Below are 115,343 nucleotides of genomic sequence, written 5' to 3'. Positions count from 1 at the left end.
CAAATGTAAATCATTCGGTGATGACGCAGATGGGTTTGTTGATGGAGAAGGAGTGGGTGCCGTCATTTTAAAACCTTTGCAAAAAGCAATAGAAGACGGTGACCATATATATGGGGTGATAAAGGCCAGCTCCATTAACAGCGGAGGCAAAACCAACGGATATACGGTTCCAAATCCGAATGCCCAAGCCAAGCTGATTAAAGAAGCCATTCAGCATGCCAATATCCCAGCCAGAACGATCAGTTATCTGGAGGCACACGGAACAGGCACTGCATTAGGAGATCCGATTGAGATTGCTGGATTAACAAAAGCGTTTGAGGAAGATACACAAGAAAGACAGTTCTGCGCGATCGGCTCCAGCAAATCCAATATTGGTCATTGTGAAAGTGCAGCCGGCATCGCCGGTTTGACAAAAATACTGTTTCAGTTTAGATACGGTCAAATCGCACCATCATTGCATGCTGAGCGTTTGAATCCAAATATTGAATTCAGTCAAACTCCGTTTATCGTTCAGCAAAAGCTTGGTGAATGGAAGCGGCCGATCATTGACGGTCGGGAAGTGCCGAGACGCGCCGGATTAAGCAGTTTTGGCGCCGGAGGGTCAAATGCCCATCTGATTTTAGAAGAATATATTCCGAAAACCGAGGCACAAACACCTCAAGCTCCTCCTCCTGCTCTGATCGTGCTGTCAGCGAAAAACAGTGAACGGCTTCAAGAAAGAGCGGAGCAGCTGCTCAATGCCGTTCGCGAAAAAAGGTACAGTGAATCAGATCTGGTCCGGATTGCCTTTACGCTGCAAACAGGCCGTGAAGCAATGGAGGAAAGGCTTGGCTTTATTGCCGAATCAATAGAAGATCTAGAGAGCAAGCTGCAAGATTTTATAGAAATGAAAGCAGAGGATCTATATCTGGATTGTATCGACGATAATAAACAAGCATTAGCGCTCTTATCAGCTGATGAAGATACGGAGAAGATGATAGACGCCTGGATGAGCAAAGGGAAATTTACGAAATTACTGGATCTTTGGGTGAAGGGCTTGTCTTTTGACTGGACAAAGCTGTACGGAGCTCATAAGCCGATCCGAATCAGCCTGCCGACATATCCATTTGCAAAGGAACATTACTGGGCATCAGGTGTTGAAAAGAGAACATCGTCCTTTGAAAACAATATAGAACACCAAGAGCAAGAGGACTTCGAGGTGATGACCTTTAAAGAAGTATGGAAAGAACAGCAGGTGTCTCTCACATCGAAAAGCTTCACAACTCTCGTCTGTTTTCTGACTGACAGAGACAAGCAACAAGCATTCGCTTCAGCTGTGAAAAGCTTTGATTCAGAGACCAAGGTCATATTTGTTTCTCAAGGCGAAACGTACGGCAAACAGTCTCCATACTCTTATCAAATTGTACGGAAGGACCCCGGCACTTTTGAGAAAGCCTTTCGTAGGATTCAGGAAGAACATGGAGAACCGGATGCAATCCTCTATTTATGGGCGACGGAGGATTCAAGCTGTAGTCAGGATTATTCCTGTGCAGTCTATTTATTGCAGGCTATGGCGGCCGCGAAGCTTCAACCTGCCCGTGTGTTATTGGCTGGATGTTTTGAAAGTGGTCTTGACCGAAGTTATCTGGAATCATGGATAGGACTTGAACGTTCACTCGGGCTAGTCCTTCCGAATACGAAAGTGACAGGAATCTTTCAGGATGCCGATCAAATTCCAAAAGAATCAATGGACGATTGGACAAGCAAGATCTGGACGGAATTACAGGCTTCAACTGAACAAACCGTCTTGTATCAGAATGAGAAACGTTATGTATGTCAGATTGAACAGACAACGTTACAGCCAGGCAACAGCAAATTGAAGTCCGGGGGAACTTACCTGATTACAGGCGGTTTAGGAGGGCTCGGTTATTTATTCGCCAAGCATTTGGCTAAAAACTATGCTGCGAACATCATTCTGACAGGACGAACGCCTATCAATAAAGAAAAACAAAAGCAGCTAAAAGTATTGAAGGATTTAGGCGGCGAAGCCATGTATGCAGAGGCGGATGTGTGTGATCCGATCGCAATGGGAGACTGCGTGAAACGCGGAAAAGACCGGTACGGCACCATCAATGGTGTCATTCATGCCGCCGGTATCGAGAGCGGGTCCTCTATTTTTGAAAAAGAAATGGATAGCTTCAAGCGTATTATTGAACCGAAAATCAATGGAACGATCGCACTTGACGAGTGGTTTAAAAAAGAAACCCTGGATTTTATCTGTTACTTCTCTTCGTCTTCTGCTATTTTAGGAGACTTTGGTTTTTGTGATTATGCGGTAGGGAATCGATTCCAAATGGCCTATGCACATTACAGAAACGAGCTTCATCGCGGCCATACGTTTGTTATCAACTGGCCTGTTTGGAAGGACGGCGGGATGACGATCGGGAGTGCCGAAACTACCGAGATGTACCTGAAGTCAAGCGGTCAGCGCTTCTTAGAAGCGGAAGAAGGCATACTTATGTTTGAACACATTTTGTCTCAGCAGGATGCGCAGCATCTTATCATCGCCGGTCAGCCAAGCCGGGTCCGCCGCTTTTTAGGAATGACTGAAAGTGCTGTTCCAGAACCGGACATGATAGCCCCGCCTGCACAAGAAACATCGGGCGGGATGAAGAACCTAAGCGTTGAAAAACGTTTGGAAATGGACTTGAAAACGCATATTCACACCTTGCTTAAGATCTCAAAAGACAAGCTAGACTTGAATAAGAACTGGGCCGACTTTGGATTTGATTCCATCTACTTGGCTAAATTCTCGAACGTGTTAACTGACTATTACAAAGTCGAGATAACGCCTGCTTTATTTTTTGGCTATTCGACTTTAAAAGAATTAATCCGCTTCTTTTTAACGGATCATAAAGGCCTGATCGAGGAATTTTACCGGGGTGATGCATCTGATACTCAGAATCAGGCTGAAGCTGAAGTGCCGGTTTCTGCAGCACTCCAATCAGAAAACAGCCATAGAAGCGGCCGGCAGCTTTACACAGAGCCTATCGCCATTATCGGAATGAGCGGCAGGTTTCCTCAAGCTGATTCGGTTCATGAATTGTGGGACAATCTGAAAAACGGAAAAAAATGCATTTCAGAAATTCCGAAAGACCGCTGGGACTGGCGTGAAGTCAAAGGACATCCAGAGAAAGCAGAAGTGCCGAGATGGGGCGCATTTTTGAAAGACATAGACCGATTTGATCCGCTGTTTTTCCACATATCGCCTAAAGAAGCTGAAAGTATGGACCCGCGCCAGCGATTGTTTCTTGAAGAAGCATGGCATACATTTGAGGACGCAGGATATATGGGAAACCGGATTAAAGGAAAGTCCTGCGGCGTTTATGTGGGTGTGGAAGAAGGAGAATATGCCCACTTAACCGGTGATACGGATTACATTACCGGCACTCAAAACGCCACATTGGCTGCGCGAATTGCATACGCATTAGATTTAAAAGGACCTAATATGGCGTTGACGGCAGCATGTTCCTCAGGACTTGTAGCCATTCATCAGGCTTGCGCAGCTTTGCGTCAGGGAGACTGTGAAATGGCTTTAGCCGGCGGCGTCAGTCTGAATATTTCTCAAATGTCTTATGAGGCGCTGACAAAGGCGGAAATGCTTTCTCCAGATGGACAATGCAAAGTGTTTGACCAGGATGCCAATGGGCTTGTGCCTGGTGAAGCGGTAGCAGCTGTTCTGCTGAAACCATTATCAAAGGCAATTGAAGATCAAGATCACATTTATGGATGTATAAAAGCAAGCGGCGTGAATTATGACGGCAAAACCAATGGAATGACAGCTCCCAATCCTTTTAGCCAGGCGGAATTAATAGAAAGCATTTATGAAAAATATCAGATCAATCCGCTTGATATTCAATATGTGATGGCGCACAGCACTGGATCAAATCTGGGAGATCCGCTTGAAGTACAGGCATTGACGGGTGCGTTCAGCAAATATACGAAACAGAAGCAATTCTGCACCATTGGCTCAATTAAATCATTAATCGGACACACATTTGCAGCTTCCGGTGTGGTTGCTTTGATCAGTATGCTGATGGCTATGAAAAATCAAACGATTCCGGCTACCCATGAATGTGAATCGAGCAATCCCTATATTCAGTTTGCAGAAAGCCCTTTTGTGCTTCACAAAGAGAACCAGCCATGGATCAGAAAAAATCATAATCCGAGGATGGGGACAATCAGCACAACGGGCATCAGCGGTACGAATGCGCATGCAGTAATTGAAGAATACATTCCGGATGAGCAGGCATCCGCGCATCAAGAGCAAACGGAATGTCCGCAAGTTATCGTGCTTTCTGCTCAAAATGAGGATCGGCTTCACGATGCTGTTCTGCAAATGCTTGAGTATGCAGAGCAGAATGACAGCCTTTCATTACCTGATGTTGCGTATACACTCCAGGTTGGGAGAAAAGCAATGGAAGCAAGACTGGCGATCGTAGTGAATAATCAGGAACAACTGGTGCGAAAATTGAAGGAATTTGCAGAAGCGGTGAAGAATGGTGAAACATTCGGCCAATTTACATCCTTTTATACAGGGAATGTGGAAGAGATTTCAGAAGAAAGAGATGAGACATCTCTGAAAACGGTCGTCATAGAAAAAGATTTTAAAAAGATAGCAGATTGGTGGACGAAAGGAAATCATATTTCTTGGGAACTGCTCCATGAAGACAATAATGTCCGTATCGTTCCGTTACCTGGCTATCCATTTGCAAAGGAACGCTATTGGATCTCATCAGATAAGAATAGTAGACCATCGTCACAAGTCGCCCAAAGTGAGACTGACGAGTCCAATGAAGAGAAACACATTCAAGACATCATCGTACAATTTCTGGAACGAGAGCTGAGCCTGTCACGGCATCAAATCAATTTCAAAAGAAACGTTCGAGAATACGGGATGGATTCAATTCTTGGCCGAAAGCTGATGCGTCATTTAGAAAAGACCATTCAGATCAAGCTGACCGGCCGGGAGCTTCTTGAATTCCAGACAATCCAAGCGCTTTCTGCTTATATGGCTTTAAAAGCTGAAGGAAAAAACCGAAGCGCGGAGGCTCTGCCGCAAAATCAAACCAACAGCCTGTACACTGACGAGCAAATCATCGGTTTGATGCAAGAGGTGGCGCAAGGGAAATTGGATTTTAAGAGTGTGCAAAATATCATAGAAGGGAGTTAATCGTATGAACCATAAAGAAATTCTCGATGCCTACAGATCAGGAGAATTAACGATTACTGAGGTAGAAGAACATCTTCAAAGCATGAAGCGTCAGTTGGAAAGCCCGCTTTCAGAAGGTCAAAAAGGGTTATGGATGCTTCAAAAAATGTCTCCTGATATGGGCGCATATAATATTCCTTTATGCTTTCGCGTCAGCAAAAAATTACATGTCGAGACGTTCAAGCAAGCCCTTCTGTTTGTACAGAAACAATATCCTGTTTTAACGAGTGTGATTCAAGAGGAAAATGGCATTCCATATCAAACGGTTCAGCTGTCGCAGGCTCTTCATTTTGAGGAAGCGGATATCTCAGCTATGCATTCAGCTGAGGTATTGCCCTGCCTAAAAGAAAAAGCTAAAGAACCTTTTCATCTGGAAACAGGTCCGTTAATGCGCACATATCTGTTTCATCAGTCAAATGAGGCATGCATTGTGCTTATCACGGTTCATCATATTATATTTGACGGTGTGTCAATGCTGACATTTATATCGACGCTTTTAGAGGCGTATCAACAATTGCTGCGAGGCGAAGAGCTGGTGCTGCAGACTTTACCGGCCGATTATCCTGACTTTGTTGACTGGGAAAATCGTATGCTGGGCGCTAGAGAAGGGGCTGAGCACCTTGCTTATTGGAAAGAGCAGCTGTCCGGAACGCTGCCTATTCTTGAGCTGCCGGCCGACCGTCCCCGTCCTTCAGCACAAAAATATAAGGGGCAAGCTTACAAAAGCTTGCTCCCTCATAGCCTGAGCAAGCAAATAAAGTCGTTAGCCCGTTCTCATGATGTGAACGAATCTGTTGTGTATCTTTGTATTTATAAAGTGCTGCTGCATCACTATACAAAACAAAAGGACATCATTGTCGGAGTCCCGACAATGGGGCGGCCTGAAGACGGTTTTGAATCGATCATTGGGTACTTTATTAATATGATGGCTGTTCGGAGTAAAGAGATAGGAACCCAAACATGTCAAGAGTTCCTTCGAGACCTGCAGCTGACAGTGGCAGACGGACTTGACCATGCGGCATACCCGTTTCCGGCACTGGTAAGAGAACTGAATGTAGACCGCTCAGCAGCAGATTCTCCGATTTTTCAAACAGCCTTTCTCTACCAGAATTTCTTTCAGACAGCAGGCTTACAAAAAATGCTGGAGCAATATCAAGCTCTTGGCATCAAATATATCGAGGACATTCGGCAAGAAGGGGAATTCGAGCTGGCGCTGGAAGTGTATGAACAAGAAAACGAAACAGTGCTTCATCTTCTGTATAACCCTGATATATATGAATTATCTTCCATTGAAAGAATGATGGAGAACTACATCAAACTCACTGAGAACATCATTAACGATCCGTCTTTATCACTTGAAACATACTCTTTACAGCTAGATCAGGAACAAATCAGCTTGTTCGAGCAATGGAATGCGACAAAGACAAATGACTCCAAAGACAAGTGCATACATGAGATTTTTGAGGAAAAAGCGAAAAAAACACCCGATGCGATAGCGGTCGTATTCGAAGAGGAGACTCTTACATATAAGGAATTAGATCAAAAAAGCACATCGCTGGCCATTTACCTTCAAGCACAGGGGGCTGGACCGGAACGACCGGTAGGGATTTGTGCAGAGCGTTCGTTTGATATGCTGATCGGAATTTTAGGGATTCTGAAAGCCGGCGGGGCGTATGTGCCTCTAGATCCGAACTTCCCTCCAGAACGATTAGCGTACATGCTCAAAGACAGTGAAGCGTCCATTGTCCTTACACAATCTAAAGCTCATGACAAAGTAAACAAATTAACTGATGACCATGTAAAAGTCATCAATATCGATTTGGCTTGCAGTCAAACGGATACTGCTCAACAAAAAAGTGAATTGAAACGAGAAGTCAAACCCCATCATCTCGCATATATTATTTACACCTCGGGCAGTACGGGACAGCCTAAAGGAGTCATGGTAGAGCATCAGAGCATTATGAATACGCTGAATTTTCTTGAATCCCAGTATCCTGTCACTGCTGAGGACGCTTATTTATTAAAGACGAACTATGTTTTCGACGTATCCATATCGGAAATATTCGGCTGGTTTATCGGAAATGGCCGCCTTATTATTCTTCCGCCAGATGGAGAGAAATCACCGCAGCTGTGCATGGATGTGATTGAAAAATATCATGTGACCCATGTTAATTTTGTCCCTGCCATGCTGCATGTATTTTTAGAAACGGCAAAAGACAACAGGAAATTTACTGAAGAAGGACCAATCAAATACATGATGGTTGCAGGAGAAGCCTTTCCTAAGGAATTGGTGAAAAAGGCAGTATCCATCTTTAAAAACTGCCGTGTTGAAAATATTTACGGACCAACAGAAGCCTCCATTTACGCGACTTATTTCGGATGCGGAACAGGAGATATCGCCAGTCATCATACGCCAATCGGCAAGCCTGTATCCAATACGAAGATTTATATCGTGGACCAGCATTTAAAGCCTGTTCCGATCGGAAAACCTGGTGAGCTTTGTATCGCAGGCGACGGATTGGCAAGGGGCTATTATAACCAGCCTGGCCTGACAGCGGAAACATTTATTGACAATCCGTTTGAAGCTGGGACCAAGCTTTATAAATCCGGTGATTCAGCAAGATGGCTGCCTGACGGGAATATTGAATATTTAGGCCGCATTGACAGCCAGGTTAAAATCCGAGGTTTCCGAATTGAATTAGGTGCAATAGAAACGAAACTGAGTGAATATCCGGGCATTTTAGATCAGGCAGTAGTAGTCAAGCAGCTGGAAGGACATAAAAAGCTGGCTGCATATTATACGGAGCAAATTGGACATCCGCCTATCGATCCAAACGATTTGCGACGCTGCCTGAAATCCAGCCTGCCGGAATATATGATACCTGCGCACTTTATCCGCCTGGATGAACTGCCATTAACACCAAGCGGGAAAGTGAACCGCAAGGAATTGGAACATCGGAAGGTCATTTTAAATCATTTAAAAACACAACATTTACAGTTATCAGAAGTAGAGGGAAAAGTGCAGCTCATTTGGGAGGATATGCTGAAAGTCAGCGGTTTTGGGCCAGAGGACGGATTTTTCGATGTGGGAGGCGATTCACTTCTTTCCGTGGCCGTGGCGGAACGAATCCAAAAAGAATTTGACTGTGAATTCAGTGTAACGGAGCTGTTCGAGTACGCCAATATCAGGGCCATCAGCCAATACATTATTGAAATGAAAAACACAGATGCGGCGGACATACCTCAAAATGAAAGCAAGCAGAATGTGAAGAGGGTGAAACAAACGGAACAGACGGAACAGCAAGCGCTGCCGCCGTATTTTGAAGACAGTATTGCCATTGTGGGAATCTCCTGCCAGTTTCCAGGTGCAAAAAATCATCATGAGTTCTGGAATCAAATCAAAGAAGGCAAGGAAAGTATTCAATTTTTTTCAAAAGAAGAACTGCGAGAATATGGAGTGCCTGAAGAATTAATTCAACATCCTGATTACGTTCCTGTGCAATCTGTGATTGAGGGAAAAGATTTGTTTGACCCAGGTTTCTTTCAAATCTCTCCTAAAGATGCTGAGTTTATGGACCCTCAGCTTCGTCTCTTATTGCTGCATTCATGGAAAGCAATTGAGGATGCGGGCTATGTGGCAAAAGAGATTCCGGAAACAAGTGTATATATGTCTGCGAGCAACAATTCCTACAGAACGTTATTGCCGAAGGAGAGAACAGAAGGACATGAATCTCCGGATGGCTATGTCTCATGGGTATTAGCCCAAAGCGGAACGATCCCGACGATGATCTCGCACAAGCTCGGATTAAAGGGGCCAAGCTACTTTGTTCATTCCAATTGTTCTTCTTCACTAGTAGGTTTGTATCAAGCGTACAAAAGCCTAACAGCTGGTGAATCTGAATACGCGCTTGTTGGAGGCGCCACCTTGCACGCGCAGTCAGGAATAGGCTATGTGCATCAAAACGGATTGAATTTTTCAAGTGACGGGCATGTTAAGGCATTTGACGCCGCAGCTGACGGAATGGCTGGAGGAGAAGGTGTAGCTGTCGTCCTATTGAAAAAAGCTGTGGATGCGGTAAGAGACGGAGACCATATTTACGCCATCATGCGCGGAATAGGAATCAATAATGACGGAGCTGATAAGGCCGGCTTTTATGCACCTAGCGTAAAAGGCCAAACAGAGGTCATACAGAGCGTATTGGACGAAACAGATATCCATCCTGAAACGATCAGCTACATTGAAGCACACGGTACAGGGACTAAATTAGGCGACCCTATTGAAATTTCTGCCTTAAACAAAGTGTACAGGCAATACACGGACAAAACACAATTTTGCGGAATCGGTTCGGTGAAAACCAATATCGGACATTTGGATACTGCCGCAGGGTTAGCCGGCTGCATTAAGGTTGCCATGAGCTTATCTCATAACGAACTTGCGCCAACTATCAACTGCCAGGAGCCGAATCCTAATATTCACTTTGACAGCTCTCCATTTTATGTTGTCCGCGAACGAAAATTATTACAGAAAAATCAAGGTGTACATCGGGCAGCGCTGAGCTCGTTTGGGCTTGGCGGAACGAACGCTCATGCCATATTCGAACAATATGAAAATGCCCAAGATACAAGAGCGGATAACGAAGGAAATCCTCCGTACCTCATTCCGGTATCGGCAAAGAACAGGGAGCGGCTGCAAGCATATGTAAAGGAATTGCTGACATTTGTCAGTCAAAATGATCTGACACAACACTCTTTAAGGGATTTGGCATACACCTTCCAGATCGGCCGGGAGGCGATGGACACAAGAGTTATTTTTATGGCGAGCGATTTGGAAGAATGGAAGCTGCAGCTGGAGCGTTTTGTGAATGGACAACCGTTGACAGAAGGCTGTATTCAAGGAGAAAAAACGCGAGTGAAATCCGCTGATCTCTTGCTTGGGGATGAGGAAACGGAAGAACTGGTTGCTTCATGGATGTCCAAAGGCAAACTGAAGAAGCTTGCCGAAGTGTGGGCTAAAGGTTATCAGGTTGAATGGCGCCATCTTTACCCGAATGCGAAGCCGCGCCGCATGAGTCTGCCGACATATCCTTTTGCTGAAGAACGGTACTGGCCTGACATCAGCACGGGCAATCGTAAAACAGCTGAACCACGCTTGCATCCTTTGGTGCACCAGAATACATCTGTTTTATCGGAGCAGCGGTTCAGCTCCTGCTTCACAGGACAGGAGTATTTTATTGCTGAGCATATCATTAAAGGGATGGCGATTTTGCCTGCAGCTGTCACGCTTGAAATGGCAAGAGCCGCTATAGAGCAAGGAATTGGTGGTTTAGATGATGAGGAATCCGGAATCCGCCTGAAACATGTGGTTTGGATACGTCCGGTTGTAGCGGGAGATGAGCCGGTTACAGTAAACATCGGGCTCTATGATGAAGACGGCGGACATATTCTTTATCGGATGTATGGTGAACCGGAATCCGCTGACGCAGACCCAATTGTATATAACCAGGGCATAGCGGAATTATTTCAGCCAAAGCATGCGGAGGTATTGGATCTAGAGGCGATAAAGAATCAATGTAATCAAGGCTTCATGGACAACTCCTTATTTTATGAAGGCATGATCGGAGCCGATTACGGTCCCGGATACAAGAGTGTGGAGACCGTTTATAAAGGAGACGGCCAGCTGCTCGCCAAATTATCGCTGCCGGGATCTGTCTCTCATACAGCAGCCGATTATGCTCTTCATCCAAGTTTATTGGATGGGGCGTTCCAGGCGGCTGAATATCTGCAAAACGTCACCAGGGCGGAGCTTTCTGACAGTGAAGACTTTAAAGCTGCACTGCCATTTGCTTTAGAGGAGCTTGAAGTCTTTCATGAATGCGTTTCTGATATGTGGGTTTATGTTCAATTTAATTCAAAAAATAAACCTGGCGATCTGATACAGAAAGTTGATATTGACCTATGCGATGAGCATGGCAGCGTTTGTATACGGATGAAGGGGTTTTCGACGAGAGTGATGGAGGCTGACATACAAACAGAATCATCACATTCAGAAACCTTATTGCTTCAGCCCGTTTGGAAAGAACAAAAGGCTGGCGGAAAAGCGGATAAAGAATATGCAGAGCATCTCGTGTTCCTCTGTGAATGTGATCAGGATATAAGAAAAAAGATCGAAGCAGAAATGGAGCATGTCCATGTCTTCATCCTGGAAGCAAGGCCTGCTTCAGTGGATGGGCGTTTTCATTCGTATACGGAACAGGTGTTTAGAAAAGTGCAAGCGCTGATTCGCGAGAAACCGAAAGGAGATATTCTGATTCAGATCGTGACCTCCGCAGAAGGCGAGCAGCGATTGTTTTCTGGATTGACCGGGCTGCTGAAAACGGCCGAATTAGAAACGGCTAAGCTGACCGGACAAATGATTGAAATCAGCAGTGAAGAAAGCGGGGAAAGCATCGCCCGCAAACTGAAAGAAAATCAAATAAGCAGCGGCACCCATATCAGATATCAAAACGGCACACGATTTATTGCGGATTGGAGTGAAATGAAAGCGGCAAGCCGTAACATCAGCATGCCGTGGAAAGACGGCGGCGTTTATCTCATCACAGGCGGTGCCGGTGGCTTAGGCCTTATGTTCGCAAAAGAAATTGCTGAACAAACGAAAAATGCGACAGTCGTTCTGACGGGCCGTTCACCTCTGAATGATAATAAAAGAGGGAAGATTGAAGAGCTTCGCGCCATAGGGGCCGAGATCACCTATCAGCAAATGGATGTTGCCGATAAAATCGCAGTGTACCAGTTAATGAACAATATCCAGAAAGAACATGGCCGTCTTGATGGCATTCTTCATAGCGCGGGAATTATTAAAGATAGCTATTTGGCCAAGAAATCAGCAGAAGATTTGCATGACGTGCTGGCGCCTAAAGTAAAAGGAATCGTTCACCTGGATGAAGCCAGCAAGGATTTGGCATTGGATGTTTTCATTCTCTTTTCATCTCTTTCGGGAAGTTTAGGCAGCATTGGTCAGGCTGACTATGCGGCAGCCAATGTATTTATGGATATATATGCCGGATACCGCAGTACGCTAGCCGAACACGGTCAGCGGCATGGCAAAACGCTTTCTGTAAACTGGCCATTATGGAAAGAGGGCGGCATGGAGGTCGATCGTGAAACGGAGAAAAGACTTGTGCAGCTGGCCGGAATTGTTCCTCTGGAAGCAAAACAAGGCATACAGGCTTTTTATCAAGCGTTCAATAGTGAGGCAAGCCAGGTCATGGTGATGGAAGGAAACGTTCAGAAGATAAAACAAAACATGCTGTCAAAAACCGCCTCAGCACCTATTGAAAAGAGGGAAACAGAAAGCATGACTGAACCGGCAAAGAGCATTGACACAGGGAATTTGCTGGATAAAGTAAAGGCGATGTTAAAGCGGGAGGTCGCCAAGCTATTAAAGGTTCCATTTGAAACGATTGATGACCATGCTGAAATGACGGTGTATGGGTTTGACTCCATTTCTATGACGGAATTCACCAACCATATCAATCGGGCATATAAACTGGCGCTGACGCCAACCGTCTTTTTTGACCATCCGACGATCCATGAGTTCGGCAAGCATTTGTCAGAAGAATATCAAGCGGTATTTGCGAAAACATTTGCTGTACGCACCAGGTCTAAGGTTCAGGCTCAGCCTGCATTTGAACAGGATAAAACCATACATGGCACCTCAAAAAGACGCCGAAAGCAGCCGGTTATGCATCCGGCAACCATACAGAGTGAATCCGGGCCCGAGCCAATCGCAATCGTCGGAATAAGCGGCATTTTTCCTATGGCAAAAGATGTGGATGCCTACTGGAAGAACTTAAAAGAAGGCAAGGACTGCATGACGGAAATTCCGAAAGACCGCTGGGATTGGCGCGAATATGAAGGGGACCCTGCGAAGGAAGCCAATAAAACGAATGTAAGATGGGGAGGTTTTATTGACGGCATTGCGGAATTCGACCCATTATTCTTTGGCATTTCCCCGCGTGAAGCTGAACAAATGGAGCCGCAGCAACGCTTATTATTGACTTACGCATGGAAAGCGATTGAAGATGCAGGGTATTCGGCAAAAAGTCTGTCAGGCACGAAAACAGGCGTATTCATCGGAACGGGTAATACAGGATACAGTTCTCTTTTATCTAAAGCGAACTCGGCAATAGAAGGGTCAGCGGCAGCTAACACGAGCCCGTCAGTCGGTCCGAATCGAGTCAGTTATTTCCTTAATCTGCATGGGCCGAGTGAACCTATTGATACGGCGTGCTCCAGTTCATTGGTAGCGATCCATCACGCCATTTCCTCAATCGAGGAAGGCACTTGTGACATGGCATTAGCCGGCGGCGTTAATACGATTATTCTGCCTGAGGTGTATATCAGCTTTGATAAAGCGGGTGCCCTGAGCAAAGAAGGCAAATGCAAGACGTTCTCAAATCGAGCTGATGGTTTTGCTCATGGGGAAGGAGCCGGCATACTGTTTCTGAAGAAGTTAAAAGCGGCCGAGGAAGCGGGAGACCATATTTATGGAGTGATAAAAGGAAGCGCAGTGAACCATGGAGGGCGTGCGGCGTCTTTAACGACGCCTAATCCGAAGGCCCAGGCGGAAGTCATTCAAACGGCATTCCAAAAGGCGGGAATCGATCCCAAAACGGTGACGTACATTGAGGCGCACGGAACAGGTACGGAGCTGGGAGATCCTGTTGAAATTAACGGATTGAAAGCGGCTTTTAAAGGGCTGGGTGTAAAAGAAGGAGACACTTCTGCCAATCATTATTGCGGCCTCGGTTCAGCGAAGACAAACATCGGTCATTTATCGCTTGCAGCCGGTGCAGCAGGAATTATTAAAATTTTAATGCAGCTTAAACACAAAACCTTAGTGAAAAGTCTCCATTGCGAGACTGTCAATCCGTATATTCAGCTTGAAAACAGCCCATTTTATATCGTTCGGGAAACAGAAGAATGGAAAGCGCTACAGAATGAGCAGGGGCAGGATCTGCCTCGCCGTGCAGGCGTCAGTTCATTTGGTATCGGCGGGGTAAATGCCCACGTGCTCATCGAGGAATATATTCCGAAGGCGGACGCTGGCAGCATACCGTCGATCACTTCTGAACATCCAGGTATTTTCGTCCTATCCGCTAAAAATGAAGCAAGACTGAAAGAATACGCACAGCAGCTGGCTGAAGCGTTAGACCAGCATATTTACAAAAACGAAGATCTCGCAAATATTGCTTATACGCTGCAAGCCGGGCGAGACGCGATGGAAGAACGGCTGGGGATCATTTCCGGGTCAATTGAGGATTTGCAAGACAAGCTAAAAGACTATGCAGCCGGCAAAAATAATGTGGAGGATGTATATAGAGGGCGGATTGATAAAGGAACGCTGCAAATGCTGACGGAAGATGAAGAAATTCAAGAAGCGGTTGAAAAATGGATGAAGCGCGGAAAGTATGCAAAACTGCTGGAATTATGGGTGAAAGGGCTTGATGTGGACTGGGCGAAGCTGTATGGCGAGAATGAGCCGCATCGCATCAGCTTGCCGACATATCCGTTTGCGAAAGACCGTTACTGGATTTCTGATTATGTCGCAAAAAGGGGAAGCGTTAAAGCCGACAAAAAAGCAGCTCACATCAGCGCATCTGTGTTACATCCATTAATGCATCAAAACACTTCGAATCTCTCGGAACAGCGGTTTAGCTCAATCTATACGGGTGAAGAGTTTTTCCTTGCAGATCATGTTGTCAAAGGCCAACGGATCTTGCCGGGAGTGGCCCATCTTGAAATGGCGCGAGCTGCCATTGAGCAGGCTGCAGATGTACAAAACGGTCAGTATCGCATTACGCTCAAAAACACAGTGTGGGTGCGGCCGATTGTAGTCGGGGAGCAGCCGCTGCAAGTACACATCAGGCTTTTTCCGGAGGAGCATGGTGACATTACGTATGAAATCTACGGCAACCCGGAAACAGCCGGTGACAAACCAATTGTATACAGTCAAGGCGGAGCTGAATTACATCCTGCTGCGGATACGCCGGTCATTGATTTAGCATCCCTGCGAAATAAGTGTCAGCAAACTCATTTCTCCGTAAACGAAGTATACGACACCTATAAAATGATTGGTTTTGACTACGGTCCAGCTTATCGCGGTGTAGAAAAGATTTATACAGCTGAACATTTTGTATTGGCAAGATTGTCATTGCATCCTTCTGTTTTAGATACAATTAGCCAATTCAGCATGCATCCGGGTCTGATGGACTCCGCTTTACAGGCATCCAGCATTTTGACAGGCGCAGGAGATAACCGGCTGACGCTGCCTTTTGCGGTACAAGAGCTTGAAGTCTTCGGGACATGTTCCTCGAACATGTGGGTATACGCCAGATACAGTGAAGGCAGCAAATCGACTGATAAGGTGCAAAAGCGGGATATTGATATCTTAGATGAGAACGGCAATGTTTGCGTACGGTTAAAAGGTTTGTCTTTCAGAGCGGCAGAAAGCGATCCTAGATCAGCAGAGTCTGACCAAACGATGGAAACTTTGATGTTTGAGGAAAAATGGATGTCTAGGGAGATCGACAAAGAAGGTCCGGAACCAGAATATGAACGGCATATTATCATGCTTTGTGAAATGAACGGACTCTCAAAAGACAGCATTGAATCAAAGCTCAAAGGAGCGGAATGTATAGTATTGGAGTCTTACCGGGAGGGTCTGGCAGAGCGATTCCAAGATTATGCCGAACAAGCGCTTGAGACGATACAGAGTATCCTCAAAAGCAAGCCGCAAGGCCATGTTCTGATCCAAATGCTTACCTCCGCGCAAAGAAAGCATTACTCTTTCTCAGGACTTTCGGCGCTCCTTAAAACGGCCGGGCTGGAGAATACAAAGCTGATCGGCCAGACGATTGAAATCGATACAAACGAAACTATGAATAGGATCGCAGACATAGTCCAAGAGAATAAAAGAAACACAGGAGATCAGCGCATTAAATATGAAAAAGGCAAACGGTACATCAATGAATTAAATGAAATTCATACGCCTGACCGTGAAATCAGATTGCCGTGGAGGGATAAGGGTGTGTACCTCATCACAGGCGGCGCAGGAGGACTTGGATTTATTTTTGCGAAAGAAATTGCAAGCCAAGTCAAACAGCCTGTTTTGATTCTTACAGGCAGGTCCGCGCTTAGCGCTGATCAGCAATCACAGCTTAGCGAGCTGCAGCGTTTAGGTGCCCGTACAGAGTACAGACGGGTTGATGTGACTCAAACGGAGGCTGCGTCCGAGTTAATCACAAGGATCACAGCTGATTATGGCGATTTGCATGGCGTGATTCACAGTGCTGGACTGCTTAAAGACAACTATCTCATGAATAAAACAAATGAAGAACTTAAGCAGGTCCTCGCTCCTAAGGTAAAAGGGCTCGTAAATGTGGATGAGGCAACCGAGCATCTCGCGTTAGATTTCTTTATCCTTTTCTCTTCCATATCTAGTGTCACCGGCAGCGCGGGACAGGCGGATTATGCGATGGCTAATGCATTTATGGACAGCTATGCCGCTTATCGTAATGCGCTTGTGACCGCCATGTACAGACACGGCCAAACATTGTCGATCAATTGGCCGCTGTGGAAAGAAGGCGGCATGCGTGTAAATAAAGAAACTGAAAAAATGACAATGAAAAATACGGGCGTTACGGCTATGCGAACTGAAACCGGCATTCAGGCACTTTATAAAGGATTGGCTTTTGGTAAAGATAACGTCATTGTCATGGAAGGTATCAAAGACATGATGAGAGAAAAGCTGTCTCAAAAGCCGCCTTCTGAAGATGTTCCGAATAAACCAGCGCAAGAACCTGTGACCCAGATAGCAAGAATGGATCAAGACAGCTTATTGGACCAAATACAAGACATTTTAAAGCAAGCAATCTCTCAAATGCTCAAAATCAAAACTGAAGAGATTGATCCGGATATGGAGTTTAATCAATATGGATTTGATTCAATCACTTTGACTGAATTCGCTAATATATTGAATGAACAATACAAGCTGGATCTGACCCCTACAATTTTCTTTGAGCATGCAACTGTTTCTGCATTTGCCGTGTATTTATCAGCAGAATATCAAAATACATTCTCGGCGCAATTTGCAGTGCCTGTCAAGGAGGATCTGCCTGTACAGCCTGCGGAAAAAGCCATGAAAGACATCAGGTTTTCAACCGAAAACCGTTTTGGCAAACCGAAGGAGCTGCCAGTGAAGAAGGCAGCCGAGCATGCGCCTGAGCCTGAACCTGAACCCATTGCCATTGTAGGGATGAGCGGGGTTTTCCCAAAAGCAAAGGATGTTGAGGAGTACTGGATGAATTTGAAAGAAGGAACAGATTGTATAACAGAGGTTCCAAAAGACCGCTGGGATTGGCGTGAGTACTACGGAGACCCGCTAAAAGAAGCAAATAAAACGAACGTCAAATGGGGCGGTTTTATTGATGGAGTAGCCGACTTTGATCCGTTGTTCTTCGGCATTTCTCCGCTGGAGGCTGAGCAGATGGAGCCTCAGCAGCGTCTATTAATGACCTATGCTTGGAAAGCGATAGAAGAAGCGGGACATTCAGCCCAAAGCCTATCAGGAACCAAAACGGGCTTATTCATCGGTACTGGAAACACGGGATACAGCTCTCTTCTCTCAAATGTAGATATCGAAGGCTCTGCAGCTGCTAATATGAGTCCTTCTGCCGGACCGAATAGAGTCAGCTATTTTCTGAACATTCATGGACCGAGCGAACCGATTGACACGGCATGTTCAAGCTCACTGGTCGCCATTCATCATGCAGTTTGTGCAATTGAAGCTGGAAACTGTGAAATGGCGATCGCGGGAGGCGTCAACACGGTTGTCACACCGCAAGGCCACATTGCCTACGATAAAGCCGGGGCTCTGAGCAAAGAAGGAAAATGCAAAACGTTCTCTGATAAAGCCGATGGATTTGCGGTCAGTGAAGGTGCAGGCATCCTCTTCCTGAAAAAACTAAAGGCGGCGCAACGCGACGGCGATCATATTTACGGTGTGATCAAAGGAAGTGCGGTAAATCACGGAGGCCGCGCGAATTCTCTGACGACGCCTAATCCGAAGGCTCAGGCAGAAGTCGTAAAAACCGCTTATTTGAAGGCGGGAATCGATCCGAGAACTGTGACGTATATTGAAGCGCATGGAACCGGAACGGAACTTGGAGATCCGGTAGAAATTAACGGGCTGAAGGCTGCATTTAAAGAACTGTACGAGAAAACGGGAGATCCTTCTGTTCATGCCACCCATTGCGGACTGGGTTCAGCGAAGACAAACATCGGCCATTTATCGCTCGCAGCCGGTGTAGCCGGTGTCATCAAAATCCTGTTGCAGCTAAAACACAAAACGCTGGTAAAAAGTCTGCACAGTGAGACGATCAATCCGTATATCAGGTTGGAAGACAGCCCATTTTATATCGTGCGGGAATCTAGAGAATGGAAATCGCTGCGGGATGAAAACGGACGGGAGCTGCCTCGCCGAGCCGGAGTCAGTTCATTTGGCATAGGCGGTGTCAATGCCCATGTGGTCATTGAGGAATATATTCCAAAAGAAACTGCTCCTTCTGAACAAGCGCCAGCAGTGACATCACAGAACCCGGGCATCTTTGTCTTGTCGGCAAAGGAAGAAGATCGCCTGAAGGACCAAGCACAGCAATTGGCGGATTTTATCAGCAAACATTCAATCTCAGATCGTGATCTCACTGATATTGCTTATACACTCCAAGAGGGGCGCGATGCAATGGAGGAGAGATTAGGGATTATCGCTGTCTCGGTTCAAGATTTGCTGGAGAAACTGTACCTCTTTATAGAAGGACAAACCAATGCGACCAACATGTATAGAGGCAGGGCGAATAAAGGGATATTACAGACACTCAGGTCAGACGAAGACATTCAGAAAACACTCAAAAATGACTGGGAACCCGAAGTTTATACAAAACTGGTTGAATTATGGGTAGCAGGATTAAAAATAGATTGGAATAAAATGTATAACGGAAAACAGCCTAACCGCATCAGCTTGCCAACCTATCCATTTGCAAAAGAGCGCTACTGGATAACGGATATGAAAGAGGAGGCAATCACACAAAAGGCACCGACAAAAACTGTTGATACAGCAGTTTTGCACCCATTAGTACAAACCAACACTTCTGATTTGACAGAGCAGCGTTTCAGCTCAATCTTTACAGGCGCTGAGTTCTTTTTCAACGACCACAAGGTGAAGGGAAAGCCGGTCATGCCGGGGGTCGCGTATCTTGAGATGGTGCATGCAGCCATTTCGCAGGCAGTGCGAGGGCTCAAAGATCATCAATCTGTCATTCATATAAAAAATGTTGTTTGGGTACAGCCGATTGTGGCGGACGGTCAGCCTGTCCAAGTGCATATCAGTCTTGATCCTCAGCACGATGGTGAAATTGCTTTTGAAATCTTTACAGAAGACGGTGAGAACACACGGAAGGTACACAGTCAGGGCAGTGTTGAGATAAGAGAGGCAGGAAACATTCCTTCTCATAATATCAGCACGCTGCAATCACAATGCAGTCAAAACACACTGTCAAATGAACAGTGCTATGAGTTATTTAAAGCGATCGGCATAGAATACGGGCTTGGTTTTCAAGGAATACAGCAGCTTTACATTGGCCGCAATCAAGCGTTGGCGGAACTTTCGCTGCCGTCTGGTGTATCTCAAACGCTGAACGAATTTATTCTTCATCCGAGTATGACGGATTCTGCTTTACAAGCGTCGATCGGGTTAAAGCTGAATTCCGGAGACGAACAGCTTTCATTGCCTTTTGCACTGCAGGAGCTTGAAGTATATAGTCCGTGTACAGAAAACATGTGGGTCTCTGTCACCTCGCGTCCAAACGAGGACAGAATACAACGGCTGGATATTGATCTATGTGATGAACAAGGCCAGGTATGTGTAAGAATCAGGGGCATCTCCTCAAGAGTGATAGAAGAAGACATACAACGCCCGGGAAAAATAAAACGCTCTGACAGCAAGGCGTCTCTTAATGGAGCGCTTCTAATGGCGCCGGTATGGGATCAAGTGCAAACGGGAAATAGCAGGATCATTCCGTCTGCTGATGAGCGTGTTGTCATTCTAGGTGGGGATGAAAACAGCAGAAACGCTGTACAAAGACAGTTCCCGCTTGCCAAAGAGCTCCATATCAAGCCGCATGATTCGATTCATCAGTTGGCAAACCAGCTTGATGCATTAGGGGCATTTGACCATATTGTGTGGATTTCTCCTTCCCATGTTGCGGAGTGCGAAATCGGTGATGACATGATTGAAGCCCAAAACCAAAACGTTATTCAACTGTTCAGGCTCATTAAGGCGATGCTTTCTTTAGGCTATGGAGAAAAGACGATAAGCTGGACGGTCGTGACAGCGAATACGCAATGTGTTGATCAGCATGACATTGTCAATCCAATTGATGCCGGTCTTCACGGTCTGATCGGCTCGATGGCAAAAGAATATACAAATTGGCAGATAAAACTGATCGATGTAGATCGAAATGAAGATTGGCCGGTGGCCGAAATCTTTTCCTTGCCTTTCGACCAAGAGGGAAATACTTGGGCGTGTCGAAACAAAACCTGGCACAAACAGCGTCTGATCCCTGTACACAGCAATCAGCCTGTGCATACCAAGTATAAACACGGAGGCGTTTATGTGGTCATAGGCGGTGCGGGCGGAATTGGAGAAGCTTGGAGCGAATATGTGATTCGAACATACCAAGCGCATGTCGTTTGGATTGGCAGAAGAACAAAAGATGCATCCATTCAAAGCAAGCTGGACAGACTTGCGCGTTTAGGGCCGGCTCCGTTTTATATCGAAGCTGATGCCGCAAACCGAGAGGACTTGGAACGCGCTTATGCAGCTATCAAAGAAATACATCGGGAAATCAACGGAATCATTCATTCTGCCATCGTTTTGCAAGACCAAAGCCTGATGAATATGAATGAGGAACGTTTCAGAAATGTTCTTTCTGCAAAAGTGGATGTAAGTGTGCAAATGGCTCAAGTCTTCCAGAAAGAGCCGTTGGACTTTGCTTTGTTTTTCTCTTCCGTACAATCATTTGCAAGAGCTTCAGGACAGAGCAATTATGCTGCCGGCTGCAGCTTTAAGGATGCTTTTGCTCATCGGCTTTCACAAGTATGGCCTTGTACAGTAGCTGTGATCAATTGGAGTTATTGGGGCAGCATTGGTGTTGTTTCCTCACCTGATTATCAGCGAAGAATGGCGCAGGCGGGCATAGGCTCTATTGAAGCCCCTGAAGCGATGGAAGCGTTGGAACTGCTGCTCGGGGGGCCGCTGAAACAGCTTGTGATGATGAAGATGGCAGACTGCGGAACGGACAATGACTCAGGACAGAATGACGAAACAATTGAGGTGTATCCGGAAACTCACAGCTCCGCCATTGAGAAACTGCGAAGCTATCACCCGGGAGACAGCACAAAGATACAACAACTGTTATAGGAGGGGAAGCGCCAATGCGAAACACAGAAGACATTCTCTGTAAGATGCTGTTAGCACAATTGCAGTCCATAGGATTTTTCAAGGAAAATAACCCCCAGCCGGTGCTGCAGAATTTCTATGGCAGATGGTTTGAGGAGAGCCTATCGATTTTGGAGCGGCATGGTTTTCTTCAACAAACGGCAAATGGATTCGCCGTAACCCGCTCAACAGAGGACATAAATGAATTGTGGAACGAATGGGATGAAAAAAAAGCAGACTTGCTTCAAGACAGTAACATGAAAGCCATGGTGGTGTTAGTAGAGACTGCACTTAAAGCCTTGCCGGATATTCTGACCGGCAAGGCATCTGCCACCGATATCCTTTTTCCGAACTCATCTATGGAGTTAGTGGAAGGAATCTATAAAAACAATCAAGTCGCAGACTATTTTAACGATGTGCTGGCAAACACCTTGGCTGCCTTTATGCAGGAGCGTCTAAAGCAAGAGCCTGAAGCAAGGATTCGTATACTAGAAATCGGAGCGGGAACAGGCGGTACAAGCGCTGCGGTTTTTCAAAAAATGAAAGCCTATCAGTCACATATAGAAGAATATTGCTATACAGATCTCTCCAAAGCGTTTTTACTGCATGCGGAAAAAACATACGGTCCGGACAACCCTTATTTGACGTATAAGGTATTTAATGTGGAAGAGCCGGCGGCTGAACAATATATAGAAGCGGGCGGATATGATGTGGTTGTCGCTGCAAATGTGCTTCATGCGACGAAAAATATCCGGCAGACATTGAGAAATGCCAAAGCGGTTTTGAAGAAAAACGGCCTGCTCGTTCTGAATGAAATTAATGACCATAATATATATTCACACCTGACCTTTGGCTTGTTAGAGGGCTGGTGGCTGTATGAAGATCCCGATCTGCGTATCCCGGGCTGCCCCGGTTTATATCCAGATACATGGAAAATGGTGCTTGAGAGTGAGGGCTTTCGTTATGTTTCCTTTATGGCTGAACAATCACATCAGCTCGGCCAGCAGATCATTGCAGCGGAAAGTGACGGAATCGTCCGTCAAAAAACGCGAACAGCAAAACCAGCAGAAGAAATTATAGATTACCATCTAGACGAACATCATTCTCAAACGAAGGATAGTGATGAGGATTCTCTTCTTGAACAAACGACACAATTTGTGAAACATACGTTAGCAAAATCGATAAAACTTTCACCGGAGCGTATACATGCAGAAACAACGTTTGAGAAGTATGGAATCGATTCTATTTTGCAGGTGAATTTTATTCGTGAGTTAGAAAAACTGACGGGTGAGCTTCCGAAAACAATTTTATTTGAACACAGCAATACGAAAGAACTCGTCGATTTTCTGATAAAGGAGCATGAAGGGAAGCTGCGGACATCACTGCTGAAAGAAAAATCACAGCCCGCAAATAAAGAAACTTCTATTCAAGCGAAGCCAATAAAATCTGAACAGCCGTTTACATATCAAACGCGCCGTTTTAGCGGAGACCAGCAGCTAATTAAAACTCAGCAAGCAAAAGCGAATCCAAAATCAGAAACCGAAACAGCGAAAAACGAAAAGGCAATCCTTTCTCATAGAACCACACCGAATCATTACGGCACAGAAGATATTGCAATTATCGGCATAAGCGGACGTTATCCGATGTCTGAGAACGTAGAAGAGCTCTGGGAGCATTTAATAGCTGGGGATAATTGTATTACAGAGGCTCCGCAATCAAGATGGCGGACATCTTTAGTAAACACTTTGTCGAAAGAATCATTACAATCGTCAGATAAGAAGCGCTACGGCGGATTTTTAAAAGACATACATGCGTTTGATCATCATCTTTTTGAAGCGGATCAGAATCAAGTAATGGAAATGACACCGGAACTTCGTTTATTTTTAGAAACCGTCTGGGAAACATTTGAGGACGGAGGCTATTCCCAAAACCGATTAAATGAACTGCAGGACAACGGAACGGGAGTAGGTGTCTTTGTTGGAAACATGTATAATCAGTATTTTTGGAATATCCCTTCATTAGAACAAGCGGTGCTGAGCTCTAATGGCGGAGACTGGCATATTGCAAATCGCGTTTCTCATTTTTTTAACCTGACAGGACCAAGTCTGGCTGTCAGCTCCGCATGCTCCAGTTCATTAAACGCAATCCATCTTGCATGTGAGAGTTTGAAACTGAAAAACTGTTCGATGGCAATAGCCGGCGGTGTCAATTTAACACTGAATCTCTCTAAATATGATGCGCTGGAGCGCGCAAATCTTTTAGGGAACGGAAATCAAAGCAAGAGCTTTGGCACAGGAAGCGGGCTTATTCCGGGTGAAGGTGTCGGAGCCGTCCTGCTAAAACCGCTCTCTAAGGCGATAGAAGATCACGACCATATTTATGCCGTCATCAAAAGCAGCTTTGCCAATCATAGCGGAGGAAGGCAGATGTATACAGCGCCAGACCCGAAGCAGCAAGCTGCATTAATCTCCAAGTCCATTCAGCAATCCGGCATTGATCCGGAAACAATCGGCTATATAGAATCTGCGGCAAATGGTTCAGCGTTAGGCGACCCGATTGAAGTAATCGCACTATCTAATGCATTTCATCAGTATACAAATAAGAAACAGTTTTGTGCGATAGGCTCTGTAAAATCGAATCTTGGACATTTGGAGGCGGCTTCCGGCATTTCTCAGCTCACCAAAGTTCTGTTGCAGATGAAAAATGGGACGCTTGTACCGACGATTAATGCCACCCCTGTCAATCCAAATATTAACCTGGAAAACACAGCATTTCATCTGCAAAAACGAACGGAGCCGTGGCAGCGGTTAAAAGATCCCGATACAGGAAAGCATCTGCCCAGAAGAAGCATGATTAATTCTTTCGGAGCGGGAGGGGCCTATGCGAATCTCATTATAGAAGAATTTATTGGCGCTGCATCTGAGCAGCAACATCCAGTGCCTCACCAGCAGGACTATCTGGCCGTTTTTTCTGCGAAAACGAAATGGAGCCTGCTCAGCTATCTTGAAAAACTGCGAGTGTTTTTAGAAAAAAAACCATCTTCTTCTATTGGAGCAGTTGTACGCTCACTGCACAGGATTAACCATGACTTAGAACATCGGGCTGCATTTTCGGTATCGTCGACGCAGGAATTGATTGAAAAACTAAAGATTTTCCAAAAAACAAAAGAAAGCTCACTCCAGGATGGTATCTATATATCCTTTGATTTACAATCAGATGCGATTTCTACAAATGGAGGGTCAGCCCATGAAGAAACAAGCTTAACAGCACAGCAATGGGCTGCGGGGGCTTCGATTCATTTTGACCATATACATCAAGGGAATGAAACTGGCTGGATCAATCTGCCTCACTATGCATTTGACCATCAAACAGTCTATCAATTTGGTGCCCTGCCTCATGAAGAAGGGAAAAGGCATGATGAGCAAACGGCTAATCATCCGCTGATACAAGATACATTCTCATACAATGAGCCTTACGTTCAAGGCCATGTGTTCAACAAAGAACGGGTGCTCGTCGGTGCAACCTATGCAAGTCTTGCGATTGACGCATTTTTTGAAATGTTCCCTGAAGAAAACAGCGGCCGTATCAGTAAATTAAGTTATCTAAATCCTGTTGTCATAAACCAAGGGCAAACAATTGAAGTAAAAGCTGATCCTCTTCAGAAAGATCATGCAATCGATTTGCAAATCATGTATCGTGAGCGGGCATCTGAGACGTGGAAGCCTGCCGCAATCGGGCAATGCCAAAAAGATCATTTTGAAGCAAAAAAAGTAAATATCGAAAGTGTAAAACGTTCGTTAACAGAGCTCGAACATACTGACGAAATGTATCAAACCGTCGATGGCGGCGCTGAGTGGGGAGACTTGTATAAAACCATCACTCATCTGTACAGAGGCAATCATTCAATCCTTGCAAAAGTGCGTTTGTCTCAAAACGGAATGGCAAATGCGCATCATTACACTGTCAGCCCATTGATTACAAACAGTGCTTACCTGGCAATTCTCAGTTTCATAGAACAATTAGACATAAAGGGGCATTTCTTGCCATTTGGAATCAACGATATTCAATTCACAAAAAATAAAATAAGAGAAGATTGCTGGCTTTTGATTACTTTCGTTAAGAATACCGGTGAAATGCTGCTGTTTGACATAGACGTGATGAATGAAGCGTCAGAGACGGTGCTGCGCTATTCAGGTTACTCTTTAAAGCAATTCTGCTTAACAGATCGAGGAAGCAAAGAGGAAAATCAGGAAGTTCAAATACACGATATAAGAGACCGTATTCGAAGCTATCTCACAGATAAACTGGCTGACAAGACGGCCAATCCATCAAAACTGTCTCTTGCAAAAGTTCATATCATGGATTTAGGGATCGATTCTTCCCAATTGATTGCGTTGACAAGAGAGCTGGAATCAGAGACAAAGATTGAGCTAAATCCTACATTGTTTTTTGAATATCCGACTCTTCAAGAACTGGCCGATTTTTTTGCCGAAAAACATGAAAAATCCTTTGTTCAATTGCTTGGAGGGACCAAGCAACAGCAGAAATCCCAGAATATAAAAGAAAATAAAATAAAGCAAATGCAAACCTATGAAAGAAAGACGGATGAAACAAAAGAAACGGCAGACGGCATAGCCATTATCGGCATGTCGGGGCAGTTTCCAAAAGCAAACAATGTAACGGAATTTTGGGATAACCTGATTCACGGGAGGAATTGTATTTCTGAAGTGCCGGAAGAACGCTGGGATTGGCGAAAATATACCGAAAATACTGATGGGAAGCAGTCAAGCCTCCAATGGGGCGGGTTTATAGAAGGCATAGGTGAGTTTGACGCGCTGTTTTTCGGCATTTCACCGAAAGAAGCAGCGACAATGGATCCCCAGGAGTTTCTGCTTTTGACACATGCGTGGAAGGCGATGGAAGACGCCGGTATAACAGGCCAAGCCTTATCCAGCTGCCCGACAGGAGTTTTTGTCGCAGCCGGCAATACCGATGCGGCTGTGATTCCTTCCTTAATGCCAAACCGTATTTCCTATGCACTGAATGTAAAAGGGCCAAGTGAATATTATGAGGCTGCCTGTTCCTCAGCTCTTGTCGCTTTGCACAGAGCGATTCAATCCATTCGAAACGGCGAATGTGAGCAAGCCATTGTTGGCGCTGTGAATCTCCTGCTCTCACCAAAGGGCTTTAGCGGCTTTGATTCAATGGGATATTTGAGTGCGGAAGGGAAAGCCAAGTCCTTTCAAGCAGAGGCGAATGGATTTGTTCGAAGTGAAGGTGCAGGGGTTCTCATCATTAAACCTTTACAAAAAGCCATTGAAGACTCTGATCATATTTATTCTGTCATTAAAGGGACAGGTGTATCGCATGGCGGCAGGGGAATGTCACTGCACGCGCCTAATCCGATCGGAATGAAGGATGCGATGAAGAAGGCTTACCAAGGGTCGCAAGTAGATCCGAAAACGGTGACTTATATAGAAGCGCACGGGATCGCATCGCCAGTGGCTGATGCTATAGAAGTGGAAGCGTTGAAATCGGGATACAGACAGCTCGAATCGGAGCATTCGCACCAACTGCAAGGAGAAATGCCATGTTACATCAGCAGCTTAAAGCCGAGCATCGGGCATGGAGAACTGGTTTCAGGCATGGCTGCTCTTATGAAAGTCAGCATGGCGATGCAGCATAAAACAATACCTGGTATTCCCGGTTTTGATTCATTGAATGATCAGGTGTCAATAAAGGAAACGCGTTTCCGGATGATTGACGGGAACCAGCAATGGGAAGAAATACAGGATGATGCAGGCAGAACGATACCTCGCAGAGCAAGCATTAATAGCTATGGTTTTGGAGGAATAAACGCGCACATCATCTTAGAAGAATATGTTCCTTCTCATACAGAACCAGCAATTGAACATACAGATGAGCCGCACATTGTGGTGCTTTCTGCAAAAAACCGAGACAGACTAAGAGCCGTTGTTCAACAGATGCTTGACTATGTAAAACAGCAAAAAGCACTGTCTTTACAAAATTACGCTTACACACTTCAAGTCGGACGAGAAGAGATGAGTGACCGGATGGCCCTGATTATCCGCAGTAAGGATGAACTCGTACTCGGATTGGAAGAGTACTTAACAGCTGCGGAAAAAGCAGAAAAGCCGAAAAGCACTGTACCTTGCTTTATCGGAAATTCAGAAGAAGGCATGTCAGATATCGGTGCCTTACTTGAGGGAACATTGGGCGATATCGTGATGCAGACACTATTGTCTGAAAACCATCTTGAAAAGATCGCGTTTTGCTGGGCAAAAGGAGTGCAAATTCCATGGGAGCAGCTTCATCAAGGAAAAGGTGCGCGGAGAATATCATTGCCCGCCTATCCGTTTGAAAAAAGAAATTGCTGGAATGGCTTTCTGTCACCAGAAATAGCACCTGCTTTTTCAAATGATGAGATTCCCCCTCACAAAAGAAACGATATTCAAATGATATCTGATGTATTGGGCATGACACCTGAAGAATTAAATCCTCAAAAGGCATTACAAGATTACGGGTTTGATTCTATCGTTTGTATACAGTTATTGCAGCAATGGCAAGCAGAAGCTGGCCTGTCAATCAGCCTGGCAGAGCTGCAAACGTGTCAAACTGTGCAGAATATGGTGGACTTGATAGCAATGAAACGGGAAAATACAGTCCAAGACCAGTCAGTCCAGACTGTCAGCCGGTCATTTCCGGAATTAATACCGTTAAACGATGGCAAGCGGGGGCGCCCTGTATTTTGGTTTCATGGAGGAGTAGGCGGTGTAGAAATCTATACGCCATTTGCGAAGAAAAGCCAGCGTCCTTTTTACGGCATTCAAGCCAAGGGCTTTATGACAAATCATGCTCCTTTACACGGAATTGAACAAATGGCTTCCTATTATATAGACATTATGCGATCCGTACAGCCGGAAGGCCCTTATGATGTAGGCGGATATTCCTTAGGCGGACTGCTCGCATATGAAGTAACACGCCAGCTGCAAAGCCAGGGCCTTGCTGTAAAAAGCATGGTCATGATTGATTCCCCTTACAGTCCTGGACGTGAACAAAATGAGCCTTCTGTAAAAACGTCAATGCTTCAAACGATAAATACGATGCTGGCATCTATTGTTCAGTCGGAAAAGCTTACAGACGTTCTCATCAGCCGTGAAGAGGTAGATGTTGACAGAGAGGAAGAGGAATTTTTAACTGAACTGATTGGTTTAGCAAGAAAGCGGGGATTAAACAAACCGGAGAAGAGAATACGGACTCAGCTTAACCAAATGGTCAAAGCTCAGCATGCTTATGAATTTGAGGCGTACACTGTCCAGCCGCTTGTGGATCCTGAAGCGGTAAAATGTTTTTATTTCCGCAATAAAAGCAGATCTTTCCTTGGCGACTTGGACATTTACTTTACCATTTCAAATGAAAAAATACCGTTGGATGATACTGCCTACTGGGAGGAATGGGAGCGGCAAATCCCTCAATTCCATCTGGTGGATGTCGATTCCAGCAATCACATGATGATGTTAACAGAATCTAAAGCGTCCAGCGCCATGCTGGAGTTTTGTGAAAAACTATACTCAAACAGAGGCGTAGTAAACGCGAATTTCCTTAAGGCTTTTCGCAAAAAACATGAAGCCAGCGAAGAAAACGCTGATGAATTGGTAAAGCGCTGAGGAAATATAAAATCCCCCTTTAAAAGGGGGATTTTTATCTGCTGGAAGAAATCAGCTGAGGTGTGAAAGTGAATCTTTCCTTGCAAGTGAGACCGGAAGACTTTCTAATCCTCTTAAAAAAGCATTTTTTCTCCATTTCAACTCTTCTGGCGTTACCGTAAGTTCAATTTGCGGAAATCGTTTCAGCAGTGCGTTAAACGCAATTTGTCCTTCCAATCTTGCCAGCGGCGCTCCTAAACAGAAGTGTATCCCAAAGCCGAAAGAGATATGCCGATTAGGTGTTCTGGTTATATCGAATGTTTCTGGATTTTCAAATCGTTCAGGATCTCGATTGGCAGAACCGATTCCTATAAAAATCATGTCTCCCTTTTTGATAGAATGGCCTTGGTAGGAGAAGTCTTCAATGGCCCACCGATTTGCCATCATAACGACAGGGGAGGTGTAACGCAGCAATTCTTCAACGGCTGTATCTATCATTTCAGGATGCAGTTTCAGTTTCTCTAATTCTTCCTTGTGCTGAAGCAATGCAAGGGTGCCAGAACCGATTAAGTTAACCGTCGTTTCAAGTCCTGCTACCACCAAAAGGAACAGCATAGAGTAAAGTTCTTTTTCACTTAACGTTTGGCCGTCTTCTTCAGCATGCACAAGTTTACTGATCAAATCGTCTTTTGGCTGTATTCTTCTTTCTTGAATTAACTTGCCAACATAGTCTTTAAACTCCCGAAGAGCCTGATTGGTCAGTTCTCGGTTGGCCTCTGAAGTATCAACCATGGCATTGGTCCATATTTGAAACTGTGCCCGATCCTCTTTCGGTATGCCCATCATTTCAGAAATCACGATAAACGGTAACGGAGAGGCAAAGGATGCCATAAAGTCTGTTTCATTCTCTTTTTCCATTTCATCTAACAATCGTTCAGTAATTTGTTCGATGCTGATGCGTAGATTTTCAATGGTGCGGGGGGTAAATGCTTGGTGAACCAGTGACCTTAAACGAGTATGGTCAGGTGTGTCTTTTGCCAGCATATGATCTGATACAAAATCAACGTCTTCACTGACATTGAGCATTTCAATTTGTTCTTTGCTCATTACGTTTTTAACGTCTCTTGTAATTCGGTTGTCTTTAAGAAATGCCATGCAATCATCGTAACGGGTGATTAACCACGCCGGATATGTACTTCCAAAACGGTGTAATTCGAATCGATGAATGGGTGCGTGTTCTCTAAAACGGCCTAAAACTGAAAAGGGGTTTTCATGAAACTCTTTAGCATGCGGATGAAACATCAAATTTTCCATTTTCATTCTCCTCGCCTAATAAATTAAGACAGATGCATTTATTCAGTTTAGACCAGATGTAAAAGAAAGCTTTGCGCAATCTGTATAACAGAATCCCATTGAAAACGACAGCCTGTTATGTCTAAAACTATATATCTATTTCAGGTGCCGTTCAATAGTTTTGGGACGAAAATATCGGCTTGCGGGTAAGGAAATGATTCCATGCAAACAAGCGCCTTTGGAGCAATGTCAAAGGCGCTGTATTCTTTCGACCAGATGAAAAGTTTCTTCATTTGTTTTGTACATCAATAGTATATACCGCACGATCTGTCAGTACCTTCAATCCGCCATTTTCTTGGTGAATGTGAATATCCCCTAATAAAGGAATTTCATAAGCGTTCTGCGGAAGCGGTACGTCCCCAGCTTCAGTAAAGGTTGTTCCTTCGCCTTCCAGGACGAGTTCGTCATTTGCAACATAGTCGTCAGGGTGGTTTGCGCTGCGTATGCCCACTTTTTGAAGGTGAAGAACAATCTGATCCAAATCTGAAATCTCGTCTTGGTTATTGGTCAGTTCGCCTTTTCTAATATCAAGCGTCTGGCCGATCCGCTCTCTCAACCATTCAGAAAGCTCAGTGTTGTTGAGTGCCATCAGTCATTCCTCCTTTTGATCTATACTGTAACTATTCCCAATTGTTTTATGTTTTACACTCTGCTGGGATATACCGGCTTATGTATGCTAAAAACACTGCTGACCCTTTAACGAACCAGCAGTGTTCACGAAGATCATGCAATCTTATTCACCAGGAATAGCTTTCTCAGCATTGATTGCTCCGGCACCGTAAATATTCGGGTCTTCGCCTGACCATTTATCAGCCCCATTTTTGAGCAGCTCTTTCACTTCGTCCGGCGTAAGATCTGGATTTTGCTGGAGTATTAAGGCGGCGATTCCCGCACAGATCGGCGTTGCCATTGATGTCCCCGACATTGTAAAATACTGAGACCCTACACGGCTTGATTTTTGCAGCTTATCGATATATGAATTCGGTGAGCGAAGGGAAATGATGTTTACGCCCGGTGCTAAAATATCGGGTTTTTCTTTCCCGTATACAGTCGGTCCGCGGCTTGAGAAAGAAGCAACTGTATCATCTTCGCTGCTTACTGTATTGTTATCGTCAAACGCGCCGACAGTAATGACTTTTTCGCTTACACCAGGGCTTGAAATTGTCTGCGGATCAGGGCCTGAATTTCCGGCAGCAACACAGACGACAATCCCGGCGTTCCAAGCTTCTTCAACTGCTTTGACTAATGGATCTTCCAGTTCATTGTCATAACGCAGCGCATCGCCGCCAAGGGACATGCTGATAATATCAATTGGTTCATCCGGATTGTCCTCATTATATTGAATACACCATTCGACGCCTTCAATAATGTCCGCTAACGTGCCTGAACCTTGTTTGTTCAGCACTTTTACTCCGATTAGATTGGCTTCCGGTGCAGGTCCGCGGTATTGGCCGGAAGATGACGCGCCGCTGCTTGCGACATCACCTGCGCAGTGTGTGCCATGTCCATTATCATCATAAGGCTCTGTTTTTTGGTTTACCATATCGGCAAATCCAATAATTCTTCCCTCTAAGTCAGGGTGCGGGTAGATTCCTGTATCGACGACTGCGACTGTAACGCCTTTACCGGTTAAGGTTTGCCCGCTTCTGACGACTTCCTTTGCATGGCTTGCTTCGGCTGCTGTGTCAAGAAGCGCTTTGACTTCGCGGTTTAAATACACTTTGCGAATATCGCTGCATTCAGAAAGAAGAGAATGCAATGCTGAAGGGGTAACCTCTGCGCTGCAGCAATTGATTTTGTTAAAACGGTTTTTTAGCTTACTGCGTTTTTCTTTTTGTAAAACCTGTCCCGCCATTTGAAAGCCGGCCTCATGGCAGCCTTCCTCGAATTCAATGATGACCGACATTTTTTTTCTGTTTTTTAATGTTGTTTCAAAAAACTGATGTAAAAAGCAAGGAGTCCACTTGAAGGGCTTGTAGAGCTGCAAGACGCTTTCACGCAACGGCCAATCAAGCTTATGAGCGTTTGCTCTCACCATTTGTACCATAGAGTAGCCAAACATCGATTTTCCTCCTATTATGAAGTTCTCTGTATACTCTATGAGTGGATCGTATGTTTGGTAAGTTTGTTTGTCCTTTAGAGGAGGCGGACAAGAGTTTGTTTTTATGAATCTTTTGAATCTGATACGAAAGAATCATGTGTACTGTTAATCATTGGGTATTGAAAAAGAACGTTTGTTCGTATTATCATTTATATATATATCAAATAGGAGGGAGCGATAGATCGCATGAATATCTTCTTACGCCGGTCTTTGGAAGATCAGATACCAATCAGCATTATATATATGAAGAAAGACGGCACCATAACAAAAAGAACGATTATCGTCAGGCAGAAAAGCAAAACACAAATTAAAGCTTTTTGTTTTACGAACCATCAGATCAGAACGTTTTTATTGGACTCTATCCTCTCCTGTGACTTTGTGCGAACAAGGAAGCAAGAACCCTGGTTCGCAGGACTATAACAGCTGTCCGCTTCAGCATCCCGGACAGCCTGGTTTTTAGTAAAACCTTTCTTATTCCTCTATACATTTAATTACCAAGTGAGGTTATTCCTACCTTTTCTGTTTTTCCTCTCAATCTTTTTTCACTGATATTTCAATATAACCGCTGATAAATGTGACATTCAATTGATTTTTTGAAACCGGGAACTTTTTCACTGATGATATGGTGTATACAATGGTAAGATAAAACCTATTGACTATACCTCATATAATGAACCTTGCCATTCTTGTGAAAGGAGTTTAACATGAGAAGATTTTTACTAAATGTCATATTCGTCTTAGCCATAGTCTTATTCATAAGATATGTTCATTACTCATTAGAACCTGAACCATCTAACCAGCCGGATACATATTCAAATTTCAGCAGTCTGGCAGAGAATGAGGACCCTGCTGATTATGATATTTCTTATCAAGAGAAAAAAGGGAGCAAAATTTTAATCATGTCTCCGCACGGCGGAAGAATTGAAGGCGGAGTAAGTGAGCTTGTGCGTTATTTCAACGATGACTACTCGACTTACCTGTTTGAGGGCTTAAAGTCACATGATAATCAAACGCTGCACATTACAAGCACCAACTTTGATGAGCCATTGGCTGAAGAGAAGATCAAGGAGCACCAGTACGTTGTCGCTTTTCACGGATATAAAGGAGAAAAGAAAAATACACTTGTCGGAGGAACAGACCGTAAGCGGGCGAAAATGATTGTCAGAGCTCTTGAAAAAAGAGGGTTTTCCGCTGAATTAGCGTCCTCTCAAAGCGGCCTTGCAGGATTAAGTGCAGATAACATTAATAACCAGGGGGAAACCGGGCTGAGTATCCAGCTGGAAATCAGCCGTGAACAGAGAGAAGCCTTTTTTGATGATTTTTACTATAAAGATAGGAAATACACGAAAACCAGTGAATTCTACTCTTATGTCCGGGCGATAAAACATGTACTTGAAAAAGAATATTCCTAATAAGCAAATCAGAGGACAAAATTAAGGAAGATCAGTAGACTTGAAATGGAATCCATTGAAGGAGGCAATCAAATGGCAGATCATCATTTTTATTTAAAAGCGAATTGGCCGGGAAAACGCAATGATGTCGGCACAATCGAAAGCGGCAATCTCATCACGTCTATTTCTATTCCTAAAGAAATGGACGGACCGGGGGAGGGGACCAACCCGGATGAAATGCTTCTTGGGGCAGCGGCAACCTGTTATATTATTACGCTTGCTGCTATGATGGAAAGAAGCGGACTGGAAAAAGAAGATCTGCAGATGGAATCAGAAGGCATAGTCGATGTGACAAGAGGGATCTTTACATACAAAAAAATCATTCACCGCCCCGCAGTAGTCCTCAGACACGATGCCTCAGAAGAAGACGTTGCGTTAGCCCGCAAGCTTTGTGAAAAAGCGGAATCTTCCTGCATGATCTCACGAGCCATTCAAGGAAACGTCGAACTGCAGCTAGAAGCTGCTGTAAAAATTTCTGAGCAATCATAAAAAAGCAGACGGTCACTGACAGGCCGTCTGCTTTTTTTCTTTATTAGGGGCTTTTGACTGATTTAACAGCACAACGCCTGCAATAATGAGTGTCAGCCCAAATATACCCTTCAAGCTGATGGTTTCGCCAAAAAGCAAAAAACCGACTACCGCTGTAAGCGCCGTCCCGATACCGGACCAAGTGGCGTAAGCGCTTGATAAGTCTATGGTTCTTAAAGAAAAGCTTAAAAATGTGAAGGCGGACAGAAATCCGGCAGCCACTCCGATAATAGGCCAGAATTGCGTAAAACCTTCGGAGAGTTTGAGCATTGTGCTCCCAAATACCTCAGATAATATGGCAAGAGCCAAATAAAGAAATCCTCTCATATACAACACTCCCTTACTGCCAATTAAGCAGCACGACACCTGAAATTAATAGACCAATCCCAATAAATCCTTTTACATTCAGTTTTTCCTTGAAAAATTTTGCCCCGATAACGGCCGTCAGCACGGTACCCACGCCGCTCCATGTCGCATATGAAAGGCTTAGAGGGATGCGGTTTAAAGTAAGCGACAGCATATAAAAGGCAAGGGAATAACCAATCACGACCAATGCACTCGGCTTCCACTTTTTGAAGCCGTCAGACACTTTCAGCATGGCCGCTCCGATTGATTCTGAGCATATGGCAATTGTGAGGAATAAGTATCCGATCAACATCGTAATCCTCCTCACTCAAAATATGATAAATGTAAGGTAATGAAAAGATCATCAGCTAGAAAAATATTAGTGCAAACCTATGTATGAGTCAAGAGATTCATTTCAACTCAGATTCGGGGGATAAAAAAGACCCCTTTTATAAGGGGTCTGCTGGGTTTAGTAGTAATATGGGTACGGGGGATAAGGATATCCGCCATAAAAATAAGGGTTAAATAAAGCACTTCCTACAAGTCCGCCTACCAGCCCGCCAAAAAAAGGTCCTCCGTAAAATCCAAACGGCCGTCCAAAGCCATAGCCAAATCCAGGTCTTCCAAATCCAAAACCTGGCCGTCCAAAGCCGTAGCCGAACCCTGGTCTGCCAAAGATTCTTGCATCATTTTCGTCAGTGAAATATTCCACTTCGTTCATTTTTTCTTTCCTCCAATAATAAAGTGTAGATGATGCAGTGTATTCAGCCTACCCAAATTTGATTGGGCGTTCAGCTGAAAAAGAAGGAGAGTGAATTGATTGGGCCTGTATCAGTCTGACTGGGCCATGGCGCCGCCTCACGTACATGCTTATCGTGCTAAAACAACCAGTGAACAGGGGCATTATCATATCATTGAAGGTTTTACTCAGCCGGCAAACGGAACGAATACGGATCGCCATACACACTACTTCACTGGGATTACTTCGTTTGAAAATGGCCATTTCCACCGCTATTACGGGATCTCGGGCCCTGCCATTCCCAGGGCTGACGGCACACATTATCACGAAATTGAAGAAAATACTTATCTCGCTTATAACGAGCCGATTCAGATCCGTTACGGAGGCGTTGTGTACGATCCCCGAAATCACAGCAAAAAAACGCATCGCCATCATTTGAAAGGCAAGACACGGGAAATCGTCGGAAATGAGCCTCTTGGCTGGTAGAAGAGATGTTTACTGCTGCAAAAAAAGGGCAAAATGGATAGGTGGTTATATATGATGAATGTTATAATGGGGGGAGATTTGTAAAAGAGAGTGATACATAGTGAAAAATAACAAACAGCCCGTTGTCATATTAGTCGGACCAACGGCAGTGGGGAAAACCAATTTAAGCATTCAGCTTGCTAAGGATTTGAACGCGGAAATTATCAGCGGAGATTCCATGCAGGTTTATAAAGGAATGGACATCGGGACAGCTAAAATCTCTGAACAGGAGACAGAAGGTGTGCCGCATCATCTGATTGACATTCTAGACCCGGCAGATTCTTTTTCCACCGCGGATTATCAAGGTTTGGTCAGAAATAAAATCAGCGAAATCGCAAAAAAAGGAAATCTTCCGATGATTGTAGGCGGTACGGGGCTTTACATTCAATCCGTCCTTTACGATTATACCTTTACGGAAGAGGCGAATGATCCGACGTTTCGGGAAGAAATGCAGAAGGCTGCGGCGCAGGAGGGAGCTGAATTCCTTCATGCTAAGCTGGCTGCGGCTGATCCGGAGGCAGCAAAAGCGATTCATCCGAATAATACAAGAAGAGTAATTCGCGCACTGGAGATTTTACATACATCTGGTAAAACGATGTCACAGCATTTAAAAGAGCAAAAGCGGGAGCTGCTGTACAATGCTGTATTAATCGGGCTTACAATGGACAGAGACACGCTTTACGACAGGATTAATCAGCGAGTTGATCTGATGATGGAAGCCGGACTTCTGCCGGAAGTGAAACAGCTCTACGATCGAAAATTGAGAGACTGTCAATCGATACAGGCAATCGGCTACAAGGAGCTGTACGCATATTTTGACGGATTTGTGACACTTTCTGAGGCTGTCGAGCAATTAAAACAAAACTCCAGACGGTATGCGAAACGCCAGCTGACGTGGTTTCGCAACAAAATGCCGGTTGACTGGTTCGATATGACCCCGCCTGTTGATATGAAGCTGAAAAAAAAGGAAATTTTCACACATATAGCAGGAAAACTGCAACTTTAATCGAAACTGTATGATATAGAGAATCAAGGAGGACGAAACATGAAACCGATTAATATTCAGGATCAGTTTTTGAATCAAATCCGCAAAGAAAATACGTATGTCACTGTTTTTTTACTGAACGGCTTTCAATTGCGCGGCCAGGTGAAAGGCTTTGATAACTTTACCGTATTGCTAGAATCGGAAGGTAAGCAGCAGCTTATATATAAACATGCGATCTCGACTTTTGCACCGCAAAAAAATGTCCAGCTTGAATTAGAATAGACCATAAAGATAAAAACGAAATAGAAAAACCTCGGGCTGAAAGCCCGAGTTTTTTTGTGTCGCAGAAGTTCCTATAGAGATTACAAAAAATATAGGAAATTGGTTATTTGTGTAAAACTCCTATTGTTGTACAATGATTTGTGATCATGCTGGAAAGGGGAGAGGGAAATGAATCACAAACGAAAACGTGCCATATCATGGGGTCTGGTGTTTTTCTTAACACTACTGTTTGTCACGCTGCCGGTATCTAAAACTTGGGCTGCAAGCGTAAATGGCACGCTGATGCAGTACTTTGAATGGTACCTGCCTAATGACGGACTACATTGGAAACGCTTGCAAGGAGATGCGGGGCATTTATCTGAAATTGGAATCACTGCTGTATGGATTCCGCCTGCATACAAAGGAACGAGTCAATCTGACAATGGATATGGCCCATATGATTTGTACGATTTAGGAGAATTTCAGCAAAAAGGGACGATGCGCACAAAATACGGTACAAAACCGGAGCTTCAGTCAGCGATCAGCTCCCTGCATTCGCAAAACATCCAAGTATACGGTGATGTTGTTTTGAATCATAAGGCAGGCGCGGATGCAACGGAAGATGTAACCGCGGTCGAAGTGAATCCAAACGATAGAAATCAGGAAACATCAGGAGAGTATCAAATAAAAGCATGGACAGGCTTTCATTACCCGGGCCGCGGAAGCACGTACAGCGATTTTAAGTGGCATTGGTACCATTTCGACGGAGCGGATTGGGACGAATCCCGAAAGCTGAACCGCATCTATAAGTTTCAAGGGGATGGAAAGGCATGGGATTGGGAAGTATCAAGGGAAAACGGCAACTACGATTATTTGATGTATGCAGACGTCGACTATGATCATCCAGATGTTGTCGCAGAAACGAAAAGATGGGGTACCTGGTATGCAAACGAGCTTCAACTCGACGGTTTTCGGCTCGATGCTGTTAAACATATTAAATTTTCTTTTCTGAGTGATTGGGTAAAGGCAGTCAGACAATCAACAGGAAAGGAAATGTTTACAGTTGCAGAGTATTGGCAAAATAACCTGAACGAGCTCGAAAACTATTTGAATAAAACTGATTTTAAGCAATCTGTTTTTGATGTCCCGCTTCACTATCATTTGCAGGCTGCATCCTCACAGGGGGGCGGCTATGATATGAGACATTTGCTGGATGGCACTGTCGTATCGAAGCATCCGATGCAAGCGGTAACATTTGTGGAAAATCATGATACACAGCCGGGGCAATCATTGGAGTCGACTGTACAAACATGGTTTAAGCCCCTCGCTTATGCCTTCATTTTAACAAGAGAGGCTGGTTACCCGCAGGTTTTCTATGGGGATATGTATGGAACAAAGGGTTCATCGTCAAGGGAAATTCCGTCGCTCAAAAATAAAATAGAACCCATTTTAAAAGCGCGTAAACATTATGCATACGGGACCCAGCATGATTATTTTGACCATGAGGATGTGATTGGCTGGACGAGGGAAGGTGATCAATCGGCCGCCCAATCAGGATTGGCTGCATTAATCACAGACGGTCCTGGCGGGTTAAAGAGGATGTACGTCGGAAAGCAAAATGCCGGCGAGACATGGTATGACATTACTGGGAACCGCTCCGATCCTGTTACGATACATTCTGATGGATCGGGAGAGTTTCATGTAAACGGAGGTTCAGTATCCATTTATGTACAGAAGTAAGAAAGGGAGGGGCTGAAAGGCTAGCACAGCAGCCTCTCTTGTTTTTTATCTTGCGTGGTCTTTTTTATAATGAGAACATAAGAAGGGGGAAAGTGTATATAATGTAAAAAATTTGAACGCAAGAGGAGTGAACGAATGTTTTCTGAATCTGAAGCGGAGTTGAGACGAATCAGAATTGCACTTGTCTGGATTGCTGTGTTCTTATTGTTTGGTGCGTGCGGGAGGGATGAAACAGTAATTGAAACAGATAGCGGAGATTCTTATGAAACGCCCCAGCCAAGTTCATTTCCGCTCGAAAATAATCATTTTGGAATCGTAAATGACGGCAATATAGAAATTTATGAGTATAATGAGGCTGATAACAAGGTAAAGCTTAAAAAAGCGTTTCCGTCTGATGAGCTTGAATAAAATTCACAAGCATGGAATTTTACAAAGCAGACGCAGGCCGCTAAACTGAATACTGACACAGAACATACAGAGGGTGAAATGATGAAGCATAAGATTATTGTCAATCACTGGGAAGAAATCTGTGAAGACGATTCCTGCTATGAATATGGAACGAGTATTATTGTTAATGGAAAAGAATTAATCAGAGAAGCCTCAATTATAAGCGCATTGAAGGCAGTTTTAGAAGAAATCGGCGCTGACGCAGAAATAGAAGAAACAGTCGAAAGCGAAAAATGCTGTGACAGTATAAGAAAAAAAAATCTAGACTACTAAGCAGTTTTTTTTCATGTTATGATATACATCGGCTTAAAAACGACACTTCGAGTAGGATGAGAGATGATTCTCGTTCTGCTCTCTTTTTTGGGCCCTGATGAGGGTGCCAGAGAGAAAATATGAATTTTTTATTAAAACGAATCTATATATTGTGTTTTTGCCAGAGGGTAGTATACTATATATAGTGTTAGTAGTTGAGAGATTCATATTTTTTGATAGGTCGTGATAAAACGTGGTACAAATCATATTTGATTCAAAAACAGGGAATGTTCAGCGCTTTGTGAATAAAATAGACTTTCAGCAAATACGCAAGGTGGACGAAATTGACCACCAGGACACTCCGTTTGTTTTGGTCACCTACACGACAAACTTCGGCCAGGTACCGGCATCAACACAATCATTTCTCGAAAAATACGCCCATCTCTTATTAGGAGTCGCTGCGAGCGGCAATAAAGTATGGGGCGATAACTTTGCGAAAAGCGCCGATACCATTTCAAGACAATATCAGGTGCCGATTTTGCACAAATTTGAACTCAGCGGCACATCTAAAGACGTTGAATTGTTTACTCAGGAGGTAGAAAGAGTTGTCACAAAATCAAGTGCCAAAATGGATCCAGTTAAATAACGAAATCATGATCCAAAAAGATGGAAAATTCCAGTTTGATAAGGATAAAGAGGCTGTACATAGCTATTTTGTAGATTATATCAATCAAAACACAGTATTCTTTCACGATTTAAAAGAGAAGTTGGATTATTTGATTGAAAATCAATACTATGAAGAAGAATTTTTAAGCCTTTATTCTTTTGAAGACATTAAAGAAGTGTTTAAGACAGCTTACGCTAAGAAGTTTCGTTTTCCTTCCTTCATGAGTGCGTTTAAATTCTATAATGACTATGCTTTGAAAACGAATGACAAGAAAAAAATCCTCGAGCGTTATGAGGACCGAATCTCAATTGTTGCGCTGTTCTTCGCAAACGGCGACACTAAGAAAGCAAAAGAATATGTCAACCTGATGATCAATCAGGAATATCAGCCGAGCACACCGACATTTTTGAACGCGGGCAGAAAACGCCGCGGAGAACTGGTGAGCTGCTTCTTGCTCGAAGTCAATGATTCTTTAAACGACATTTCAAGAGCGATCGATATCTCCATGCAGCTTTCTAAACTGGGCGGCGGGGTTTCTCTTAATCTGTCCAAGCTTCGCGCGAAAGGTGAAGCCATCAAAGATGTTGAAAATGCCACAAAAGGCGTTGTAGGCGTCATGAAGCTTCTTGATAACGCGTTCCGTTATGCTGACCAAATGGGACAAAGACAAGGATCTGGTGCGGCGTATTTAAACATTTTCCACCGCGATATCAATGATTTTCTCGATACGAAAAAGATTTCTGCCGACGAGGATGTGCGCGTCAAAACACTTTCTATCGGTGTAGTCATTCCGGACAAGTTCGTTGAGCTTGCGCGTGAGGACAAAGCGGCTTATGTATTCTATCCGCATACCATCTATAAAGAGTACGGACAGCACATGGACGAAATGGACATGAATGAAATGTACGATAAGTTCGTCGACAACCCCCGGGTGAAAAAAGAGAAAATCAACCCGCGGAAATTGCTCGAAAAACTGGCGGTGCTTCGTTCTGAATCAGGCTATCCATACATCATGTTCCAGGATAATGTCAACAAAGTACATGCGAATAACCATATTTCAAAGGTGAAATTTTCTAACCTTTGCTCTGAAGTGCTGCAGGCATCTCAGGTTTCTTCTTACACAGACTACGATGTAGAAGATGAAATCGGCTTGGATATTTCCTGCAACCTGGGATCGCTTAACATTCTCAACGTGATGGAGCACAAATCGATCGAAAAGACTGTTAAGCTTGCGACTGATTCTTTAACTCACGTATCTGAAACGACTGATATCCGTAATGCACCTGCTGTAAGACGGGCAAACAAAGCGATGAAATCAATCGGTCTCGGCGCTATGAACCTTCACGGATACCTGGCGCAAAACGGCATCGCGTATGAAAGTCCAGAAGCGCGCGACTTTGCGAACACATTCTTTATGATGGTGAACTTCTACTCTATCCAGCGTTCTGCAGAGATCGCAAAAGAGAAGGGCGAGACGTTTGATCAATATGAAGGATCAACCTATGCAACTGGTGAATACTTCGATAAATACGTTTCAGCTGATTTCTCGCCGAAATACGAAAAAATCGCAAATCTGTTTGAAGGTATGCATATCCCGACGACAGAGGACTGGAAACAATTAAAAGCATTTGTCGCTGAACACGGCATGTATCACAGCTACAGATTATGCATTGCGCCGACAGGCTCGATTTCATACGTTCAGTCAAGCACGGCATCTGTCATGCCGATTATGGAACGGATTGAAGAAAGAACATACGGCAACTCAAAAACGTACTACCCAATGCCTGGGCTTGCATCTAATAACTGGTTCTTCTACAAAGAAGCCTATGATATGGATATGTTCAAAGTCGTAGATATGATCGCGACAATCCAGCAGCACGTTGATCAGGGAATCAGCTTTACATTGTTCCTAAAAGATACAATGACGACTCGTGATTTAAACCGGATTGATTTGTATGCACATCACAGAGGAATTAAAACCATTTACTATGCAAGAACGAAAGATACTGGGCAAGACAGCTGCCTTTCTTGTGTTGTTTGATTAAAGGAGAGTTTATAGTGACGAAAATTTATGACGCAGCAAACTGGTCAAAGCATGAAGACGACTTTACCCAAATGTTCTATAACCAAAATGTGAAACAGTTCTGGCTTCCGGAAGAGATTGCTTTAAACGGCGATCTCCTCACTTGGAAGTACCTTGGGAAAAACGAGCAAGACACGTATATGAAGGTACTGGCCGGATTGACTCTTCTTGATACAGAGCAGGGGAATACAGGAATGCCGATCGTGGCTGAACACGTAGACGGCCACCAGCGGAAAGCCGTGCTGAATTTTATGGCGATGATGGAGAACGCCGTTCACGCAAAATCGTACTCTAATATTTTCATGACACTGGCACCGACTGAAACGATTAATGAAGTATTCGAATGGGTCAAACAAAACAAATTTTTGCAGAAAAAAGCGCAAATCATCGTCGGACTCTACAAAGCGATTAAAAAAGATGACGAGATTTCACTGTTCAAAGCAATGGTTGCATCTGTGTATTTAGAAAGCTTCCTATTCTATAGCGGTTTCTATTATCCGTTATATTTCTACGGACAAGGAAAACTGATGCAAAGCGGTGAAATTATCAACCTGATCCTTCGTGATGAAGCGATTCACGGTGTTTATGTCGGTCTTCTCGCTCAAGAAATCTACAATAAGCAGACAGAAGAAACAAAAGCAGAGCTTCGCGAATTTGCCATTGACCTTTTGAATGAGCTTTATGAGAATGAGCTTGAGTATACCGAGGACTTATACGATCAAGTCGGACTCTCGCACGATGTCAAGAAGTTCATCCGCTATAATGCGAATAAAGCGCTGATGAACCTTGGATTTGATCCTTACTTTGAAGAGGAAGACATTAATCCAATCGTTTTAAACGGATTAAATACAAAAACAAAATCACATGACTTCTTCTCCATGAAGGGGAACGGGTACAAAAAAGCGACCGTTGAGCCGATCAAAGATGATGACTTTTTCTTTGATGATGAAAAAGAGCAGATATAATATCTGCTCTTTTCGGCTTGAAGGTTGAAATAGGAGGACGCAGTAATCATGGGAAAAATGGATGAAATCATCTTGGTCGCTCCGCGCGATGAAGTGTTTAAAAAAGAAAAATTGACTTTTCAAGGCGTAAACAGTGAAGATGCCCGAGTAGCAGAAATTATGGCTCAAATTGAGGCGACCTATTCTGAAATGAGAAGGGGAGACGCAGAAGAAGATCCTCATTATAAGCAGCCGATTCCTTATGTCGTCATTAAACGCGAGGATGAAGTTTTCCTTTATGAGCGGCTGGCTGGCGGCGGAGAATCACGTCTTCACAATAAGCTTTCTCTTGGCTTTGGCGGCCATATGAATCATATTGAAGGAGCTGCATCCTTTGCCGAGGTCTTAAAGCTGAACACAGACCGGGAGCTTGATGAAGAACTGCAAATCGAAGAAGAGGATAAGCAGGCCATTGTCACATTAGGTTTGATAAATGATGATGACAACAGTGTCGGTAAAGTGCATATCGGTATTCTATCTGCGCTTCAATTAAAGCCAGGCTCACATGTGGAAGTCAAAGAGAAAGAGCAAATCGCGGGTAAATGGATGAAAATTTCTGAACTAAAACAAACAGACATTTATAACCGTCTGGAAACATGGTCGCAATTCGTGGTTGACATTCTTGAATAAAAAAACCCGGTTTCTCATGAAGAGGAACCGGTTTTTTTTATCAGGCATGCTCGTCCGCAGCAGTATTATGTTTCTAGGAACACCATAGCGTCAAAGCCGGTATTCTCAGCTCTGGCAGCAAGGGCATCGGCATGATCTTTGGAAGAAAAAGCGCCGATCTGAACTTTATATAATCCGTCCTTTAAGAGCACAATGGCGTCAAAGCCCTTAGACTCTGCGCTGGTTGCAAGATTGTCCGCATTTGCTTTGACCTTAAAAGCCCCGATTTGAACCTTATATAACCCTGAGTTGGATGTCTTTTGAAGGCTGAAGGCTTGCTCCAACCCGTTTGCATGTCCTCTTGCCAAGCTTTGAATAAAACTGCTCGTTTTAAGCTTGTTCGCATCTGTAACCGTATCAATAAAACCGTTTTCCGTAAGCAGGGCAGGCATTGAGGATTCCCTTAATACGTGGAAGTTTGCTGTTTTTTTACCGCGATCGGAAAAGTCGACAGCTTGTATGACTTCAGAGTGAATCTCTGATTGGTAAGTCGTTGTCGGTGCTCCGACTCCCGGATAAATGTAGCTTTCGAAACCTGTTCCGCCCCCGGAATTAATGTGAATGGATAAAAAGAAATCGGCTCCCCAGTTATTTGCAGCATTTGTCCGGTCGCTTAAGCTGACATATTGGTCGCTTGTCCGGCTCAGCAGCACAGTAACACCCTCATACTCATTCGTCAATATAGTGCGTAAAGCTAAAGCGATTTGCAAGGTTAACGTTTTTTCTTGGAGACCATTGCCTGTTGCGCCTGGATCGGACCCGCCATGACCTGGATCAATAAATATTTTAACCATTCTCCATCACCTCATTACAGGATATGAAAAAAGACGGCTTCTGCTTGTACGATTATCATCCGGCAGAAAAATGAGGAAATAACCCCTATTACCCGAAAAATTATTTCTCGGGAAAGCGCACAATTCAACAGGATGCGACAGGAAGGTTGCTAAAAGTGTGCCTTCTAATCGGCTTAAAAAAGGGGGGGATTCTATCGAATTCAGCAGAAAGCGGAGGGGGAAATGATGATGACATCCATATGCGCTTTTTGCGGCCCGACTGTGGTTTTGGAGGTCAGTCAGAACGTACTCAATGGAAATAGCGTTCAGACATTCTTTTTGTTTCCTATTAATATCACTCATGGTTCGCATGGGTTAACGTTTATACTCACTCTTTTCCTCGGTGCCATTATTTTCTCTCCAGTTCTTCATCGGATTATTGGCATTTGTATTTGAAGAAGTATGGGTATTTGACATCATCCTAGGCTTAGTCTCTCAGGAAAGTTGATTTCCCGGGTGTTTACCCGGGTTTCTTCCAAAAAATTGCTGGCTTTTATACATCAACCGAAAATCCTCTTTCTCGATGAACCGACAATCGGTTTAGATATCCTGCGAAAAGAAGAATACACAGAAATTTCTTCATCCTATCTTCTCACCTCCCATCAAATTGATGACGTTGAACGTTTATGTAAACGGATCATCCTGATTGATGAGGGAGAAATCAAATTCGACGGACCGAAAGAAAAGCTGTCACAATTGACGAACAGTAAGAGAAGCTCAGCTGTTGAAGTAGACGCCGTTCATGCAGACTGGGGTTTACTTTCATGTCAACCTACTGAAGTGAAAGGAAAGTATATCTGATAATTCACAAATCCCTCAGCTCATCACAAGCATATCTGCACAATATGCTGTTTTAAAATAGAAATAACAGAGACCGCCCTTGAAAATATCTTGACTGAGGTTTATACCTCGAAGAAATATCGCCTTCATAGCTGATTGTTCTAACAAATTTACTGAAAATAAAATCTCTTGGTTTGTCCACCCTGTGTTCGTGAATACAATAAGAAATAAAGTATTTCTCGGGAAAGCGCAGGATTCCCCATTGTTCCCGAAAAAAAAGCATTTGTTTCGACACATGATAGGCGTTTGTCACATAAGGCATACGCTTGAATATCATATAGAGAGAACTGAGAGGTGAAAATGTTGGAGCGCGCTGTGACTTATAAAAACAACGGACAGATCAACATTATTCTTAACGGACAGAAGCAGGTGCTGACAAACGCTGAGGCAGAGGCGGAATATCAAGCGGCTTTGCAAAAAAACGAAGCTAAGCACGGCATTTTGAAGGAAATAGAAAAAGAGATGAACACACTGGTTGGAATGGAGGAAATGAAACGAAACATTAAGGAAATATACGCTTGGATTTTTGTCAATCAAAAACGTGCGGAACAGGGCTTGAAGGTGGGAAAGCAAGCGCTGCATATGATGTTTAAAGGAAATCCGGGAACTGGGAAAACGACAGTTGCGCGGCTTATCGGCCGGCTGTTCTTTGAAATGAACGTACTGTCAAAAGGCCACCTGATCGAAGCGGAACGCGCGGACTTGGTCGGGGAATACATTGGCCACACCGCCCAAAAGACGAGGGATTTAATCAAAAAGTCATTAGGCGGCATTTTGTTTATAGACGAAGCCTATTCCCTTGCAAGGGGCGGCGAAAAGGACTTCGGAAAAGAAGCGATCGACACGCTCGTCAAGCATATGGAAGACAAACAGCATGAATTCATTTTAATTCTTGCCGGATATTCACGGGAAATGGAGCATTTTTTATCATTGAATCCCGGTCTCCAATCCAGATTTCCCATCTCCATCGATTTCCCGGATTATTCCGTCAATCAGCTTATGGAAATTGCGAAACGAATGATCGCAGAGCGGGAATACCAGCTCAGTCAGGAAGCCGAATGGAAATTAAAGGATTACTTAATGACAGTCAAAAGCACAACAAGTCCCATTAAATTCAGCAATGGCCGTTTTGTCAGAAATGTCATAGAAAAATCGATCAGAGCGCAAGCCATGAGACTTCTAATGGGCGACCAATACTTAAAAAGCGATTTGATGACCATTAAAAGCCAAGATCTTTCAATCAAAGAAGACGCCGCTGGCTCGATATAGACCTCTTCCTGTGAGAGGTCTTTTTTTCTAATGTATTTCTTGCTTTTCACAGCAATCGATTTGTGGTATACACATGCAGGGTTTGGTATGATAATACTACTGCCCAATATGCAATAGAAAGGAACATCCATTTGAACGAACAAGAAATAAGACAGGAAAAGGCCATTTTAGTCGGATGTCAGCTGCCCCATATCACAGATGAGCATTTTGAAAATTCCATGGAAGAGCTTGCATCACTGACAAAAACAGCAGATGGAACGGTATTGACCAGCGTCACGCAAAAACGAAACCGGGCTGACGCAGCTACATATATAGGAAAAGGGAAGGTTGAAGAGCTGAAGACGCTCGTTGAAGAGCTTGAAGCCGATCTTCTTATTTTTAATGATGAACTGTCACCAAGCCAGCTGAAGTCCTTGGCAACTGCGATTGAAGTAAAAATCATCGACCGCACGCAATTGATATTAGATATTTTTGCGAAAAGAGCAAGAACAAGAGAAGGAAAGCTTCAAATCGAGCTGGCTCAGCTCCAGTATGCTCTCCCGCGTCTGACGGGACAGGGGATCAACCTTTCCCGGCAAGGCGGAGGGATCGGCGCGAGAGGACCGGGGGAAACAAAACTGGAGACCGATCGCCGCCATATTAGAAATCGCATTCATGAAATTAACACGCAGTTATCCGCTGTCATTCGCCATAGAAGCCGCTATCGGGAAAGAAGAAAGAAAAACGGTGTGCTGCAAATCGCTCTTGTCGGGTATACGAACGCGGGGAAATCAACGTGGTTTAACCGCCTGACAAGCGCTGACAGCTATGAAGAAGACCTTCTGTTTGCCACGCTGGACCCTATGACCAGAAAAATGGTGCTGCCAAGCGGCTACAGCGTGCTCCTGTCAGATACGGTCGGATTTATTCAAGATCTTCCGACGACACTGATCGCTGCATTCCGCTCAACGCTTGAAGAAGTAAAAGAAGCGGATGTGATTCTGCATCTGATTGATTCCTCAAATGAGGAGTACACAGGGCACGAAAAAACGGTGCTTCGCTTGCTGGAAGAGCTTGAAGCAGATGATATCCCGGTGCTGACGGCTTATAACAAACGCGATCAAAAGCTGCCTGACTTTATCCCGTCCGTTGGAAAGAATCATATCATGGTCAGTGCAAGATTTGAGGAGGATGCTGAAAAGTTTAAGGAAGCCATCCAGCGTTATTTGCGCCAAGAACTGTTAACGCCTTTTGAAGCGCAGGTACCGGCAAGTGAGGGCAAGCTTCTCTCGAGAATCAAATCCGAAACGATGGTTGACCGTTTTCATTTTAATGAAGAAAACGAACAGTACGACATATCAGGATATGTACAAGAAGAGCAAAGTATCATCGGTGAATTGAAGAAGTATATGTAAGAAGGGAATACAAGGACATGTTCGAAACTTTAACACACGGAGATTTATTAAAAAAAACAGCAATGGAAGTGGAAACGGAAATTGCGGGCGTTCATAAACAAATAGAAGAAATCAGTGAACGCAATGAATGGAGAGTGCTTCAAAGCTATAGAAAACACAAGGTGAGCGACACTCATTTTACGCCGTCTACAGGATACGGCTATGATGACATCGGAAGAGATACACTTGAAAGCATTTATGCAGATGTGTTTGGGGGCGAAGCCGGGCTTGTCAGGCCTCAAATTATATCAGGCACACATGCGATTTCCATTGCTTTATTCGGTGTCCTCAGACCGGGGGACGAGCTGCTTTATATCACAGGCAAGCCGTATGATACGTTAGAAGAAATTGTCGGCGTCAGAGGCGGAGAAAATTCTGGATCGCTAAAGGATTTTCAAATCGGCTACAATGCGGTTGAACTGACTGAAGACGGAAAAATAGATTACGATGCTGTCGCTGCAGCTATCAATCCGAAGACAAAGGTGATCGGCATTCAGCGCTCAAAAGGATATGCCAATCGTCCTTCTTTCTTAATTAGTGAAATCAAAGAAATGATCCGCTTTGTAAAAGAAATCAATGAAAATCTTATCGTATTTGTGGACAACTGTTACGGAGAATTTGTAGAAGAGCTGGAACCTTGCCATGTAGGCGCCGATCTCATGGCGGGATCTCTTATTAAAAATCCGGGAGGCGGTCTTGCCAAAACAGGCGGGTACCTCGTTGGAAAATCTGAATGGATCGAGGCTTGTTCATACCGAATGACTTCACCGGGCATCGGCCGGGAAGCCGGAGCGTCTCTTTACTCGCTCCAGGAAATGTATCAAGGCTTCTTTTTGGCGCCTCACGTTGTGTCACAAAGCTTAAAGGGAGCGGTGTTTACAGCGAGATTCCTTGAAAAACTGGGCTTCACTTCAAACCCGAAATGGGATGCGAAAAGAACAGATTTGATACAATCCGTTGAGTTTTCCGACAGAGAAAAGATGATTGCCTTTTGCCAGGCCATTCAATATGCATCGCCGATCAATGCCCACGTGACGCCTTATCCAGCCTACATGCCGGGATACGAAGATGATGTGATTATGGCAGCGGGCACATTTATACAAGGAGCAAGCATTGAATTATCAGCTGATGGCCCTATCCGCCCGCCATATGTAGCGTATGTGCAGGGAGGATTAACCTATGCGCATGTGAAAAATGCCATATGCAGTGCAGTGGATTCTTTAATGGATAAGAAATTAATTTGAATAGTTTAAAATTTTCACTGAATTTCATGTTAAGAATCCTTACATGTTATTGACACAAAATATAACATCACCTATAATGAAACTAAGTTAAGAAAAGGAGGAAATTGAGATGAGTGATAACATTCGCCGCTCAATGCCTTTATTTCCAATAGGAATTGTCATGCAATTGACCGAATTATCAGCAAGACAAATTCGGTATTATGAGGAAAATGGACTGATATTTCCAGCTAGAAGCGAAGGAAATAGACGATTATTCTCATTTCACGATGTAGATAAACTGTTAGAAATTAAACACCTGATTGAACAAGGTGTAAACATGGCAGGAATTAAACAAATTCTGGCGAAAGCATCGGCCGAGCCGGAACAGAAACAAAATGAGAAGACGAAGAAACCAATGAAACATGATCTGTCTGATGACGAACTGAGACAGCTCCTGAAAAACGAGCTTATGCAAGCCGGCCGTTTTCAAAGAGGAAATACTTTCCGTCAAGGCGACATGTCCCGCTTCTTTCATTAATCCGTTAGCAACTGTTTTGCTATATACATTTACCTTTTAGAGGAGGAGTTTTACGAAATGGCAAAGTATACAAGAGAAGATATCGTAAAATTAGTAAATGAGGAAAACGTCAAGTACATTCGCCTGCAATTTACCGACATTCTTGGAACAATCAAGAACGTTGAGATTCCTGTAAGCCAGCTTCCAAAAGCACTTGATAATAAGGTCATGTTTGACGGATCTTCTATTGAAGGTTTCGTTCGCATCGAAGAATCAGATATGTACCTGTATCCTGATCTAAATACATTTGTTATCTTCCCATGGACAGCTGAAAAAGGTAAAGTAGCACGTTTCATCTGTGATATTTACAATCCGGATGGCACACCTTTCGAAGGTGACCCGCGAAACAACTTAAAACGGATTCTGAAAGAAATGGAAGACCTGGGCTTCAGTGATTTCAATCTAGGACCTGAGCCTGAATTCTTCTTATTCAAATTAGACGAAAAAGGCGAACCGACTCTTGAATTAAACGACAAAGGCGGATATTTCGACTTAGCTCCAACTGACTTGGGAGAAAACTGCCGCCGCGATATCGTTCTTGAGCTTGAAGAGATGGGCTTTGAAATCGAAGCATCTCACCACGAAGTAGCGCCTGGCCAGCACGAAATCGACTTTAAATATGCCGGTGCAGTCCGCTCTTGTGACGACATCCAAACGTTTAAACTAGTTGTTAAAACAATTGCCCGCAAACACGGTCTGCATGCGACATTTATGCCAAAACCGTTGTTCGGTGTGAACGGTTCAGGTATGCACTGCAATCTATCACTCTTCAAAGATGGCGTTAACTCATTCTATGATGCAAACGCAGATCTTCAGTTAAGTGAAACAGCGAAACACTTCATTGCAGGTATCGTGAAGCATGCAACAAGCTTTACAGCAGTAACAAACCCGACAGTGAACTCTTACAAACGTCTTGTTCCTGGCTATGAAGCACCTTGCTACGTTGCATGGAGCGCGCAAAACAGAAGCCCGCTTATCCGTATCCCGGCTTCTCGCGGCATCAGCACACGTGTTGAAGTGCGCAGCGTCGATCCAGCTGCGAATCCGTACCTAGCACTTAGCGTCTTGCTTGCTGCAGGTTTAGACGGAATCAAAAACAAACTAGAAGCGCCAGCTCCAATCGACCGCAACATCTACGTGATGAGCAAAGAAGAGCGCATGGAAAACGGAATCGTCGACCTTCCTGCAACACTTGCTGAAGCATTAGACGAATTCAAATCAAACGAAGTGATGGTCAAAGCTCTAGGCGAGCACCTATTCGAGCACTTCATCGAAGCAAAAGAAATCGAGTGGGATATGTTCCGCACGCAAGTACATCCTTGGGAACGCGAACAGTATATGTCTCAATATTAATCTTTCAATCCCTTGGCACTATTGGTGTCAGGGGGTTTTTAAATTTTGGTCATAAGTTAAGAGATCGATAACTTTGGTCCTTGACCAAAATATGACCAATCAACAAGTTTCCACTTTGCAGTGGATGACACAAAGGTTATTCAAGGGCTGCCGTTAAATCGTAACGCATGGCACACAGGAGACGGCACCAACGGCACCGGGAACCGTAAGTCGATTGGTGTCGAAATTTGTTATAGTAAATCGGGAGGCGCTAAATACTACGCGGCAGAAAAGCTGGCTATTAAATTTGTGGCGCAGCTGCTTAAAGAACGAGACTGGGGTGTTGATCGTGTCCGCAAACATCAAGACTGGAACGGCAAGTATTGTCCGCACCGTATTTTGTCAGAGGGAAGATGGGACGAGGTTAAATCTGCCATTGAAGCAGAATTGAAGGCGCTGGGAGGAAAGACCACTTCTAAACCGTCATCATCTGCGCCTAAAGCTTCTGGGGGCACTTACACAGTCAAAAAAGGCGATGCTCTTTCCGCAATTGCAAAAGAGCACGGGGTGAATGTGGCAACCCTGCAAAGCTTGAACGGTATCAAAAACCCGAACTTGATCAAGGTCGGCCAAGTATTAAAGCTCACAGGCTCAAGCACTTCGAGCCCTAAACCTATCAGCAAAAAACGTCATATGCGCTGCCCTCTGGTGTCATTAGAGTAACAAGCCCTATGCGAAAAGGGGATGACATAAGGCGGATTCAAAATGCTCTGGCGTCTCTTTATTTCTACCCGGACAAAGGGGCGAAGAATAACGGCATTGACGGCGTGTATGGTCCAAAAACAGCAAATGCAGTCAAACGGTTCCAGTCAGTAAATGGTCTGACTGCTGATGGCATTTATGGACCTAAGACTAAGGCGAAAATTGAAGCGAAATTGAAGTAATATAAAAAGGCCCTCTTAAAATGGGGGCCTTTCAGTGTTTCTTTTAAATAGCTTCTTTTAGTTTTTCTATTACACTTTTCAACCATTCTATAGGTGGTAATCCAATTGTCGGGAAATATATTTCTGCATTACACTTTATAATGTCTTCCTTTTCTTCTTTAGTTAGATCGCTATTTAGAAACTCTTCGCAAAACTTAACTGTAAATAGCAAACCTTCTTTACTAATTTCCTCAATAAATTCGTCTAATGCGTGTTCAGGGGATCGGATATCTTGATGAAATGTTGCACCTAAAAAATTTTCTAATTCGTCTAAGAAATCATAACTTTCATCCATGATACTTCCTCTCTTTCTATTTGGTTGGATATCCTGTAAGAATAAAGTTACCGTTGTTATCTTTTTTGAGTATAATTTTTGCGTTTGTAACGTTTTCTACTAGTTCTGAATTTCTTGATACACTTCTGCCGATTATTTCTCCATCGCCTTTGTATTTTAACATTAATTTAGGTTTTTTAGGATCATCAATCCAATTTTCGATTTTCTTTATATTTTTTGGATCGTTTAAGACTGAATTAGCAATTCTCTCAGCGGTAGCCCTATCTTTAAAAGTAGATGAAGCTGTAATATGTGGGTTAGGATCAGTTCTCAGTCTTTCTATTAATTCTTCGTCGGTCTTCCCAACGTGTCTTTCAATAAGGTGCCCTCCTTTTGCTTCATGAGCAGCTAACCCTCCACCAGGTGCGAGAGGGGTACTATCACCTTGTTTGACATTACCTATACCTATGTTGTTAGAAGTTTCAGATTTTCTGAGAACACTCTCTTTTTTATCTTCCACAATACTTTTTAGCAGCGGAGTATTTTTCACGTTAATGGTATTCTCAGCATCTTGAAGGATTCCTTCTAATGCAGGAGTATACCGATTTACAGGAGATTTGACAAACTGTTTTACAGACTTTCCGCCTTTCTTAATTGTGCCACTAGCTGCTTTCCCAACTTTAGCAAGATCTTTCGATCCTGTTGAGACAGAGGACTTTCCACCTTTCAACAACAGAAGACTTCCGCCCAAATAAGTAACATAGTGCAGCCGTGTGTATGCATCCCCGTGAATCATTTTTGTATCCCAATTATCCTTCAATGTGTCAACTATACTTTGAAAAGCAGCTTGATAGTCGTATTCCAGAACTGTATCCAGCACTTTTTGAGGATCCTTGTTTAAGTTGTCAATTGTCCAACCGATATTCCATCCGAATTGAATGGCTCCTTCACCGGTATCCTTGGCAAGATCGTATACACCAACAATCGCACCTTTGGCGCCATCACCTATGATTTGCAACACTTCTTTTCCGTTATCCATGAAAGCTTTACGCTGTTCAAGAAATGAAACAAATTCAAGCTGTTCAGGGGTAAGATTCTCATAGCCGACCTTCTTGGCAATTTTTAAGTATTCATCCGGATCCGTCACTCCATCAGCTAGCTTCTTCTTCAATTCTTTGATTTCTCGTTCTTTAGCTTCATCTTTCTTGATCTTTAAATAAGCTTCAGTCTGTTTCTCGATATCGCCTTTTCTCTTATGTATATCACTTTCTCGATAAGCCTTGGCATTATAATGGATTGGTGTAGCATTCTTGCCTTTGCCTGTGGATTCCTCAAGCTTTTGGAAGTCCTTCTTGATGAATTGCTCGTTTGGCTCTGACTGGGCATATTCAGTAACAAGTGCTTGGTCCACGCTGTCTAGTTTATTGACTGTTTTTTTGCGTTTATCCTCCGCATCAGCGAGTTCGTCTTTAAAGTCTTCAGTCGAGAACAAATCAAGTGTGAGGATGTCATCGATATCATGTAAGATATCTTTCATCGCTTTCTTTTGTTCAGAGATTATGGATTTTGATTTTGTGTAGGCGTTAGCCAGCTCGTGTTCTAAGAAGGATTCTTCTATATATGCATCAGATAAGCTAGCGTCCTCTAAAGTGCCTGAAATGCTTGTCAAGAAAGCAATTTTCATATCAAGTAAGTCAATCCAATTGTCAGCTACACCAGCGTGGTCTTGATAAAATGCTTTAATGTTGTCAGCACCTTTGCCGGAAAACTCACTGTCATCTAAATCAGCTACAGCTTTAAAAGCCTTTTTTAGATTGGCCATCTGCCTTCTTAATTCTATGTATTCCTTTGCGCGTCTATCTGCTTCTGATAGCAGTGATTTGGCTTCAAATACTTTCATGATCATATCCTTTCGTTTGAATAGCTCCAACAAGATTTTACCATGGGAAAATGAAGAAATAGACAGGGATGTGATTCAAAAGTGAGAAATGATTAATTTGATCTGTGTCATTTTACCTATTTGAATTAATTGAAGACCGTTTACGCGGTCAAGCGCTTCCAGTCAATGTATGGACTTACCCAAGACGGTATATGGTCCAAAAACGAAAGTAAGGTTGGAAGCTTTATTACTATAAAAAAAGAGCCCTTCATTGAGGAGGGCTTTATTAAAAAGGGAGGTCTTCTTCAGAAATATCACTTTTATCCCAGTTCTTTTTTTCTTTTACTTTTACAGCATATTTTCGATTAGTTCCTATTTTTTTCTCAAACCAATTCATAAATGTGGTTGTTTTATTTGTTTCAGAATCTATGTAGTTATAATCAGTTATTTTAGAGAAGTCTTCACCATTATCTTTTGCGATTTTTTTGAATAAATGTTCTTTAAAACCGTATTTTTCATAGATATTAATTATCTCAGTTAGATCCTCTAGTTTCCTATTGTACGGATAACCAACTATATAAATTATATATTCCCCATCGTCATAATTTCTTTTTTTATAAGAATCAATTAATATCCAACCATCTTTTATATATCTATTAACATCTTTATTTATCTCTTTAATTTCATAAAATTCTTTCAAAAAAATCACTCCTTTTCAAATTTTAAAACATACCTTTTAATAAAAATAATTGGTAATGTTCGTATAGAATTAGACAAGGTCAGGGAATTCATCAAGTATTGTTCCAAAGCCTTGCGTATTAGCTCTTTTGTGAGCTATTGATTTAACTGAATCAAAGAATTCATGAGAATCAAAGTAGAGTATTTCTTTATCGCCTATATCATTAAAATTCTTTTTTGTATTTTCTATAATAAATTCCTTAGATTCTGCGGGAGTTTCATAAACTCCAAAAGCTATGTATTTTACATTAGAACTTTTTATAGCGTCAATAAGGTGTTGGTCGTATTTAGGTTGTAGACTCTGTCCAAATAAAGTTATTCCTTTACAAGTTTTCAAAAGCTTGTCATAACAAAAATTTAAGTATCTGTTTCTTTTAATTTGTGCAAGCTTATTTTCATAAGTGCCCTCAGATACATATAAAGGAAAGTTTCCTTTATCATATTCATTAGTGATAGTGTCTAAAATCTTGTATTTATCCGGTCTAATTTTTATTATGTCACCGTTACTTTCGAAAAAGTGCAATCCTCCATGGAGATAATAAAGTTTGAACTGATGTTCTGCAAAATAATCCGGTTGAAAAGTCAAATTTTCCGGTCTTCTTCCGAGAAAGAAATCACCAGTATTGTTCTCCCCCTTGGACCTTTTCACCTCTAATAAAGCCCAATAGGACAGTAAGTCGTAATTTGTTGTGAAGATATTGCTTTTAAATATATTAAAACTCCAAGCTAATTTCTTGATATTCAGGCTGTATCGTTCAGGATGAATTCCTTTAACTGCATAAATCAAGTGTTGTTTTATTGTCTCATAGCTTTTCCATAAATCTTTATTTTCTATTTTATAAGTTTCGTTAATTTTAATTGCTGTTAATAAAGAATTTAAAACAAATTCAAAATTAGTGGTATTAAAAGATTTGAACAATTCTTGCTCTATATCGTCCAACTTATGCTCATGATTCAGATAATCAAGGAGCCCACCGTATTTAAAATTGTCATTAAATTCAATTGAGAACCCATTCCCTGTTAGAAGGTTCTCTAATAAATCAGGGTATTCATTAGATAATGTTTCAAACTTATATAGTTCAGCCAAATTAAATGCCTCATTCCTTACTTAATTATACTTTTGATAATCGTATTTTTAATATCCCAGAAGCATGGCGGGTTATCTGTTTCCAAAGTGTGCCATTTTTAGCGGCGTTAACATCATCTAAAATTCTAGCTGACTTGTAAAGTGCTGATCTTACTTTATTTATATTCAGTGTCATCATTCCCTTTATATGTATATCTTTAGATTACAATAAAAATCTAAAAATGAATAGATGTGGGCACCCACAAAGACACCCACAAAACACCCACAAAAATAATATACTTGATGATTTCTTATTCGAAGAGAAATAACAAAACCTTTTTAATTCAACGTTTATCATGCACTATGACATTGAAATATTGCCTAGACTATATTCCGCACACAAGTTCATCCTTGGGAGCGCGAACAGTACATGTCTCAGTATTAATCTCTCAATCCCTTGGCACTATTGGTGTCAGGGGATTTTTAAATTTTGGTCATAAGTTAAGAGATCGATATTTTTGGTCCTTGACCAAAATATGACCAATCAACAAGTTTCCACTTTGCAGTTTGATGACACAAAGGTTATTCAAGGGCTGCCGTTAAATCGTAACGCATGGCACACAGGAGACGGCACAAACGGCACCGGAAACCGTAAGTCTATAGGCGTTGAAATCTGTTACAGCAAGTCAGGAGGCCCTAGATACAAGGCGGCAGAAAAACTAGCAATCAAATTTGTGGCGCAGCTGCTCATAGAGCGCGGCTAGGGTATTGATCGTGTGCGCAAGCATCAAGACTGGAACGGCAAATATTGTCCGCACCGTATTTTGTCAGAGGGAAAATGGGACGAGGTTAAGGCTGCCATTGATGCAGAATTGAAAACGCTAGGCGGGAAAACAATTTCTAAACCGTCATCATCGATGTCAAAAGCTTCCGGGAGCACTTACACAGTCAAAAAAGGCGATACTCTTTCCGCAATTGCAAAAGAGCACGGGGTAAGTGTGGCAAACCTTCGGAAATGGAATAATATTAAGAATCCGAATGAAATCAAAGTCGGCCAAGTGCTAAAGCTGACGGGATCATCCGGCTCTTCTAAGCGGTCATCCAGCGGTAAGAAATACGTTTACCTTCCAGCTTCGACCGATTCATGGCGCATCTATTCGACAAACAAGGCACCGGTCAAAGGGAACAAATGCGGCTTATTGCGTCCTAAGATATTCGGCGGCCTGAAGTAAGGGGTTCTCGGTAATCACAAAGGGAATAATCCAACTCCTGCATCCATTAGTTTTAGTGAATTCTGTGAAAAACTAGAGAAAAATGGGGTAGTTGAACCTGAGAATAAAAAAAGCTCACTTGACATAAATAAGTCTTTAGATTATTGGAAATCTAGATGAAATGGTGGAGGTAGTCTTTCTGCAATGGATTTGAAGGTATTAGATATTATTAAAAAAGCTTACAACTTAGGCATGGTTAACAAAGATAACATGTTACTACGTAACGAAGCAATTAGTGCTTACAAGAACTCAATTTGAATATGAAAATAGCGCCCTTTTAATTATTGAATTTATTTTCTTGTAAATGCTCCTCATGTTCTCTGATGTTTGCTATTTCTTGTTTGAATAACAATTGCTATGACCGCAGATTGAGCTGGTGCATAAAGAGGAAGAAGGGTATGAACTCTTTCCTTTTTATATTGTTTTATTGATAATAGCTAAAACAGTTTTTATGCAGCATCGTTGCGTGTTGCCCCCTCAAACACTCCTCATCAAACAGTTGTATTGTATATGGAACTTCCCAAATAATCTGTTGATGAAAGTGTTTTTTCCTCTCCTTGAAAAATCCTTCTTTCAATTCTGTTATTAATTTAATAATTATTATACTATTTTCCCGCTTGACTTTTTTACTGTAGCCTTTTAAAGTATGGAATGTTGTTTAGACTATATTTTACGACTTGATACTGAAATTAAAGGTGGCTACTTAGATGAAACAAAATGGAAATCCTTGGGCGCTATTGCCGCTAGTCTTATTTGTAGGCCTTTTTGTCGGCTCTGGTGTATTGACTGGAGATTTCTATAAATTGCCGATATTGATTGCGGCAATTATAGCATCAGCTTTCGCGCTTTCATTTAACCAGAAGCAATCTCTCAATCAGAAAATAGAATGGTTTGCTTCCGGGGCGGGACATCCTGATATTATTATTATGGTTATCATTTTTATATTAGCGGGTGCTTTTGCTTCTGCAGCTGAGACGATGGGAGCGGTACACTCAACCGTCAACCTTGCTTTGAGCATTATTCCGAAGCAGTTTATACTGCCAGGGCTTTTTATCATTGCTTGTTTTATTTCTGTTTCGATGGGAACATCGATGGGGACGATTGCCGCAGTTGCTCCAATTAGCGCCGGTTTGAGCGGAGAACTTGGCTTGCCTACTGCAATCGCTATTGCAGCTGTTGTCGGCGGAGCTATGTTTGGAGATAATCTTTCTTTTATTTCGGACACCACCATCGCGGCAGTACGGTCACAAAAAACACAAATGATGGATAAATTTAAAACGAATTTTTTGATCGTTTTGCCTGCTGCTATCATAACTATCATTTTATTATTTTTTATCCCGACAGGACACGTAGGACATACCGGGGCTGAATCTTACAGCTGGTTTAAAGTACTTCCTTATGTTGCCGTGTTAGTCTTTGCGTTAATTGGTTTTAATGTGGTGGCTGTCATTTTTGGGGGATTGATCTTAACAGGAATTATAGGGTTTGCAAGCGGCAGCTTGACGCTTGAGTCTTATTTTAAAGCAATTACGGATGGAATTGCCGGAATGTCTGATCTTATCATCCTTTCAATGTTAATTGGCGGAATGGTCGGCGTCATGAAACAAAACGGAGGGATTGACTTTTTGGTGGGATTCATTTCCAAAAAGATCAATTCGAAAAAAGGTGCTGAAGCCGGTATTGCCGGATTGGTCAGTGTTACTAACCTAGCTACTGCCAATAATACGATTGCTATTATTGCAGCCGGACCGATAGCCAAAAATATCTCTGATGAATTTAAAATCGACAATAGAAAGTCGGCAAGTATCTTAGATATCTTTTCCTGCGTGGTACAAGGCTTAATTCCTTATGGCGCGCAGATGTTATCGGCCGGGAAGTTTGGGAATATTTCACCTGTCAGCATCTTGCATTACTCTTTCTATCCTGTTTTAATCGGGATCTGCGGCATCATAGCAATTATATTCGGACTGCCAAAATTCACAAGAAATGAGGAATGAATATAAAAAAAGGTACCAAACGGTACCTTTTTATTTTTTACCAAAATTTGTAAAAGAATATAGAAATGATAAAAAAGGAAGATAGAGAGTGTAATGAAACCAAGCTTTCACAAGGGTCTTAATGCCCTTGTTATTTTTTATGTCTTCTAATTTTTAGAGGTTTATTTATTTGGAGACGTGAAAGCTGTTCTCTTGGAGATTTGCAGGAAGGGCACGTACACATAACAAAGTTGGTCGAACAATAAGCTTGGGGATTGGTTACAGTAAGGATGAGCTTGGGGGGGATTTCATCGAGCAAAAACAATTGATCTTCCCACAAATATCACGATGGATATTTATAGATGCTGCTTGATGCTCTTTCATAAGTTTTACTCGGGTAAGAGAGAAGTATCTCGGTTACGTTATCAAATATTGAAGATGAAGTTAATCAACAGTTGAGTTTATTTGAAGTGGATAATGAAAAGAGAAGAAAGCCTGGATTCGTTATGGATGGAATTAGAAGCATACGGATTAAAAGCGATTCTGAGAGCAGTTTCTTATACACCTGGAGGAACTGCGCTTTACATAGTTGGGCTTACTGGTGGGCATAAGCCATAACAAAAAGCGACTAAAAATAAACTCGCTTTTTGTTATCATTTAGTTAAGAAACTAAACTCATATAAATTTAAACTTCTATTTGCTCTTCAGTTTCACTATAGGGAACGCCAACAATTTTCTCATTACAATCATAAGAGCCTGCTATATTGCAGCAGGCTCTTTCACATTTGGCATTATTTTTTTGTATAGCGCACCCAGTCATAATGAGCGTATAGCGGATTTACACCATTGTAAGAGCCAAGCCATTCATCGACACCCGTACCATTCCACAAGTTCATCATGATCTTTCCTGGTGTTGTCGGAATTTGGCTTGTCGCAGTATGTTTTAATTGCCCATCGACATACCATTTAATAGAGTTTGGCTGCCAATCGAACGCATACGTATGATTGGCATTGGCTGCATCAAATCCAAGATCCACAATCTTCTCATGGTTTCCTACACCATTTGTATAATAGTTAAATTGAACCTTTGTTGTGTCTTTTCCTAAAAATTCGATATCAATCTCATCCCAAGGAGTTCCATCCGTTGGGCCTGTGTAGGTGAAGAACGATGAAACGATCCCTGCGTTTTTAGCTGGTTTCATTCTGACTTCATAAAGTCCATAGCCATATGTTTGAACAGAGCGGTTTTCCCCGCAGTCAAACTTGTTATAAGATGGACTTGTTAGCGCCAAACGCATTTCACCTATTGACGTCACTGAGACGTTATTTGCACGCCAAGTGCAGTTGAACATATTTCCGTTCGAATAACCATTTGCTTTTTGCCATAATCCAGAGTTATAGCTGTTAAAAGGGTCAAAAAACGATCCGCCGGTTTGAGCCGAGGCAGTAGAAGTGACTGCAGACAAACTCATAAACAATCCAGTGACAAAAAGCAACAACACTCGTTTCATACGATTAGACATATTGGTATCCCCTTTCTTTGAAAACGTTTTCTATATCGATCATACATGATTCTTTTAAAAGGGAACATCAGTCAAAATAATGATAATAACAATCTTCTTACTAGAATCATGTAAGTCTAATATTGAAGATAACTCTAATCAGCAAATAAGACTATTTGGTAGAAGAAAGCTCGGGTTTGTAATGAATGGGAAAGAAACAAATACGAATCGAAAGCGATCCTGAGAGCAGTTTCTTATACACCTGCAGGAACATCGAGCTGGGCTAATTGGTGGACATAAATCATAAAATAAAAAGCCCACTCATCATGAGTAGGGCTAAATTAATTAGTCTTTCATTATCCTCCGACTGGCCTTTCAGCTACTTGGATGTTAGATGGTGAATCTGTACTCAATTGCGTTAAAGCTACCCCACTTAAAATTACAGCTAAAATAGATACGCAAAGCACAAGTTTTTTCATAAGATTCCCTCCACCTGGTTCATTTTCTGTTCAGCCCAAATTTTCGCATTGAAAAAGCTTGTTGCTTCTTCAAAAGCACCTATTGATTCAAACCTTTTTGCAGCTATGTAGGACAATTCATCTACACTTTCCAGTTCATTTTGTTGTTTTAAAAACTCAATATTACTAATACAGTTATTGAAATTATTTTTTAATTCCCCACAATAAAGGTTGTATAAGATGCTAATTTTGGCTTCGTATACTTTATTCTCCATTAATATGAGTCTTTCCTGTGCTTTATTGTAAAAATTAATGGCTTTCATTTTTTCGTTAATTTTAAAGAGTTCTTTAATCATCATGAATAAAGAATTTATATAATAAATCGAATGTAACCAAGCTTCATTTCCTATTGCTTTTTCAAGAGATTTAATGCATTTATCAGGTTTGTTCCAATCAGAATAAACGATACTAAGATTGTGAAATAATTGAGCTTTTAAAAATTCATCTTTTGTTTCTTTTGCAATATCAATTGCTTCTAAGTAATATTTTTCTGCTTCCTCAAATCGTTTCATATCAGCATAGTTTGCAGCTGCAATCATTGTTGAAGTAGCTAGTTTGCATTTATAATCAGGGTGTCGCTTATATATTGAAATTGCATTTTTTATATAGTGTTGTGCCACAATGCTTTGTTTAACAAGAGTGTATAAGTAAGAGACTTTAGAGTAAAATTCAGCTGCTTCAATTTCATCTGGAATTTCTGCAAGCTTTTTCTCAGCTAATCCATATAGGTTGATTGCTCGATCATAGTTTTTGTTGTATGCCTCATACATTGCTTCAAATAAATAAAAGTTGTATTCTAATTTATCATTTGTTTTTTTAATGAAGTTTTGATTGTCTTCAGTAAAATAGGTGTGCTTTTGCAAAGGTTCTCCTCGTGAGGAATGCAGCAACATTTTATGTCTTTCTTCTAAAAGACTATAATACGCAAGAACTTCTTGGTCTTCTTCCATTTCATCAAAAAGTTTTTTTATCTCTGAATAATATTTAATTGATTCATCAACCTTTTGTTTTTTTATAGCAATGTACCAGTCATTCAGTGTAGTAGCGACAACTTCAGAAGCGATCTTACTCATTCAAACCCCTCTTTCTGAAAATTTCAAAAATCTCTCGAAAACAATCATAACATAGTCATTGAAAAAATTGTAAAAGGATGTAAAGTTTTCGGCGATTTTTTCATTTGAAAAAACGAAAAAAATACCCTCCTCATTAATAGAAGGATAGGGGTTTATTGTAGAGCTTCGTAATCCATTGCTTGTTCACTGTCAGAAATGCCTTGAGTTGTGGGGGCAACCACAATTCCTATTGCAATTAAAAAAGTTAGAAGTGCATTAAATTTCTCTGTCAAATTGTCAACAAATACAATCAAGTCATATATCGAACGCCCAATAACATGCTTATCGTAAAAATTAAAAAAGAGTTTAAAAAGGCGATAAACATATGGATATTGACTAATTTGATTGATGAATAGGGATTAAACGATCTTAAAACGTAAGAGGGAGTAGAGGGAAGTGGCTGCTTTAAGTAAGTATTGAAGAAAAAGGGGGAATTATAAGAGAGAAAAACATTGGTACTATACGGTTTTACGATAGCGTTTACGATGTAAAATAAGGTGATTTTGAGTCGTATTTAGGAAAATGAAAATTTGGGTAGGGTGTGGAATGAAAGTACTATAGGTACGTTTGTTTTTGAGTATTTAGATGTAAATATGCCCCCATATATTTGGTAGTTAAATCTCCATATAATAGCTCTTATACCGGCATTTTAGTTATATATAATGGATATGATCTAATGTTTTATGAGTGCTTATATAAATGTGAAAATCAAGAATGTTTTTTAAAAAAACAAAATGAATTCTGGCTTGAGTAGAGTTTTCGTAACAGGAAAGATGCAAAACGAACACTTATTTTATACTTTTATAAGAAATAGTTGTTCTGATGAAGCACTGCATATATTCAATCTTGTCTTTAATAATGAAGATGGAGAGTCCATCGTTTTCATATATGGAGGCTTGTATTTTAAAGACGAACCTTATACAGCAATCACATCAATGGTATGATCAATTACTTATATTGCAGCTAAGGGTGAATCAATCGAGACCATTGAGGATCTCAGCGAGTATCAGAAAAGATGGAATTAGGGAAAGTTGATATTGCATTTGATTTCATACTTATGAGACCACATAGTGGAAATTTTTTTCTTTTAAATAAGAATGATAGAAGGGAGCAAAGCTCCCTCTCTAATGGCTAAAGTTTACGACCTTCATAATATGCTGTCCAAGTTCCATCGCTGTTTTTATTGATTCTTTTCAGGAACCAAGTGATTCCTTCCGCATCGGTATGCGTATTAATAAAGATGCCGGAGTCGTTTGTTTCTTCTTTTGTATAAAGTTTAGCTTTGAAATCACTTGAAGCAACACTATTATTTTCAGAATGTGTACCATCTGGACTAGCAGCAAAAGCAGGGACAGCTGATACCAGCAAAGAAAGGGATAAAGCAGAACCAGCTAAAACTTTTTTCATTCTCATTTTAAACACTCCTTTTGTTTTTTAATACACTTGTATTATTACATGGAATACAAAAATATCCAAGGGATTTTTTGTTAACGTTTGGTGAACTTCGTTTAAATATATAAATCCGCCTAGATGCCTGCTACTCTAAATGCGGCTGCAGCAAGGGCGTTAAGGAGGAAATAGCGTGAAAATAGGAGGATCTCATCAACAGAAAGTAAACCATGTGCATTATGCTTTAGAAAACCGGCACATACAAAATCTATGAACAATCCAACATAGCTATAAAATTCCTCTGTGCGATACAGAAGATAGAAAGTGATTTCACAAAGTAGATATGAAAAACACGGCTTCATTCGCTTTAAAAACAATCAAAAGAGAGATAAATATAGGAGGATGCGCAATGAACACAGAATTCAGAGTATGGGACAGCGAGCAGATGCATTATCGGGATGATAAAGGAAGGAGCCTAACCATCGATGGTGATTGGGTATTGCGGCGTCAGTGTAATGGTGTTTTGGTTTGTTTCACCGACAGCTCCATAGCGGCACTTATGACGGAAACTGATCAAAGAGAAATATGCAATCATGAAAATAATGTATGCGAGTGAAATTGTGAAGCAGAAGGAAACGGAGCTATGGAATCCATACAGGGGCAGGAACATTCATCGGAGAAATAAGATTGCTGGAAGGCTATGGTACATCGTTAACGAGAAAAAGAAAGAAGCACGTCTGTTATTTTCGAAGACGGCAACAAACAAAATGATCGGCGATATTATCAAAATCCTGAGTTGTTGAAGGGCGCGGGTTCGAAGATATTATTTGTCCTAGCTGCGGCGAAAGTGAATTAGAACAATGGGCATATGGATATTTACAAATGTTCTGAATGCGGAATGATGCTCCCGAGAGGTGTATTGAAGAGGAAGTAAAGCATTTTAAAACCAGACATATTATTAAACAAGTGCTAATGCCTTAGAAATAAACTCTGAGAGGTTAAAGGTAATGGCAATTAAGTTTCAAGATGAATCACTGCTTTTTACAATTGAAATCCCAGAAGGTCTGGACGATGAAGTTAAAAAAGGGAGCCAGAAGCCCCCAATTACGATCTTATATTCGTACACCTTCGTAGTGGCCAATCCAATATCCTTCCGAGACTTTTGTAATACTTTTTAAATACCAGCGGATTCCGTCTTGTTCAAATGTGTTGGCAAAAATACCTGTAGTGCTAGGCAGATCCCATGTGATAGCTTGAGCTTTAAAATCATCACTTGCAACATTTGCTACTACCTGATCCGGGCTTGTACTTGCAGCGAACGCTGGAGATGCTGAAACAAGTAAACCTACAGATAATGCAACACCTGTTAATGCTTTTTTGTAACTCATGTAAAATCCCCCATTTCCATAATTTTCTTCTTGCAATCACATTATATGGTTTTGTGGATTAGGGAAATAGTGATATTAATACCATACATATGGAAATTGTGTGTCGGTTAATGTCATTTAAATACGGATATTAAGATGTTTTTATTACTATTGAAATCTGTAAGGGGGGGGGTTAATGATGATTACAGTATGAATAATAAGAAGCTATAGCGATTTTGATTTTCACTTTGAATCACGTGGTCAACAGATAGAGGAAGTACTGTTCCTTAAAGACAATCCTTATTTCAGCTGAGAATAGAATACATATAAACCAATAAAGAATAAAAATAAAATAAGTGGATGGTACACGAGTGATAAAGACGAATCTGCATAGCAACTACGTAGTGAATATTACGCTGCTAAAGGATATTCAGTCCAGAGCATGGATCGTCAGGAAAATGGCCAACTAATTATTATTGTGCAGCGAGAAACAGAGGAAATGGAACCTGAGAAAGATATTGCATTTGATTTCATACATAAGAGACCAATAGAAAGGGGCACTTAGCATAAAAAAGGAAAAGAGTTAAAACTCTTTTCCATGAGGTGTTTTCCTTAACCGATTCGCAATAAGCTTCATTAAGTTTACTGCAATAGATACCAAAACAATGATCAAAGCGATCTCAAGTAAGATGATAAGTCCAATATTTAAGTTGAGCCTATTAAAGTAATCACCGATAAAGGAAAGGAGTTGATAAATACCTAGCATTAGAGCTATAAAGATTGCTCCTAAGACAATTAGAGATTTTTTAGAGAAATCCTTAGCATGTTCAAAATTATAAATGATTAAGAATACAAATAGAAAGGCCATAGCAATCTCATGAGTCAACGAATCACTTGCTGAAAACCCTTGCACAATTAAGGAAACAATTAATCCAATTATTCCGATTATTTTATTCAAGACATCACCTGCTTTGTATGATCCTAGGTGTCAGCTTACCAATTAAAGGGGAATTTCTCAAGACGATGTACTTTAAAGTTAACTAAAATCATGATCCGAAGGAGTGAAAATACTGAACGCTTATGTAGTTGATGACAGCAAGTATAAATGTATTTATGTAAAAACTGAATAGGCAGCTGCTTTAAATAATGAATTTGAAAACGAAACAAGAGTAAGGGTTTGATTCGAAGGCAATCACATAAAAACATTTGAGAAAGAACTGTTAAATACTATACGACAAGCTGAACAAGTCTAAATAAAAGATAGTTTTTTAACTAAACATATAAGCATGGATCGTTATCGGAAAAACACACGTATCGATAAAAATCATAGAAGGATGATTTAGTTTCTATGGCGGCGTCTTTCTTCGAAGTGATCATGATACTCAGTCTGTTTTGATTTGGACTTGAATACAAACCAAATTACAGCAGCTATTGTATAATCCATGACTTTATCAAAAGTCCAAATCGCAAAAAAATCCTGAAGAAATCTCATTACATTTCACCTCCGAGACAAAATGTAAAAGAAATATGGGAAACTAAAAAGGAATTTAAAAAATTACATTAGAATCAAAATAAAATATTTATTTTATCGAAAGAGGGTAAGGGAAGGACAAATTAAACGCATGAATGATATTAATGACCTGATAAAGCTTATCGCAAGCATTGAGCGTCGAACTTTCTATGGCAAAGAAAACATCTCAGGACAATCCAATCAAAAAGCGTATGTCAAATTCAGAACACAGCTATTCTTTGTTGATAATTACACGGGGAAAGACGTTTATCCGTATGAATTACGCCACGATCCAAACGGCTTTTCACACGGAGGTAACGTGTGGCAGATGATCAATAGTATTAGAGAATTCATCATAACAGGGAACTGTGGCGTGCTGAGGGATTCTAAAGAAATATGGGCGTACAGCTATGAGGAATGAATGAAAATTCGCAATAAGGGAAAGGAGATTGGATTTGTAGAAAGTATCGTTTACCCTTATTGCGGCTGAATAGATGAAAATTAAATAAACTAATTAAACCATGTACTAAATTTTCATTAAGCTTTATAGGGTTTGGCACTAAGAAGTTATGTAACGGAGAGTTTATACTCTTCAGGATTCGAAGGATGTATGCGGAGTTTACCGTGTTTAGTCTTAAATCTGTGCTTAACCTTACATAAGATAGGTTCAAAATACATAATCATCAGATTCAGTTTTTACTTGTTTCATAGAGTGGAACTTACAGCGTTCTGCATGTGGCATGAATTCCATAAATCCAGCTGAAGTTCCATCGGGATAGGATGGAAGGAATTTTATATCCTTCTTGGTGTAGCAGGTTATGAGAACTTCAGTGTAATCATAATTGATCACTTTCAGCCAATTGTGTGAACGTTTTTGATTTCATAAGGGGAGTCAGCTTTCTTGAGCACGATTCCCTCTAATTTTTTTATTTGGCCAAGGTAAAGTAAGTTAGTTAGTCCGTTACCTTGAATTCCTTCGATAATAAAGACATTAGGATGATTCAGTTCAAGTGAATTCAAAACTGTCTTACGCACAGTGAGCGGCTTAGAGGCAATTGACTGACCGTCTTTGCAGATAACATTGAAGACACAGTAAACAATCTTATGAGCTGATTTTTTGGATATGAAAATGTTCCATTACAGCTTCAAAGTCAGGAGGACCACCCGGGGCAGCTACAATGACTTCACAATCTCTAGTGTATTTTTCCTTTATAGGAAATGGTTCGGATAGGAGTTAATTACAGATATTACTCCATCAGATTTAGTAACAAGATTTGTGATTCTGCGAAAAAAGGATCAGGCTATGGCGGAACAAGACCACTTATAATATAATTTTTAGGTATTTGTAATTAAATTACAAATGTTCTTAATATTTGCTCGTGAATTCGTGATATTATATTGAAGGGAACGATCAAAAGCTTTGGCGTTAGTAATGAACAATGTTTTAAATATATACGAGTGCTACCTCATGTCAAAGTCAGAAATAATATTATAGGAGGTAACATATGTTTAAATTTAAAAAGAATTTCTTAGTTGGATTAACGGCAGCTTTAATGAGTATCAGCATGTTTTCGGCAACCGCCTCTGCAGCTGGCACAGATTACTGGCAAAATTGGACTGATGGGGGCGGAACAGTAAACGCAGTCAATGGATCTGGCGGGAATTACAGTGTGAATTGGTCTAATACCGGAAATTTCGTTGTTGGTAAAGGCTGGACTATAGGCTCGCCATTTAGAACAATAAACTATAATGCCGGAGTTTGGGCGCCGAATGGCAATGGATATTTGACTTTATATGGTTGGACGAGAGCACCTCTCATTGAATATTATGTAGTGGATTCATGGGGTACTTATAGACCTACTGGAACGTATAAAGGTACGGTTTACAGTGATGGGGGTACATATGACGTGTACACAACTACACGTTATGATGCACCTTCCATTGATGGCGATAAAACTACTTTTACGCAGTACTGGAGTGTTCGCCAGTCGAAGAGACCAACTGGAAGCAACGCTACAATCACTTTCAGCAATCACGTTAACGCATGGAAGAGATATGGGATGAATCTGGGCAGTAATTGGTCTTACCAAGTCTTAGCGACAGAGGGATATAAAAGTAGTGGAAGTTCTAACGTAACAGTGTGGTAACAGATTATCTTTAATTAAGGGTAGCTAACGGGCTGCTGATCGTTCCTTGAGAAAGTTTATAATCGTTGTTATTGTGAGTTTACTAAGAGGCGACGGTCTTTTAGTTGGATTCTCATTATATGCCTCGGGAGTAATCGTTAAAGGTCCTTTCTACGAGGCGAACGGCCTTGGCATATTCTCCATCAGGTTTTATAACTTTCCCTATAAGTGTAATGGGATAGTATTAATTTTTTTGTTTAATAGCGATATTTTTTGTAGTCAGCGCTTGCTCACAAGAGACACCTTCACATAACCCCTTCTTCATCAAACATAAGCCTTAAGCAAATTAAAAATATCTCGGTAGTTGAACCAGATCCTCAAAACTTTATAATAATTAAAGGTGAGACTGTTAAGATCAAAAAGTCTAACTTTTATGGAAAAGGCGTAAAAATATCGAGTTTTTCGGCAAAAATGAGGTAACTCAGAAAGAGTGGACAGAAGTAACCCCTCACAATCCAAAAGCGACAAATTGCCGGTAGAAATGGTAAGTTGGTATGATGCTCTTGATTACTGTAATAAACGCAGTATCCAAGAGGGCTTAAAACCCTATTACAATATAATCAAGAATAAGAAAGACTTCAATAATCAAAGTGAGTACGGTAATTTAAAATGGACAGTCACGATCAATTCAGGATCTAAGGGAAACCGATTGCCGACAGAAATAGAGTGGGAATATGCTGTAAGTGGAGGACAGATGAGCAAGAGTTACACATACAGCGGCAGCAATGAGGTAAATGAAGTAGCATGGTATTGGACGAACTCTGGAGATAAATAAGTACCTATCAAGCAATTGGAACGGCCTGCAATAGAAAATAACCATGGTAAACCAAAAACTGTGGGTCAAAAAAACCCGAACGAGTTAGGACTTTACGCTATGTCTGGTAATGTAAGGGAATGGTGCTGGAATTGGTAGGGAGATTCAAAAAGTGGTTCATGGCGGGTTACTAACAGAGGCGTTTGGGTTGGCGGAGTCACCAGCATCCAGATAGATTTTTTAGGAAAGTTTGATCCAAATGGCATTGGCCCAGATCAAGGTTTTCGTGTAGTTCGAAGAAGTCTGGATGTGAATACTCAAACCATTTTTGTAAAATAGTTTATAAATCTTGAACAAAGGTTATCCCAACAATATAATTTTTGGAGACTCCTTCATTTTTATTTGTCTAAAACAATATTGTGGTTTAAATGGATGAATGTGGGGTAATTGCCAAATGTACACAATTTTACATTTGGAGGAGGATTACCTTGAACTCTACAATTTGTAAGGTAGGTATTGTTGGAACATTGGTCATTGGTGGGTTGCTTTCACCTTTTGCGGCTGGGGCGGAAGCTAAAGAAGAAGCCAGAAACAACCAAACAACTCCATTAAGTGTTAATCAACCAGTTAATGTACTTAAAACAGCCTCAGTGTTTAACAATCAAAACATTAAAATAGCTGCTGATGACTGGGAATCAGCAGGAACCGAGTATGGAAGCACAAAGTTTGAAAAATATTCTTTAGCTGCAGTTGTTCAGACACTAGGATTTGCATTAAACCTTCCTTCAGGTGGATGGTCATCGTATTTAGCAGGATTGGCAAATATGATTATTCTAGGTGAATATCCTGTTGTTTATTTTAAAGATCGTAAAGAGTTTAAAATGGCCGGGGCGACACTAATGACACGCCACAATGTTACAATTTATGAAGACAAAGATCGCAAGAAAAAAATTGGGTCAGATAGCTTTATCATTACAGATAAAGGTGGCCCAAAAGCTGCTGATAAATAAGTTTAAACAAAAAAATCCTCCCGGAAAGGGAGGATTAATATTACATATTAACTAAAGTGTAAGTCAATGAAACGATGAATAAAAAATACGAAATATAAGAAATTGCTTTTGAAGAACTTGTTTTATGTCTTTGGAATGTATAGATAAGTGCAAAACCCAGGAAGAAAACTGTTACAAACCAAGAAGTGTATTGTGGAAAGATGGCGACTAGCAATACCATGATTGTTGAAAAAATAAATGAAGAGTAATGAGTAACTTTATGGTCATTATTCAAAGAAATCACCTCTACAAATTTTTACCCAATTTAGTGTGTATTAAAACATTATATAAAAAGGAGATTAGAAAAATGCCAAACATTATTTCTAAGAACAAGATGAAGCAATTAAATACTTTAGAAATAAATTAAATTTATCAGATAAAGATTTATACAAACCGTTGATTAATTTCGAATTGCTTAAATACAAAAATGAACAATATGCCAATGTTCTTTATAAGCTGTAAAAAGATTGATCCTAATTTGTTTATTAGGACTTTAAAAGAAGGATATGCCGTTAATCAACCATCCGGATCTGGATTCACAATCGCCCATTTATTGGGCTGGGTCAAAATTACACAATTTCATTTCTCTATTCATTTAGTTACAGTATTGCTCTTAAATATGATTATCGCTTTCTTTTATGAAGCTTTTCCAGAGGAATTAACTTTTCGTGGGGCGGTGTACTATGCTCTAAACAGGCGATTTAACTGTTTCATGGCCTTGCTCCTGCAGCCGATTCTGTTTGTGCTTGCACCCATAGCTGTAAGTGGTTTGCAATATATAGCTGGAATTGAGTCACCTGCTATCACATTAGATTACATCGTTTTATTGTTGTCTTTTGGATTCATCCTTCAACTCCTGCGTATTGTAACAGGAAGCTTATGGACATCAATCGCTTTTCATCTAGTCTTTCTCGAAAATTCTCGGTTCTTCGTCCTGCAGGGAGAGGAACGCTTTATTACCTATGAAGAAATTGTTCCGGGAACAGGTGCGTTGTTTGTGATCTTTTTTATGTTGCTTATTGTCGGTACTTTGCTTTTAATACCTGTTGCAATAACTCGCCGAAATGCTATTCAATGGTTCAAGAATAAGAAAGACACCCAAGATGTTTGATATCTGAATAAAACAGCAGTTTTAATGAGACATAATGGCCCAATAAAGGGAATAATGTGGAAGGATTGCCATAAAATCTTAAACTTTAAATTTGATAATTCTTTCTTTTAAGTACATGCAGCGTTTACTGCTAATGTGGCTTTTCCAACTGATTAAGATATTCAGATGGATATGCTCATGATGAGTAAAGCGATACTCAAGACAGCTGGCTACACAAATTTCTTCATCCGGGATACATACTTTATAGATAGAGATCACAATCAGTTTATGTTCTTGTCACTTTGAAGAAACAAAGTAAATCTATTTGTAAAGTTCGGACGTGACGGAGCTTTAGTCTAGATTTAATTCAGGAAGTAGGTATGTCAATTTTAACAATAATTGAGATCATCATAGTGATGCTTACATAATGAAAGGGGATTTAAACATGCAAGTTTTAAGGATCATATTTGTTCATGTCTTGTCTGCGTTATCAGCTGCTGTTGTTTATGTTTTTGGCATTGATTATGATGGCTATATTCCATACTTCTTCATAAGTGTTATTCTGTTTATCTTTTATGTAATCTTTGCTGCACCTGTTCAATATTTCGTAAATCGCAATCCAAAGAGGTTTAACCCGAAATATTTACTCATATACATATTCTTTTCCTTCTTAGTATGGTTATTCTTCGCTGTAATTACTGATCCAAAGAACACTTTAGACTTTCTAATGGAATACGAAGTTTACTTATTTAGTATATCATTTGCTGTAATCTTTTGGATTTGGGACTCTGTTTTTCTGCAAAACGAGAAAAAGGCAGCGACTAAGTAGCTTAAGTATTCACAATACTTCTTCTTAATTAATCGAGAAATAATACCTAAAATTCCTATTTGATATTGTGATCCTCTTTCTAAAATTGCAGCGATAGGGGGGATAAGTGTGTAAAACTGAATCCCTCTTATGATAGGATCTTAAATCAGCATAAAAGAGGGATTGGCCTCACATTTGCAAAAAAATGAAAGAAAAAATCTACACGTACATTACTGGAGTTGATATCTTAAAAATCTCGCCATCTCTTATATAAAAACGGGGGATGCGGCGGCTTAATGTAGACACCACTTCATAGTTAATCGTATTAAGCATTTCAGCAACTTCATCAACGGGAATCTCAGCTCCCTTTTGGTGACCGTAAATCACGACTTCCTCTCCTTGTTTGCCTTCACTCTCTCCTAAACTAACCATGATCATATCCATTGTCACTCTTCCCGCCACCGGCACTCGTTTTCCGCGATGAAGAACAAACCCGCGATTGGAAAGTGCGCGAGAATAACCGTCAGCATATCCGATCGGGAGTGTAGCAATGACTTCACCGGGATTTGCGATGTATGTAGCACCATAACTAATGGTGCGGGGCTCTGTCAGCATGGTTTTCACATAAGCGATACGCGCCTTTAAACTTAGTGCAGGTTCAAGCTTAACGAGATGTAGTTGTTTTATATATGCTGAAGGATATAATCCATATAAGCCTATACCTAAACGAATCATATCAGCGCTAAATTCCGGAAAAGCGATAGCCGCAGCCGTGTTGCTCATATGCACGGTGGGCAGCTCAATGTCTTGGTTTTTTAAAAAACGGAGAAAACGGAGAAATTGATCGTGCTGCAGTCTGGTTAGAGTGGTGTCTTCTTCATCGGCTGTTGAAAAATGTGTAAAGATACCTTCCCATCTTAGGAGTTTACTTGCTGTTAATGCATTCACTACTGCTAAAAGTTCTTCTTTTGTACGTACACCTAGTCGGCCCATACCAGTATCCACATTAATATGAATACCCAATCGGTTAGTACTCGCTTCACTTTCCAATATATTGTTAGCCTTTTTGATCCATTCAACCTGAAATGCTGATAACTCTATATTCCAAGCTGCTGATTTTTTCACACAACTAAGGGATGTAAAACCAAGCACAAGGATAGGCGCTGTAATTCCCGCTTTTCGTAAAACGATTCCTTCCTCCACGCTGGCAACAGCGAGCTCATTAGCCCCGTGTTCCAGTGCATGGCGCGCTACTTCTACAGACCCATGACCATAACCGTTCGCTTTTACGACAGCCATAATTTTGGTCTTTTTTGGTATATGATGGCGTATTGCTCGCAAATTTTTTTTTATGGCATCAAGATTTACTTCAATCCAAACTTCTCGGCAGAGCTTTGTCATCGACGCTTCCTTCCTTCTTATAGAATAGTGTAAAGCGCATTTAGCCGTTAATAAATCCTGTAACATTGATGGTTGGATGCTTTCAATCTGATTTTATTCAACCTTAACTGAAATCATTCAACAGCAAACTCTTGATCTAACGAGAAGATGCTAACCGATGGCCGAAGTCGACAGCACTTTTATTTTTTTATATTAGCTGATTAGTTCAATATTGATTTTCTTCACTTAGGTGAAGATTGATACGATGACCGAGGATCAGATAGTACATCTAAACAAAAATAGCTGCCTATGGCAGTAACTTCATTTACTATTTAATTCAACGATTGCTTGACAACATTGGTATTGGTTAAGACATGATTTCTTAACACTAGGTGATATGAATGCTGAAGTAGACATGGACTAATCACATAAGTCAAAGCTCTCTTAGCGAGGGCTCACGTTGGGTTCAAACAAAGACCAGACGCTTAAGAACGATATGATAAGACGAGATACATCAAAGGATAAGCTCCTGTTCATACTAATTGTCGGGAGGTATGCCGACTTATGATACATATTTGGATCACTGGCCTTTTATTATTGGCTCAGCCCAGCGAGCCATCTGACAGTTTAGCGATCACACAACAAGGACGGACGATTGCTACTGTTCACCGCGAAGATTTTACGATGCCTCTTCCCGGTACCCCAATGATTGATCATGAAAAATACAGTAAGTTTATCAAACAGCTTGATCAACAAATTTACCAGGAGCCCATAAACGCCAAGCTTAACGATCAAGGAATCATCACCCCGGGGAAAATGGGTTACAGACTTTATCAACAGGCGTTTAAGGAGAAATTTTATGCCTATTTCTTTGGTCATGGCCCATCCAAAATAGAAGTGCCGGAATTGAACATTTATCCGAAAGTTGACAGCGAGTTGCTTGCTCACATCAGTACGCAGCAGTTAGGCCAGTATGTAACTTATTTTAATTCAAGTAATAAAAGCCGTTCACACAATATTTCTCTTTCTGCAAAAGCAATTGACAATCATGTTGTTTTTCCAAATGAGACGTTTTCATTTAATCAAGTAGTTGGGATGAGAACTCAGGACAAAGGATACATGCGGGCACCTATTATCGTAAAAGGTGAGTTGTCTGAAGGTGTAGGCGGGGGAATTTGTCAGGTGTCATCAACATTATTTAATGCTGTCGATCGTGCAGGGCTGCAAATCGTTCAGCGCTATTCTCACACAAGAAGCGTACCATATGTGCCGTCCGGACGTGATGCAACCGTAAGCTGGGGAGGCCCTGACTTTCGCTTTCATAATCAATATAACCAACCAGTCCTAATCCGGGCCAAACGATATGAGGGAAGTATGATTGTTACGCTTTATTCCTCTGATGTCATCAATATCAAACTGCGAAAAGTTCCCAAAGCGCCATCACAGCTACCAAAAGAAATAAATGCCGAGCGATAAATGACATAAGCTATTCATTCACCTTATGCAACCTGACGACTTCTTTTATGGGAGGGTGAATTAGAGAGACATAAGGTTGAGTCCACATGACTGAGCTCTCTAAACGAAAGCTGATTTTGATTAAAGCATTACTTCCTGGTCGAAATCTTACTGAAATAACCCTCTATAATTCCGGCAGCTATTTATAAAGAAAAAAGCAACAATTCAAACGTTGCTTTTTCCACTTTATCTTATTCAGAATGTTGTACGCCATCCTTACTATGTGGGATTCGACTTTTATTAAAAAAGATTCTTAAACGATTATAAAAATGGACTAGTATCTATCCTGGTGGAATTTTTCCCCTTAACTTGTTTTAACGTCGCTACTATAAGAAAGCTGACAATCACTAACAAGAGCCATGAACTCACTTTTCCTAGATGAACGAGACTCCATGTATCGGTTTGGTTTGGGTATTCCCAAGCCCCAAAAAACGTTGCTATATTTTCTGCTATCCATATAAAAAATCCGATGAGCATAAATGAAAGGGCGAGCGGCATACGGTAACGAGTCCCGTTCACCTCGTATGTAACCCATGATTGCCAAAAGACGATCAAGACAAGTCCAGATAACCAAAAGCGGACGTCAATCCAAAAATGGTGGATGAAAAAATTCAAATAAATCGCAGCGGCGAGAGGTACAACGGCCCAAAACGGCGGCCACTTAACCAATTCAACCTTAAGCCTCCTCCATGCCTGGCAAAGATAACTGGCTACACTTGCGTACATGAAGCCGCTATACAAAGGCACTCCAAAAATTTTGGAATATCCCTCCTCCGGATAAGACCAAGAGCCCATATGTACCTTGAAAAGTTCAAGAGCAAGTCCAATAAGGTGGAACATTGTGATCACCTTTAGTTCATCCCGTGTTTCAAGCCCTGAATACACCATCCACCATTGCATGAGAAGGCAGATGATGAGCAGCCAGTCATACCGTGGCAGGAGGGGAAGCGGTATGATTTGTGTAATTGCCAAAGAGGCAAAAATAACGACAGGAAACAGACATGATAGGGCCTGCTCCCAGCCAAAACAAACGAGCTGTTTAAATGCTTTCATGAATTTTGCCTCCAAAGGTTTTTTTGAATATATGGAAGGCCTGTTTAGTATAGTCGCTAAATAGACATAGGGTTATGTGCATAGAATCACCGCCGAGTAACTATCTTTTCCTTGCATGATTATTCCTGACTTATTAATCTTGGATGTCTTCATCACTTCGGTATTCCAAAATATCTCCGGGTTGACATTCTAAAGCCTTACAAATCGCCTCTAAAGTTGATAATCGAATGGCCTTTGCCTTTCCATTTTTTAATATAGAAAGATTAGCCATCGTGATTCCAACCTTCTCCGACAGTTCCGTTACGCTCATTTTCCTTTTAGCAAGCATCACATCAATATTGATTATAATTGCCATTGTTTTCACCTCAGACTGTTAAATCATTTTCTGATTTTATATCTATAGCTTCTTGCAAAAGCCTTTGGAGAACAGCAGCAAAGACTGCGATAACCATTGAGGCAAAAATAAGGACCAATCCGATTAGTATAATACCTGGAGCATCGTCCATCTCCGCGATGAGATAGAAGAGTGGCATGCCTGCCGCAAGTAAAAGACTGATGGTGATTGCACAGTATTTTATTTTCTTTAAAGCTCTTACTGATAATTCCGAGAAAGCTTTATTCCGGTCAATATAGCTTAAAAGTGTAAAGGCTTGATACAGAGCGAAATAAAAAGGTATCGCCGCTGCATACAAATCGATATAAACAAGATATTTCAGATAAGAAATATCTGGATACAATTCCGCTGCAAAGTTCGCTATCTCCGGCACTAAAAATATACACAAAGCAAGAACTGGAATTCCAATAAGAATAACAGCTATCTTTAAAAAGAGTGTTGATCCTCGTTTCATAAAAAGCACCTCACCTAATAATGTCGATTTGAATTTAACATATTATTTATCGTTTTACAATAAAAAAATATTGAAATAGATTATTTCCTTGTTGTTTTAGAGCTGTCTTTTTTCACTTTGGACAAGAAAAAAGCATTCCTCATTACAGAGAAACGCTCTATATCTTTAATCGATTCAATTTAAAAATTGGGCAGCTGACTGAATCATTAGGTTTAAAAATAACGCATGGCACATAAGGGGGTGTTTTTGAATCTGTACACGTTCGTTTATTTTGCTTAGGCGAAGGTGATATATAAAGCAATCTGGCAGGGTACTTAATGGGCTTCAATAAGCTCAGGTGAATTGTTCTTAGGTGAGTTAACTAATGATGAAACCTGGTATGCTTCCATGTCATCAGCATCATAAGGCAAAAGCAAGCTTTTGAGATAATCGGGATCTGTATTTTTAGGGTTCAGCCATTCTTTTTCATATTCGTAATTCAATATAACCGGCATTCGATCATGGATATTTTCCATAAGCGCATTAGGTTTTGTCGTAATGATTGTGCAAGTGTAGAGCGGGTAACCTTCAGGCGTATTCCACTTTTCGTATAATCCGGCAAAAGCGAACAGATTGGATGATTTCAGCTTGATTCTCATAGGAATCTTAGTTTTTGGATCAAGGCGTTTCCATTCATAAAAACTGTCGGCCGGAATGATGCAGCGTTTGCTGACAAGCGGTTTTCGAAAGCTGGGTTTCTCGGCCAATGTTTCAGCACGAGCATTGATCATTTTATAACCGATCTTTTCATCTTTAGCCCAAGGAGGAATGAGACCCCATCTTAATTTTCCAAGACGGTTGCTTGATCCATCATTAATAATGGTAAGGATGTTTTGTGCTGGCGCGACATTATAGCTGGGGTGATATTCGTCTTCAGGCAAGAAGTGATCTATGTTGAATTGCTCAATGATGTCGTCAAACTCTGAGAATAAAGTGAATCTGCCACACATGTTCATCATCCTTTTGGTTTTTTGAATATTGTACAGGGTTGGTATCTGAAAATCAAAAAGGGGAGTATGATGCAGCAAGTGAAGAATGAATTATTTGAATAAAAAAATGAGGGAAAATCAAAGATGCGGAAACATTTAACGTTATGCGTAGCAAGAAAGTTTTAAGGCTACAGATATAAAAGCCGTTCCAAAGATTTAAGAGTTATAAAATGAAATGTATAAAAAAGGTGAGGAATAGTATTAGCACCTTAATTGGAATGCACGGAATTTTTAAATACTGATGTAAAAATGCAATGTTGGTTAATGTTAACCTTCCTTGTGAAGAAGGGAATAGGGATCAAAACAAGGATGTTTATAAAAATATTGTGATTTAGGTTTGTTACGTATTTTTGATTTCTAATGAAGTGGTCATGAAGCCCAAGTTTCAAGAAAATGAGCCTGAATCTTGGGCTATTATAGCTTGAGATATCTTGATATTAAACCAACAGGAAATGAAAAAAACTGATATCATTTAATCTTTCATCAGTATAAAGAACTTGTTCCAGACTCTCACTATCTAATGACGGTGAGTGCGATGCCGTACCCTTTTTCCGGAGTGTAAATGGTAGTGATTTTCATTACTTTCCAGGTTCCTTCAGATGCTTTTGTTCCTATCCCATTATGCGCAGTAAGGTAGTCTCCTTGTCCCACAGTTTCGTCAATACGTACATAATGCTGTCCCGCCAGTCCAACCACATGCCATTCGTCCCTTACAGCCCGTGAATGATAAGCGGTCTCCAGCGCTGCATCATAGTCTGGATTTTGTTTTGGCACACGTATCAATTCACCGGTTTCCTTGTCGATCAGATCCTCATAAATGAATCCGCCAAACTCATTAGTCAAATAGCGGTCCTGCCAGACGAAGCTGGATGCTCCTGAGATGAAAGCTGCTGTTTCCGAAATAGCTCCAAGCATATAATCTCCCACGTGGGCGGGCGCTATTTTTTCACCTCTTAAAGTGACGATTGTACCTGTCTGGATTAACTGCCCAGTTGAACTCTCAAAATACTCTCCATATCCATTTAAGGAAGAACTGATTGCTCCTGCAAATGTCCCGTTTCCTCCAACTGAGTCAAGAAGCCATTTCATTGATTGATGGCCTCCTGCCACGGTGTATGGTTCTTCCAGTATAATACTTTCAGAAGACAAAATTGTCCTTGAAACATTGTTTCCTTTAATATGGGCATTGTTTGAAGAAGCGATTAATGCACGGGATCCTTCTGTGCTAGAGCCTCCTGAAGCGCCGATGACCGCATTTCTTTCTCCCTTCGCCGTAATGTCTCCGGTACCAGCGATAACTGCGCTCGTTTGGTTAAAGGCGAAGCCAGAGGTTGTTGCAAGCTGTGCGCCGCCTTTTAAATTAATGGGTACATGCTGGTATGATTGACCTTTGATGGTGACCGCCGCACTATAACCTTCTGCATGTACACCGAGAATGACGGTTTGATTATTAGGCGACTGAATTCCGACCGCTCCGTTATCAGCAATCATTGTACCGTTTAGTATATTCACATTATAGAGACCGCCACCGATTGAAATTCCTTTTGGAGCAGATTGATAAATATCAAAGTTTGAAATTTTAATATAATCAGTTTTATTTGACCCGCCTGATAAATGAATATCAACACCGGCTTTTTTAAATCCGCGAATTTTAATACCGCTAAGGGTGATATTCTGACTGCGGTATTGCAAAGCTACGACAGGATTTTCCTTATAGTCATAGTCGGGATCACCAATTGCTGTGAATCCGCTTACATTAACGTTTTTATATGCTGAAACAACTAGCGCTCTTGGCGTGACAGCTTCATAAAGAGAGTTGAAAACCGGTTCAATTGCTGAACAATCAATGAGTGTGACATCATAAGCCGTTGTGCTTTCAGGATCAGTGGCTTGATGATGACCAATATGACGAAGATCAAATGCCCGGACATCACGATAAGAAACATGGCCGATGATATGGACATTTTGAGAGGCTGGCCACATTGCATGCGCTTTAACCTCTACTCCACGAATGTTTCCGCTTGTAAAGTTATTCAAAAGCCATACATGCTTAGACCCATCGTCGATTTCTATTCCGTTGGAGTTGGATACACCCTCTGCAAACTCCGTTCCTCGCGGATTACCGGAATGGCAATTTGAAATAAAGATGTATTCACTATAATGGGTAGTAATGCCGTCGTCTCCTGAACCATATGCCACACAGTTATCAATCCAAATATATTTTGAGCCGTCTTTAGTCCAGTCGGTATCAGGTAAATGATCGTACGTTGGGGATGTAATATCAATGCCGTGAAGACCTGCGTTAATGGCTTCCACGTCTCTAATCCATCCATATTCAACTTTAGCAAAAGTTAAACAGCTGGAGAATTGACCACCAGGAGTTTTCACACCGCATTGTCTATTAGGATTCCAGTCTAATGACATTCCTTGAACAAAAATATTGCGGTTCCCATTTTGGTAATCATCATTTGTGATTACCCATTCATGAGCGGGAGAGTCTTCATGAAGTTTAATTACGGTAATTCCTTTACCTTGCCCTGCAATTGTTGTCCAGGACGGAAGTTTAATCCCTTGAACCAGATATTCTCCGGCAGGAACATTTACTTTGACGCGACCATTACCGATTGCTTTTCGAAAAGCTTCTGTATTGTCTCGTCCATCGGGAACAGCTCCGAAGTCTTCCACATTTACTTCCCGGGTGATTTTACTTAAAAGCTTATGGTATTCTCTGTCAAGACGTTCTTTTAAAAGAGAGGTGATCTCTCCTTCTGCCGTCATCCTTGCGTCAGTAACTTCGACGTTTTGATCTGTAACGGAATGCCTAATAAGGTTTTGCATTCTCTCCTTGACATGTTCAATTTCAGATGTATATTCCGGGTGTGACTCAGATTTGGCGTTTAGAGAAGGATCGGGGTAGTTTTTAAAATGAACCATTCTAAAGACACCTCTTTCTTTTAATATAAGCGCCGTTTTCAGTATTGCAGTTGCTGTAGCGTATTTTGCGCTTATCTTTCCAATTCTGTATTTGTTGCTAGAATTCCTTTTAAATCCATATTAGTTTTCAAAGATAAGTAAGTCTTGAACACGAAATTCGATGGAAAATAGGGAAATTAGTTAATGTCCATAAAAGCAGTGGCTCAGATTCCAGCGCTGATTTAAAAACGGGGATTACAACAAAAGCAAAAATACTAAAACTAATGTAAGGAAAGATGTCATTAGCCCTTTTAAGAAAAAATTCACTCCAACTCCGTAGCAGACTTGAATACACTTTACCTATTCGGTTTCGTTAGAGAGCCAAGGTAAGAGTCTGATTAGCTTCTGCGGTATTCAATGGTAGTAGTCATTAAGGGGCAAGAGAAATTGAAAAACATTTAAGCAGGGGAAATTCAAGCATTGACGCACGTTAAGGAGTGTTAATATGTACCGGATTAAATATATGAAAAAGGTGACAGAAGAATGAAAAGACTTGCCGTGTTATCAAGTTTTACTGCTATTGTTATCTCAATCATCGGACAGCTGATGGGAATGTTAGATGATTCTTATGCAGTGGGTAACGCGTGGTTCGTAGGTGTATTAGCAGGATTGATTACCCTTCTTATTTTTAATGACAGTCAAGAGATGACAAAAAGTTATATCATAAGTTCAAGTACAATTTTAGGTATTCTAGGAGTAGGTTTTTTATATTTCCCAGCTGCATTAATCAACATTTTAATAGCTTTTAAGCTAAACAAGAAAAAAGAGAGGGAATTTTTTAATTCGTAAAGAGAAAATGTGGTAAATGATGACATCATAGTATTGGAATCATCATTTTATCCAGTGGATTTAATTTTTAGGTTATACAATAAAAAAGGACGCCGGCATTGCCGGCGCCCTTTGCAGCATTCCTTATTTATTAACAGAAATCGTAACATTATTTCCAGAAGGGAGGACTTTTGCAAAATCCTGTGTATCTACGACAGGTGTCACTGCTTTATTGTCGATTGTGATATTGTTAAAAGTTGTTGAAAAAGTTGCTTTAATGGCAGAGCGTTGGCTTTCGGCTGAAACCGCAGCAGTGGCAAGTGTTTTCCATTTCGACAGAGTGCCGATGTTTGTTCCTTGAATTTCCATGATAATACGTCCGGTATAGCCGTCATTGTTCGTTCCCCAGAGGGTCATGCGAGTATTCCCGTTCAAGTTTTTGTAGATCGTCAATTGAACTGTGCTTCCGGGACGAAAGCCTTTATTATAAGTAAATTTCTCTTTTCCTTCGATATACGTTTCATCATTTTTAGAACCGACTTTCATGAGCGGTTTCCAGACGTTGTATTGTTTGCTGTACTGAAGGCCGATATCTGCCTCAGTTCCGTTTTTTGCGCTAAAGCCTGAATAAATATAAGGGGTAGAGACAGAGTCTTGGATGTTCACAGTGTCGGGAAGCTTAATTTTAGCCGTCAATACAGCGCCTGTACTGTTTATGTAGGCGCGTCCGCCGATTCCCTTAGGCAGCTGGGAAGCCGCTTTTGCCACTTGAGTGTCTGCTCCTGGAAGACCTGGAACTCCTGAAGAAATGGTTCCGAAAAGAATAGCTGTTCCTACTGCACCTGCAATTAATGCTTTTTTCAACAAAATTCCCCCTTTTAAAAGTGGTTTCGTCAATTATTATACCTTATTTTGGAACTTCTTTTATTAAGATAAATCGACAAAATCGTTAAAATCTCTTGTTTATGAATGGGTTATGTTTATATATTGACAACCTAGATCTAAAAATAAACTAATTAAACTATGTACCAAATGTTCAATATTTATTAAAAAATCAGCATTAAGGACCAAATAATAATTGTAAGACACTCACCAAAGGTAAAAAAGCTTTATCCTTTTTTAACAAATTAGACCTATGATTCGTTTAGACATTGAAGTTACATAGTTTTTTCTGCAAAAAAACCCCCGGCCATTGACCGGGGAAGCAAAATTGAGGAGATTAAATGGAGTATTAGCAGTGTTTCTTACGCTTTTTATACTCTACAACGTAGTCATAGTCTTTTTTGTCGTGATCATAATGTTTTTTGTCATAATCACAGTAGTAATCTTTTTTGTCATGGTGATCATAATGTTTTTTGTCATAGTCGTAATACTTCTTGTAATACGTTTTCTTAACCGTATAATACTCTTCTTTATATTTTTTGTAATAACCCATAAATACCCCTCCTTTTATGATCATACGCTTCATTATATGGAAGTTAGAGTTTGCGGATTGGACAGTTTAAATTGCAAAAGTAAAAAAGGGCTGTCCAAAAAAAGAAGTTGAGGAATAATCAGAGGAAAACTGATGGATCATGCAGAAACAACAATATAAAAAGCCGATGTGCATCGGCCAAATCATTTTACCTTACATTTGCTTGTCTTCTTTGTTTTCTGAACCACTACTTCTTATGTCTTGAGTCAATCCGCTTGTCGCTTTTTTAAATTCTGATAAGGCTTTTCCGGCAGATCGGCCAAGCGCAGGCAGCTTATCAGGACCAAACACTAAAAAACCTACAAATAAAATAACTAACATTTTTGTGACGCTTAATTCCATGATGCTTCTCCTCCTCTTGTTTGAAGTACGAACCCTTATTAACAAATTATAAAAGATGGCAGTTCAAATGAGAATACGTCTGTTTTGAATATTTTGTATAACACAGGCGAAGGGAGAATGATGTGATTTCTTCAGGAAAAATGCTGATGATAAAACGTATGAAGCTTCCAATACCATACACATACCTGCAATTTTATTTAAAGGGGGTGATATATATAACTGTAAGTTGCTATGATCAAAATAAGGAGGAGATATTATTATGAGATGCAATAAGCTAATAGGGTGCCTGTCTGTTTTCATGTTCGCTGTGGCTTTTCCATTATCTGCACATGCAGAAAAAGCGGGAACTGCTGGAGCCGGAGAGTGGGATAAGCTTGGGACTTACACCTATACTTATTCAAGTCCGACGGTATACTCGAGCGGAGGTGATTTTAGAGTTTGTCTTTCAGGAAGTACACCTTTCTCCGTATCGCTGCATCTATATGAGGATGATGCTGGTGACAACCCTGATGAATATGTGGGTTCTAATTATTTTTCACCCGGAGAATGTCATACCTTTAGCAGTATCGGGAAATTTGTAGATGGAAGCAATAACAAGGCAGAGTTCTTTGTTACTGATTACTCTGGTAAATCAAAAACAGTTACGTTTTATGATTGATTCGGAGATACAGTTCAGTGAATTTAACTTTGTCATGAATAAAAGAGAGAGGGAGCTCTCTCTTTTTATACTGTATGAGCAATGAAATACCTTACTCTTGAACAGCCTTGCGAAGTCGTTCATTCACAATGCCTGTCCAGCCGCCATCCATCTTATCCCGAATGACTGAGCTTTTCTCGTTTGCCTTACCGATCATTTCATCCGGCTTCTTCCAACCGCTGTGGATGAGAGTGAATTCTGTTTTGTTCCCTACGTCTGTTAATTGAAATGTAACAATCCATCCATCAGTATCCCATTCAAAAGAAAGCTCTCCGGGAGCATGAACCGTCAAAACTTTGCAAGGTGATGGTCCAAATGGTGATTGCAAATGAAATTTATATCCTTCCTTCAACTGAAAATCATTCGGCATAAACCACTTGGCTATGCCTTCTGAAGTTGAGACTGTCTCCCAAACCTTTTGAATAGGCGCCTCTAATGTTACATGTTTCGTAATGTCCGGTAATGTTTTTTCTTGATATTTATCCATATATTGCTCCTCTTTATCCAATATATACTTTCAAGCAAATTTTATATCATCTAACGAAATCATGTCCATAGTGAGCATGAATTATGCTGAATCTGTTGTCCGGTGTTTCATTCTATAAATTTCACGATCTTGATGATTTATCTGGCTGCAATGGGCTTTTATGAACAAAGATTTCTTTTAATCAATTAGCATTTCGGGTATTTGATGCACTGATCAGTTTTGTGTTATTGGCCAATGTGCTGTTTTTCTGGATAAAAAAGAAGAGCATAGCATATGTCTCAGGCATTTTGGCTGTAGTTAATGTAATTATGCTGATATTTCTGCTTTTTCTATCGTGATGAGAATGTAAAGAAGGAGGGTTCTGCGTGCTCGGTAAAATAAAAGCGGCCATTGATAATAGTCCGGGAAAACCCGCGAAAATTGTAGTTAATGAAAGCACACTTCAGCAGTTAAAAGAAGAGATGCGTTTTGTTTACGTTTCCAGACCTAAAACCATTATGGGGATACCTGTGGAGGTTTCAGATGATGTAGAAGGCTTTGAACTCAAATTTTAACGTTAATATATTTTAATACTATAAATATGCTAATATAGGAACTGCTAGAAAAAGAAGGGAGGAGGGGCTGTGAAACAGAAGCCGATTTATGTCGAAATCGAGATGACATCTGACCTGGACAAGCTTTGGGAATATACGCAAAACCCATCGCTACATAAGGAATGGGATCTGCGGTTTTCTGACATTACATATTTAAACAGAAGCGTAAATGAAGCGCAGAGGTTTCTTTACGAGACAAGAATTGGCTTTGGATTAAAGGTGTCAGGTGCTGGTGAAACCGTGGGAACGAAATTGCATTCCTCTCAAAGAGTATCCTCCCTGGCCTTTTCCTCCAACCATCCGTTATCCCTGATTAAAAAAGGCAGCGGGTATTGGAAATACATACAGCATGATAACGGGAAGCTTACATTTATGACGCAGTATCAATATGAAACGGCATATGGCTTTCTGGGAAGATGGATTGACCGTTTATTATTTCGGCCGCTGTTGGGCTGGGCAACAGCATGGAGTTTTGATTCATTGAGACTTTGGATTGAACAAAATAAACATCCGAAACAATTGATCCGTTATGCGTTTGTCTATATGCGGACGTGCTTGTTTTTTAGTCTGTTTTGGTTTTACCACGGGTTTACAGATCTTGAAACGAACAATATGGCAGGAGCAGCGAAGATAGGATTGGGCATTTTATGGCTTAGTCCATTAAAGAGAAAATGGACACTTCATGCTGTGCAGACCTGTATCTTTGCTGTCTGCGCTTTTCTGGATGCCGGAATATGTTCTTTACTGTTAAGTGTGGTTACTGCGGCAAGCGGCTGGATCAGTCTCCGGCTTCCAAGTGCTCGGCATACGAAACGAAAAAGAAAGAAGTGAAATGGTGAGTTCAATGTATAAAAAAACAATTATAAATTATCATCTATTACATCCCAAGCTGCAGAAACGTTATCAATTAGACAGGTCACATACATTCAGCGGAAGAGGAACGATGTCAGAAATAAGCGGAGGGTCTTTTTTTGTCAGAATGCTGCTGAAATGCGGGGTGTTTTTTAGATGTTTCTTTTCAGAAAGAGGAAAGGACATCCCTTTTACAATTAAAAACAGAACATGTCTTACGAAGCAGGAACATACGGGGATTGAATGGAATCGGACTTTTGTCTTTAAAGATAAAAAGCGTTTCTTTGATGCAGTTATGGTATACGACGAAAATGAAAAACGAATACTTGATTTTTTCGGCCAACCTCATATTCTGCTGTCTGTTTTAACTTTTGAAGCACTCTCTGACGGGTCTCTCCACATTACATCAGGAAAGCAATGGCTATTAATATGCGGAAAAAGAATTCCTTTGCCAAAATGGCTGAGCGGTAATTCCACTGTTTGCGAAACTTTTGATGAAAGCAACAACTGTTTCACTATTCAAGTTCATGTGGAAAATGCAATTCTTGGCACTCTTTTTTATTATAAAGGGACGTTTCAGGAAACAGAGGGAGAAGTATGTTAAAACGAAACGGCATCATTAGTGCGCTTTGTTTCATCTGGTTTCTTGTATCTGAAGCTCCCGACATATCAGTTGCGGAGGCGCTTGTCTTGTTTTCCATTCTCTTTTTTGTGCCGGGAATTTTTCCTTTTGTTTTTCATCAATCAGCTCACAGGATTATTCAATTTTCGGAAAAAATATTGATGCACATCTATCCGGCAGCAGCTGTTTTCGCGGTATTAGCCCTTGTAACAGACGTGGGGTATTTTGCACTGATCTGGTGGATATACACTGCTTTGTTGGCTTTATATGGTGTGTTGCGGCTCTTGAAAACAAAAATACATAGAATCGAAGAAACATCTATTTTGTTAGGACTCGTTTATTTAGGCGGAGGGGGATTTTGGTTTTTTGCCTATGCTGCGCATTTACATATCCTGCACTTCGGTCCTCTTATTATTTTGCTCACAGCTGTTCATTTTCACTATTCTGCTTTTCTGATCCCGATCTTTAATGGTTTACTTGGCAGAGTCAATAGAGAAAAACGGGTTATGTACGGTTGGGTGACATGGATTATTTTACTGTCGCCGCTCCTCATCGCACTCGGAATAACATACTCAAAAACACTTGATATCTTGGCGGTTGGTATCTATATGGCAGCACTTTATCTTAACTCATACTTAATATTTAAGACAGCTTTTCGCAGTAAGACAGGAAAAGTGCTTATCCGACTGTCTTCTGTCGTGTTAATGATAACGATCTGTTTCTCTTTCATTTACTCATTCGGTGTATTCCGGCAAGAAGTCACGCTGACCATCAGCCAAATGATATGGATACACGGTATCGTGAACGCATTCGGTGTTATTTTGCCGGCTCTTGCAGGATGGAGAAAAGAAAATCCTCAGCCCTCGGATGCGAGTGTCAAGGTTTTCAGCCGTATATACGGAAAGAGAACAATCGGAAAGAACTTTTTGCACAACATTCACGCTGAAAATAACATTCGATATAGCGGACTTGTGGATGATATGAGAGGCCTTCGTTCAAACGATTTTTCACCGGAGCATTTGACACCGTTGATTGTTTCTTTTTATGAACAGACGAAAGATTATGAGGTAAAAGCAAAAGTGACGTGGAGCACTTGGTTTCAGCCCTTTGCGAAAATGTATGAATACATCAGCAAAAGAACCGGACAAATACATCTGTCAACGAATCCTGACTGGTATAGGATGCACAGTACAATAAAAGGTGTCCATTCAAAAAAAGACGGAAGAAAAAAGGTGCGTGCCTGGATCAGAACAAATGAAAAAAACGAAACCATTTTTACCGCGCTGTATTCTGTATATCGCTCAAAAGGGGAAGGGTACATGAATATTTCTCTGCCGCTTCCTTTCAGTAACATGACAGGCATTTTAAAGCCTTATCATCACAAAGAGAACCTGATTTTGACCAGCAGGCGGAGAAAAAGCGGTGCTGGGGATGAAGGGATTTATCTTAGAACAAAAGTCGGGACCTGCCCGCTTCCATTATCTGAAACCTTTCTTATAAAGGCTCCGGCGGGTGCAAACAGGTTAACAGCTGTTCACGAAATGTGGCTGTTTGGGATTCAATTTCTAACTGTAGATTATGACATTACATATTGCCCGTCCAAATGAATAATATAAAACAAAGACAATAGTTCATCTTACAGTCTCTCGTCCGGTAAACAACATGCTGCACCTCATACAAGGAAGGAAGGGTTTTTATGTTTTATATCAGTTTGTTTCTGATTGTATGGCTGGCTGCGGGATTTGCAGTGGGGATGAAGCAAGTTTATGTCGATCAGCTATTCGATAAAGATGTAATCGAAAGGCTTGAAAGAAAAGCAGGTGACCATGATCTTGTTGACCGTTTTATCAAACACCGTTTCATTTATATTGCAGCAGTGACTTTAAGCGGGTTTATTGCTGTTTACAGTGAAATAAAAGCCATTCCGCAAAAGCGGAGAATAAGAAAAATTGAAAAAGACATTAATAAGCTCAATAAAGTAAAGAAGCGCGGGAATAACAGAAAGTAAAAGGTGCACAAGCCAGCAGGCGGGTGCATTTTTTTTATTTAATGGGGGAATGAGAATAAAGCCGGTGCGATTTTACTTTTTTGCTAAGGAGTATAAATTCATAAATGTGAAGAACAGCGCCCGGGCTAATGGTATATAATATTGTGAATTTAACAAAAATTTAACAAGGAGGACGAGATAATTCGTGCTAAAGCCTCAAAGAGTCCAGCATCCTGTGTTTTTGGTTTTGAGGCGGAGTAGATGAAACCGGCCAAAGTATCCCTGCTCCGCCGTGTGCTCCATTCCTTGAAGCATGTTGATTGTAACATAGTCAAACGTTTTCCATCAACTTTAAAAAATGTAAAATTGTTGTTGATTTTCTTGTTGTTTGTTCCGGTTTCTTCTGTATATGCAGAGGATATCTATCAGAATTTCGAGGAATTAAAGAATCACGAAGACCCTTCAGATTATAACATTGCCACAAAAGAAACCGGCAGCTCTGTGCTTGTTTTAGCTATTCACGGAGGAGGTATTGAAGGCGGCACAAGTGAATTAGCGAGAGAGCTCAGCAAAGAATATTCCATGTATTTGTTTGAAGGTTTGAAGACGTCTGGAAATTCAGTACTGCATATAACAAGCACACATTTTGATGAGCCTCAGGCACTGAAGCTTGTAGAAAGTCATGAGTATGTCATTTCATTGCATGGATATGCAGGAGAGGACCAACAGATACAAATCGGCGGAACAGACCGATCAAGAGCGGCAGAATTAGTTTCAAAACTGCAAAAAGCAGGTTTTCCGGCTGAATTGCTTGGTACAGATCATCCGCATGCAGGCGTAAGTCCAAACAATATAGCGAATAAATCAAAAACCGGTTTGAGCATCCAGTTAGAGATGAGTACAGGTTTCAGAGAATCTTTGTTTGGCATCTTTTCTTTAAAAAGCAGATCCGTGACTCAAAATGAGAGGTTTTATGATTTTACAGAAGTGATGACCCATTTCATAGAAAACAGCTATTAAAATAAGGAGGCGCAAAGCCTCCTTATTTTTCGTCCTTCTGATCATTGGCTTCAGGAAACAATTCATCTGATGCCTCGGTTTGATATTGCAAAGTGTTATCTTTGACAGTCAGTTCATTTCGGAATGTTTCATCCAGCACATTTTTCAGTAAATACCGGTGAAAAAAATATTCAAAAACAGTAAGGCAGACAGACGCAATCAGAGCGGCTGCAAACGGTGAGAAACCGTTTCTAGTTTGCGTTTCAAGAAAGACCCAAAGAATAACGAGTGAAAGTCCGAAGTCAGCCAGTGAAGCTGTTATATTGCTGGTTCTCGGCAAGATCAGGATGTCACCGGAAAGGTATGTTACAAAGCTTAAGAAAAATGCAATAAACAGCACACTTAAAAAGGAAGCATGGTAAACTCTATCCAAAATCACATACAATAGGGCAAGAGTTAAAGCTGTCTTAGAAGCAAGAGCGATAATATGTTTCATTTGATCACCTATATTTGTGGCAAATCTTTAGCGGTATCTGCAGCCTCTAGATCGACACTTATTTGCTGAGTTAAATCATTAGAATGATAAAAACCCTTTGCAGCCATATAATGAAAAATTTGTTCATGGGTATTCATCGCGTCATGTAAATATTGCTGCAGCGTTTCTCTGACTTCTGGGGAAGAAGATTCTGTGATGGCAGCTGCAATATTTCTAACGCCTGTCTTTGCCGATATTAAAAAATCTGTTGCGATCACTTGTTCGGTCATACTGCCCATTCCGGCTAATTTTTGAAAGAACTCATTCACGCTTGTTCACCTCTCACTGACAGCAATTCCTGCAAACGCGCAACCTGCTGTTTTGTTTTTTGAGCATCTTGCTCAAGAATACTCTTTAATTCTTCATCTTGTACAAGTCCCGTCATGGTTGAAGATTTTGTCAAACAAAGGTTCTTAAACGTAAGCAATTCGTGCAATTCTAACGTTTCATGAAGGCCGTAGCCATTCATAATGGTCATTCCCTTCTGAAGAAGTAATATGGTTTATTTTGAACAAATTGCTTTTGTTTACACTGGTATTTTTTGCTGGTCGCTTGAAACTTTCTGGCTGCAATGTCCGTACACAAGGGATGGGGGTGAGCTTCTGTTAAACAAATCAATCTTTCATGGTTTTTAATCATCTATCTTTAAATACTAAGGAGGAGACACAGTGGAGATCAAAGGGATCAATCACTTGTTATTTTCTGTTTCTGATTTACTGACTTCCATCGAGTTTTATCAAAATGTCTTTGATGCTAAACTGCTGGTTAAAGGAAGGAGCACTGCATATTTCGATTTAAACGGCATATGGCTGGCTCTCAACGAAGAGCGTGACATTCCCAGAAATGATATTAACGCTTCTTATACCCATATCGCTTTTACAATTGAGGAAAGCGAGTTTGAACAAATGTCCGCAAAATTAAAAAACCTTCATGTTACTATGTTGCCTGGGAGAGAACGAGATGAACGTGATCGAAAATCAATTTATTTCACTGATCCTGACGGCCATAAATTTGAATTCCATACAGGAACTCTCCAAGACAGACTTCAATATTATAAGCAAGCTAAAACCCACATGGATTTTTATGATTGAAAAAGTACGGGAAACAGAGTAACAGGGGATATACATATTTATCTTCTGGGGTTAATATATGGTAAAGGAGGGGATTGCAGTTGAGAAATAAAATATTGCTCATGACAGCTGTTTTACTATGTGTTTTTGGAACCGGGACCATTCATGCAGCAACTTCACAGTTTGAGCATAAAACCGACTTTATTCTAAAGGACGGAATAAAAGCGTTTTATGTAGAAAACATTAGTGATGTACCGGCAATGGATTATTTTTTAGGATACCAATTTACGATATTAGGAGTGAACACTTGTTCAGTTAACATTAAGCTTCAGCGAATGGGACTTGCAGGGGATTATACTACGTTAAGCACAAAACAATTCACCGGTAATTGGTTTGACTTTAGCGCCCAAGATAAGGTTTCCATTGAACCTTATCACCGGTATCGAATATTAGCTGAAGAACATTCAGAAAACTGTGCAAGTGTTCATGTAAAAGGCCACTATGGTGTAGAATATTTTAATTTTGATTGAAGCTCACATTTTTGAAAAGAAGTGAGCTTTTTTTGCAGAATAAATTAACTAAATAAACTATGTACTAAATATTCAATATATTTCCTTTTGTCTCGCTCAATATAATAGAAGAGAGTAGAACTCATCTTTTCACGTCCAAAAATCGAAACATTTATAAGAAGAGAACGTCTAATTTGTTAAACAGCACTTTTTTTAAAAAAAGTTTCATTAAGGAAAGAAAATTTCTTGACTTCAACAATTAAATGATGGATAATTATGGTGTAAACATGATGTTCTTTTTCCTCCTATTCAGGTTCGCACCTAAGCCAGGGCGAGCCTGCTTTTTTTAAAAACAAAACCCCCACTCCGCAAAGGAAGAGGGGGTTTATTCTTTGTAACTGATAGTTCAATAGTTTAATGGACAGTCCTGAACACACCAATTACTTTTCCTAATATGCTGACATTCTGCAGTATGATCGGAGCCATGGTTGGATTTTCAGGCTGTAAGCGAATGTGTGTATCCTCTTTATAGAAACGTTTTACCGTAGCTTCATCATCTTCTGTCATCGCCACTACGATTTCACCGTTATTCGCCGTGTTTTGCTGTTTTACAATAACATAGTCCTTATCAAGTATACCTGCGTCAATCATACTGTCACCCATGATCTCCAGCATAAACACATGCTCATCCGGAGGAACCATACGGTCAGGAAGCGGGAAGTATTCTTCAATGTTTTCAACCGCTGTAATAGGCGAGCCCGCCGTTACTTTTCCGATTACCGGTACATTAACGACTTGGCTTTTTGGAATCTCTACTTCTTCATCCAGAATTTCTATCGCTCTTGGTTTTGTCGGATCGCGTCTAATCAGCCCTTTTGTTTCCAAACGGGCCAAATGGCCGTGGACAGTAGAACTGGACGCAAGGCCGACAGCCTCTCCGATCTCTCTAACCGAAGGCGGATATCCTTTTGATTTAACCTCTGCTTTAATAAAACGGAGGATATCAAGTTGCCTTTTTGATAGCTTCGTCATTTTTTGCACCTCTAAACGTCGATTTTAAATAGATTATAGCATGATTTTCCTGACAGTACAAACATAGGTTCGAAAAAAACAATTGACAGAAACGTTTGTTCGTATATACTGAAATTATAAAAATGCGAACAAACATTCTTGTCGGAGGTTGTTATCATGAATAAAGAATCTATTATTTTTGTCGGCCTGTTCACTGTGATTCTAAGCGTGGTTATCCTTCTGTTGTCATATACAAGCAGCGAACAGGAGCTTAATCAATATGTTAAAATAAAAGTTCAGTCTGGGGATACGCTGTGGTCGCTCGCTGATCAGGTGGATGACTCAAAAAAGATAAATAAAAGTGATTTTGTTGAATGGGTAGCTGAAAAAAATAATCTCCAGACGTCTGAGATTCAGCCGGGGGATGAATTGGTGATTCCATTAAAAAAGGAACACCCGGCTGCATACGAACTGGCTACTGTTAAATAGAGAGGAAAGGTAGAAAGGTGAAAGCGCTCATTTATGCCCGTGTAAGCACAAATAAAGAACAGCAAGAAACCTCATTAAAGCGGCAGGAGGAGGAGCTTACGGCCATTGCTGCCGAGAACGGCATGGAAGTCGTCAAAGTGATTTCTGAAAAAGCCAGCGGATATGAAATGGACCGGGATGGTGTATTTGATTTGCTTGATCTTATCAAGAATTCAAATATTGATGTGATTTTAGTTCAGGATGAAACAAGACTCGGCCGGGGAAACGCGAAAATTGCACTTCTTCATTGTATTTACAGGGAAGGTGTAAAAGTATATACGACCGCTCACAGAGGTGAGCTGGAGTTATCAGAGGCTGACTCTATGGTGCTGGAAATCGTCAGCATTGTGGAGGAATACCAGCGGAAAATCCACAACATGAAAATTAAACGCGGAATGAAACGTGCAGTGAAAAATGGTTTTAAGCCACAAAAGAACCTGAAAAACCAGCATGAAAACAGCGGAAAAGAAAGAATAGAAGTTCCGATCTCGGAGATTGTCCGGTTGAGAGCGAATAAACTGACGTTTGCTGAAATCGCGGCTACGTTGAGAGGTTTTGGCTATGATGTGTCAAAGGCGACAGTCCATCGGCGTTTTCAGGAATACATAGAGAATGAGCAGACAGGCGAGTGAATCAGTTGTAAAACTCCTCTTGTTTTAGTAGTATATAGACAAAATGCAATAAAGGAGTTTATCATGATTTCAAACGAAAAAATTGCCAGAATCAATGAACTTGCCGCAAAAGCTAAAGCTGGCGTTATTACAGAAGAAGAAAAAGCTGAACAGCAAAAGCTCCGTCAAGAGTACCTAAAAGGATTTCGTTCTTCTATGAAAAACACATTAAAAAGTGTAAAAATCATTGATCCTGAAGGCAATGACGTAACACCTGAAAAGTTAAAAAGAGAAAAAAATAATAACAGACTTCACTAATATAAGAGGAATACGGCAATATCGTATTCCTCTTTTGTATATACTACAAAGAACAGCGCTTTCTTCAGGTGACAAAATGTATCAAGTTTCTCTCAAATTTAAGCTGAAACAGTTGAGAAAAAGTCGTCAGACATTTATGATGAAAGGGTACAACATATAAGGAAGGGGATTTTTATGGATACAATTGAAAAGAAATCAGTTGCTACCATTCGCACACTATCAATAGACGCTATTGAAAAAGCAAACTCTGGTCACCCTGGTATGCCTATGGGGGCAGCGCCAATGGCATATACGCTATGGACAAAATTTATGAATGTAAATCCGGCAAACCCTGGGTGGTTTAACCGCGATCGTTTTGTTTTATCTGCGGGACACGGATCAGCACTTTTATACAGCATGCTTCATTTAAGCGGGTATGATCTCAGCATTGAAGATCTTAAGGGATTCCGCCAGTGGGGCAGCAAAACACCGGGGCATCCGGAATTCGGACATACAGCAGGTGTTGATGCAACAACAGGGCCGCTTGGACAAGGAATCGCAATGGCGGTTGGAATGGCTATCGCAGAACGCCATTTAGCCGAAACTTACAACCGCGATTCATTCAATGTAGTCGATCACTATACATACAGCATTTGCGGTGACGGCGATTTAATGGAAGGTATTTCTTCTGAAGCCGCTTCACTTGCAGGCCATCTTCAGCTTGGCCGTCTGATCCTATTATACGATTCTAATGACATCTCATTGGACGGAGATCTGGATCGTTCATTCTCTGAAAACGTGAAACAGCGTTTTGAGGCGATGAATTGGGAAGTTCTTTACGTTGAGGATGGAAACAATATTGAAGAATTATCTGCGGCAATTGAAAAAGCACGCCAAAACGACAAGAAACCTACATTGATTGAAGTAAAAACGACAATCGGTTTCGGTTCTCCTAACCGTGCCGGCACTTCCGGTGTTCACGGTGCTCCGCTTGGCAAAGAAGAAAGTAAATTAACAAAAGAAGCTTATGCATGGACGTATGAAGAAGATTTCTACGTTCCGTCAGAAGTATATGAGCATTTCGCAAAAACAGTAAAAGAATCCGGCGAGAAAAAGGAACAGGAATGGAATGACCAATTCGCTAAATATAAAGAAATTTATCCGGAACTCGCTGAACAGCTTGAACTGGCTATCAAAGGAGAACTTCCGAAAGACTGGGATCAAGAGGTGCCTGTTTATGAAAAAGGAAGCAGTCTGGCATCCCGTGCCTCTTCAGGTGAAGTTCTGAACGGTCTTGCGAATAAAATTCCGTTCTTTGTCGGCGGTTCTGCAGACTTAGCAGGGTCAAACAAAACGACGATTAAAAATTCCGGTGATTATACAGCGCTTGATTACTCAGGCAAAAATTTCTGGTTTGGTGTTCGTGAATTTGCTATGGGTGCAGCCTTAAATGGTATGGCGCTTCACGGCGGACTTCGTGTATTCGGCGGAACATTCTTTGTCTTCTCTGATTACTTGCGTCCGGCCATTCGCCTTGCAGCATTAATGGGTCTTCCTGTGACATATGTCTTTACTCACGACAGTATCGCGGTCGGTGAAGATGGACCGACTCACGAGCCGGTTGAGCAGCTTGCTTCATTACGCGCTATGCCTAACCTTTCTTTAATCCGTCCTGCAGACGGTAATGAGACAGCAGCGGCTTGGAAGCTTGCGGTGCAGAGCACAAATCAGCCAACAGCGCTTGTATTGACACGTCAAAACCTTCCTACAATCGACCAAACAGCTGAAGAGGCATTAGCTGGTGTAGAAAAAGGTGCTTATGTTGTTTCTAAGTCTAAAAACGAAACACCTGACGCTCTTCTCATCGCTACGGGCTCAGAGGTTGGCCTCGCAATTGAAGCACAGGCGGAATTGGCGAAAGAAAATATTGATGTTTCTGTCGTCAGCATGCCTTCAGTAGATCGTTTTGAGAAACAATCGGATGAATACAAAAACTCCGTGCTTCCGTCAGATGTGAGAAAACGTCTTGCGATTGAAATGGGCTCATCATTTGGCTGGGGCAAATACACAGGGCTTGAAGGAGACGTGCTCGGTATTGACAAATTCGGCGCCTCCGCTCCTGGCGAAACCATTATCAATGAATACGGCTTCTCAGTTGCAAATGTTGTGGATCGAGTCAAAGCATTAATCAATAAATAAGTTTTTCAAAGGGGATGAGTCAAATCATCCTCTTTTTCTTGTTTATCCGACAAAAATAGTATTGGCTGTTTAACAGTAATAGACAATTCTTTCTTCTCTTCTTTTGTATAATAGAATGCAAATGAAATGCTGCTGGAAAAGGGGATGAGAAGATGGAACGTCACTACTATACGTACCTGATCAAAGAGGAATTTGCCAATCATTATTTCGGGCGGGAATCGGTTATGTTTGAGCTGTTTCAAGACTATCATTGGACAAGCCTGACGAGGCAGCAGTATGAAATGACAGAGAAACAAATTCAATATATCACAAGACCCATTCCGATTTTACATATGCATCAGCGGTTAAAAATGAATTTGAATAATACAAACTATACACAGCTGGATTATATTTATAGATTATCTCTCCCAAAAGCTAAGGGACAAGCGTCTTTTATGATGAAAGAACACATGATTGAAATTGTAGCTAACGGAGATTACGAGGCGGAAACGATATTTTTTGAAGTTCTTCGCAAAGTAAGCCCTTGCTTTCTCGCAATGGATTTCAATACGAAGCGGTATGGGTGGTTAAATCCGGTGAAAGAAAGAAATTTTGTCTAAAACCGAAGAAAAAGAGATGTAAATGTTGTATAATAGCTTTTGGTTTAGTACACTTTAAACTAGACAACATGAAGGAGGAAATAAAATGACTTTATGGGTTGGCATCCTAGTGGGCGTTGTTGCACTGCTCATAGGTGTTGCACTCGGGTTTTTTATTGCTCGTAAATATATGATGAGCTACCTTAAAAAGAATCCGCCTATTAATGAACAAATGTTACGCATGATGATGATGCAAATGGGAATGAAACCTTCTCAAAAGAAAATCAATCAAATGATGAAAGCCATGAATAATCAAACGAAATAATACGTAAAGATTATGATATAAAGAAACATGGTTATAAAATAAAAAACCCTTTATCGGGTTTTTTATTTTGCAATCATTCATCACCCGCTACTGCTCGAAGGCGCTGCTTTTGATATTGTATGAGAAGATGGTCAAGCTCCTGACTGAGTTCTATCGTAATATGAGATGTCATTCCGTTCGCCATGACAATTTGCAGCAGCTCTGCTCTTTTTTTTTCAATTTCATTTAATAGATGCTCTCTAATCACAGGGATGTATCCTTTCATACATTAGATCTTCAAAAGTGAATGTTTATATTATATCCATATTTATACTAATTTTCAAATGAGAAGGAGTACAATGTCTCAATGTCAAATTAAATTATATAAGTTTTTTTTGAAAATAGAAATCCTTCGAGTGAAAGTGTTAAAAAAATGAAATGATTTTGTCATAACTTGAAGGAATGTCAAATCATGAAGGGATGAAGACATGGGAGATGTGAATTATTTTCTGACATTCGGCGCGGGATTTTTATCATTTATTTCGCCTTGCTGCTTGCCGCTTTATCCGGCTTTCCTGTCATATATTACAGGAGTCAGCATGGATGATGTGAAAACAGAGAAACTATTGCTGCAAAAAAGAAGCTTGGCCCATACGCTGTTTTTTTTGCTGGGCTTTTCAGTGATTTTTATAGCTTTAGGATATGGAACATCTTTTATTGGAACCCTGTTTAGGGATTATCATGATGCCATTCGGCAAGTTGGCGCTTTGCTCATTATTCTGTTCGGTTTTATTACGATTGGCGTGTTTCGGCCTGAGGTTATCATGAAAGAACGCAGAGTCCATTTTAAGCATAGGCCAAGCGGTTTTTTCGGTTCCGTTTTAATCGGTATGGCTTTTGCGGCCGGCTGGACGCCTTGCACCGGTCCCATTTTGGGGGCTGTTATCACATTAGCAGGTACTAATCCTGGCTCAGCGATACCGTATATGATGCTATATGTTCTCGGATTTGCCGTTCCGTTTGTATTATTGTCGTTCTTCATCACGAAACTGAAGTGGATCAGGAAGAATCAGCTTTTGATCATGAAAGCGGGCGGTGTACTTATGATTGTTATTGGGGTCCTGCTATTTTTTGACTGGATGAACTTGATCATTATTTTGCTGTCGGATCTTTTTGGAGGATTTACAGGTTTCTGACTGTTAAATTACTTTTGCACTACTACTAATCCTTTTGTTTTTGGTACAATAATACTATTACCTGAGGAATTCGATTTTTGGAGGGGAATATGACAAGAGTTTTAGTTGTAGACGACGCCAAGTTCATGAGAGTAAAAATCAGAGAGATCTTGGAAGAGGCAAATTACATAATAGCAGGCGAGGCGGCGGACGGCGAGCAAGCGGCAGACCTGTATAAAAAACTTCGGCCGGACTTAGTGACAATGGATATTACGATGCCGGTGAAAAACGGCATTAAGGCGCTCCGTGAGATCATATCCTTTGACCCTAAAGCAAAGATCATCATGTGTACCGCAATGCGCCAGCAAAGAATTGTTACGGAAGCCATTGAACTTGGGGCCAAAGATTTTATTGTCAAACCGTTTGAGGAGTCCAAAGTATTAGAAGCTGTCAACCGCGTTATGGGAAATTGATAGTCATTTCTTTTCAAAATGGTTTTTTTTATTGTTTTGGAGTATAGTATATAGTGTCAACACTCCGAGAAAACAAAGGAATGATAAGTATGATGATTATAGTTTCATCAATTGTTGCTGTTTTAATGGCTGCAGCTGTGATGGTGGTCAGAATTAAGTCTTCCGATAAGCCCGTTTCACCGAAAAAAATCATTCTCCCGCCGATTTTTATGAGTACGGGGGCGTTAATGTTTTTATTTCCGGTTTTTTGGGTAACGGGTGAAGAGTTCTTAGAAGCGATCACTTTAGGCGTGATTTTCTCTATTTTTCTTATAAAAACTTCAAAGTTTGAAATTAAAAATAATGAAATTTACATGAAACGCTCTAAGGCATTTGTCTTTATATTAGTCGGCCTTTTAGTGATCAGAATTGTGATGAAATCAATTTTAAGCACATCGGTTGATTACGGCGCACTGAGCGGAATGTTTTGGATTCTGGCTTTCGGTATGATTGTGCCGTGGAGAATCGCCATGTATCTGTCATACCGAAAACTTCAAAGCGAGCTGCAGTCAGCAGACATTCAAATGAATTAAAAAACCTTTCCTCCTTGCGGGAAAGGTTTTTTATTTAAGAAGGGCCTGATAAGGTTCAATATCGATTTTCTTGTCTCGTAGATGTTTCTTTAAAAAGGTATGGTCTCTTTTCGGAGTAGCCAGAATATAACCTTTGATAATAAGCCGCTGATCAATTGCGGCTGCGTTTTCTTTTAATGCCAGCTCTCCGATTTTTCCGGCAATTTTTGCTCGAGCTATATCTCTGAACAGCTCCGGAACAGGTGTGACCAATTCATCGAGAAATTGTTTGTTTTCATTGCTCCATAGATGTCTGCTATTTTCAATATAGTAATCCTGCCAATCCAGCTCAGATTTGCCGTCCTCTTTTGGTAAACGCTTTAAAAACTTTCGAAACATAAAAAAACCGCCGATTGATAACAAGACAATCATCGTGATCACCCAAAACAGAATAAACCACAAAAACCAGCCTCCCAGCATCAATCATTCCCCCTTATACTAACCATATTGTATATGAAGAAAGAATAGAAGAACAATGTTTAAAAAAAATAGAAAAAACTGATAGACGTCTAGTCAAAAGAGATGATAGATCATATTCTATTGTATAGTGAATCTGCTATTTGGCCATGGGAGAGTCACTAGAGGGTATTTGACGATAAATGGACGGAAAAAAGTCACTTTCATTATAGGGGATGAAAGTGACTTTTGATTTTAGCTGAGAGGGAATTGAAGAGAAAAAGAAGAGCCATCATTCGTCTCTTTATTGACGGCAACTGTGAGAATTTGATTTTCGCATTCAGTCTCAATCGACTTGTCATTCAAATAAAAAGGAAGCATCATTTGTTTTTCAAGAGTCTGTTCTGAGGATTTAACCGTCAGGATGAACTCACATCCGGACAAGGTAATTGTGATTTGTGTCGGCTGTATAGACGACAGATCTGCTTCAATAATATATTGCTGACTTGTTTCATATAGATCAATAGGTAATGTTTCGTCGTACCAGGCGAACGGATCTTCAAAAAATTGCCGAAGCCATTCCTCCATACCATCGAAATCATTAGCATCGTTTCGTTTTGAATGGGTCATGGAAGCATTCCTCCATATATCAACCTTGCTTTAGCTTATGCAGTTGGTCAGAAATGGGTGAACGCATAAAAAAACAGACACTAAGGTCTGCTTTTATTACATATCATGGCTGGAATTGTGCTTTTGTCTTGTGTGATTTCTGTTTTTTACTTTCTTGCTTCCGCTGAGGGGTTCCGGCTGACCCGGATTGTGTCCTTTAGGAGCGTTTTTATGCATATCTTTACTTGTATTTTTATTGGTCATAAAATGAGACCTCCTTAAAAGAGTTCAACGTTATTGATTGGTTTTTCTTTTTTTGTTATTTTGGCGTTCTGCTTCAGTCAGTACAAGCTGATCGTTTTCTACATAGCCGGCGCCTTTGCCTTGGCTTTTCGCGTCATTCATCCCATTTATTACGTGATTTGCTTTTCGTTTGACCATCATTATCACCTCAATCATAATATGGCTTCTTTCAATGAGGAATATGAGAGAGTGCAGACAGTAAAATTTCCCGCTTTTTTGCCCTGATAAGCCGATCTTATTGTATTTAATAAAAACATTGATATTTACTTATGTATGATTTTGTTTTAATATGAAATTGTGAGAAAATTGTGATGGAATGTAATGTTCATCTGAGAATGAACTGATCTGAAGGGGGATTTTGGAGAATGGCAAACGAGCAAAAAACTGCAGCACAAGACGTTTTCCAAGCGAGAAAATCGTTTACTACAAATGGGAAAACTTATCATTACTACTCTTTGAAAGCATTGGAAGATTTGGGGATCGGGAATGTGTCGAAGCTTCCTTATTCCATTAAAGTTCTTTTAGAATCTGTATTGCGTCAAGTTGACGGATTCGTTATCAAAAAAGAACACGTGGAAAATTTGGCAAAATGGGGAACTGCCGAGTTAAAGGAAATCGATGTTCCGTTTAAACCATCTCGCGTTATTTTACAAGATTTCACTGGGGTACCGGCAGTAGTTGACCTTGCTTCATTACGTAAAGCAATGGCAGCTGTCGGCGGAGATCCTGACAAAATCAACCCTGAGATTCCTGTTGACCTTGTCATCGACCACTCTGTACAGGTTGATAAAGCGGGCACAGAAGATGCTCTGGCTATTAATATGGACTTGGAATTCGAAAGAAATGCAGAGCGTTACAAATTTTTAAGCTGGGCAAAGAAAGCGTTTAATAACTACCAGGCAGTACCGCCGGCAACAGGTATCGTTCACCAGGTAAACCTTGAGTTCTTGGCAAGTGTTGTCCACGCAGTCGAAGAAGACGGGGAACTGATTACGTATCCTGATACGCTGGTAGGAACCGACTCGCATACAACAATGATTAACGGAATCGGTGTTCTCGGCTGGGGTGTCGGCGGAATTGAAGCGGAAGCCGGAATGCTTGGGCAGCCTTCTTATTTCCCTGTTCCTGAGGTAATCGGCGCGAAACTCGTCGGAAAGCTTCCGAACGGAACAACAGCCACTGACTTGGCGTTAAAAGTGACACAAGTACTGCGTGAAAAAGGCGTAGTCGGTAAATTTGTTGAGTTCTTCGGACCGGGAGTTGCTGAACTGCCGCTGGCAGACCGTGCGACAATCGCCAACATGGCTCCGGAATACGGTGCAACATGCGGCTTCTTCCCTGTAGATGAAGAAGCTCTAAATTATCTGCGTCTGACAGGCCGCGATGCTGAACATATTGACGTAGTAGAAGCATACTGCAGAAGCAACGGCTTGTTCTACACTCCAGATGTAGAAGACCCGCAATTTACTGATGTCGTCGAAATTGATTTGTCTAAAATTGAAGCAAACCTTTCCGGTCCAAAGCGTCCTCAGGATTTGATTCCGCTTTCTGCTATGCAGGAAACGTTTAAAAAACACTTAGTCAGCCCTGCGGGTAACCAAGGATTCGGATTAAACGCCGAAGAGGAAGACAAAGAAATTAAATTTAAATTGCTTAACGGCGAAGAAACAGTCATGAAAACGGGTGCAATCGCTATTGCTGCGATTACAAGCTGTACAAATACATCTAACCCGTACGTCTTAATCGGCGCCGGCCTTGTGGCGAAAAAAGCGGTTGAATTAGGACTCAAAGTGCCTAACTACGTGAAAACATCACTTGCACCGGGTTCTAAGGTTGTTACAGGATATCTTGTTAATTCAGGCCTTCTTCCATACATGAAAGAGCTTGGTTTTAACCTCGTTGGATACGGATGTACAACATGTATCGGAAACTCAGGTCCGCTTTCACCGGAAATTGAAGAAGCAGTTGCGAAAAATGACCTGTTGATTACGTCTGTTCTTTCTGGAAACCGTAACTTCGAAGGACGTATTCATCCGCTTGTGAAAGGTAACTATCTTGCTTCTCCGCCGCTTGTAGTAGCTTATGCGCTGGCTGGAACAGTGAACATTAACCTGAAGACGGATCCGATCGGTGTCGGAAAAGACGGACAAAAAGTGTACTTCAACGATATTTGGCCGTCAATGGACGAAATTAATTCACTTGTTAAACAAACTGTTACACCGGAGCTCTTCCGCAAGGAGTACGAAACAGTATTCGATGACAACAAACGCTGGAATGAGATAGAGACAACAGATGAAGCGCTGTATAAATGGGATAATGAGTCAACTTATATCCAAAACCCGCCATTCTTCGAAGAAATGTCAGTTGAACCAGGTAAGGTTGAACCTTTAAAAGGCCTTCGTGTTGTCGGTAAATTCGGTGATTCAGTCACGACCGATCATATCTCTCCTGCAGGGGCAATCGGAAAAGATACACCTGCCGGAAAATACTTGCAAGCAAAAGGTGTGTCACCTCGTGACTTTAACTCCTACGGTTCCCGCCGCGGAAACCATGAGGTTATGATGAGAGGAACATTTGCAAACATCCGCATCAAAAACCAAATTGCGCCGGGCACAGAAGGCGGATTTACAACGTACTGGCCGACTGGTGAAGTGACATCAATCTATGATGCCTGCATGAAATATAAAGAAGATAAAACAGGCCTTGCCATCTTAGCGGGCAAAGATTATGGTATGGGATCTTCCCGTGACTGGGCTGCAAAAGGAACAAACCTGCTCGGCATTAGAACTGTCATTGCTGAGAGCTTTGAAAGAATCCACAGAAGTAACCTGGTATTCATGGGTGTGCTCCCGCTTCAATTTAAACAAGGTGAAAATGCGGATACACTCGGCTTAAGCGGTAAAGAAGTGATCGAGGTGGATGTTGATGAAAGCGTACGCCCTCGTGATATCGTTACAGTAAGAGCAATTGATGAAGACGGAAATGTAAAAACATTTGAAGCACTTGTGCGCTTCGATAGTGAAGTTGAAATTGATTATTACCGCCATGGCGGAATTCTGCAAATGGTGCTTCGCGAAAAAATGAAGCAATCATAATGTATGAAGAAGAGAAGGCACTCTGCTTTCTCTTCTTTTTATGAGATCAGATAGCTCCGGGGGTGACATTATGCTGAAAAAATGGGTGGCAGGAATCCTGTTGATTGGGCTTGCCGGATACATGTGCTGGAACGTCTATCAGCAATTTAGCAAAAAAGAAATAGGCATTGAAGAGGGACAGCAAGCGCCTGACTTCAATCTGAAAACGCTATCAGGAGAAAGGGCCTCTTTATCAGACGTTAAAGGCAAAAAAGTTCTGCTTAACTTCTGGGCAACTTGGTGCAAACCGTGCCGACAGGAAATGCCGGCTATGGAGGAACTGCAAAAGGAGCACTCAGATGTAGCGGTTATTGCAGTTAATTTTACTTCAGCTGAGAAAAGCGAGAAACAGGTGCAAAACTTTGCTGATACGTATCATTTAACCTTCCCCATTTTGATTGATAAAAAAGGAATTAATGCTGACTATAATGTGTTTTCATACCCAACTACGTATATTTTAGATGAAAAAGGCGTGATTCAAGACATACATATCGGGACCATGACAAAAAAAGAGATGAAAGAAAAACTGGATCTTCATTAGATTCAGTTTTTTTATGTGCAAACATGCTTACAAATTTTCAGAATTGGAAAAAATAAAAGAATACGCGGAGGTGAGAAGAGTGAAGAAGATGAGAAAACGTTCTTTTCATGAGCTCGTCATGGAAAACAAAAAAGAGCTGATGACGAATACGGAATATTTAAATCAGCTTGAGGAAAAGCTTGAACAGCGATTTAAGCAAAAATAACCTTTAATTTGTATTCATGTTTGCCCCTCCTTTTGAGAATCCTATTTGTTGAGGAGGGATAAACATGGGAAACAACAAGAAAAACGGTCAGCCTCAATATGCTCCAAGCCACTTGGGTACGAAGCCTGTTAAATATAAACGCAATAAAGGGGAAAAAATGCACGATACTTCTGGTCAGCAGCCAATTATCATGCAGACGAAAGGCGAATAGCGCCGGATTGATTTTATACTAGGAGGTTCATCCCAATGACAAAAAACCAAAATCAATATCAGCAGCCTAATCCTGACGACCGTTCCGACAACGTAGAGAAACTGCAGGATATGGTCCAAAATACGATCGAAAATATAGAAGAAGCAGAAGAATCAATGGAGTTTGCTTCAGGAGAAGATAAGCAGCGCATCAAAGAAAAAAACGCAAGACGGGAAGAGAGCATCGAAGCATTTCGCAATGAAATTCAAGACGAATCCGAAGCGAGAGAAAACGGATACCGTTCGTAAAACCAGGGAAACCTGGTTTTTTTCTTTCTGATTTGGATGTGGTAAAATGGGGCTAAACTGATTAAGGGAGCAGAGTATCTTGCATGTATCAAAAACAGAAATAGAAGTGCGTTACGCCGAAACAGATCAAATGGGGATCGTGTATCATGCGAATTATCTTGTTTGGATGGAGGTCGGAAGGACGGCACTCATTAAAGACCTAGGCTTTTTGTATAGTGATATGGAAAAGAAAGGCGTGCTTTCTCCAGTCGTTGATATCAATATTTCCTACAAAAAACCCCTCCATTATGGAGAAACTGCGGTGGTGCACACATGGATTGAGGAATACAACGGCTTTAAAACCATATATGGCTACCATATTTATAATCCGGCTGGTGAGCTATCAATTGAAGCGAAATCATCTCATATTTGTGTGGATAAAGAAAGTTTTAAACCGATTCAGTTTCGTAAGGCTTTCCCCGATTGGCACGCAGCATATGAAAAGGCCAAAAAATAGGGAAGTGAATGACATATGGCATTTGGCGTGAAACGGGAGGAAGTTAACCGATGGAAGAAGGCAGTCAAAAGAGGGGAAATCGCTTTTTTAACACATTATTGGCTGGATGACCGTTTCCCGGAATCTAAAACCGTGACAAAAGCAGGCTGTGCAGATATTGATAAGCTGGTTCAATGGGGTGCGGCGTACGGTTTGAAGGAAGAATGGATACATAAAAAAAGCGAATTTCCCCACTTTGATCTTTTGGGCGAGACGCAAAAATATATCTTAGAACAAGAAAAGCTGACCGACCATCTCACACGTTTTCATTTATAAAAAAAGAACGCATAGGATATGCGTTCTTTTTCTTAATGGTATTCAAATACAGGCTCATCAGCAGACTCTGAATAGCTGACGAGAAGATCATGGTTGTCAAAGTACCAAAGATCACTTTCCTCAATAAAGAAGGTGATGCCGCCGACTTCTGCCGTGACTCCTGCTTCTTGAGGAGCATCTTTCGCCACTCCGAGAGAAAAGCCTTTTTGAACGTTGCTGCAGCCGCCATAGCGGACGAAAAATCGAACTTGGTCTCCGTTTTGTAAATCAAGCTCTTCTTTATACCAGTTCAGCGCGTCTTCGTTAACTGTCATATTCATAACAGGACCCCCTTTTCCCTTTGTTATCATTTGATTTTCTCTATTATAAACGTATAACGCTATCTCGTGTCAAAATAGAAGTTTTTTAAACATTTATAACCATTTGACTTTAGGTTCTGTTTTATTGATAATTCGTTTGATATTCGCCCGGTGCCTGTATATTACAAAAACAGTGAGCAGCGTGACGACAATCAATAAATACTTATCATGTACAAAGAGACTATATATGACAGTATATATCCCTGTTAACATTGATGACAGAGAGACAAATTTAGTCAAGTATAAAAAGATGAAAAAGACCGCAACCATTGTAATGAATAACAGAGGTGCATAAAACAGCAAGACGCCTCCCGAAGTTGCTACGGCTTTGCCGCCTTTAAATTTGGCGAACACAGGAAACACATGGCCAAGAACCGCTATGACTCCCGCAAGGAGCGGATGAATATCAACATGCATGAGGTAAGGCAATGCAGCTGCCAGTGTCCCTTTTAAAATATCTCCGGCTATGACAACCGAACCAGCTTTTACGCCCAGTGTACGGAACGCGTTGGTAGCGCCTAAGTTTCCGCTTCCATGCTCCCGAATATCAATTCCCTTGGCAAGCTTACCTACGATTAAGCCAGATGGAATACTGCCTATCAAGTAGGCCAAAATAATCAATAAAGCAATTAACATCTACATTTCTCCTTTTTCAATGTCCCTAATCTCTATTTTAACATGAGATGTCATGATCTGATGATAAGTTTTTTTGTAAAGTTTGCTTACAAATTTAATCAGCCATACATCATGTTTTGATTTCTTCCTTTTCGGTCGTGTAGAATAAACAAAAAGGAGTGGTCTATCATGCAAAACCCTTCAAAAGCGGAAATCAAAGAAATTCTTGATGAAAGTAAGAGAATAGCGGTAGTCGGGCTTTCAGACCGTCCCGATAGAACATCGTATATGGTATCAAAAGCGATGCAGGATGCGGGATACGAAATCATACCAGTAAATCCGACGATCGAAGAGGCGCTTGGTGTAAAAGCCGTATCATCGTTAAAAGAAATTGACGGTCCGATTGATATCGTGAATGTATTCAGACGTTCAGAACAGCTTCCTGATGTCGCTAAAGAGTTTCTGGAGACAGATGCCCCGGTATTTTGGGCGCAGCAAGGCCTGGTGAACGAAGAGGCTTATCAGATGCTGAAGGAAGATGGCAGAACGGTCATCATGGATCTGTGCATAAAAGTGGCACACGCTGTAACAAAATAGGTGCAGAGCTGCAAAAATCCTTGTGAATTCAAGGATTTTTGCTTTTTCATGTAAAGATATTGTTTGCGAATTACTGTGAAACAGATACAATAAAGCTTGAACAGCTTTTTTTGAATGCCTTGCTAAGCTTGGTTCCGGCCGTTCGATTTGCGAAGGTCCGCTGCTTTATATATAATAAACAAACATACGTTCTCATCTCGGAAAAACAGCACTTTTGGATGTTTTACGGAATGATTCGTTAGCTGTATGTTGAGAATGGGATGACATTGGTTATAATGAAGAGTCCAAGGCAGAAGCGCACCGGGGCAAGGATTATGAAAAATACTTTTATACAATTGACAAGTAACAATGAAAAAGAGAATGTTAGTTTTTTGAAAGGGGTTTGTACGTTTGGCTAGAAAACAGCAATTTGATTACAACGAAGATGCCATACAGGTGCTGGAAGGCCTTGAAGCCGTAAGGAAAAGGCCGGGTATGTATATTGGCTCAACCGACGCGAGAGGCTTGCATCACTTGGTTTATGAAATTGTAGATAACTCCGTCGATGAGGTACTTGCCGGCCATGGAGATCACATTATCGTTAAAATACATAAAGACAACAGTATTTCTGTACAGGATAGAGGCCGCGGCATGCCGACTGGAATGCATAAACTCGGCAAACCAACCCCTGAGGTCATTTTAACGGTGCTTCACGCAGGCGGAAAATTCGGTCAAGGCGGTTATAAGACAAGCGGAGGGCTTCACGGCGTCGGCGCGTCTGTCGTGAATGCTTTATCTGAATGGCTGACGGTTACGATTGAGCGGGACGGCTTCGTCTATCAGCAGCGTTTTGAAAACGGAGGTAAACCGGTCACATCTCTCGAAAAGATTGGCAAAACGAAAAAGACAGGCACACTTACTCACTTTAAGCCTGATCCGACAATGTTCAGCACAACAACTTATAATTTTGAAACGCTTTCTGAACGCTTACGGGAATCAGCGTTTTTATTAAAAGGATTAAAAATTGAACTGATTGACGAGCGGAACGGCCAGCGTGAAGTCTTTTATTATGAGAACGGAATAGAAGCGTTTGTTGCTTACTTAAATGAGGAAAAAGATGCCCTGTCTGAAGTGGTCTCGTTTGAAGGAGAGCATCATTCCATCGAAGTGGATTTTGCGTTTCAGTTTAACGACGGCTATTCAGAAAATATCCTGTCGTTTGTTAACAACGTCAGAACAAAAGACGGCGGAACTCATGAGTCAGGTGCAAAGACAGCGATGACGAGAGCCTTTAATGAATATGCGAGAAAAGTGGCTTTGCTGAAAGAAAAGGATAAAAACCTGGAAGGCACAGATATAAGGGAAGGGCTTTCAGCTATTATCTCTGTCCGTATTCCTGAAGAACTTCTTCAATTTGAAGGACAAACAAAAGGAAAACTCGGCACAAGCGAAGCAAGATCTGCTGTAGACGCAATCGTATCAGAACAGCTTGCTTACTTTTTAGAGGAAAATCGGGACACCGCTACTCTTCTTGTGAAAAAAGCAATAAAGGCGAGCCAGGCGCGAGAAGCGGCACGTAAAGCCCGGGAAGAAGCCAGAAGCGGCAAAAAACGAAAAAAATCAGAAGCGACATTAAGCGGTAAGCTGACACCTGCGGGTTCAAGAAATCCGGCAAAAAATGAATTGTATCTCGTTGAGGGTGACTCTGCGGGCGGATCAGCAAAGCAGGGAAGAGACCGCAGATTCCAAGCGGTTCTGCCATTGCGCGGTAAAGTCATTAACACGGAAAAAGCAAAGCTTGCTGATATCTTTAAAAACGAAGAGATTAATACGATCATTCATGCCATCGGCGGAGGTGTCGGGGCTGATTTTTCAGTCGACGACATTAACTACGATAAAATCATCATTATGACGGATGCCGATACTGACGGCGCTCATATTCAAGTGCTGCTTTTAACCTTTTTCTATCGCTATATGAAGCCGCTCATTGAGAATGGAAAGGTATTCATTGCTCTGCCTCCTTTATATAAGGTCAGCAAAGGAAGCGGGAAAAAAGAAATCATTGAATATGCATGGTCTGATGAAGAGATGGATGGAGTACTGAAAAAAGTCGGCAAGGGCTACACAATCCAGCGATACAAGGGTCTTGGTGAGATGAACGCGGATCAGCTGTGGGAAACGACGATGAATCCGGAGTCCCGTACGCTTGTAAGGGTCAAAATTGACGACGCGGCACGTGTTGAGAGACGCGTGACGACATTGATGGGCGATAAAGTAGAGCCGCGCAGAAAGTGGATTGAGAAAAACGTAGCTTTCGGCTTGGATGAAGAAAGCAATATTTTAGAAAATGAAAACTTATCGGTCGCTGAGGAGGTTTAATGATTGTCACAGCCAGAATTATTTCATGATTTACCATTAGAAGAGGTGATCGGCGACCGTTTTGGACGCTATAGTAAATATATTATTCAAGACAGGGCGCTGCCTGATGCGCGCGACGGTTTAAAGCCCGTACAGCGCAGAATTCTGTATGCGATGCATACGGACGGAAACACATTTGATAAAAATTTCAGAAAAGCGGCCAAAACGGTCGGTAATGTCATCGGTAACTACCATCCGCACGGTGACAGTTCGGTGTATGAAGCAATGGTGCGGATGAGCCAGGATTGGAAAGTGCGGAATGTATTAATTGAAATGCACGGGAACAACGGAAGTATTGATGGAGATCCTCCGGCGGCCATGCGTTACACAGAAGCGAAGTTGTCTTCGATTGCATCAGAGCTTCTGCGGGATATTGACAAAAATACTGTTGAATTTGTCCCAAACTTTGATGATACAAGCAAGGAGCCTGTTGTACTTCCTGCTATGTTCCCTAACTTGCTGGTCAACGGATCTACCGGTATATCTGCAGGATACGCGACTGATATACCGCCTCATCATTTAGGAGAGGTCATTGATGCTGTTATTAAACGCATTCAAATGCCGTCATGCTCTGTAGACGATCTCATGGAAGTGATCAAAGGGCCTGACTTTCCGACAGGCGGAATTATCCAGGGCGTTGATGGCATTAGAAAAGCCTACGAAACCGGAAAAGGGAAAATTATTATCCGCGGAAAAGCTGAGATCGAAGCGATCAGAGGCGGACGTGAGCAAATTGTGATTACAGAAATTCCGTTTGAAGTCAATAAAGCCAACCTTGTGAAAAAAATGGACGAGTACCGTATTGATAAAAAGGTTGAGGGCATCTCCGAGGTTCGAGACGAAACAGACCGAACCGGCCTTAGAGTGGTCGTAGAACTAAAGAAAGAAGCAGATGCCAAGGGCATTTTGAATTACTTATATAAAAATACTGATTTGCAGATTACGTATAACTTTAATATGGTGGCGATCCACAACCGCCGTCCAATGCTGATGAGTCTGCCAGCTATTTTAGATGCATACATCGGCCACCAAAAAGAAGTTATCACAAACCGATCCGTTTACGAGCTTCAAAAAGCAAAAGACAGACATCACATTGTAGAAGGTCTTATGAAGGCTTTATCGATCTTGGATGAAGTTATCGCAACGATTCGCTCCTCTAGCGATAAACGTGACGCCAAAAACAATTTAATGGCAAAATATGAATTCACTGAGCCTCAGGCTGAAGCTATCGTGTCCTTGCAGCTATATCGTTTAACAAATACCGATATCACAGCGCTCAAGGAAGAGGCTGAAGAGCTCAGTAAAAATATTGAAGAGCTTGAATCGATTTTGAGCAATGATAAAAAGCTGTTAAAGGTCATTACAAACAGCTTAAAAGCGCTGAAAAAGAAATATGCGGACACGAGACGCTCTGTCATTGAAGAAAAAATTGAGGAAATCAAAATTAATCTTGAAGTCATGGTTGCCTCTGAGGATGTATACGTGACCGTTACAAAAGATGGCTACTTAAAGCGCACAAGCCAGCGTTCCTTTGCCGCTTCAAACGGACAGGATTTTGGAATGAAGGATACAGACAGGATGCTGCACCAGTTTGAAATGAATACGACAGATGTGCTGCTGCTTTTCACGAATAAGGGAAGCTATATCTATTGTCCGGTTCACCAGCTGCCTGATATCAGATGGAAGGACATGGGCCAGCATTTTTCTAACATAATCACGATTGAACGTGACGAAACGATTGTAAAGGCCATACCGATAAAAGAGTTTGATCCATCTGCTTATCTTTTATTCTTCACGAAAAACGGCATGGTGAAAAAGACAGAACTCACCCATTACAAAGCACAGCGTTATTCTAAAGCACTTGTGGCTTTAAATCTAAAGGGTGAAGACGAGCTGATTGATGTACATGTGACAAATGGTGACAGTCAGATCTTGATGGCGACACATCTCGGATATGGCTTATGGTTTGGAGAAGATGAAGTAAATGTTGTGGGCTCACGTGCAGCTGGCGTTAAAGGAATTAATTTGAAAGATGGAGACTTTGTCGTGTCGGGAGAAATTCTGCATGAGTCTGATTCTCTCGTATTGTTTACACAGCGGGGAGCGGTCAAACGTATGAGTCTTTCTGAGTTTGAAAAGACCTCCCGTGCAAAACGGGGAGTCGTTATGCTGCGTGAACTGAAGAAAAATCCGCATCGTGTCGTTTCGCTGTTCGCGTGCGGACTTGATGAGCGGTTTATGGCAGAGACGGAAAAAGGGGACAGAAAAGAACTGCAGGCTAAAGAGCTGCGTACAAACGACAGATACAGCAATGGTTCATTCTTTATTGATGAAGAAGAATCAGGCAAGGTCACAGCTGTCTGGCGTCTTACAACTGAATAATCATTAAAAAACCCGCTCACATATCGTGAGCGGGTATATTTTGTTTTTCATCAGCTTTCATGGCTGGTGAATAAGTCTGTCACGGCATGAATGACTTCAATACCTTGCCATACAAATAAGTTCAGCGCTGTGAAAGAGAATAAGCCTAAAATCACCATTCTTAAGATAAACAACATGTTAACAGCCTCCTCATATTTTCGTTATATATTCGGGTGATGTTGAACATGAAGTTTGTCGAAATAAGACGATTGATAGAATTTGGCCAGTATAAAGCTTTTTCTTCGCTGCCGTCTCCGGGAGTAACATATATCTTTGTTTTCCGCGGTCATCAGCAGCACAGCCATTGAGAAGGCAGCCAGCGCAAAAGCTCCGGTGATGGATTTCTTTTCATCATCTGCATTTTGGCCAGCTTTCATCTCATGCATTTCCTGCTGGTCGGCTACCGCTTTATAATGATGGCCAATATCAAAGGCGTGGGGAATTGAGAACAAATGAAAACTGGCAATCGCCAAAAATAAGATGGACGCTTTAAGTATCGTTACTTTTTTCAAATGATCTCCCCCCTTCGATATTACTGAATATTTTTATAATGATACCCCAGACCGTCTTAAAAGTAAACCTGATTTATTAAATTTAAAAATAAAATTCACTTTGTTAAGTATAGATCGTTTCAGTTCCTTTTTAAAGTGAAATGTCTTTTATTAGTATATGTATACCCGATCTAGGGTGTGATTCAAAACATATTTTAAAGATATGTTTGCAGCTCAAACATTATCACGATATACACCCTAAGGTTAGGGAGAAACAAGCAGAGAATGTATAGAAAGGGAGACTTCTTATTGATTTCTAATAAATTTATTCATAGAAAATAAAAAATCAAACTAACATAATATTCTTCGAAAAAACTTCCTAATTCGACATATTGTGATATAATAATACTCGTCATGTTAAAAAATCTAACATCGAAATTGAATTCACAATGAATTGATGAAACAGGAGGTAAATATGGAGTCTTTTTTCAACAGTTTGATTAATATTCCAAGTGATTTTATCTGGAAATATTTATTTTATATTTTAATAGGACTTGGATTATTTTTTACACTTCGTTTTGGTTTTATCCAATTCCGTTACTTTATCGAAATGTTTAGAATAGTAGGTGAGAAGCCACAAGGCAACAAAGGTGTTTCTTCTATGCAGGCATTTTTTATTTCTGCCGCATCCCGAGTCGGTACAGGGAACTTGACTGGTGTTGCCTTAGCGATTGCGACAGGCGGACCAGGCGCTGTATTTTGGATGTGGGTTGTAGCAGCTGTCGGTATGGCATCAAGCTTTGTTGAGAGTACGTTAGCTCAGCTTTATAAAGTGAAGGACGGAG

General features: G+C 41.3%; 101 protein-coding genes and 12 pseudogenes (2 of these 113 running past the window's edge). 69 read left to right on the top strand and 44 right to left on the bottom strand.

Features of this window, described 5'->3' with window-relative positions; genetic code table 11:
- From LNN34_RS06865 to LNN34_RS06855, 3 genes are all read left to right on the top strand, one after another.
- Positions 1-5,212: the end of an SDR family NAD(P)-dependent oxidoreductase gene (locus LNN34_RS06865; RefSeq protein ID WP_229043025.1), read on the top strand. 7,592 nt of this gene lie to the left of the window's left edge; 5,212 of the gene's 12,804 nt are visible here — the last part of the coding sequence; its start codon lies beyond the left edge, outside the window; the stop codon is at positions 5,210-5,212.
- A gap of 82 nt (positions 5,213-5,294) precedes the next feature.
- Positions 5,295-21,788, top strand: a complete 16,494-nt coding sequence (locus LNN34_RS06860; RefSeq protein WP_229043070.1) for a non-ribosomal peptide synthetase — start codon at positions 5,295-5,297, stop codon at positions 21,786-21,788.
- Positions 21,789-21,802: 14 nt separating this feature from the next.
- Positions 21,803-29,494 carry a beta-ketoacyl synthase N-terminal-like domain-containing protein gene (locus LNN34_RS06855; RefSeq protein WP_229043024.1) on the top strand — a complete coding sequence of 2,564 codons (7,692 nt, stop codon included), beginning with the start codon at positions 21,803-21,805 and terminating at the stop codon, positions 29,492-29,494.
- A 51-nt stretch (positions 29,495-29,545) separates the two neighbouring features.
- On the opposite strand, the gene LNN34_RS06850 is transcribed toward LNN34_RS06855, so the two are convergent.
- The 3 genes from LNN34_RS06850 to LNN34_RS06840 all read right to left on the bottom strand — a co-directional run bounded on the left by LNN34_RS06850 (position 29,546) and on the right by LNN34_RS06840 (position 32,888).
- The gene (locus LNN34_RS06850) at positions 29,546-30,787 is read right to left on the bottom strand and encodes a cytochrome P450 family protein (protein WP_059292736.1); all 1,242 of its coding nucleotides are present in this window, start codon (positions 30,785-30,787) and stop codon (positions 29,546-29,548) included.
- A gap of 268 nt (positions 30,788-31,055) precedes the next feature.
- Positions 31,056-31,415, bottom strand: coding sequence for a hypothetical protein (locus LNN34_RS06845; protein ID WP_024121485.1), 360 nt, complete (start codon positions 31,413-31,415; stop codon positions 31,056-31,058).
- 144 nt (positions 31,416-31,559) lie between these two features.
- Positions 31,560-32,888 (bottom strand): S8 family peptidase, encoded by a 1,329-nt coding sequence (locus LNN34_RS06840; RefSeq protein ID WP_215510478.1) that lies wholly within the window; start codon positions 32,886-32,888, stop codon positions 31,560-31,562.
- A 225-nt stretch (positions 32,889-33,113) separates the two neighbouring features.
- Here LNN34_RS06840 and LNN34_RS06835 point away from each other — a divergent pair, with 225 nt between their 5' ends.
- From LNN34_RS06835 to LNN34_RS06825, 3 genes are all read left to right on the top strand, one after another.
- Positions 33,114-33,347, top strand: coding sequence for a hypothetical protein (locus LNN34_RS06835; protein ID WP_044155805.1), 234 nt, complete (start codon positions 33,114-33,116; stop codon positions 33,345-33,347).
- A 284-nt stretch (positions 33,348-33,631) separates the two neighbouring features.
- Entirely contained in the window at positions 33,632-34,339 is a 708-nt protein-coding gene (locus LNN34_RS06830) for a poly-gamma-glutamate hydrolase family protein (RefSeq protein WP_044155804.1), read from the top strand.
- Between the two features lie 72 nt (positions 34,340-34,411).
- A complete protein-coding gene (locus LNN34_RS06825) occupies positions 34,412-34,867 on the top strand; it encodes an OsmC family protein (protein WP_059292734.1) in 456 nt (151 codons plus the stop codon).
- 12 nt (positions 34,868-34,879) lie between these two features.
- Here LNN34_RS06825 and LNN34_RS06820 read toward each other — a convergent pair whose 3' ends face one another.
- The 3 genes from LNN34_RS06820 to LNN34_RS06810 all read right to left on the bottom strand — a co-directional run bounded on the left by LNN34_RS06820 (position 34,880) and on the right by LNN34_RS06810 (position 35,972).
- Positions 34,880-35,233 carry a DMT family transporter gene (locus LNN34_RS06820; protein WP_044155801.1) on the bottom strand — a complete coding sequence of 118 codons (354 nt, stop codon included), beginning with the start codon at positions 35,231-35,233 and terminating at the stop codon, positions 34,880-34,882.
- Between the two features lie 13 nt (positions 35,234-35,246).
- Positions 35,247-35,564: a multidrug efflux SMR transporter subunit EbrA gene (ebrA, locus tag LNN34_RS06815; RefSeq protein ID WP_059292733.1), complete on the bottom strand. Its 318-nt coding sequence runs from the start codon at positions 35,562-35,564 to the stop codon at positions 35,247-35,249.
- Between the two features lie 156 nt (positions 35,565-35,720).
- Positions 35,721-35,972, bottom strand: a complete 252-nt coding sequence (locus LNN34_RS06810; protein WP_044155798.1) for a hypothetical protein — start codon at positions 35,970-35,972, stop codon at positions 35,721-35,723.
- Between the two features lie 126 nt (positions 35,973-36,098).
- Here LNN34_RS06810 and LNN34_RS06805 point away from each other — a divergent pair, with 126 nt between their 5' ends.
- The 10 genes from LNN34_RS06805 (at position 36,099) to LNN34_RS06760 (ending at position 44,584) form a co-directional block, all read left to right on the top strand.
- Entirely contained in the window at positions 36,099-36,476 is a 378-nt protein-coding gene (locus LNN34_RS06805; RefSeq protein ID WP_081638307.1) for a YmaF family protein, read from the top strand.
- Between the two features lie 100 nt (positions 36,477-36,576).
- Positions 36,577-37,521 (top strand): tRNA (adenosine(37)-N6)-dimethylallyltransferase MiaA, encoded by a 945-nt coding sequence (gene miaA, locus LNN34_RS06800; RefSeq protein WP_229043023.1) that lies wholly within the window; start codon positions 36,577-36,579, stop codon positions 37,519-37,521.
- A gap of 39 nt (positions 37,522-37,560) precedes the next feature.
- Positions 37,561-37,782, top strand: a complete 222-nt coding sequence (hfq, locus tag LNN34_RS06795; RefSeq protein ID WP_003221097.1) for an RNA chaperone Hfq — start codon at positions 37,561-37,563, stop codon at positions 37,780-37,782.
- A 168-nt stretch (positions 37,783-37,950) separates the two neighbouring features.
- Positions 37,951-39,501 carry an alpha-amylase gene (amyS, locus tag LNN34_RS06790; protein WP_229043022.1) on the top strand — a complete coding sequence of 517 codons (1,551 nt, stop codon included), beginning with the start codon at positions 37,951-37,953 and terminating at the stop codon, positions 39,499-39,501.
- 135 nt (positions 39,502-39,636) lie between these two features.
- On the top strand, positions 39,637-39,909 hold the full coding sequence (locus tag LNN34_RS06785) for a YmzC family protein (RefSeq protein ID WP_024121496.1): 273 nt from the start codon (positions 39,637-39,639) through the stop codon (positions 39,907-39,909).
- An 81-nt stretch (positions 39,910-39,990) separates the two neighbouring features.
- Positions 39,991-40,221, top strand: a complete 231-nt coding sequence (locus tag LNN34_RS06780) for a hypothetical protein (RefSeq protein WP_024121497.1) — start codon at positions 39,991-39,993, stop codon at positions 40,219-40,221.
- 232 nt (positions 40,222-40,453) lie between these two features.
- Positions 40,454-40,846: a class Ib ribonucleoside-diphosphate reductase assembly flavoprotein NrdI gene (gene nrdI, locus LNN34_RS06775; RefSeq protein WP_044155794.1), complete on the top strand. Its 393-nt coding sequence runs from the start codon at positions 40,454-40,456 to the stop codon at positions 40,844-40,846.
- The gene (nrdE, locus tag LNN34_RS06770) at positions 40,806-42,908 is read left to right on the top strand and encodes a class 1b ribonucleoside-diphosphate reductase subunit alpha (RefSeq protein ID WP_202647311.1); all 2,103 of its coding nucleotides are present in this window, start codon (positions 40,806-40,808) and stop codon (positions 42,906-42,908) included. The genes nrdI and nrdE overlap by 41 nt, the downstream gene beginning before the upstream one ends.
- Before the next feature lie 17 nt (positions 42,909-42,925).
- A complete protein-coding gene (gene nrdF, locus LNN34_RS06765) occupies positions 42,926-43,915 on the top strand; it encodes a class 1b ribonucleoside-diphosphate reductase subunit beta (RefSeq protein ID WP_044155791.1) in 990 nt (329 codons plus the stop codon).
- A gap of 48 nt (positions 43,916-43,963) precedes the next feature.
- On the top strand, positions 43,964-44,584 hold the full coding sequence (locus tag LNN34_RS06760) for a hypothetical protein (protein ID WP_044155790.1): 621 nt from the start codon (positions 43,964-43,966) through the stop codon (positions 44,582-44,584).
- A gap of 65 nt (positions 44,585-44,649) precedes the next feature.
- On the opposite strand, the gene LNN34_RS06755 is transcribed toward LNN34_RS06760, so the two are convergent.
- Positions 44,650-45,417 carry an N-acetylmuramoyl-L-alanine amidase gene (locus LNN34_RS06755; protein WP_199397654.1) on the bottom strand — a complete coding sequence of 256 codons (768 nt, stop codon included), beginning with the start codon at positions 45,415-45,417 and terminating at the stop codon, positions 44,650-44,652.
- Between the two features lie 522 nt (positions 45,418-45,939).
- Here LNN34_RS06755 and LNN34_RS06750 point away from each other — a divergent pair.
- The 7 genes and pseudogenes from LNN34_RS06750 to LNN34_RS22075 all read left to right on the top strand — a co-directional run bounded on the left by LNN34_RS06750 (position 45,940) and on the right by LNN34_RS22075 (position 53,074).
- Positions 45,940-46,257 carry a hypothetical protein gene (locus LNN34_RS06750; protein WP_229043021.1) on the top strand — a complete coding sequence of 106 codons (318 nt, stop codon included), beginning with the start codon at positions 45,940-45,942 and terminating at the stop codon, positions 46,255-46,257.
- 339 nt (positions 46,258-46,596) lie between these two features.
- The gene (gene spoVK, locus LNN34_RS06745) at positions 46,597-47,565 is read left to right on the top strand and encodes a stage V sporulation protein K (protein ID WP_044155785.1); all 969 of its coding nucleotides are present in this window, start codon (positions 46,597-46,599) and stop codon (positions 47,563-47,565) included.
- Positions 47,566-47,696: 131 nt separating this feature from the next.
- Positions 47,697-48,959 carry a GTPase HflX gene (hflX, locus tag LNN34_RS06740; RefSeq protein ID WP_099042969.1) on the top strand — a complete coding sequence of 421 codons (1,263 nt, stop codon included), beginning with the start codon at positions 47,697-47,699 and terminating at the stop codon, positions 48,957-48,959.
- Between the two features lie 17 nt (positions 48,960-48,976).
- Positions 48,977-50,242, top strand: coding sequence for an aminotransferase class I/II-fold pyridoxal phosphate-dependent enzyme (locus LNN34_RS06735; protein ID WP_024121508.1), 1,266 nt, complete (start codon positions 48,977-48,979; stop codon positions 50,240-50,242).
- A gap of 109 nt (positions 50,243-50,351) precedes the next feature.
- A complete protein-coding gene (glnR, locus tag LNN34_RS06730; protein WP_010334345.1) occupies positions 50,352-50,759 on the top strand; it encodes a transcriptional repressor GlnR in 408 nt (135 codons plus the stop codon).
- Positions 50,760-50,816: 57 nt separating this feature from the next.
- Entirely contained in the window at positions 50,817-52,151 is a 1,335-nt protein-coding gene (gene glnA, locus LNN34_RS06725; protein ID WP_024121509.1) for a type I glutamate--ammonia ligase, read from the top strand.
- 120 nt (positions 52,152-52,271) lie between these two features.
- Positions 52,272-53,074 (top strand): annotated as a pseudogene (locus tag LNN34_RS22075) (peptidoglycan-binding protein).
- A gap of 43 nt (positions 53,075-53,117) precedes the next feature.
- On the opposite strand, the gene LNN34_RS06715 reads toward LNN34_RS22075, so the two are convergent.
- On the bottom strand, positions 53,118-53,408 hold the full coding sequence (locus LNN34_RS06715; RefSeq protein ID WP_029316956.1) for a contact-dependent growth inhibition system immunity protein: 291 nt from the start codon (positions 53,406-53,408) through the stop codon (positions 53,118-53,120).
- A 16-nt stretch (positions 53,409-53,424) separates the two neighbouring features.
- Positions 53,425-55,287 (bottom strand): ribonuclease YeeF family protein, encoded by a 1,863-nt coding sequence (locus tag LNN34_RS06710; RefSeq protein ID WP_229043020.1) that lies wholly within the window; start codon positions 55,285-55,287, stop codon positions 53,425-53,427.
- A 132-nt stretch (positions 55,288-55,419) separates the two neighbouring features.
- On the opposite strand from LNN34_RS06710, the pseudogene LNN34_RS22070 reads away from it, so the two are divergent.
- A pseudogene (locus LNN34_RS22070) lies at positions 55,420-55,522 on the top strand (peptidoglycan-binding domain-containing protein); the annotation flags it as partial.
- Between the two features lie 30 nt (positions 55,523-55,552).
- Here LNN34_RS22070 and LNN34_RS06705 read toward each other — a convergent pair.
- Both LNN34_RS06705 and LNN34_RS06700 read right to left on the bottom strand, forming a co-directional pair.
- Complete coding sequence (locus LNN34_RS06705) at positions 55,553-55,966, bottom strand: hypothetical protein (protein WP_229043019.1); 414 nt, start codon at positions 55,964-55,966, stop codon at positions 55,553-55,555.
- 69 nt (positions 55,967-56,035) lie between these two features.
- The gene (locus tag LNN34_RS06700) at positions 56,036-57,091 is read right to left on the bottom strand and encodes a DUF4917 family protein (protein ID WP_229043018.1); all 1,056 of its coding nucleotides are present in this window, start codon (positions 57,089-57,091) and stop codon (positions 56,036-56,038) included.
- Positions 57,092-57,614: 523 nt separating this feature from the next.
- On the opposite strand from LNN34_RS06700, the pseudogene LNN34_RS06695 reads away from it, so the two are divergent.
- From LNN34_RS06695 to LNN34_RS06680, 4 genes and pseudogenes are all read left to right on the top strand, one after another.
- A pseudogene (locus LNN34_RS06695) lies at positions 57,615-58,302 on the top strand (LysM peptidoglycan-binding domain-containing protein); the annotation flags it as partial.
- 45 nt (positions 58,303-58,347) lie between these two features.
- Positions 58,348-58,599, top strand: a pseudogene (locus LNN34_RS06690) (hypothetical protein).
- 449 nt (positions 58,600-59,048) lie between these two features.
- Positions 59,049-60,338 (top strand): Na+/H+ antiporter NhaC family protein, encoded by a 1,290-nt coding sequence (locus LNN34_RS06685; RefSeq protein WP_059335711.1) that lies wholly within the window; start codon positions 59,049-59,051, stop codon positions 60,336-60,338.
- A 174-nt stretch (positions 60,339-60,512) separates the two neighbouring features.
- Positions 60,513-60,935 (top strand): annotated as a pseudogene (locus LNN34_RS06680) (UV damage repair protein UvrX); the annotation flags it as partial.
- Positions 60,936-61,108: 173 nt separating this feature from the next.
- On the opposite strand, the gene bglS reads toward LNN34_RS06680, so the two are convergent.
- A complete protein-coding gene (gene bglS / locus LNN34_RS06675) occupies positions 61,109-61,840 on the bottom strand; it encodes a beta-glucanase (protein ID WP_059291760.1) in 732 nt (243 codons plus the stop codon).
- 115 nt (positions 61,841-61,955) lie between these two features.
- Here bglS and LNN34_RS06670 point away from each other — a divergent pair.
- A pseudogene (locus LNN34_RS06670) lies at positions 61,956-62,126 on the top strand (hypothetical protein); the annotation flags it as partial.
- A 49-nt stretch (positions 62,127-62,175) separates the two neighbouring features.
- Here the strand turns inward: LNN34_RS06670 and phrK are convergent.
- The 4 genes from phrK to LNN34_RS06650 form a co-directional block, all read right to left on the bottom strand.
- Positions 62,176-62,298: a phosphatase RapK inhibitor PhrK gene (gene phrK / locus LNN34_RS06665; protein ID WP_004399440.1), complete on the bottom strand. Its 123-nt coding sequence runs from the start codon at positions 62,296-62,298 to the stop codon at positions 62,176-62,178.
- Positions 62,295-63,410, bottom strand: a complete 1,116-nt coding sequence (gene rapK, locus LNN34_RS06660) for a response regulator aspartate phosphatase RapK (protein WP_044155774.1) — start codon at positions 63,408-63,410, stop codon at positions 62,295-62,297. The genes phrK and rapK overlap by 4 nt, the downstream gene beginning before the upstream one ends.
- A gap of 152 nt (positions 63,411-63,562) precedes the next feature.
- On the bottom strand, positions 63,563-63,682 hold the full coding sequence (locus LNN34_RS06655) for a phage holin (protein WP_229043069.1): 120 nt from the start codon (positions 63,680-63,682) through the stop codon (positions 63,563-63,565).
- An 898-nt stretch (positions 63,683-64,580) separates the two neighbouring features.
- The gene (locus LNN34_RS06650; protein WP_024121543.1) at positions 64,581-64,862 is read right to left on the bottom strand and encodes an LCI fold-containing protein; all 282 of its coding nucleotides are present in this window, start codon (positions 64,860-64,862) and stop codon (positions 64,581-64,583) included.
- Between the two features lie 385 nt (positions 64,863-65,247).
- Between LNN34_RS06650 and LNN34_RS22065 the strand changes: the two genes are divergently transcribed.
- A complete protein-coding gene (locus LNN34_RS22065; protein ID WP_229043017.1) occupies positions 65,248-65,454 on the top strand; it encodes a Y4bD/Y4pK family protein in 207 nt (68 codons plus the stop codon).
- Positions 65,455-65,950: 496 nt separating this feature from the next.
- Here LNN34_RS22065 and LNN34_RS06640 read toward each other — a convergent pair whose 3' ends face one another.
- Positions 65,951-66,226 carry an LCI fold-containing protein gene (locus LNN34_RS06640; protein ID WP_024121546.1) on the bottom strand — a complete coding sequence of 92 codons (276 nt, stop codon included), beginning with the start codon at positions 66,224-66,226 and terminating at the stop codon, positions 65,951-65,953.
- Positions 66,227-66,788: 562 nt separating this feature from the next.
- Positions 66,789-67,163 (bottom strand): YoqO family protein, encoded by a 375-nt coding sequence (locus tag LNN34_RS06630; protein ID WP_202657086.1) that lies wholly within the window; start codon positions 67,161-67,163, stop codon positions 66,789-66,791.
- A gap of 112 nt (positions 67,164-67,275) precedes the next feature.
- Between LNN34_RS06630 and LNN34_RS06625 the strand changes: the two are divergent.
- Positions 67,276-67,383: pseudogene (locus LNN34_RS06625) on the top strand (hypothetical protein); the annotation flags it as partial.
- Positions 67,384-67,544: 161 nt separating this feature from the next.
- Here LNN34_RS06625 and LNN34_RS06620 read toward each other — a convergent pair.
- The gene (locus tag LNN34_RS06620) at positions 67,545-67,697 is read right to left on the bottom strand and encodes a hypothetical protein (protein ID WP_044155769.1); all 153 of its coding nucleotides are present in this window, start codon (positions 67,695-67,697) and stop codon (positions 67,545-67,547) included.
- A gap of 130 nt (positions 67,698-67,827) precedes the next feature.
- Here LNN34_RS06620 and LNN34_RS06615 point away from each other — a divergent pair.
- Positions 67,828-68,205: pseudogene (locus LNN34_RS06615) on the top strand (hypothetical protein).
- Positions 68,206-68,282: 77 nt separating this feature from the next.
- Here the strand turns inward: LNN34_RS06615 and LNN34_RS06610 are convergent.
- A pseudogene (locus LNN34_RS06610) lies at positions 68,283-68,907 on the bottom strand (ATP-dependent DNA ligase); the annotation flags it as partial.
- Positions 68,908-69,220: 313 nt separating this feature from the next.
- Between LNN34_RS06610 and LNN34_RS06605 the strand changes: the two are divergent.
- From LNN34_RS06605 to LNN34_RS06595, 3 genes and pseudogenes are all read left to right on the top strand, one after another.
- Positions 69,221-69,862 carry a glycoside hydrolase family 11 protein gene (locus LNN34_RS06605; protein WP_059293828.1) on the top strand — a complete coding sequence of 214 codons (642 nt, stop codon included), beginning with the start codon at positions 69,221-69,223 and terminating at the stop codon, positions 69,860-69,862.
- Between the two features lie 520 nt (positions 69,863-70,382).
- Positions 70,383-70,814 (top strand): annotated as a pseudogene (locus tag LNN34_RS06600) (formylglycine-generating enzyme family protein).
- Between the two features lie 329 nt (positions 70,815-71,143).
- The gene (locus LNN34_RS06595) at positions 71,144-71,665 is read left to right on the top strand and encodes a hypothetical protein (protein ID WP_044155768.1); all 522 of its coding nucleotides are present in this window, start codon (positions 71,144-71,146) and stop codon (positions 71,663-71,665) included.
- A gap of 40 nt (positions 71,666-71,705) precedes the next feature.
- Here the strand turns inward: LNN34_RS06595 and LNN34_RS06590 are convergent, their stop codons facing one another.
- Complete coding sequence (locus LNN34_RS06590) at positions 71,706-71,939, bottom strand: hypothetical protein (protein ID WP_081638311.1); 234 nt, start codon at positions 71,937-71,939, stop codon at positions 71,706-71,708.
- A gap of 72 nt (positions 71,940-72,011) precedes the next feature.
- Between LNN34_RS06590 and LNN34_RS06585 the strand changes: the two are divergent.
- From LNN34_RS06585 to LNN34_RS06575, 3 genes and pseudogenes are all read left to right on the top strand, one after another.
- Positions 72,012-72,227, top strand: a pseudogene (locus tag LNN34_RS06585) (hypothetical protein); the annotation flags it as partial.
- Positions 72,228-72,815 (top strand): annotated as a pseudogene (locus tag LNN34_RS06580) (CPBP family intramembrane glutamic endopeptidase); the annotation flags it as partial.
- Positions 72,816-73,221: 406 nt separating this feature from the next.
- A complete protein-coding gene (locus LNN34_RS06575) occupies positions 73,222-73,623 on the top strand; it encodes a UPF0715 family protein (protein ID WP_309240369.1) in 402 nt (133 codons plus the stop codon).
- Between the two features lie 198 nt (positions 73,624-73,821).
- Here LNN34_RS06575 and alr read toward each other — a convergent pair whose 3' ends face one another.
- Positions 73,822-75,003: an alanine racemase gene (alr, locus tag LNN34_RS06570; protein WP_193660566.1), complete on the bottom strand. Its 1,182-nt coding sequence runs from the start codon at positions 75,001-75,003 to the stop codon at positions 73,822-73,824.
- Between the two features lie 543 nt (positions 75,004-75,546).
- On the opposite strand from alr, the gene LNN34_RS06565 reads away from it, so the two are divergent.
- Entirely contained in the window at positions 75,547-76,458 is a 912-nt protein-coding gene (locus tag LNN34_RS06565; protein WP_229043016.1) for a VanW family protein, read from the top strand.
- Positions 76,459-76,758: 300 nt separating this feature from the next.
- Here LNN34_RS06565 and LNN34_RS06560 read toward each other — a convergent pair whose 3' ends face one another.
- From LNN34_RS06560 to LNN34_RS06540, 5 genes are all read right to left on the bottom strand, one after another.
- The gene (locus LNN34_RS06560) at positions 76,759-77,550 is read right to left on the bottom strand and encodes a DUF817 domain-containing protein (RefSeq protein ID WP_044155762.1); all 792 of its coding nucleotides are present in this window, start codon (positions 77,548-77,550) and stop codon (positions 76,759-76,761) included.
- Between the two features lie 133 nt (positions 77,551-77,683).
- Positions 77,684-77,905 carry a helix-turn-helix domain-containing protein gene (locus LNN34_RS06555; protein WP_069486586.1) on the bottom strand — a complete coding sequence of 74 codons (222 nt, stop codon included), beginning with the start codon at positions 77,903-77,905 and terminating at the stop codon, positions 77,684-77,686.
- 10 nt (positions 77,906-77,915) lie between these two features.
- Positions 77,916-78,398 (bottom strand): DUF2975 domain-containing protein, encoded by a 483-nt coding sequence (locus tag LNN34_RS06550; RefSeq protein ID WP_044155761.1) that lies wholly within the window; start codon positions 78,396-78,398, stop codon positions 77,916-77,918.
- Between the two features lie 314 nt (positions 78,399-78,712).
- A complete protein-coding gene (locus LNN34_RS06545; RefSeq protein WP_069486587.1) occupies positions 78,713-79,387 on the bottom strand; it encodes an SOS response-associated peptidase in 675 nt (224 codons plus the stop codon).
- 552 nt (positions 79,388-79,939) lie between these two features.
- Entirely contained in the window at positions 79,940-82,360 is a 2,421-nt protein-coding gene (locus tag LNN34_RS06540) for a peptidase G2 autoproteolytic cleavage domain-containing protein (RefSeq protein WP_229043015.1), read from the bottom strand.
- Between the two features lie 522 nt (positions 82,361-82,882).
- Here LNN34_RS06540 and LNN34_RS06535 point away from each other — a divergent pair.
- Positions 82,883-83,188, top strand: a complete 306-nt coding sequence (locus LNN34_RS06535) for a hypothetical protein (RefSeq protein ID WP_059291753.1) — start codon at positions 82,883-82,885, stop codon at positions 83,186-83,188.
- Between the two features lie 123 nt (positions 83,189-83,311).
- Here the strand turns inward: LNN34_RS06535 and LNN34_RS06530 are convergent, their stop codons facing one another.
- The 3 genes from LNN34_RS06530 to LNN34_RS06520 form a co-directional block, all read right to left on the bottom strand.
- Positions 83,312-84,034: a YrpD family protein gene (locus tag LNN34_RS06530; RefSeq protein WP_142350262.1), complete on the bottom strand. Its 723-nt coding sequence runs from the start codon at positions 84,032-84,034 to the stop codon at positions 83,312-83,314.
- A 364-nt stretch (positions 84,035-84,398) separates the two neighbouring features.
- Positions 84,399-84,602 (bottom strand): spore coat protein CotC, encoded by a 204-nt coding sequence (locus tag LNN34_RS06525; protein WP_024121562.1) that lies wholly within the window; start codon positions 84,600-84,602, stop codon positions 84,399-84,401.
- Between the two features lie 192 nt (positions 84,603-84,794).
- Positions 84,795-84,983: a twin-arginine translocase TatA/TatE family subunit gene (locus LNN34_RS06520; RefSeq protein ID WP_044155756.1), complete on the bottom strand. Its 189-nt coding sequence runs from the start codon at positions 84,981-84,983 to the stop codon at positions 84,795-84,797.
- 259 nt (positions 84,984-85,242) lie between these two features.
- Between LNN34_RS06520 and LNN34_RS06515 the strand changes: the two genes are divergently transcribed.
- Positions 85,243-85,641 (top strand): hypothetical protein, encoded by a 399-nt coding sequence (locus tag LNN34_RS06515; RefSeq protein WP_059291751.1) that lies wholly within the window; start codon positions 85,243-85,245, stop codon positions 85,639-85,641.
- A 91-nt stretch (positions 85,642-85,732) separates the two neighbouring features.
- Here LNN34_RS06515 and LNN34_RS06510 read toward each other — a convergent pair whose 3' ends face one another.
- The gene (locus LNN34_RS06510) at positions 85,733-86,167 is read right to left on the bottom strand and encodes an SRPBCC family protein (protein ID WP_059335697.1); all 435 of its coding nucleotides are present in this window, start codon (positions 86,165-86,167) and stop codon (positions 85,733-85,735) included.
- 365 nt (positions 86,168-86,532) lie between these two features.
- Here LNN34_RS06510 and LNN34_RS06505 point away from each other — a divergent pair, with 365 nt between their 5' ends.
- The 6 genes from LNN34_RS06505 to LNN34_RS06480 all read left to right on the top strand — a co-directional run bounded on the left by LNN34_RS06505 (position 86,533) and on the right by LNN34_RS06480 (position 91,241).
- Positions 86,533-86,721, top strand: coding sequence for a hypothetical protein (locus LNN34_RS06505; protein WP_059291749.1), 189 nt, complete (start codon positions 86,533-86,535; stop codon positions 86,719-86,721).
- A 69-nt stretch (positions 86,722-86,790) separates the two neighbouring features.
- Entirely contained in the window at positions 86,791-87,591 is an 801-nt protein-coding gene (locus tag LNN34_RS06500; RefSeq protein WP_059291748.1) for a hypothetical protein, read from the top strand.
- A gap of 4 nt (positions 87,592-87,595) precedes the next feature.
- Positions 87,596-88,216, top strand: coding sequence for a DUF4166 domain-containing protein (locus tag LNN34_RS06495; RefSeq protein WP_059291759.1), 621 nt, complete (start codon positions 87,596-87,598; stop codon positions 88,214-88,216).
- The gene (locus tag LNN34_RS06490; RefSeq protein WP_229043014.1) at positions 88,210-89,841 is read left to right on the top strand and encodes a YndJ family protein; all 1,632 of its coding nucleotides are present in this window, start codon (positions 88,210-88,212) and stop codon (positions 89,839-89,841) included. Before LNN34_RS06495 ends, LNN34_RS06490 begins: the two co-directional genes overlap by 7 nt.
- Positions 89,842-89,930: 89 nt before the next feature.
- The gene (locus tag LNN34_RS06485; protein ID WP_044155745.1) at positions 89,931-90,242 is read left to right on the top strand and encodes a hypothetical protein; all 312 of its coding nucleotides are present in this window, start codon (positions 89,931-89,933) and stop codon (positions 90,240-90,242) included.
- 240 nt (positions 90,243-90,482) lie between these two features.
- Positions 90,483-91,241, top strand: coding sequence for a poly-gamma-glutamate hydrolase family protein (locus tag LNN34_RS06480; protein WP_044155743.1), 759 nt, complete (start codon positions 90,483-90,485; stop codon positions 91,239-91,241).
- 22 nt (positions 91,242-91,263) lie between these two features.
- On the opposite strand, the gene LNN34_RS06475 is transcribed toward LNN34_RS06480, so the two are convergent.
- The 3 genes from LNN34_RS06475 to LNN34_RS06465 are packed head-to-tail and all read right to left on the bottom strand — an operon-like array spanning position 91,264 to position 92,224.
- Positions 91,264-91,716: a YndM family protein gene (locus LNN34_RS06475; RefSeq protein ID WP_044155741.1), complete on the bottom strand. Its 453-nt coding sequence runs from the start codon at positions 91,714-91,716 to the stop codon at positions 91,264-91,266.
- A gap of 8 nt (positions 91,717-91,724) precedes the next feature.
- On the bottom strand, positions 91,725-92,024 hold the full coding sequence (locus LNN34_RS06470; RefSeq protein ID WP_059352972.1) for a spore coat protein: 300 nt from the start codon (positions 92,022-92,024) through the stop codon (positions 91,725-91,727).
- On the bottom strand, positions 92,021-92,224 hold the full coding sequence (locus LNN34_RS06465) for a DUF892 family protein (protein WP_024121571.1): 204 nt from the start codon (positions 92,222-92,224) through the stop codon (positions 92,021-92,023). The genes LNN34_RS06470 and LNN34_RS06465 overlap by 4 nt, the downstream gene beginning before the upstream one ends.
- A 199-nt stretch (positions 92,225-92,423) precedes the next feature.
- On the opposite strand from LNN34_RS06465, the gene fosM reads away from it, so the two are divergent.
- Positions 92,424-92,846 (top strand): FosM family fosfomycin resistance protein, encoded by a 423-nt coding sequence (fosM, locus tag LNN34_RS06460; protein WP_059291743.1) that lies wholly within the window; start codon positions 92,424-92,426, stop codon positions 92,844-92,846.
- An 80-nt stretch (positions 92,847-92,926) separates the two neighbouring features.
- Complete coding sequence (locus LNN34_RS06455; protein WP_229043013.1) at positions 92,927-93,355, top strand: hypothetical protein; 429 nt, start codon at positions 92,927-92,929, stop codon at positions 93,353-93,355.
- A 393-nt stretch (positions 93,356-93,748) separates the two neighbouring features.
- Here the strand turns inward: LNN34_RS06455 and lexA are convergent, their stop codons facing one another.
- The gene (gene lexA / locus LNN34_RS06450) at positions 93,749-94,366 is read right to left on the bottom strand and encodes a transcriptional repressor LexA (RefSeq protein ID WP_010334405.1); all 618 of its coding nucleotides are present in this window, start codon (positions 94,364-94,366) and stop codon (positions 93,749-93,751) included.
- Between the two features lie 156 nt (positions 94,367-94,522).
- Here lexA and yneA point away from each other — a divergent pair, with 156 nt between their 5' ends.
- The 6 genes from yneA (at position 94,523) to LNN34_RS06420 (ending at position 98,883) form a co-directional block, all read left to right on the top strand.
- A complete protein-coding gene (yneA, locus tag LNN34_RS06445; protein ID WP_229043012.1) occupies positions 94,523-94,834 on the top strand; it encodes a cell division suppressor protein YneA in 312 nt (103 codons plus the stop codon).
- A gap of 17 nt (positions 94,835-94,851) precedes the next feature.
- Entirely contained in the window at positions 94,852-95,505 is a 654-nt protein-coding gene (locus LNN34_RS06440; RefSeq protein WP_044155733.1) for a recombinase family protein, read from the top strand.
- Between the two features lie 63 nt (positions 95,506-95,568).
- On the top strand, positions 95,569-95,802 hold the full coding sequence (locus LNN34_RS06435) for a DUF896 domain-containing protein (RefSeq protein ID WP_024121576.1): 234 nt from the start codon (positions 95,569-95,571) through the stop codon (positions 95,800-95,802).
- 174 nt (positions 95,803-95,976) lie between these two features.
- The gene (gene tkt, locus LNN34_RS06430; protein ID WP_044155732.1) at positions 95,977-97,980 is read left to right on the top strand and encodes a transketolase; all 2,004 of its coding nucleotides are present in this window, start codon (positions 95,977-95,979) and stop codon (positions 97,978-97,980) included.
- Between the two features lie 152 nt (positions 97,981-98,132).
- Complete coding sequence (sirA, locus tag LNN34_RS06425) at positions 98,133-98,579, top strand: sporulation inhibitor of replication protein SirA (protein ID WP_059291740.1); 447 nt, start codon at positions 98,133-98,135, stop codon at positions 98,577-98,579.
- 85 nt (positions 98,580-98,664) lie between these two features.
- Positions 98,665-98,883: a YneF family protein gene (locus LNN34_RS06420; protein WP_003221221.1), complete on the top strand. Its 219-nt coding sequence runs from the start codon at positions 98,665-98,667 to the stop codon at positions 98,881-98,883.
- A gap of 73 nt (positions 98,884-98,956) precedes the next feature.
- Here the strand turns inward: LNN34_RS06420 and ynzD are convergent, their stop codons facing one another.
- Positions 98,957-99,130, bottom strand: a complete 174-nt coding sequence (gene ynzD / locus LNN34_RS06415; protein WP_024121579.1) for an aspartyl-phosphate phosphatase YnzD — start codon at positions 99,128-99,130, stop codon at positions 98,957-98,959.
- Between the two features lie 220 nt (positions 99,131-99,350).
- On the opposite strand from ynzD, the gene LNN34_RS06410 reads away from it, so the two are divergent.
- The 3 genes from LNN34_RS06410 to LNN34_RS06400 all read left to right on the top strand — a co-directional run bounded on the left by LNN34_RS06410 (position 99,351) and on the right by LNN34_RS06400 (position 101,082).
- Positions 99,351-100,058, top strand: a complete 708-nt coding sequence (locus tag LNN34_RS06410) for a cytochrome c biogenesis protein CcdA (RefSeq protein ID WP_044155730.1) — start codon at positions 99,351-99,353, stop codon at positions 100,056-100,058.
- 89 nt (positions 100,059-100,147) lie between these two features.
- Entirely contained in the window at positions 100,148-100,510 is a 363-nt protein-coding gene (locus LNN34_RS06405; protein ID WP_010334411.1) for a response regulator, read from the top strand.
- A gap of 80 nt (positions 100,511-100,590) precedes the next feature.
- Positions 100,591-101,082, top strand: coding sequence for a CcdC family protein (locus LNN34_RS06400; RefSeq protein ID WP_082687905.1), 492 nt, complete (start codon positions 100,591-100,593; stop codon positions 101,080-101,082).
- A gap of 30 nt (positions 101,083-101,112) precedes the next feature.
- On the opposite strand, the gene LNN34_RS06395 is transcribed toward LNN34_RS06400, so the two are convergent.
- From LNN34_RS06395 to sspO, 4 genes are all read right to left on the bottom strand, one after another.
- Positions 101,113-101,541 (bottom strand): DUF2621 domain-containing protein, encoded by a 429-nt coding sequence (locus LNN34_RS06395; protein ID WP_044155728.1) that lies wholly within the window; start codon positions 101,539-101,541, stop codon positions 101,113-101,115.
- A 231-nt stretch (positions 101,542-101,772) separates the two neighbouring features.
- Positions 101,773-102,165, bottom strand: a complete 393-nt coding sequence (cotM, locus tag LNN34_RS06390; protein ID WP_095713925.1) for an outer spore coat protein CotM — start codon at positions 102,163-102,165, stop codon at positions 101,773-101,775.
- 78 nt (positions 102,166-102,243) lie between these two features.
- Complete coding sequence (locus LNN34_RS06385; protein WP_003221237.1) at positions 102,244-102,390, bottom strand: small acid-soluble spore protein P; 147 nt, start codon at positions 102,388-102,390, stop codon at positions 102,244-102,246.
- Positions 102,391-102,420: 30 nt separating this feature from the next.
- On the bottom strand, positions 102,421-102,567 hold the full coding sequence (sspO, locus tag LNN34_RS06380) for an acid-soluble spore protein SspO (protein ID WP_003221239.1): 147 nt from the start codon (positions 102,565-102,567) through the stop codon (positions 102,421-102,423).
- A gap of 227 nt (positions 102,568-102,794) precedes the next feature.
- Between sspO and acnA the strand changes: the two genes are divergently transcribed.
- The 7 genes from acnA to LNN34_RS06345 all read left to right on the top strand — a co-directional run bounded on the left by acnA (position 102,795) and on the right by LNN34_RS06345 (position 107,618).
- On the top strand, positions 102,795-105,524 hold the full coding sequence (gene acnA / locus LNN34_RS06375) for an aconitate hydratase AcnA (protein WP_059335690.1): 2,730 nt from the start codon (positions 102,795-102,797) through the stop codon (positions 105,522-105,524).
- A 70-nt stretch (positions 105,525-105,594) separates the two neighbouring features.
- Positions 105,595-106,104 carry a redoxin domain-containing protein gene (locus tag LNN34_RS06370; protein WP_059335689.1) on the top strand — a complete coding sequence of 170 codons (510 nt, stop codon included), beginning with the start codon at positions 105,595-105,597 and terminating at the stop codon, positions 106,102-106,104.
- Positions 106,105-106,183: 79 nt separating this feature from the next.
- Positions 106,184-106,309 carry an FbpB family small basic protein gene (locus tag LNN34_RS06365; protein WP_003244964.1) on the top strand — a complete coding sequence of 42 codons (126 nt, stop codon included), beginning with the start codon at positions 106,184-106,186 and terminating at the stop codon, positions 106,307-106,309.
- A 64-nt stretch (positions 106,310-106,373) separates the two neighbouring features.
- Positions 106,374-106,520: an acid-soluble spore protein SspN gene (gene sspN / locus LNN34_RS06360; protein ID WP_024121586.1), complete on the top strand. Its 147-nt coding sequence runs from the start codon at positions 106,374-106,376 to the stop codon at positions 106,518-106,520.
- A gap of 35 nt (positions 106,521-106,555) precedes the next feature.
- Positions 106,556-106,807 carry a small acid-soluble spore protein Tlp gene (gene tlp / locus LNN34_RS06355; protein ID WP_024121587.1) on the top strand — a complete coding sequence of 84 codons (252 nt, stop codon included), beginning with the start codon at positions 106,556-106,558 and terminating at the stop codon, positions 106,805-106,807.
- Between the two features lie 79 nt (positions 106,808-106,886).
- The gene (locus LNN34_RS06350; RefSeq protein ID WP_010334419.1) at positions 106,887-107,303 is read left to right on the top strand and encodes a YbgC/FadM family acyl-CoA thioesterase; all 417 of its coding nucleotides are present in this window, start codon (positions 106,887-106,889) and stop codon (positions 107,301-107,303) included.
- A gap of 15 nt (positions 107,304-107,318) precedes the next feature.
- Positions 107,319-107,618, top strand: a complete 300-nt coding sequence (locus tag LNN34_RS06345) for a hypothetical protein (protein WP_024121589.1) — start codon at positions 107,319-107,321, stop codon at positions 107,616-107,618.
- 32 nt (positions 107,619-107,650) lie between these two features.
- On the opposite strand, the gene LNN34_RS06340 is transcribed toward LNN34_RS06345, so the two are convergent.
- Both LNN34_RS06340 and plsY read right to left on the bottom strand, forming a co-directional pair.
- Complete coding sequence (locus LNN34_RS06340) at positions 107,651-107,938, bottom strand: HesB/YadR/YfhF family protein (protein WP_024121590.1); 288 nt, start codon at positions 107,936-107,938, stop codon at positions 107,651-107,653.
- Between the two features lie 93 nt (positions 107,939-108,031).
- Positions 108,032-108,613 (bottom strand): glycerol-3-phosphate 1-O-acyltransferase PlsY, encoded by a 582-nt coding sequence (gene plsY, locus LNN34_RS06335; RefSeq protein WP_024121591.1) that lies wholly within the window; start codon positions 108,611-108,613, stop codon positions 108,032-108,034.
- Positions 108,614-108,781: 168 nt separating this feature from the next.
- Here plsY and LNN34_RS06330 point away from each other — a divergent pair, with 168 nt between their 5' ends.
- The 3 genes from LNN34_RS06330 (at position 108,782) to parC (ending at position 113,968) form a co-directional block, all read left to right on the top strand.
- Positions 108,782-109,189: a CoA-binding protein gene (locus LNN34_RS06330; RefSeq protein ID WP_202657099.1), complete on the top strand. Its 408-nt coding sequence runs from the start codon at positions 108,782-108,784 to the stop codon at positions 109,187-109,189.
- Between the two features lie 390 nt (positions 109,190-109,579).
- Positions 109,580-111,547, top strand: coding sequence for a DNA topoisomerase IV subunit B (gene parE / locus LNN34_RS06325; protein WP_198098466.1), 1,968 nt, complete (start codon positions 109,580-109,582; stop codon positions 111,545-111,547).
- A gap of 3 nt (positions 111,548-111,550) precedes the next feature.
- The gene (gene parC / locus LNN34_RS06320) at positions 111,551-113,968 is read left to right on the top strand and encodes a DNA topoisomerase IV subunit A (RefSeq protein ID WP_229043011.1); all 2,418 of its coding nucleotides are present in this window, start codon (positions 111,551-111,553) and stop codon (positions 113,966-113,968) included.
- A 50-nt stretch (positions 113,969-114,018) separates the two neighbouring features.
- Here parC and LNN34_RS21930 read toward each other — a convergent pair whose 3' ends face one another.
- Entirely contained in the window at positions 114,019-114,144 is a 126-nt protein-coding gene (locus LNN34_RS21930; RefSeq protein ID WP_010334426.1) for a hypothetical protein, read from the bottom strand.
- A 24-nt stretch (positions 114,145-114,168) separates the two neighbouring features.
- A complete protein-coding gene (locus tag LNN34_RS06315) occupies positions 114,169-114,519 on the bottom strand; it encodes a hypothetical protein (protein WP_229043010.1) in 351 nt (116 codons plus the stop codon).
- Between the two features lie 454 nt (positions 114,520-114,973).
- On the opposite strand from LNN34_RS06315, the gene LNN34_RS06310 reads away from it, so the two are divergent.
- On the top strand, positions 114,974-115,343 hold the 5' portion of the coding sequence (locus LNN34_RS06310; protein WP_059291731.1) for an alanine/glycine:cation symporter family protein. It continues 1,028 nt past the right edge of the window; only the first 370 of its 1,398 coding nucleotides appear in the window; the start codon lies at positions 114,974-114,976; the stop codon falls past the right edge of the window.

Origin of the sequence: Bacillus sp. AF23 (genome assembly GCF_020861455.1) — a bacterium.
GTDB lineage: Bacteria > Bacillota > Bacilli > Bacillales > Bacillaceae > Bacillus > Bacillus halotolerans.
Note: the sequence above shows the minus strand (reverse complement) of the source record. Positions and strands in the feature narration are given on the sequence as shown.

Coding starts and splice junctions, on each gene's coding strand:
- LNN34_RS06860 (WP_229043070.1), top strand. CDS start 5,295: ATGAAGCGTCAGTTGGAAAGCCCGCTTTCAGAAGGTCAAAAAGGGTTA.
- LNN34_RS06855 (WP_229043024.1), top strand. CDS start 21,803: ATGCGAAACACAGAAGACATTCTCTGTAAGATGCTGTTAGCACAATTG.
- LNN34_RS06850 (WP_059292736.1), bottom strand. CDS start 30,787: ATGGAAAATTTGATGTTTCATCCGCATGCTAAAGAGTTTCATGAAAAC.
- LNN34_RS06845 (WP_024121485.1), bottom strand. CDS start 31,415: ATGGCACTCAACAACACTGAGCTTTCTGAATGGTTGAGAGAGCGGATC.
- LNN34_RS06840 (WP_215510478.1), bottom strand. CDS start 32,888: ATGTTTGGCTACTCTATGGTACAAATGGTGAGAGCAAACGCTCATAAG.
- LNN34_RS06835 (WP_044155805.1), top strand. CDS start 33,114: ATGAATATCTTCTTACGCCGGTCTTTGGAAGATCAGATACCAATCAGC.
- LNN34_RS06830 (WP_044155804.1), top strand. CDS start 33,632: ATGAGAAGATTTTTACTAAATGTCATATTCGTCTTAGCCATAGTCTTA.
- LNN34_RS06825 (WP_059292734.1), top strand. CDS start 34,412: ATGGCAGATCATCATTTTTATTTAAAAGCGAATTGGCCGGGAAAACGC.
- LNN34_RS06820 (WP_044155801.1), bottom strand. CDS start 35,233: ATGAGAGGATTTCTTTATTTGGCTCTTGCCATATTATCTGAGGTATTT.
- ebrA (WP_059292733.1), bottom strand. CDS start 35,564: ATGTTGATCGGATACTTATTCCTCACAATTGCCATATGCTCAGAATCA.
- LNN34_RS06810 (WP_044155798.1), bottom strand. CDS start 35,972: ATGAACGAAGTGGAATATTTCACTGACGAAAATGATGCAAGAATCTTT.
- LNN34_RS06805 (WP_081638307.1), top strand. CDS start 36,099: ATGGCGCCGCCTCACGTACATGCTTATCGTGCTAAAACAACCAGTGAA.
- hfq (WP_003221097.1), top strand. CDS start 37,561: ATGAAACCGATTAATATTCAGGATCAGTTTTTGAATCAAATCCGCAAA.
- amyS (WP_229043022.1), top strand. CDS start 37,951: ATGAATCACAAACGAAAACGTGCCATATCATGGGGTCTGGTGTTTTTC.
- LNN34_RS06785 (WP_024121496.1), top strand. CDS start 39,637: ATGTTTTCTGAATCTGAAGCGGAGTTGAGACGAATCAGAATTGCACTT.
- LNN34_RS06780 (WP_024121497.1), top strand. CDS start 39,991: ATGAAGCATAAGATTATTGTCAATCACTGGGAAGAAATCTGTGAAGAC.
- LNN34_RS06760 (WP_044155790.1), top strand. CDS start 43,964: ATGGGAAAAATGGATGAAATCATCTTGGTCGCTCCGCGCGATGAAGTG.
- LNN34_RS06755 (WP_199397654.1), bottom strand. CDS start 45,417: ATGGTTAAAATATTTATTGATCCAGGTCATGGCGGGTCCGATCCAGGC.
- spoVK (WP_044155785.1), top strand. CDS start 46,597: ATGTTGGAGCGCGCTGTGACTTATAAAAACAACGGACAGATCAACATT.
- LNN34_RS06735 (WP_024121508.1), top strand. CDS start 48,977: ATGTTCGAAACTTTAACACACGGAGATTTATTAAAAAAAACAGCAATG.
- glnR (WP_010334345.1), top strand. CDS start 50,352: ATGAGTGATAACATTCGCCGCTCAATGCCTTTATTTCCAATAGGAATT.
- glnA (WP_024121509.1), top strand. CDS start 50,817: ATGGCAAAGTATACAAGAGAAGATATCGTAAAATTAGTAAATGAGGAA.
- LNN34_RS06715 (WP_029316956.1), bottom strand. CDS start 53,408: ATGGATGAAAGTTATGATTTCTTAGACGAATTAGAAAATTTTTTAGGT.
- LNN34_RS06710 (WP_229043020.1), bottom strand. CDS start 55,287: ATGAAAGTATTTGAAGCCAAATCACTGCTATCAGAAGCAGATAGACGC.
- LNN34_RS06685 (WP_059335711.1), top strand. CDS start 59,049: ATGAAACAAAATGGAAATCCTTGGGCGCTATTGCCGCTAGTCTTATTT.
- bglS (WP_059291760.1), bottom strand. CDS start 61,840: ATGTCTAATCGTATGAAACGAGTGTTGTTGCTTTTTGTCACTGGATTG.
- phrK (WP_004399440.1), bottom strand. CDS start 62,298: ATGAAAAAACTTGTGCTTTGCGTATCTATTTTAGCTGTAATTTTAAGT.
- rapK (WP_044155774.1), bottom strand. CDS start 63,410: ATGAGTAAGATCGCTTCTGAAGTTGTCGCTACTACACTGAATGACTGG.
- LNN34_RS06650 (WP_024121543.1), bottom strand. CDS start 64,862: ATGAGAATGAAAAAAGTTTTAGCTGGTTCTGCTTTATCCCTTTCTTTG.
- LNN34_RS22065 (WP_229043017.1), top strand. CDS start 65,248: ATGAACACAGAATTCAGAGTATGGGACAGCGAGCAGATGCATTATCGG.
- LNN34_RS06640 (WP_024121546.1), bottom strand. CDS start 66,226: ATGAGTTACAAAAAAGCATTAACAGGTGTTGCATTATCTGTAGGTTTA.
- LNN34_RS06620 (WP_044155769.1), bottom strand. CDS start 67,697: ATGAGATTTCTTCAGGATTTTTTTGCGATTTGGACTTTTGATAAAGTC.
- LNN34_RS06605 (WP_059293828.1), top strand. CDS start 69,221: ATGTTTAAATTTAAAAAGAATTTCTTAGTTGGATTAACGGCAGCTTTA.
- LNN34_RS06575 (WP_309240369.1), top strand. CDS start 73,222: ATGAAAGGGGATTTAAACATGCAAGTTTTAAGGATCATATTTGTTCAT.
- alr (WP_193660566.1), bottom strand. CDS start 75,003: ATGACAAAGCTCTGCCGAGAAGTTTGGATTGAAGTAAATCTTGATGCC.
- LNN34_RS06565 (WP_229043016.1), top strand. CDS start 75,547: ATGATACATATTTGGATCACTGGCCTTTTATTATTGGCTCAGCCCAGC.
- LNN34_RS06560 (WP_044155762.1), bottom strand. CDS start 77,550: ATGAAAGCATTTAAACAGCTCGTTTGTTTTGGCTGGGAGCAGGCCCTA.
- LNN34_RS06555 (WP_069486586.1), bottom strand. CDS start 77,905: ATGGCAATTATAATCAATATTGATGTGATGCTTGCTAAAAGGAAAATG.
- LNN34_RS06550 (WP_044155761.1), bottom strand. CDS start 78,398: ATGAAACGAGGATCAACACTCTTTTTAAAGATAGCTGTTATTCTTATT.
- LNN34_RS06545 (WP_069486587.1), bottom strand. CDS start 79,387: ATGTGTGGCAGATTCACTTTATTCTCAGAGTTTGACGACATCATTGAG.
- LNN34_RS06540 (WP_229043015.1), bottom strand. CDS start 82,360: ATGGTTCATTTTAAAAACTACCCCGATCCTTCTCTAAACGCCAAATCT.
- LNN34_RS06535 (WP_059291753.1), top strand. CDS start 82,883: ATGAAAAGACTTGCCGTGTTATCAAGTTTTACTGCTATTGTTATCTCA.
- LNN34_RS06525 (WP_024121562.1), bottom strand. CDS start 84,602: ATGGGTTATTACAAAAAATATAAAGAAGAGTATTATACGGTTAAGAAA.
- LNN34_RS06520 (WP_044155756.1), bottom strand. CDS start 84,983: ATGGAATTAAGCGTCACAAAAATGTTAGTTATTTTATTTGTAGGTTTT.
- LNN34_RS06515 (WP_059291751.1), top strand. CDS start 85,243: ATGAGATGCAATAAGCTAATAGGGTGCCTGTCTGTTTTCATGTTCGCT.
- LNN34_RS06510 (WP_059335697.1), bottom strand. CDS start 86,167: ATGGATAAATATCAAGAAAAAACATTACCGGACATTACGAAACATGTA.
- LNN34_RS06490 (WP_229043014.1), top strand. CDS start 88,210: ATGTTAAAACGAAACGGCATCATTAGTGCGCTTTGTTTCATCTGGTTT.
- LNN34_RS06485 (WP_044155745.1), top strand. CDS start 89,931: ATGTTTTATATCAGTTTGTTTCTGATTGTATGGCTGGCTGCGGGATTT.
- LNN34_RS06480 (WP_044155743.1), top strand. CDS start 90,483: ATGAAACCGGCCAAAGTATCCCTGCTCCGCCGTGTGCTCCATTCCTTG.
- LNN34_RS06475 (WP_044155741.1), bottom strand. CDS start 91,716: ATGAAACATATTATCGCTCTTGCTTCTAAGACAGCTTTAACTCTTGCC.
- LNN34_RS06465 (WP_024121571.1), bottom strand. CDS start 92,224: ATGAATGGCTACGGCCTTCATGAAACGTTAGAATTGCACGAATTGCTT.
- lexA (WP_010334405.1), bottom strand. CDS start 94,366: ATGACGAAGCTATCAAAAAGGCAACTTGATATCCTCCGTTTTATTAAA.
- yneA (WP_229043012.1), top strand. CDS start 94,523: ATGAATAAAGAATCTATTATTTTTGTCGGCCTGTTCACTGTGATTCTA.
- LNN34_RS06435 (WP_024121576.1), top strand. CDS start 95,569: ATGATTTCAAACGAAAAAATTGCCAGAATCAATGAACTTGCCGCAAAA.
- tkt (WP_044155732.1), top strand. CDS start 95,977: ATGGATACAATTGAAAAGAAATCAGTTGCTACCATTCGCACACTATCA.
- sirA (WP_059291740.1), top strand. CDS start 98,133: ATGGAACGTCACTACTATACGTACCTGATCAAAGAGGAATTTGCCAAT.
- LNN34_RS06420 (WP_003221221.1), top strand. CDS start 98,665: ATGACTTTATGGGTTGGCATCCTAGTGGGCGTTGTTGCACTGCTCATA.
- LNN34_RS06410 (WP_044155730.1), top strand. CDS start 99,351: ATGGGAGATGTGAATTATTTTCTGACATTCGGCGCGGGATTTTTATCA.
- LNN34_RS06405 (WP_010334411.1), top strand. CDS start 100,148: ATGACAAGAGTTTTAGTTGTAGACGACGCCAAGTTCATGAGAGTAAAA.
- LNN34_RS06400 (WP_082687905.1), top strand. CDS start 100,591: ATGATAAGTATGATGATTATAGTTTCATCAATTGTTGCTGTTTTAATG.
- LNN34_RS06395 (WP_044155728.1), bottom strand. CDS start 101,541: ATGCTGGGAGGCTGGTTTTTGTGGTTTATTCTGTTTTGGGTGATCACG.
- LNN34_RS06385 (WP_003221237.1), bottom strand. CDS start 102,390: ATGACCAATAAAAATACAAGTAAAGATATGCATAAAAACGCTCCTAAA.
- sspO (WP_003221239.1), bottom strand. CDS start 102,567: ATGGTCAAACGAAAAGCAAATCACGTAATAAATGGGATGAATGACGCG.
- acnA (WP_059335690.1), top strand. CDS start 102,795: ATGGCAAACGAGCAAAAAACTGCAGCACAAGACGTTTTCCAAGCGAGA.
- LNN34_RS06370 (WP_059335689.1), top strand. CDS start 105,595: ATGCTGAAAAAATGGGTGGCAGGAATCCTGTTGATTGGGCTTGCCGGA.
- sspN (WP_024121586.1), top strand. CDS start 106,374: ATGGGAAACAACAAGAAAAACGGTCAGCCTCAATATGCTCCAAGCCAC.
- tlp (WP_024121587.1), top strand. CDS start 106,556: ATGACAAAAAACCAAAATCAATATCAGCAGCCTAATCCTGACGACCGT.
- LNN34_RS06345 (WP_024121589.1), top strand. CDS start 107,319: ATGGCATTTGGCGTGAAACGGGAGGAAGTTAACCGATGGAAGAAGGCA.
- LNN34_RS06340 (WP_024121590.1), bottom strand. CDS start 107,938: ATGAATATGACAGTTAACGAAGACGCGCTGAACTGGTATAAAGAAGAG.
- plsY (WP_024121591.1), bottom strand. CDS start 108,613: ATGTTAATTGCTTTATTGATTATTTTGGCCTACTTGATAGGCAGTATT.
- LNN34_RS06330 (WP_202657099.1), top strand. CDS start 108,782: ATGCAAAACCCTTCAAAAGCGGAAATCAAAGAAATTCTTGATGAAAGT.
- LNN34_RS21930 (WP_010334426.1), bottom strand. CDS start 114,144: ATGTTGTTTATCTTAAGAATGGTGATTTTAGGCTTATTCTCTTTCACA.